Origin of the sequence: Rhodanobacter sp. FW021-MT20 (genome assembly GCF_041107475.1) — a bacterium.
Classification (GTDB): domain Bacteria; phylum Pseudomonadota; class Gammaproteobacteria; order Xanthomonadales; family Rhodanobacteraceae; genus Rhodanobacter_A; species Rhodanobacter_A glycinis.
In genome coordinates this window covers 57,672-171,202 of record NZ_JBGBPX010000006.1, presented here as the reverse complement: position 1 = coordinate 171,202, position 113,531 = coordinate 57,672, and the positions used below count along the sequence as shown (strand labels likewise).

Sequence of the window (113,531 nt, the reverse complement as noted above, 5' to 3'; positions counted from 1 at the left end):
ACCCGATGGGTGAAGGGCAGATCCACCGCAGGTGTTGATGTGGTGCGGTTTGGCGGGGAGAGATCACGGAATCAGGAAGAAGGTTGAAAAATTCACGAAATCTAAGGTTCTGTGTTATGTGACGGGCGACCGGCAGAACCAAGGCATACAAATAGCACAGGATGCAATTGATTATGTTGTACATCATTTAGACACAATTGGCGTCACCAAGAATGTATCGCTAGTCATATATTCGAGAGGAGGCGACCTCCTAGCCGGTTGGAACATCGTAAATCTTATTCGGCAGTTTTGTGACGAACTGACTGTCATCGTTCCAATGAAAGCTCATTCAACGGCCACACTCATCGCGCTTGGTGCTACAAGCGTGATGATGACGAAGCAAGCCACGCTTGGGCCGATCGACCCGAGTGTTAATGGTCCACTTAACCCTGTTGCCCCCGGGCCTAACCCAATGGCGCGAGTACCGGTTGGTGTCGAGTCGGTTAGTGGATACTTTGACTTTGTCAAAAGCCTTGGCGTGACAAGTGAGGCACAAATTGCCCAGCTCGTTATAAGCCTTAGCCAACAACTAAACCCGCTTGTGCTTGGCAACGTGTATCGCTCGCGTACACAGATTAGGATGCTTGGAAAGCGACTACTGTCTAGCCACATAAACAATGGCAAAAAGGTAGACAAGATCCTTGACTTTCTTTGCAGCGAAAGCGGCTCCCACGATTACACCATCAATCGTAGAGAAGCGGCAAATGAGCTTGGCCTTAAGATCAGAAAGCCCACTGATTCACAATACGCAGTCATAAAGGCGCTGCATGACGACTACGCGTCTGAACTGAAGCTCCTTACGCCATACGACCCCAACGTCTTGCTTGGCCAGGAGCCGGAAATTGAGTACTCAGTCACACGTGGTTTGCTGGAAAGCGTCGATGGTGGTTCGACACGCTTTATCAGCCGCGGTAAGCTACGACGCCTAACCATGAATGGACCTGCTGGTCCGCAAGAGGCGATGGAAGACCGTCGCACTTTCGAGGCATGGCATCATGAAGACTGAAGCAGAAGTGGTCTACATCGAGGCTCCAGCATCTGCTCGCTTTGTTTCGGACAGCCCTTCATCATCGGCCCGTTACGTTAGCTACGAGCAACCATCTGCCGTGATCTTGGACTCTCTCGACCAGATCATGAAGAACCACACTGTCATGCGCACCAATAACGTGAGTGTGGATTGGGTAGTTGGCGACTCGCTTGAGGAAGCCTAACAGTTCGCTGCAGCCGCCATCCCGCTACGGGGGCTGTCGGCGGCTGAGCTCGGGCGTTGAAAACGGGCCTTCCCGAAAGCTGCCGGTCGTCACCGGCAGCAAGGGGTCGACTCCGGCCGGTCAGCAAGGGCTGTGCATCACTGATCATCACCAGCGTGGTGATCATGTCGGTCCAGCACGCGCACTGACGGTCGCTGGTCCTCATGGCGAACGTTCTGCCATGGGCAGCAGGCGATGCCTGCTCACGGACTTCAGACTTTCGCGCCCTTGCCCGGGACGGGGCGCTGCCCGGCTTCCTTCGGGATGCCTTGGGGTTTGCCAAGCAGCTCGACCAGCCGTGACTCGCATGGGGAGAGGTCATGGCCCCGTCGTTGCGAGACCATGAACGTGAGCGGGCCGAGGTGCCAGGCGCGGCGCTCGAGTTCGACCAGCGCTCCACTTGCCAGATCCTCGCCGACGAGGTGTCGCGGCATGTGTCCCCAGCCGAGGCCGGCCTTGAGCAGATCACGCTTGGCGCCGAGGTCGTTGACCAGCCACTGACGCTTGCCGGCCACGCCCTGTTGGGTCTTTTCCGCGTGTGGCTGGTTGTCGGTGACGACGATCTGGACATGTCGACCGAACTCGTCCGACGGGATCGGCTTCGGTGTCGAAGCGAGCGGGTGGGATGGCGCGCATACCGTCGCCATCTCCGCCTCGCACAGCCAGTGGCGTTCGATGGCATCCGGGTTCACCGCCGGCACGTTCTCGATCGTGACGGCCAGCGCGCACACCCTTTCGAGCACCAGCCTCTCGCCGCCTTGCATGGTGGTGATGCGCAGGTTGATCGCCGCGGTGGGGAACTCCACTTGCAGCGTCCGCAATCCGTCGATCAGCTGGGCACGCGGGAAATAGACATCGACCGCCACCGAAAGCTGGGGCGCCCCGGCTCTGGCGATCGAGCCGGCCCGGGTCTTCATTTCTTCCGTGCGTGAAATCACCGCCCGTGCGTCCGGCAACAGGCTGCGCCCGGTCGCGGTGAGCTGGGCCTTGCGGGTGTTGCGCTCGAACAACTCGACATCGAACGCGCTTTCCAGCGCCTTGATCGCGTGGCTGATGGCCGATTGCGCGCGGCTGAGCTTCCGCGCCGCACCCGAGAAGCTGCCCTGGTCGCATACCGCAACGAACGCACGCAGTTGGTTGATGGTGACGTTGTCGAGCACGATTCATCCAAAGAATAGATCTTATTTAGCAGTTTTTCGTCAATTGTATTGATGTGTCAACAGCCCATCTTGGTTTCTGTCTTCAACAGAAAACCCAGGTGCATGACATGAACAGACTGCTTGGAAAGACCGCCGTCATCACCGGTGGCGCCACCGGCATCGGCCACGCCGCCGCCAGGCGCTTCATCGAGGAGGGCGCCTTCGTCTTCATCTTCGGCCGTCGCCAGGAAGCGCTTGACGCCGCGGTAGCCGAGCTCGGGCCCAACGCCCGCGCAGTGAAAGGCTCGGTTTCCGACCTGGCCGACCTGGATCGGCTCTATGCGGCAGTGAAGGCCGAGCGCGGAACCCTCGATATCGTCTTCGCCAATGCCGGGACGGGAAGCCTGCTTCCGCTCGGCGAGATCACCGCCGAGCAGATTGACGAGACCTTCGATACCAATGTGAAGGGGACGACCTTCACGGTGCAGAAGGCGTTGCCGCTGATGGGCCAGGGTGGCTCGATCATCCTCACCGGATCGAGCGCCGGCACCACCGGTGCCCCGGCCTTCAGCATCTACAGCGCCAGCAAGGCGGCCGTGCGCAACCTCGCACGGAGCTGGGCGGAAGACCTGAAGGGCACCGGCATCCGGGTGAACGTGCTGTCGCCCGGGCCGACGGCGACCGAACTGGCCAAGGCGGCGGTGGGCGAGGAAGGCATGAAGGCCTTCGCCGCGATGAACCCGCTGCAACGCATGGCCGAACCGGCGGAGATCGGCGCGGCGGCGGCCTTTCTCGCCTCGTCGGACAGCAGCTTCATGACCGCCAGCGAGCTCGCCGTCGACGGCGGCCTGGCGCAAATCTGACGCGCTGCGCCCTGCGGTGCTCCATTCGATGCTTCGGAGCGCCGCCAGGGCGCGGTGCCAAACCCAAGGAAAAACCATGAGCTACGCAATTATCGGTTTCGGCAAGATCGGCCAGGCCCTGGCCAGGGCGTTTGCCCGCAACGGCATCGACGTATCCGTTGCCACCACCCGCGACCCGGCCAGCTTTGCCTCCGCCGCGGCCGCGATCGGACCCACCGTTATTCCCAAAAAACTGGCGGACGCGGTCAAGGCGGACGTCGTCTTTCTGGCCGTCCGTTTCGAATCGCACCCGGAGGTCGCCAACGCGCTGCCGAACTGGAAGGGCAAGACGATCGTCGATGCGATGAACACGTTTGCCGACCCCGTCGACGAGCTTGCCGGCCTGCCGTCCTCGGCCTTCGTGGCCAAGGCCTTCGCCGGCGCCAAGCTCGTGAAGGGCTTCAATCACCTCGCCGCCGGCGTGCTTGCCGAGGATCCGCACGTCAACGGCGGTCGCCGGGTGGTGTTTTTGTCGAGCGATGACGCCGACGCGGCGGAGACGGTGGCGGCACTTGCCGAACAACTCGGTTTCGCGCCCGTCCATCTCGGCAAGCTCGGCGAAGGTGGCGCGCTGGTGCAGGCGCGGGGCAACAGCTGGGGGCCGCTGATCTTCCAGGATCTGTTCAAGAAAACGCCGTGAGCGACACAGGGCGTCACGACCAGATCGTGATCGCCCTGCCGCCTGAATCACGGCTCCGGAAACATCAACCTCTCTGCGAGGAAACTTCTCATGACCAACAAACTCGATTTCTCGAAAGAACTCATCGGCCGCCGTGCCCTGGTCACCGGAGGCACGCGTGGCATTGGCGCGGCCATCGCGCAACGCCTGCTCGATGCCGGCGCCAAGGTTGTCATCGCGGCGCGTACACCCAACGACGACATGCCCAAGGGGGCAACGTTCGTCGCCGGCGACGCCAGCACGGGCGAAGGCGTGGAGGCGATCGCGACGAAGGCGCTCGCCGCGCTCGGCGGTCTCGACATTCTGGTGAACAACGCGGGCGGTGCAAGCGCGTTTCTGGCAGGGTCGTGGACGATTCCCGACCAGGCGTGGCACGACAGCATGGCGCTCAACCTGTTCGCCGCGATCCGCCTGACGAATGCCGTGCTCCCGGCGCTGCGGGCGTCGAAGGCTGCCGCCGTCGTGAACCTTTCTTCGGCTGCAGCGACGATGCCGTTCGGCCCCTTTGCGCACTACGGCGCGGCCAAGGCGGCGCTCAATTACTACTCGCGCACGCTGGCGATGGAACTGGCGCCAAGCGGCATCCGGGTGAACGTGGTCTCGCCCGGCGTCATCGCGACGCCAGGTTCCGAAGAGTTTGCCAAGGCGACGCCGGGATTCTCCGCCGACGACTGGCTGCGGAATATTCCGCTGGGTCGGATCGGTGCCACCGAAGACATCGCCGAGGTCGTCGCACTGCTGGTGTCCGATCGCGGCAAGTTCCTGACCGGCGCGAATTACCCCGCCGATGGCGGCATGACGGCGCGCTGAGGCATGTGCGCCAAAGGGCGGGGATACGGTGCCCGGGGGCGACTCAGCCCTGCGCTTCGTCCGCGTCCATGTGGTAACGCGTGGCCAGTTCGATTTCCTGCTTCGAGCCAAGGAATACCGGCACGCGCTGGTGCAGCGCGGTGGGCTGCACGTCCATGATGCGCTGGCGGCCGGTGGTGGCGATGCCGCCGGCCTGCTCGACGATGAAGGCCATCGGGTTGGCTTCGTACATCAGGCGCAGTTTGCCGGTGGCGCCCTTGGCGGCGATCTTGGCGTCCATCGGATAGAAGAACACGCCGCCGCGGGTGAGGATGCGGTGCACGTCGGCGACCATCGAGGCGACCCAGCGCATGTTGAAATCCTTGCCGCGCGGACCGTCCTTGCCGGCCAGCAGCTCGCCGATGTAACGCTGCATCGGCGCTTCCCAGTGGCGCTGGTTGGACATGTTGATGGCGAACTCGGCGGTGGCTTCCGGAATGCGCAGGTTGCGGCGACTCAGCACGAAGCTGCCCACTTCGCGGTCCAGCGTGAATTCGTGGGTGCCGTGGCCGATGGTCAGCACCAGCACGGTGGCCGGGCCGTACACCACGTAACCGGCGGCGAGCTGGGTGGTGCCCGGCTGCAGGAAATGTTCCGCCTTCGGTTCGACTGCATTGTCGGGGCAGCGCAGCACCGAGAAGATGGTGCCCACCGAGATGTTCACGTCGATGTTGGAGCTGCCGTCCAGCGGATCGAACAGCAGCAGGTGATGGCCCTTGGGGTAGCCATCGGGAATCGGCTGCGGGTCTTCCATCTCTTCCGAGGCGCAGGCCGCCAGGTGGCCGCCCCAGGCATTCGCCTCCAGCAGGATTTCGTTGGAGATCACGTCGAGCTTCTTCTGCGCCTCGCCCTGCACGTTGTCGGTGCCGGCATTGCCCAGCACGTCGCCCAGTGCGCCCTTGCCGGTGGCCACGGCGATGCGCTTGCAGGCGCGCGCCACCACCTCGATCAGCAGCGAAAGCTCGGCATTGATGTGATTGGCGCGGCGTTCCTCGATCAGGAACTGGATCAGCGAAATGGGCTTCATGTCGAGTCCGTCGAATCCTTGGCGAAAAGAACGCCCATTGTCCCGGCTCCGGCCTTCCGGCGCCAGCCGGTAGCCCCCTGCTGACAGCACGTTGGCAGCAGGGGGTGCGCATGCTGTACCTCCATCACGGAGGGAACGACATGCGCGATACGGTCTATTTCCTGGTTTTCGACGGTTTCGCCGACTGGCAGGCCGCGCTGGCACTGTGCGAGGTTCGCCGCCCCGGCGACTGGCGGGTGCGCACGGTCGGCTTCACCCTGGCCCCGGTGGTCTCGATGGGCGGCCTTGCCGTGCAGCCCGAGCTGGCCCTGGCCGAGCTGGACCTGCAGCGCGCCGCCATGCTGATCGTGCCCGGCGGCCACCTGTGGCAGCGCGGCGAGGGCGAATCGGCGGTGGCGGCATTGCGTCGTCTGCATGCCGCCGGTGCACCGGTGGCCGGCATCGACAGTGGCGTGCTGGCCCTGGCCCGCGCCGGCTTGCTGGATGCTTGCCGGCACACCGGCGACTGGCCGGGCCATATCGCCAGCCGCGTTCCCGACTACAGCGGGGCCGACCAGTACGACGCCAACGTGCTGGCGGTAAGCGATGGCGGCACGATCACCGCCAGCCATCTGGGCAGCGTGGAATTCGCACGCGAAGTGATCCGCACCCTGGACCTGTACAGCCCCGCCGAACGCGAGGACTGGTACCGCCTGTTCAAACACGCACTGCCGCCCTGGGTGGCGGTTGAAGCCGCCGCCTGAGGAAACCACCATGCGTCCCGCCCTGCAACGCCTGCTGATGGCGTACCGTCCGCTGTACATGAACGGCCTGCTGCGCGATGGCCAGTTCCACCTGCCCAAAGTGGTCGATCCGTCCGCACTCGTGCCTGCACCCAAGCGCGCACCCGTGTCGCGACGTAACTTGCTGGTGACACTTGCCAGTGTGCTGCACCTGAATTCCCGACATCGGAGCAAGCCATGACCAAGAAGACCTATCACGGCAGTTGTCATTGCGGCGCCGTGCGCTACGAGGCCGACATCGACCTGGCCGCCGGCACCGGCCGCTGCAATTGTTCGATCTGCACCAAGACGCGCTATTGGGGCGTGGTCGTGAAGCCGGATGCCTTCCGTCTGCTCGACGGCGAGGATGTACTGTCCGACTACCAGTTCAACTCGCACAGCATGCACCACCTGTTCTGCCGGCATTGCGGCGTGCGACCGTTCGGGCGCGGTCATATCGAGGAGCTTGGCGGCGATTTCATGTCGATCAACCTGGCCTGCCTGGACGACGTGGAGCCGGGCGAACTGATCGACGCGCCGCTGCGTTTTTCCGATGGTCGCCACGACAACTGGATGAATCCACCCGCCGAGACGCGGCACCTGTAAATCTGTCGAGGGAATGTCCATGACCAGCTCACGCCCCACTTTCTTCCACGCCCTGCAAAGCCGCTCGACCGGTGCCCACGCGCTGCTCGAAGAGCTGGGTGTCGATTACGACGTGCATCTGCTCGACCTGCAGGCCGGCACCCAGCGCCAGCCCGAGTATCTGGCGATCAACCCGATGGGCAAGGTGCCGGCGATCCTGCACGACGGCGCGTTGGTCAGCGAGCAGCCGGCGGTGTTCATCTATCTGGCCGACCGTTTCCCTGCGGCCGGGCTGGCGCCTGCGCTGGACGATCCGTTGCGCGGCCCGTATCTGCGCTGGATGGTGTTCTACGGTTCGTGCTTCGAGCCGGCGCTGATCGACCGTTCGATGAAGCGCGATCCGCCGCCATCGCGGCAATCGCCCTACGGCAGCTGGGACGACGTGTTCAACGCCTTGTCCGGCCAGCTCGCCCACGGCCCGTGGCTGCTCGGCGAGCGCTTCACCGCCGTCGACGTGCTGTGGGGCATCGCGCTGGGCTGGACCACCCAGTTCGGGCTGGTGCCGGCGACGCCGACGATCCGCGCCTATGTCGACCGCGTGGCCGCGCGCCCCGCCGTGCAGCGTGCCGCGGCCAAGGACGCCGAGCTGCTGGCTGCGAAGCAGGGTTGATGCGGTGAACGGCCGGCGCGTCCCTGCCATCGGTCATGCCGCGATGCATGACCGTTGTCGCAGGCGCTGCGATCCGCTTCGCGGCATCATGCGTCAATGCGCCGAGCCGACCGCCTGTTCCTCATCATCCATGCCTTGCGCGGGCGTCGCACCGCGCTGCAGGCGCGCAACCTGGCCGCCACGCTCGGGGTCTCGCTGCGCACGGTGTATCGCGACGTGGCCGACCTGCAGCTTTCCGGCGTGCCGATCGAAGGCGAGGCCGGCGTCGGTTACGTCTTGCGCAAGGGTTCGGACATCCCGCCGCTGATGTTCACCGCCGACGAGCTCGAATCGCTGGTGGTCGGCACGCGCTTCGTGCGCGCGTTCGCCGGGGACAAGCTGGCCGCCGGCGCGCAGGCGGCCTTGTTGAAGATCGAGGCCGTGCTGCCGCCGGAATTGCGCGAGCGCGCCGCGCGCACACGCATTTACGCGCCGATGTGGCGCGACGAAAAAAGCGTCGAATTCGCCGCGCGCATCGATCGTCTGCACGCGGCCATCGGCGCCAGCCGCGTGCTGCGGCTGGACTATCGCGACGAAACCGGCAACGCCAGCGCGCGTGAAGTCGAGCCGCTGTGCCTGGCTTTCTGGGGCGGCAAGTGGACGCTGGGCGCGTGGTGCCGCCTGCGCGAAGGCTTCCGCAATTTCCGCCCCGACCGTATCGATACCCTGGCCGAAACCGACGAGGTGTTCGCCAACGTGGCCGGCCGCGACCTGGATGCCTACCTGCTGGCGATGCGCGGCTACTACAGCGGCATGGAGTAATCGGAGACGTCTCCGCGCAGCACGGGCCTGCCTATCGGCACGGTGCCTGCCGCGCATTCGGTGCGATCATCGACGCATTTGAAGCGTGGAGATGTGCCGATGAATCGATGGCTGGGTAGTCTGCTGCTGGCAGGCCTTGTGTATGGCGCCTGCGCGCAGGCCGGAACCACCGACGATCGTTTCCGCACGATTTACCAGCACGAGTGGGCCTGGCGCACCGGCCAGGCGGGCGCCAGCGCGAAGCCGGACAACAGCCGGCTGGACAGTGTCGACGCCACCAGCCAGCAACAGCGCCTCGACTACTGGCGCAAGGTGATGCAGCAGCTCGACACGATCGACGTGAAGCAGCTCAGCCAGGCCGATCAGGTGAACTACGCGGTGTATCGCGAGCAGATCCGCAACTTCATCGCCGACCAGCAGTTCAAGCAATGGCAGATGCCGTTCAACAGCGACTCCTCGTTCTGGGGCGACCTGGGTTACGAGCTGGGCGGCGACAATCTGCGCAGCGCGGCGGACTACCAGAAATACCTGCGCCGGCTTGGCGAAGTGCCGCACTACTTCCAGCAGCAGATCGCCAACATGCAACTGGGCCTCAAGCGCGGTTTCAGCGTGCCGCGGGCGGTGCTGGACGGGCGGGATCGCTCCATCGCCGCGGTAGCCGAGCTGAAGGACCCTACCCGGAGTAGCTTCTACCAGCCGTTCCTGCACATGCCGGCCACCATGCCGGCGGCCACGGCCGCGAAGTTGCAGGCACAGGCGAAGCAGATCATCGCCAACGGTGTGATTCCCGCCTACGCGAAACTGCTGACGTTCTTCGACGACGATTACGTGCCGCATGCGCGCACCACGCTGGCCGCCGAAGCGCTGCCGGACGGCAAGGCGTATTACCGCCAGCAGATCCGCGAATACACCACGCTCGACCTCACCCCCGACCAGATCCACGCCATCGGCCTGAAGCAGGTGGCGAAGATCCACGCGCAGATGCTCGATGTGATGAAGCAGAGCGGCTTCAAGGGCAGCTTCGCCGAGTTCCTGCACTACCTGCGCACTGATCCGAAGTTCTACGCCAAGACGCCGCAGGAACTGCTCGACAAGACCGCTTGGGTCGCCAAGGAGGTGGATGGCCAGATGTCGAAATTCTTCGGCCATCTGCCGCGCGAGCGCTTCACCATCGTGCCGGTACCGGCCGATATCGCGCCGTACTACACCTCCGGCCGCGGCGGCGCCAGCGAATACCTGGTCAACACCTACGACCTGAAGTCGCGCGCGCTGTTCAACATGCCGGCGCTGACCCTGCACGAATCCTATCCGGGCCATTCGCTGCAACTGGAACTGGCCAGCGAGGACCACAGCCAGCCCGCGTTCCGCCGCAACGGCTACATCTCCGCCTACGGCGAAGGTTGGGGGCTGTATTCGGAATTCCTCGGCAACGAGATGGGCATCTACAAGACGCCGTACCAGAAGTTCGGCTTCCTCACCTATCAGATGTGGCGCGCCTGCCGACTGGTGGTCGACACCGGCATCCATCACCTGGGTTGGACGCGCCAGCAGGCGATCGATTACCTCACCGAAAACACCGCGCTGTCGACGCTGGAAATTGCCAACGAGGTGGATCGCTACATCAGCTGGCCCGGCCAGGCCGACAGCTACGAGCTGGGCTACCTGAAGATCCGCGAGCTGCGCGCCAAGGCGGAGCAGGCGCTGGGCGAGAAGTTCGACATCCGCGCCTTCCACGACACCGTGCTGTCCACCGGCTCGGTGCCGTTGCCAGTGCTGGAGGCACGCATCGACCGCTTCATCGCCGCCGGCGGCCCGGAGCCGGATTACGGCAACGACCGCAAGAAAGGCAACTAGCCTTCATGCCGTGGCCCGGCGCATGGCCGGGCCACGGACACTGCGGCAAGCGCCTACTTGTAGCCGCCGATGCGGACGTTGCCCAGCAACAGCTTCGCACCGTGGTCGTACTTCATCGGCGCACTGATGAAGAAATAGCGCGAAGGATTGTTCTGGAACATGCGGCTGTCGAGGATCTTGGTGCGATCCAGCCACACACGCTCGCGATTGCCATCCACCGCGATCGATACATGCAGGATGCGATTGGCATAACCCTGCACGTTGAAATCCGGGTTGGAATTGAAGCCGCTGGCACCGCTGTACACGCTGACGTCGCTGCCTGCGTTGAAGAACAGCAGATCGATGGCGTTGAGCGCGCCGTCATTGACACCGTCGGACAGGTAATCGGTCGCCCGGTCATCGCCGGCGAAGCCGAACAGCGGGTTGTTCAGGTCACTTGGCGTTTCGGCCAGCGGCAGCAGGTCGAACTCGATGGTGAAGCGATCAGGCAGGCGATGTTCGCGTGACAGTTTGAAGGTGGAACTGCCCGACAGTTCCAGCCATTTGCCCGGGAAACCCTGCACGCTGACCACCTGGCCCGAGCCATTGGTTTTCCACGGCTGTGGCATGGCGCCAATCGAGGTGGCGGCGAAATCGTCCTGGTACAGGCTGACCGGCGCCGGGCTGAAGTCGAATCCGCCGGTGATGCGCGGCATGCCACGGCGGGCCGTGGTGGATTGACCGTTCATGGCTGCATCGGCCTCCTCGCCAGCCTTGTCCTGGATCTTCTGCTGCACCTTCTGGGTAACCGTGTCGGTGACCGAGTGCAGGAACGAGCCGATGCTTTGCGCATGGCAGGGGCTGCTGGCCGCCAATGCCAGCAGAGGCAACGCGAATACGGTGGCAGCCAGTGTGAACTTGTGCATGGAATCCTCCTTGAATGGGATGTCGCAATCGACTGGGTGTCGCGTGCATCTTGCAACATCATCGGCGGGATCGCTGCGAACGCCCGCACATCGGGCGGACTGATGCCCGATGGGCACGCGGGCACCGATGGCGCAGCCGGCATTGGCTAAAACTTCACCAGTGGATGTAAGATGCATGAAACTCTACACATGGAGTTTCGATGAGCGCACACAATCTGTCAGTGGCAGCCCCGGCCGAAGCTACCGGCGGCCCTGCCTTGCGGGCGTTCTTCCGCCTTGCCGGGCACTGGAAGCTGCGCATCGCCGACCAGCGCAAGCTGCTTGGCGATCCGCCCGAATCCACCTTCTACAAATGGAAGCGCCAGCAGGACGGCAGCCTGGGCCGCGACACGTTGGAACGCATCAGCTATCTGCTCGGCATCTGGAAGGATCTGCAAATCCTGTTTCCCGATCCGGCGCAGGCCGATGCGTGGCTGCACAAGCCGAATGCGGCGCCGCTGTTTGGCGGCCATTCCGCGCTGGAACGCATGCTGTCGGGCAACGTGGCCGACCTGTACGTCGTGCGCCAGTACCTGGATGCGCAGCGCGGATGAAGCGTCACGGCGGCGAGCCGTCGCGGCGAGCGAGACGGTCAAGCCGCACGCTTTGCTCCTCCCCCTGCAAGCAGGGGGAGGTTGGGAGGGGGTGGAGCGACCCCACCCCGGCCCTCTCCTGCTTGCAGGAGAGGGGCATATCCTGGAGCCTCCGATGCCAATAGAACTGCCACCCGTCAAACGCATTCGCTGGAACCAGGCATATCGCATCGTGCCCAGCCGCTTTCCGCCGGTGGGCCTGTTCGACCGCATCGCCGATCCGGCCGATCTCGATGCGGTGTTCGCGATCGAGGCGATGACCAACCCGCGTTTGCGCGAGGAAGCCGGCGCGCTGGCGCTGATTCCCAAAGAGCATCGCATCAGCGGCCCCGGCAGCACGCCGGTGATGGCGGCGTTCACCCATCTCAATCCCGAAGGCAGCCGCTTTTCCGACGGCAGCTGGGGCGTGTTCTATGCCGCGCACAGCGTGGCCACGGCGGTGGAGGAAACGGTCTACCACCGCGAGCGCTTTCTGGCCGCCACCGCCGAGCCGGCCTGCGACATCCCGATGCGCTGCTACCGCACCCAGGTCGATTGCCGCCTGCATGACATTCGCAGCGGCTGGAAGGCCGAGCACGACCCGGCTGCCTATGCAGCCAGCGTGAAGCTGGCGCGCGTGCTGCGCGACTCGGGCTCCAACGGAATCGTCTACGACAGCGCGCGGCACCGTGGCGGCGAATGCCTGGCGGCGTTCCAGCCCGACGTGGTGGCGCCGTGCGTGCAGTCGCAGCACCTGATCTATCGCTGGGACGGCCAACGTGTTTCGCAGGTGCTGGAAGTCAGCGAGATTCCGCGCGCGCGTTGAGGTTCCGGCCTTCCCCGGGAAGGCCTTACGTGAGGCGATTGGCGGCATGTCCCGAGGCAGCCGCCGTGCCCGGACGTGATCCAGCGCACATCCTGCGTGGTTGGCTGGCGGGGTGGGCCGAGGTTCCGTGTCTTGTCTGAGTGGGTCCACGCGAAACGGCGTGGGGCCCGCGTGTCGGCAGCCGTTCGGGGGAGCGGCCCGATGACATCGGATCGGACATTGACTCTCGGGGAGATCTCTCATGAAGAACATGCGTTACATCTTGTTGGCGGCGGTGCTTGCGGGAGGCACGGCGTTCGCCCAGGCGCCGGCCGGTGCGGGCGGCGCGGATTTCGTGATGGCGACGGCGTCATCGTCGTCGCCGGCTCGGGTGGCCGCCATGCGCGGCCTGCACCAGTTCGCGGCGCGCTTTGCCGGTGACGCCGGGCAACTGCCGAAAGGCTTCCCGCTGGATGTGCGGGACGTGGGTCAGTTGCGCCATGCGCGGCTCGGCTGGGGTTTCCAGGTGTATGACGTGAGCCGTGCGGCGCTGATGTCGGGCGCGGACATGGAGGCCGATGCGCAACCCACCGGCATCTGGCGTTACGAAGTGGTTTTGCACGGTCGGCCGATCGGCCTGCTGACCATGGCACGCACGGCCGCGGGCTGGTCGATGGTGTCGCTGGGCGGGGCCAAGCTGGTCGGTGACATCCAGGATGTGGTCGGCGCCTACGGCAAGCAGGCCGCCACCCGGTTCCGTTACGTGCGCGTACCGCAGGCCACGGCGGATTTCATCCAGGTCAAGCACGGTGCGGCGGCAGCGCAGTACGCCCCGCTGCAGGCCGCGCGCAGCGCGTTGCGGATGCAGGCGCAAGCGGCCAGTGGATCGGGCCTGCTCGACGGCAGTGCGCTGCAGGCGCAGCTGCGCAAGGTCCTCGCCCGCGATACCTCGAACTGATCCCCGCCCTGTCAGGAGAAACCAAACATGAAAACCATGCATCGTCTTGCCGCGGCGATCGGCATCGCCGCGCTTTCGTCCGTCGCGGTGGCCGGCAGCGGCTACAACTACCTCGGTGTCGTCAAGGTCGTGCAGGAGCACAGCAACTGGTGCTGGGCCGCCTCGTCCGTGGACGTGCTGGACTGGTACGGGGCCAACCCGAGTCAGTGCAGCGTGGTGAACTGGGCGTTCGGTCGTTCCGACGCGTGCGGCAACAACGTGTTCGACTGGAATTCCGACGCGAACTCGCCGAACGCGCTGTATGGCCAGGCCGGCAGCGTGCAGTCCATCCTGCAGAACGGCGGCCTGAGCAGCACGGCCTATACCTCGGCATTGAGCTGGAACGCCATCGTCAGTGACGTCGACGCCGGCCATCCGTTCGTGATGCGCTTCGGCTGGTACAGCGGCGGCGGCCACATCCTGGTGGGCTACGGCTACGACGACGAACAGGGCACGCAATACGTCGGCTACATGAATCCGTGGCCGGGCGAAGGCTTCACCTGGTCGACGTATGCCTGGACGGTGTCGGCGGCGTACGACCACACCTGGACCGATTCATTGCGGACCTCGAACTGAGCAATGCCGGGGCCGGGCATGTCCCGGCCCCGGCGTGCCATCGCCCTGCTGCAGGTCGGGGCGGTGGCACGCATTCCCTTGTCCGGTTCGATGGAATCCGGGTGGTGCTTGGGCGATGCACGGAGAAGCGTCGACACGCGTTGCGCGTCGACGCCGGCATCAATGCAGCCATTCGCGCGCCATCGCGATCTGGTTGCCGCGACAGTCGGGGCGCTGGCCGACGGCTTGCAGCGACTGGCGCAACAGCGCCTTGCCGTCCACGGCATGGCCTTCGTCGACCAGGGCCAGGCCCAGGCCGAGGCGCAACATCGACAGGCGTCGATAACCGGCAGGATAGGTTTTCGTGGCAGCGTCGATCGCCGTGTCGTAGCGCCGGGCGGCTTCCGCCGGGCGTCCCTGCGCCAGAGCCAGGTCGGCCTCGTTTTCCAGCAACGTCACCTGGATGTAAGGCGTGGCCGCGGCGTTCGTGCCCAGCGCCTGCCGTGCGCGCGCCAGCGCATGCGCGGCTTCATCTGCATGGTGGCCCTGGAGCAGGGCCATGCTGAGCACGCTTTCCGTCATGGCGTACCAGGGATGCTGCGTGCCCAGGGTTTGGGCGCGACCGTCTGCCGCCCGGCGCAACCATTGCGCGCCTTCGTCCGGGTGGCCCGCGCAGGTGATCGCCAGCCCGAGATCGTGCGTCACCGTCAGCGTGGTCGGGTGCAGCGGGCCGTAGCGATGGTCGAGCCGGGTGAGCAGATCGCGCAGCAAGGTGGTGGCCTGGTCGTAGTGGCCCAGGCCGATCAGTGCGGCGGCGATGGCGATATGGGTTTCCAGGGTCAACGGGTGATCGACGCCCAGCGCGTGTTCGTCGAGCGCGCGCGCCTTGCGCGCATGGGCGAGTGCCAGCGACCAGTGACCGAGGCGGGATTCGCACAGGCCCAATCCCATGTAGGCATCGGCACGGGTCACCGGGGCGGCATCCGCCAGTCGTGGCAGCAGGGCGGCATAGCGCGCTTCGCACAGGCTGAAGTCGTCGCGCAGGAAGGCGGCGCGGGCCAGCTGCGCATCGACTTCGGCGAGCAGTTCGGCATGCGGCTGCGGGCTGGCCAGTACGTCATGGCGCAGGACGCGCAGGTGCTGGTCGGCGGCTTGCAGGCTGGCTGGATCGATGGCGACCTGCTCGCGCGCGAGCCGGCTGCGCAGCACGCGCTGGTCGTGTGCGCCGTAGGCCGCGGTGAAGTGTTCGATCGCGTGACTGAAGGCGCGGCGTGCGGTCTTGAAGTGGCCCAGGTTGGCCAAGGTACGACCCAGGCTCATCTCGACTCGGCCGGCGACCTCGGGCAGATCGTGCAGGCGCGGCTCCACCCGGTCCAGCGCATGTTCGCTGAGCGCGGCCACGCTGAGGTCGCTGGAGCCGCCTTGCAGCGGATCGGCGCCGGGCAGGAAATCCCGGTTGAGGAATGCATTCACCGCCTCGGCCACGGCTTGCGCATGCCGGGCGGTATCGCGTTCGCGGGTCAGCTTGAGCATGAAGCCGGCCACCATGGCGGCGAATGCGAGCGCCGCCAGCAAGCTGCCCACGGTACCGAACGGATGGGCACGCAACAGCAGGTGCAGTCGGTGCGGCAGTCGCGGAGGTCGCGCGCTGACCGGGCGATGGCGCAGCACGCGCTGCAAGTCGTCGTGCAAGGCCGAGGCGCTGGCATAACGCCGGGCCGGCAGCGGGTCGGTCGCCTTGGCGATGATCGCGGCCAGATCGCGCGGATACGCAGGTGCCGGTCGGCCGGGTTTCTCCGCGATCAACACGTGGTGCAACAGCCGGCCGAGTTGCCAGATGTCCGAGGTGACTTCGGTGGCGCCGCCGGCCCGTTGTTCCGGGCTGGCAAAACCGGGGGTGCAGGCGCTGGGTGCATCCGCATCGAGCAGCCATGCCGCCACGCCGAAATCGATCAGCTTGGGCCGGCCGTCGCTGTCCACCAGCACGTTGTCCGGCTTGATGTCGCGATGCAGGAGCAGCCGGCCGTGGGCGAATTGCACGGCTTCGACCACGGGCAGCAACAGGCGCACGCGAGCGCGCCAGTCCAGCCCGGCGCTGGCGGCATGCGCGTCCACAGGCAGCCCTTCCACGTGTTCCAGCGCGAACCACAGGTGACCGTCGGCGCTATGGCCACCATCAAGCAGGCGCGCGATGTTCGGATGGCGCAGCCGGGCGTGGATCTGCCGCTCGTGGCGGAATCGGTCCGCATGCCCGGCATGCAGGCGGCTGAGCGGCAGCCACTTGATGGCGACATGTTGCTCGTACGCACCATCGGCGCGCGCGGCCAGGTAGACGATGCCCATGCCGCCGCGGCCCAGTTCGCGCTCGATGCGGAACGCGCCCAGCATCTGGCCGCAAGCCAGTTCGGTAACGCCCAGCTGCTCGCGCAGCATGCCTTCGGCCAGTGCGCCGCCGAGCAGCCGACCCGGTTCCAGCAGCCGGTCGAGCGTGTCCGGCGTGGTCATCAGCCAGGTTGCAGACAGACGCGCAGGCGCTCGCGGGCCTGCTGCCAGCGACGTTGCACCGTGCGCAGCGGAATACCCAGCGCGGAGGCCGTCTCCATTTCGGTCAGGCCGCCGAAGATTCGACAGTCGATCACCTGGCTCAGCCGCTCGTCTTCGCGCGCGAGCCGCACCAGCGCCTCGTCCAGCATCAGGACATCGTCGGCTTCCTGGTCGGCGCTGAGCTGCTGGCGTTCCAGCGTGACGTGGATGGCGCCACCGCCGCGCTTGGCCGCCACGCGATCACGCGCGTGATTGACCAGGATCTGCCGCATCGCGCGGCTGGCCAGGGCGAGAAAGTGGTGGCTGCTGGTGATCGCGTCGGCACGGCCGCCGGCCACGCGCAGATAGCATTCGTGTACCAGCGCGGTGGCATTCAGCGTGCAGGCGCCACGTCCGCGCACGGTGCGGCGCGCAAGTCGCAGCAGGTCGTCGTAAAGCAGCACGACCACGCGCTCCCATGCATCGGGATCTCCGTTTCGCGCACTCGCCAGCAACTGCGTCGTTTCACCCATGTCACCGCATCCCGGTGCATCCGTTCGTCCGAGTCTAGCAATCCCCATGGAGCGGGCACGTCGAGGCGCGCACATCCCCGACGGCTTTGCAGCATCGGGGCGCGCAGGGAATGCGAGGCTTGCGTGAACTTGACGACACGGCGGAAGGGCCGGCGCTCGGGCTGGCAACCCGGGCGGTCAATCGTTGCGGGTGGATCGGCCCGCGATGTCCGGGCTGCGGTGCTGGAGACGGAATCGGAGCGCGTCTTGCTCAGGTATCCGCGTTGGTGGCCCAGCCCTCGCGGTTGCCGCGGGTGAATACGCGGTCGCCGTCCAGCACGTCGCCGGCGGCGTGCGCCGGCTGTTCGCGCAGTGACGCGTAGATCGGTGCGAAGTCCGGCTTCGTCGCTTCGAACAGCTGCTCGAAGCTGTCGATCACGAAATAGGTTTGCTGATAGGTGTCGATGCGGTAGCGCGTGCTCATCACGCGCTCCAGGCCGAAACCGATGCGGTTCGGCGAGGCCGAGTCGAGCGAGTAGATCGATTCGCCCTTCGAGCTGACGATGCCGGCGCCGTAGATGCGCATGCCGTCGGCGGTGTTGATCAGGCCGAATTCCACCGTGTACCAGTACAGGCGGGTGAGGTTCATCAGCGCTTCGGGGCCGATGCCGAAGGCCTTCATGCCGCCGCGGCCGTAGGCCTGCATGTAGTCGGCGAACACCGGGTTCAGCAGCAGCGGCACGTGGCCGAACATGTCGTGGAACAGGTCCGGCTCGCTGAGGTAGTCGAGCTGGTCGGGCTTGCGGATCCACCAGCTGACCGGGAAGCGGCGGTTGGCGAGGTGGTCGAAAAACACCTCGTCCGGCAGCAGGCCTTCCACCGCGACCAGTTCCCAGCCGGTGGCCTTGGCCAGCACCTGGTTCAGGTCGGCGAATTTCGGAATGCCGCCATCGCCCAGGCCGAAACGCTCCACGCCGTCGAGGAATTCCTGGCAGGCGCGGCCGGGCAGCAGTTCGCGCTGGCGCTTGAACAGCGTGTCCCAGACCTCGTGGTCGGTCTTGCTGTAGCTGGCCCACGGCTGCTCCACCACGCCGGTGGCGTAGACCGGCACATAACCGCGATCGGTCTGCTGGTGTTCGACTTTGCGGGGTGGGTTGTGGTCCATGGCTCGGCTCCGGGGCAGAATGGCTGGGTCATCCCGCTTGCGTCAGGGTGACCAACAAGAGCATACGACGGATAAGCCGCACAAAGGTTGTGATGTTGTGCAAACAAGCTTGATGCGCGCAATATTCGTGCTCAAACAGCCCTTGTCATCGAGGTATCGTGCATGACTACGCTGGATCGTACCGACCTGCGTCTGCTCGCCGTGCTGCAATCGGAAGGCCGCATCACCAACGCCGAACTGGCCGAACGGGTCAGCCTGTCGCCCTCGGCCTGCCTGCGCCGGCTGCAACGGCTGGAGGCGGACAAGGTCATCATCGGCTATGCCGCGCAGATCGATCCGCAGTCCGTCGGCCTGGGACTGCAGGCTTTCGTGCGGGTGCAACTGGCGCGGCACGAGGGCACGGCGGTGGAGCGTTTCGTCGAACAGATCAACGGCTGGGACGAAGTGGTGGCCTGCCATGCGCTGACCGGCGAGATGGATTACCTGCTGCATGTCTATGTGGCCGACTTGCAGGACTTCTCGCGCTTCCTGCTCGACCACCTGCTGAATGCCGCCGGCGTGGCCGATCTCAATTCCAGCTTCGTGTTGCGCACGGTGAAACGTTCGCCATCGCTGCCGCTGGCGCAGATGGAGAAACACGGCGCGGTCGCCGCTTCGCGATGAGGCGCATGCCACGCCAGCCGGATCGCGCACCAGAGGCAGACGTCGCACTGGATCTAACGCTAAACTAATCCGTTCATGAGCATTGACTCCGCCACTGTCCCTGCCCGCGATTTCCTGCGCCCGTTGCGTTACCTGTGGCGCGTGCCGCTGCTGGTGCTGCATGCGTTGCTGGCAATCGCGCTGGCGATTTTCGTGATGAGCTGGAATCGCGACCGCGTGATGCAAAACGGTCGCGAGCCGTTTTCGCATCGGCTGATCCGCTGGTGGTCGATCGGCTTGATGCGCATCTTCGGCCTGCGCTCGGTGCGCTTCGGCCAGCCGAAAGCCGATCCGGTCATGTTCGTGGCCAATCACACCTCGTGGATCGACATCGAGCTGCTGCACAGCCAGCGCGCCGCCTGCTTCGTGGCCAAGGCCGAGATCGCGCACTGGCCGCTGGTCGGCTGGCTGGCCGCCAGCGGCGGCACCATCTTCCATCGTCGCGGCAACAACCATTCGCTGTCGGCGGTGATGCAGACCATGGTCGAGCGGCTGCAGGCGGGGCGATCGGTGGCGGTGTTTCCCGAAGGCGGCACCGGCCACCACGGCGTGCTGAAGGTGTTCCACGCGCGCATTTTCCAGGCCGGGCTGGATGCCCAGGTGCCGGTGCAGCCGGTGGCGCTGCGTTTTGCGCGACATGGCCGGCGCGTCATCGATGCCGGTTTCCGCGAAGAAGAAAACTTCCTGCAGAACTTCCTGCGCCTGCTCGGCAGCGCGCCGATGGACGCGGAAGTGCATTTCCTGGAGCCGGTGCCGGCCAGTGCCGAGGGGCGTCGCAAAATGGCCGAGCTGGCACGCGAGCGCATCGGCGCCGCCCTGGAAGACCGCGCCGCATGAGCCTGCCGAGCGGAAAGGACTTCCGTCCGTCCTGGCCGCTCACCAGCGGTCACATCCAGACCATGCTTTCCTCCAGCGGCGTGCGTCGCATGCTGCTGCCGAAAGCGGCGCGCGAAGTGCTCGAAGGGGCCGAGACCGTGGTGGTGGATGCCGGCGACGGCGTGCGCCTGAGCGGCGCCTTCACCGCGCAGAAAGTCCACGCGCAACCGCGCGGCCTGGCCGTGCTGTTCCACGGCTGGGAAGGCAGCGTCGACAGCACCTACGTGCTGCAGACCGGCAGCCGCCTGCTGCGCGAAGGCTGGGACATCTTCCGCCTGAACTTCCGCGACCATGGCGACAGCCACTCGATGAACGAGGCGCTGTTCCATTCCTGCCGCATCGATGAAGTGGTGCATGCGCTGGGCGACATCGCGCAGCGCTGGCCGGCGCGACCGATGGCGCTGGCCGGCTTCTCGCTGGGCGGCAACTTCGCGCTGCGTGCCGCGATGCGGACCTCGCGCGCAGGCATTCCGCTGAGCTACGTGCTGGCGGTATGCCCCATCATCGATCCGGCCGAAGGCCTGTTTTCGCTGGAGAAGGCCGCGCCCTGGTTCTACCAGGCCTACTTCATGCACAAGTGGCGGCAGTCGCTGCGCGCCAAGCAGGCGGCGTTTCCGCAGCATGTGTATTTCGAGATGTCCGAGCTGAAGCAGAACCTGCGCGGCCTCACCGAAGCGCTGGTGCTGCGGCATACCGATTTCGGCTCGCTGCAATCCTACCTGGACGGCTATTCGGTGGCCGGCGACATCATGCAGGCAATGCAGATCCCCGCCACCATCCTCACCGCGCGCGACGATCCGGTGATCCCCGTTGCCGCGTTCGAGAAGCTCCAACTGCCACCCAACGTGGAACTGGACATCGCCGAGCACGGCGGCCATTGCGGCTTCATCCGCGGCCGCAACATGACCAGTTTCACCGACGACTACATCGCCGCGCGCTTCAATGCGCTGCTGCCCGCGCAGGGCGGTTGAGCACACTCAGGGCGACGACGATTGCTCATCGTTGTTTGATCAAACGCCCATCCCCACCACGTTCTTGCCTGCCCTTCCTGTGCAGGCAGGAGGCGCTTTTCCACGGACGAAGGTCCGGTCATTCATTGACCACGCAGCTTGAACAGCCGTGATCGCCCCGGCCTGATCCACGTTGATGTCGCAAGGCACCTATAGCCTTCATCGGGATGACGAGTGCGACCTCCGGAGTAACAACCCGACGTCGAGAGGCCGTCAGCGCAAGCTTCGCCTCAATGGCATTCCCGGGGCAGCGTTCTGAACGCATGCTTGGGTCATTCCGGACGACAGCTGGTCGCGACATGGCGACGAGGCTTTCGGCGTCTCCGCACCGGCAGCCTGACACGTCCTGTCAAACCGCCATGCCATCGTGGCCACGGTGCCAAGACGTACCGCGAGCGGCAGCCGCTGCCCGCCCCAACCGGAGTAACTGCCATGTTCAAAATAATCGGCGCCGCTGTGGTCTACGGCTTTGCCCTCTTCGGCCTGGCCACCTGGCTGAATCGCGACGACGCGTGCGACGACCACGCACGCTGAAACCGCATTGGGTACACCCATGAAAGCATGCGCGACCGGCCTACTGTTCGGCGTGGCGCTGGGCACGCTCGCCGGCTGCCACGGCTCCTCTCAGGCAGTGATGTCCATCTCAAAGATGCCCGCGCAGGCGGCATCCGCAAGACAACCCGCTGCGTCACCGACAGCCGATGCGCCCACCAGACTGGACCGGCTCTTCGTGCACGACGCCATCGGCAGCAATATCGCCTGGTTCGAATCCATCGCCGGGCCGGCCATGCAGATGCTGGACAACGGCGACGGCAGCCAGGCGCGGCTGTACCGGGTGGATGGCTGCCACGTGATGGCGACTGCCACCGGGTCGACCATCTCCGCACTCACCTTGCAGCTCGCCCCGCGCTGCAGCGTTCCGCTGTCAGCCATGTTGCCCAACGCGCCGGCAATGAACCTGGCGACGTTGCGCTTTGCGGCCCTGTTCAAGGCCGGCGCCAGCGACATTGGCCTGGCCTGCGCCGGCTTCGCGGAATGCGGCAACGCCAGCGACCCCAGCGTGCAGGCCAGCCTGGGCGGCAGCCAGGCCGACGGCTTCCTGATGGTCGACTTCAGCGGCAGCATTACCACCGACGCCGACGTCGCCGCGCTGCAGCAGGTGATGGCGATAGAGGCCACGCGTCTGGGCAAGAGCGGCCCCGATCTCGACGCCGCGGCCTACGACCACGATCCGCAGCTGCCCGCCCTGATCCAGGCGCGGCTGGGCAACGTGAAGGTGGACACCATCACCTTCCATGCCAGCCCGTAGCGCGACGCCAAGGTATTTCCGAACCCATCAACGCCCGCCACAAGGTTGACGCCATGCATGCCGTGCTCATCTGGGTCATCGTGAGCCTCGTTCACCCCAGCCCCTACGCCATCGGATATGCCTACCCAACACTCACCGCCTGCCAGCACGCCATGAACGTGTTCGCACTTCCCAACCAGCAGTGGGCGTGCCGCTCGATCGAGGTGCTGCCGAAACTGGCCGCGGCTCCAACATCGAAGTCATCCGCGGCCGTACTGGATCGCGGACGTCGTAACGCCGCGTACGACGAGGCGCGGCTGCAGGCGCTGTTGGCAGGGAGTGCTTTGCAGCCACGATGAACGCGATACCGCCCGAGTCCAGCCAGTCATCGAAGCAGCCGGCCAACGACTGCGCAACCACAATGGCGCAGCCAGTTCTCGGCGCAGTGGCCATGTGTCAGCCACACACAAGCCGAGCCAATCGATACGATGCGGTCATCCCATCGGCCAGTGACGCCCTCATGACACCACCCATTCCGGCCTCCACGGCGACAACGCTCAAGCAGCAGCATCGCAACCTGCGCGACGGCCAACCCGAGGCCCTGCGCGTGCGTATCCACCGCGCCATCAGCTGGCTGGCGCGCGCCGAGCAGGAGCCGGACGACCACGATGCCCGCTACATCTTCCTGTGGATCGCCTTCAATGCCGCCTACGCCAGCGAGTTCGGCTTTGAGCAGAAGGAACGCGACCAGGTGCGCCACTTCATCGAGCAACTGCTCAAGCTCGACGCCGAACAGCAACTGCATCGCGCCCTGTTCGGCCAGTTCAGCGGCCCCATCCGAACCCTGGTCGACAACCATTTCGTGTTCGAACCGTTCTGGCGCGCCATGCGCGAGCACGACGCCAGCAACGCCTGGGAAACCAGCTTCGCCGCCGCCAAGAAGCGCGCGCTGGACGCCGTGATGCGCAAGGACATCGCCACCCTGCTCTCCATCGTGCTGGACCGCCTCTACGTGCTGCGCAACCAGCTGATTCACGGCGGCGCCACCTGGAATGGCAGCACCAATCGGGCACAGGTGAAGGACGGCGCGGCGATTCTTGGGGTACTGGTGCCGGTCATCGTCGGGCTAGTGATGCGGTGCGAGAGTGAGGATTTCGGGGATGTGGCGTTTCCGGTGGTTTGATCCATGCAAGCACCGGCGCCACCACCACGCGTGGCCCTGTTTTTACTGACCTGGAGGTTCCGCATGGTTTTCAAAGCGCCACCCATGACCTGCTACTGCGAAAAATGCGGATGGAAGCAGACCATCATCCCCACAAGCGACGTGCTGATGTTCTTGCCCAGTTGCCCCAAATGCGAACATGCGCCGCTGGCGCATCGGACGGCGACGGCGAGCGAGGTGATGGCGGCGAAGCTCAAGGGGCTGTTGGGGCGTTGAGGCGTGCCATATCAATGATAAAGTGGATGCCAACTAATCATTGAATCGGAGGGTGCCATGCCCGATCTGGTCAAGCTCGCTACCGCCCGTGTACTGGTACACGCCGGGGCCATCAAGGGCGCGGAAGTCATCGGTCTGGCCGGCGGCTGGACGCTGCAACTGCAAACCCAAGCGCAACCCAAGCTGCTGGCCACCAAGGAGGGCGAACCGCGCCGTTTCACCAGTTTCGAGGGCGCCCTGAAGGTCCTGCGTGACCTCGGCGTGCGCACCGACGATTTACGCGTGGACGCAGCGCATTGGGGGGCCGTCGGCGAACAGCCTGTCCGTCGGCGGCCCGACCGATCAACCGCCATGAAACTCAAGGACGAAGATGCCCGCTACGTGGCTTTCCTGCGCGCCTCCGTGGAAGAGGCACGCGCCGACCCGCGACCCTCGCTGTCGTCCGGGCAAGCAGCAGACGCCATGGCCGAGCAGCGCGAACTGCGTCGCGAGCGATTGAGCGCCAAACTCGGCGTCGAGATCGCCGTGCCTGATTCACACGGCCACGGCACGGCCAAGTGAGCGTCACCTGGCGTCCCGCCGCGATCGCCGATCGCATGGACATGCTCGATGCCGCCGAATCACTCGCCTACGAAAAGCGCGATCCGCAAATCTTCGTCGCCGCCCTCGCCCAGGACCTATGCATCGAGGACGAGGGCAGCCGGCTGGACGGCGTAGCCACCTGGCAGAACCTGCCCGGCTTGCTAGGGACGCATGTCTACGCTGGGCGCGGCGGATACTGGGTGCTGTTGTACAGACGCACTGCGCAAGGTGTGGAGATCGAGCGGGTGCGGCCTTCCAGAACAAATTGGAAACCGTGAACAGGCAGGCATGACAGGTATCTAAGAAAGCGGCTCGGCGCTCGCGCTCGTCTGGAGGCCCGTGACCGACATGATGCATTCAATGAACTTCTCCCTGAGTTCACGAGATTGTCGGCAAAGCTCAGGGGCAGGCGGGGCAGAAAGACTATTCTTCAATCTGGCGAGTGTCGGCTTCATCTTTTCACGTAGATCGGAGCCACCTACTTCATAGCATTCCAATGCAAGGTTGAGGAGCGCCTTGCCTTGCATTGATATTCGTCTTGTATCCCTCAATAGAGACGCGTCGTACATATCGAAAACTTCGTTGATGCGTTCGACCAAAGCCGTACCGGCATCACCCGGAACATTGTTCTTCCGAAGAAAAGCGTACAGTGACTCGTCGTGACACTTGATCTCTCGCTGTTCAATGGCGCTGTAAGCGCTAACCCCTGCCACGTCGATACCTTGCCCTGCGAGATCATCCGCAATACGTTCGATAAGATCGACAAGATCGTCTTCGGACTTCGTTTCACATTTGTTGAGCACCACGTACAACGGTTTCTTGTGCCCAACCTCTTTGAGAAATTCGAGATCCGACGCCGTAAGGACACCACCCGCATCAACACCGATCATCCAGATCAGCCCATCCGCTTGACGAGCAAGGCTGGATGCCTGCTGTCGATCCCTCACTCCGCCATCAGCAACACCGTGCCCTGCGTTGTAACCTGGCGTATCAATGAGGCATACATGCTCGAAGAACTCTGCGTTCAAACGAGCACCGATAAAGACAAAGGGCATAAGGTCGCTGAGATTGAAGCCCATCGATTGAACGAAGGCGTGCGACAGCTTGCTGTAGAGCTCAGGCTCCAACTCAAACTGCCCTCCATTGATCGAGCAAGCCTGTATGGAAGGAGCATCGGAAGCCACCACATAGCTGGGTATGGCCGTCACCGGCCGCACACCTTCCGCCAATCGAATCTTGGGATCGTCGATAAAGCTGTTGATGAAGCTCGACTTTCCCGCACTGAATCCACCGGCCAGACAAATCATTCGATGGCGATGTATGTCCGGGAATCTTGCAATCATCTCCAACTCCCTGCCCACGGACTGAAGCAACATGAGCGCCTTCGCCTCTTCTGCCAAAGAGGATTCCGCATCAGCAAAGCGAGGGTAATCATCCGAAAGCAGCCGATTGAACTCGACCGCCGACGCATGCGGCTCAGGCTTGGCGTCGTGAAGCTTCGCCACCAGTTGATACATGGTCGAAGTGGATTCATGTTTTGCAGCAAGCTCTTCAAGCTCGCCTTCCACTCGCTCATGAGCTGCGCTTGCAGCATCACGCTCCGCACTCAGCGTTGCCACATCATTTCGCAACCGGCCTACGCTATGCAGCGATTGGTGAAGCGAAACTTGGAGTGCCTCTTGCTCCTTCAACACTTCCGCATGCTTCGCAACATACTCACGAAGTTTGTCTTTCGCACACTCACGGGATGTATTCGCAGCATCACGCTCGGCAGCGACGGCCAGCACCCCGGATCGCACCTCGTCACACAAACTACGGCGCCTCCAGACAAAGAAGCGCCCCAGACGATCAATCAACGCCAACAAAGGCTCACTTGCAAACGGCGGAGTCATATAGCACCAAGCTCCTTGGCCATACGTGCATACAACTCGCGGCTCATCGCGATATTGTTGATGTCAGCGATAAGTTGCTCCAGGCGGCTTCTTAGCCTATCGAACATGACATGGGCAACCTTTCCGGGAATGACCCTTTTGAGCGTTTGACAATACTCATCCATCTCCTCGCCAGCAATTTCGCGCAGATCATCGATGTGATGCTCCACAGCTTTAAGGAACTCCTTTGCCGCGTACCCAGTGAGCTTTTTCTCGCTCGGCCATTCCCTCTTCACATTAACGGCAGCGGGAAAAGGCACATCCAGCGCACTCACCACACCCATGACGGCACTATCAATCCAAGACAGAATAGTATCGTCCCCGTATTCTTGATCAGACGACTCTGCGTCCATTTCGTAAATTTTCTCAAGATAATCGTGCGCCGAAGATGTAAGTCGCCGCTCAAGCTCTGTACGGGCACCACCTACATTTTCTTCCGCCGTTCTATCAATACGCTTGTTAAGCTCGCGAACGAAATGTGATATTGCATTAATGGCAGGTTGCCGGTACACAACAACCACATCCCTCGCCTCCTTGCCACCATCCCAAAGCTTTCTCGCAAACCAGTTCCCAAGTCCAGGTTTCTCGTATTCTTCAGACTCAACATCCTTCGCCGATGACGACTTCTCTACGGACTCCTCGAACACGGAGTCCAGCGCGCTCTTCAGCCCTGCCCCCATCGCGCGAAGAAATTTGCGTCTCCATTCCGCGAAAGCTTCATCTATTTGGCTACCGCCCCGGCTGGCAATGTTCTGCAACTTGAGTCGCTGACGCTCAAGCGCTTTGGCATCAGCCCCCTGCAACTCATGAATACGCGTATTGACTTGATCGGCCAAGGCTTTCTTGAATTCGTTCAGCGAATTCGACTTGGCCGAAACCCAAGCATCGAGTCGGCCTGCGAGAACTTCACTCTTGCGATGACGGACGTCATCGATCATTGCCTTGAGGCGCGCAATGTTCGAGAGCATCTGCAAGCTATCGCGGCTGCGCTGCGGATTGCCCTCGTCAAAGAACTCCGGGAATGCATTGCTCAGATTCTTCCAGAGGGCCTGATCGGTGGCGTCCCACGCATTTTTTTCATCGAGCCTGTGAGCAAGTCCAGCGCAAGCACTCGATGTCCAAGTCAGTGCCGACTCCCCACCGTTGATGAGGTCATCGAAAGCATCAGCGAACTCTGGATTCGATGCCACCAAACGCGACAAGGTGTCTTTCATGTGGTCGCGTAGTTGTTCCGTAAGCCCTACGAGGGTAGCCTCCGGCGTGGCTTTCTTCGCACTGGCATACAGTTGGTTGTCAATCTGACTAGCCACGACCGCGAGGTGGCGCACCCCTTCCCGACGCGAGATGAGGCTCATCGCCTCGATGTCCTGCTGATTCAAGAACTGCCCCGCGGGGCTGACGATGAAGATGACATCGCAATCCTTGAGCAGTTGGCGTGTGCGCTCCTCACGCGACCTAACTGGGTCATCCATCCCCGGCGTATCTACAATGCGAATATCGCGGAGCCATTCGATAGGCAGGTAGATGTCTACCGACTTCGTGAACGGCATATAGGGGCCATCAGGGCCAACGAAATCCATGAGGCGTGATGCCAGTTCTTCGGGCGAAGTGCCCGTGATTGATTCAGGCCGGGTACCTGATCTCGCAGAATCGATGCGCCGCTGTTGATCCCAAGATGCTGCCAATGATGGCGATTCCTCCGTGGCGGAGCGAAGCGCTTGGCGTTCGGCCAGCTTGCTAAGCTCCTCCATGTCGGGAGTTTCACTGCGCTGCTTTTTTCCCGCCAACAGCTTGTTGAGGTTCTCCTTTTCGATACCGGCGAGACGCCGTTTGAACTGTTCAGCATCTGCCCTAATTTTCCCAAGATCATCGGCGGTGAAATACTGCACCTCGGCACGGATGGTTTCGCCAAAGCTCAGGGTAGTCAGCGCAGCAGTCATTGGCGTTGCCGCCTTGGGCAACACAGGTCGACCATCGAAGAGCAACGCATTCAGAAGCGACGACTTGCCTGCCTTGACGCGCCCGACGATACCGATGGTGAGTAGACGCCCCTCCTCACGCATGTTCTCAACTGTCGCGCCAAGCCGCTCCGCATCATCGATGCCGAAGCGAGAGGACAGTGCGCTGAAATCCTGACCAATTGCATCTTGGTAGTTGTCAGCCCAAGCATGCAGACGCCGGCTGGCCTCGATAAGCTCATTCGGATTCATGCGTTGACCTCTCCGTAAAGCACTTCCTTGGCAATGCGCTTGATCGCTTCGCGTGCAGCGGTCAGTGCCGCCAGCTTCTGCTCGACGTCGCCAGAGGCATCCTTGGACGACGCAAGGCTTTCATCGACCGACTTCTGCTGCGCATCAATCTCCGCCTCAAAACGCAGGGTTACCTCCTGCACGAGAGCATTCACCTGCTCCTCGACAATACCGGGCAGCTTGGTACGCAGATCGCGAATGTATGTAGGGATGACCTGATTTGATATTTTCTGGCGAATTTCCTCGCGTACACGCGATTCGTTGAACCACCCAATGATCGTCGGGAGGAAAATGATAAGGAGTTCGATAGCTGGATTGACGAGGCTTGTTGTCACCGCGAGTACAGTAGCCAACCCTTGGTACGTAGCCCTTGAGACTGTCTTGGCCTTGTCGCCGTTGTCCTTAGGGTCCTTCTGCATCCGCTCGATCTCGGCTGCATTGTGATTGGCAACAGCCGTAGTCCACGACGACAACGTGTTGCTCACCGAAGACAGGCTGCGCTCTACCGTCGAAGCCAACTCTTGCCCGAGGCCACCTCCCGTGCCGATGTCAGAACCATCGACCGGCTTCAGGACATCGGCAATAGCGGCAGCCACCGCCTTGCCTGCATCACGGAGTTCAGTTTGCATGACACGCTCGACCACGCTGCGCGTGATGTCGCCCATGACCCCGCCAAATGCGTCCCTGTTGCCAGACGTGGCGGCCTGCACAAGCTCCCCTTGCGCATAATCGAGCTCACGCGTCAGCTCTTTCATGCACTGGTCGATGGCGCGACTAACCCTCGCCTCTTTGATGTCACTGATAACCCCGTCGCGCTTGTTCTTGATGGAATCAAGGCTCCACTCAAGCTCCTCTTGCCTCCGCTTGCTCTGGCTATTGCTGCGATGAAATGCCGCCTCGGCAGAATTGATTCTGGCCAGCGCATTCATGGTTTCGTCCTTGAGAATCGGCGTAAACGCGTCGCGCATGATCCGGTCAGGATCAAGCGACTCTACGATTCGTCGCATCCTCTCGCCGCCATCGTCACCCAATTGGTGCGGTTCGGCCTGTATGTCGAATGCGGTATGAATCTGATCTTTGATCACACCAACGACCGCATCCACATCACTAGCAGTACGCAGGTTCGTCTTCGACACCACAAACGAGAATGAGCGCCCCAGATCATGGATCGCCGACAAGTGTCGGGTCATCGAGCCCGTGAGATTGCCATCTTCAATGCTGGTGACGACAATGAAGTGCGCGCCGCGCGGCAAGTAATAGGCCGCCGCCTTGTCATGATTCGCAAACGAGGAACCAAATCCGGGCATATCGACCAGCACAATCTCTGGACGCTGCTTGAGGAACACGTTCGCCACGAAGGCTTGAAGGTGTGTGAACTCTGACGCTTTCGCCTTGAGCTTGTTGATGGCGCCCAAATCCATTCGTTCGCTGGTGCCATCAAACCGCCACGCCAAGAGATGTTCGTCCTCGCCATAGCGTAACTCCGTAGCCAACTCCGTTTCTGGAGTGATCCCCACAGGCAATAATTCACGATTCAACATGGCGTTGAGTAGCGAGCTCTTGCCAGCACTGAACCCCCCGATGACTGGTACGATGACCTCGCTAGCTCCCAAATTTTGTCGAATGCCCGGGAAGCCACCGCTATCGATATTCGCTCCGGCCAAATGAGTCACAACGTCATCGATGTAGCGCGTGTAGGTTTGCTGCGATTGAAGCATGGGACGCTCCGCTTATCCTTGATTGTTGGGTCAGTGCAACCTGCGTAACAGACTACCTGCCACGTGTGGCAAGCATCACTTCTTGACGATCTTCTCCGGGCCCCAGTCGTAATTTCGATAGAGCGGATACATGTTCTTGGCCTTGGTCTCGGCCAGCCAGATGGCCTCGCGCTCGTTTTCACACTCCACCGTGACCGATGGGCGGATCACGTTGTTTCCCTTGCGGGCGATGAATGAGACCGTAAATTTGCTCATGCCGTGCCTCTTGTTTTCGTCGATAGCGATACGTGTGGCGCATCAGGCCAGGAAAGCCCGCAAGTCCCGCTCCAACGCCTCCCTCAGCCACCCCGGCTCCAAGATCCGCACATGTGGAATCCAGTACCGCACCAGCGGCAGTATCTGGTTCTGGTCGCTGATGCGGCTGCTGACGATCAGGCCGCCGTTCTCCAGCTCCTTGTCGATCTGCTGCAGCGGCAGCAGCTTGCGGCGCTTGAAGTAATAGGCGACCTGCGGTGCCACGCTGAGCAGCACCTCGGTTTTTTCCTGGCTGAACCAGACGTCGTCGTCTTCATCGATCTGGCGCTGGGCGGTGGGGTCGGGCTCGAAGGCTTCGTCGCTTACTACCAGCAGGCTGATGCGGCTCAGCGCGAAGGACTTCAACGTGCCGGCGTCGGTAGCGGCGAGGTACCAGATGCCCTTGCTGTTGATGAGTCGATACGGCGCCAGGGTGCGGCGCTTGTCGGCATAGTTGAGCGTGCACAGTCGCTGGTCGCGGATCGCCTCGTCCAACTGCAGGAACGCCGGGTCGTGCGGTTTCAGCGCCTCGTAATGATGGCCACGTACCAGGAAGCTGCTGTTGCCCAGGGTGTCGAGCAGGGCCAGCAGGAAGCTGGCGCTGTTGCGGGGGAACAGATCCTCCACGCCGACGAGGCGGGCGAAGTTTTCCAGGTCACGCGGGCTCAGCCGGCCGCGGTATTCGGCCACCATCCGGTAGCGGCCTTTGGCGTCGCACTCCACCACGTTGCCCAAGCGGCCCATATCGCGGTAGATGGTGCGGCTGCTGACGCCGTATTCGGCAGCAAGCTCGTCGCGATCCAGCGCGTCGCCCCGGTTGAGCTTGAGCAAGGTGCCAGCCAGTCGTTCGGCCAGTTTGTCGTGGGCGTTGTCGGTCACGGCGATCTCGCTGCTTGTGCGTGATCGCCAGCTTGTCGCCATGCCTTGACAGGGTGTGGCACTACGCCACACCGCCCATGCTGCGGATACCACGACGCACACGGCATCTTCGGTCCGCGCGTCGCGCCGACCTTGCCCCTGTATTGCCAGCCCATCCATGTCCCCTGTTTTACGACTGTCCAATGATTAGTTGGCAGAGCATGCGCGCGGTGCCCGGAAGCTGACAAGCAATTTTTCAGACGCTCTCGACCCGGGGTGACTGCGAGCGTTCACGTATGCGAAAAGTCGTCAAAGCTGGCGAGGCATCCCGGATCAATCGGTTTGGGCCAGGCCCAACAGCACGGTGTTCGACGGGTCATTGCAGCCTCGTCGCCAACCCGATCCGGAATGCTGCGCTGCGGTTTGACAGGGTCAATTTAGATCGATTCAAATCGACTCTCTAGCCGGATTCCGGCGCGCAGCACATCAACGGGGATTGCAGCATGCGCAACGCAGGTCGATGGATACCGCTGCTGCTCGGCGTCTGGTCGGGCATCGGCATGGCGAGTGCGCCGCAGGCCACCTTCATGCGCTCGTTCGAGGCGGGTGAGCCGGCGCCACAGGCGTCCGCTGCCGGCGCAAGCTTCGTGATCGACACCGCCGGCGGGCCGCCTTCCGGCGCTGCGCTGACGGCCAAGGCCGGTGTCGGCTTCAGCGGCCTGCATTCGTTGCATTACCACGGTGATGCCGGCGGCCGGCAGCAAGCGGACATGTTCAAGGTGGATCTGCCGGTGCAGGCGGACACGCAACTGTCCTACCTGATCTTCCCGCAGCGCGTGGAAGGCGACCTGCGCAATCCGGCGACCTATGTCGCGGTGGATCTGGTGTTCGACGATGGCAGCCGGCTGTCCACGCGCGGCGCGGTCGACCAGCATCGCATCGGCGCGTCGGCACATGCGCAAGGCGCGGGTCGCACGCTGTATCCGGACCAGTGGAATTACGTCTCGATCGATCTCGGCCACGTGGCCAAGGGGCGCCACATCCGCCAGATCGTGCTCGACCACGACGGCCCGGCCGCCACCTTCGACGGCTACATCGACGATATCCGCATCGGCGCCGCGCCGCCCGATACGCGCCACAATCCGGCGGACTTCGTCGACACGCGCCGCGGCAGCAACGCCAGCGGTCATTACTCGCGCGGCAATACCTTTCCCGCGGTGGCGCTGCCGCACGGTTTCAATTTCTGGACGCCGGTGACCGACGCAAGCGGCAACTGGCTGTACCAGTACCAGGCGCACAACGGTCCGGACAACCGGCCGCGGCTGCAGGCGTTCGCGCTGTCGCACGAGCCGAGTCCGTGGATGGGCGATCGCCAGACGCTGCAACTGATGCCGGAGGCGAATGCCGACGGCAAGCCGGTGCTCGACCGCGTGGCACGCTCGCTGAGCTTCACTCATGCGCACGAAATCGCCCGTGCCGATGAATATCGCGTCGCGTTCGACAACGGCATGGTCACCGAGATCACGCCGACCGATCACGCGGCGATGTTCCGCTTCACCTTCGTCGGGCCGCGCTCGCAACTGGTGTTCGACAACATCACCGACAGGAACGGCAACGACCACACCGGCATCAGCATCGACCCGGCCACGCGCAGCGTCAGCGGCTGGTCCGACGTGAAGAGCGGGCTGTCCGCCGGCGCCACGCGGCTGTTCTTCTACGGCACCTTCGACCAACCGCTGCAAGACAGCGGCCGACTCACCAGTGAAGGCCCCGACCACGTGGCCGCGTGGGTCGGCTTCGACACGCGCACGCACAAGACGGTGAACCTGCGCATCGCCACCTCGTTGATCAGCGTGGATCAGGCCAAGCACAACCTGGCGCTGGAGATCGCGCCGGGCGATAACTTCGCCAGCGTGCAGCAGCGCGCCTACAAGGCGTGGAACACGTTGCTCGGCATCATCCACGTCAAGGGTGCCAGCCGCGGCGAGCTGACCACGCTGTACTCCAACCTGTATCGCCTGTTCCTGTATCCGAACGAGGCCTACGAAAACACCGGCAGCGCCGCGCAGCCGCACTATCGCTACGCCAGCCCGTTCTCGCCGCCGGTGGGTGCCAACACCGACACACATACCGGCGCACGCATCGTCGACGGCAAGCCCTACGTCAACAACGGCTTCTGGGACACCTACCGCACCGCATGGCCGGCCTACGTGCTGTTCACGCCGACCCAGGCCGGCAAGATGATCGACGGCTTCGTGCAGGAATACCGCGATGGCGGCTGGATCGCGCGCTGGTCCTCGCCCGGCTATGCCGATCTGATGGTCGGCACCAGCGCCGACGTCGCGTTCGCCGATGCGTGGCTGAAGGGCGTGCACAACTTCGACGTGCGCTCGTTCTACCAGGCCGCGCTGAAGGATGCCTCGGTGGTCAGCCCGTTCAAGGGCACCGGCCGCAAGGGGCTGCAACGCTCGATCTTCAATGGCTACACCGACACCGGCGTGGACGAAGGGTTGTCGTGGTCGATGGACGGCTATATCAACGACTTCGGCATCGGCAACCTGGCCGCCGCGTTGGCCGCCACGCCGGATGCGCACGATCCCTACCAGGCCAGCTACGCCGACGACGCACGCTACTACCGCAACCGCGCGCTCGACTACGTCAACCTGTTCGAGCCGTCAGTCGGCTTCTTCGTCGGCCGCGATGCCGCCGGTCACTGGCGTTACAACAAGGCCGATTTCGACCCGCTGCGCTGGGGCGGTGATTACACCGAGACCGATGGCTGGAACATGGCCTTCCACGCGCCGCAGGATGGTGCCGGGCTGGCCGCGCTGTACGGCGGTCGCGCCGCGCTGGGGGCAAAGCTGGACCAGTTCTTCGCCACGCCGGGCGTGTTCCATGTCGGCAGCTACGGCGGCACGATCCACGAGATGCTGGAAGCGCGCGACGTGCGCATGGGCCAGTACGGCCACAGCAACCAGCCGTCGCATCACATCATCTACATGTACGACTACGCTGGCGAGCCGTGGAAGGCCCAGGACAAGGTTCGCGATGTGCTGTCGAGGCTGTACGTCGGCAGCCATATCGGCCAGGGCTATCTCGGCGACGAGGACAACGGCGAGATGTCCGCCTGGTACATCTTCAGCGCCGCCGGCTTCTATCCCCTGCGCATGGGCACGCCCGCGTACGTGATCGGCGCGCCCTATTTCCCGCACATGGACATCCGGCTGGAAAACGGCAAGCACATCGTGATCAATGCGCCCGCGGTCAGCGACACTAACCGCTACGTGCAAAGCCTGCGCGTCAACGGCCAGCCGTGGAACAAGCTGACCTTGCCGCATGCCTTGCTGGCGGGCGGCGCCACGCTGGATTTCGTGATGGGCCCGAAGCCGTCGCGCTGGGGCAGTGATGTGGCCGCGTTGCCGCCGTCGCTCACCACGCACGGCAAGCCGCAGCCGTTGCGCGATCTGCTCGGCCACGGCCAGGCCACTGCCAGCAGCACACCCGCGATCGCACAGCTGGCTGCGTTGTTCGACCACGACAGCAGCACCGAGGTCGCGCTGCCGGCAGGGGCCGTCTACGTGAACTGGCATTACCCGCAGCCGCAACAGGTGGAGATGCTCACGCTCACCTCCGGCGCCCATGCCGCAGCCCCGTCGGATTGGCAGCTGCAGGCCTCCAGCGATGGTCAGCACTGGCACACGCTGGATACACGGCACGGCGAACGCTTCGCGTGGCCGCTGCAGACGCGCGCCTTCAGCGTGAAAACGCCGGGTCGCTATGCGTATTACCGCGTGAGCATTGCTCCGTCAGCCAATGGGGTTGCACGCGCGGTAGCGGAAATCCAACTGCTCGGCTACGCCACCGCTTCGCCATAGGGAGTTACGGATAACCGCTTTACTAGCTCGTCATTCCTGCGAAAGCAGGAGGTGCTTTTCAACAGCCGAAGGGCTGGTCACCCAGTGCCTTTGCTACTCAATGCATCAAAGGCACTGGGCCCCAGCTTGACCAGCCCTTCGGCTGTTAAGAGCCGCTGGGGTGATGCAAGTTTTGCGATGTTCCCCATGGAAGTACGCAAAGCACGCCGGATGATCGGTTCGCTGCGCGATTACGATTTTTTCCGCAATGGATCGAGCAGCGACGACAGGCCGTTGTGGTCCAGCTCCAGCATCAATGCCAGCAGTTGGCCCAGCTCGCCGCGCGGAAAGCCCTTGCGCGCGAACCATGCGAGGTAGGCGCCGGGCAAGTCGGCGATCAGGCGGCCCTGGTATTTGCCGTACGGCATGCGCACGTTCACCAGTTTGCGCAAGTCTTCCGCTTCCATGGCCGCCCCTACTTCGCGAACAGTTGCGTGCGATCGGCGAACGCCTTGAACTCCAGCGCGTTGCCGCTGGGGTCGAGCAGGAACATCGTGGCCTGCTCGCCAACCTGCCCCGCAAACCGCACATGCGGCTCGATCACGAAACGCGTGCCCGCTGCCCGCAGGCGTTCGGCCAGCGCCTGCCAGGCGTCCATCTCCAGCACCAGCCCGAAGTGACGCACCGGCACATTGTCGCCATCGACGTCATGCGCGGCAGTGGCGCGTACTTCATCCGGCGCCAGATGCGCCACGATCTGGTGGCCATGGAAATCGAAGTCGACCCAGCTCTCGCTGGAACGGCCCTCGGGACAACCCAGCAGGTCGCCGTAGAACGCGCGCGCCTGCGCCAGCGAGTTGACCGGAAAGGCGAGATGGAATGGCGGAAGGTTGGGCATGGCAGGCAGGCGCAGGGGTGGGAGTGCTGATGATGCCGCATGTGCCGGTTATTGCGGCAGCGTATCGTCCCCGCCTTGAGTCAATCCATTTGTGGTGCGGTTTATCGGGCGAGGCTATGCCGGTCAACGAGCCAGGCGATGCCCCATGCCAATGCCCCGGCGATGGTGGCCAGGAGACAAGCCCAAATGGGAACGAAGATGAAGGCCAGCGCCGACGTGGAAGAACCCGTCGCCGTGCCATGCCAATCCAGCCACCAGGCGAGATGAAAAAGCGTCACGAAGAGCGTCGCGACGACGGCGAAGATCGCGCAACCGATCCTGTACGCCGTCAGGCGCGCATGACGGCCAACCCACAACAGGGCGAAGCCCGCCACCGCAGGTAGTGCATTCCAGATTGCAAACGGGGTGAGCTCGCCCTCGGCGTAAACAACGAAGGCGATGGCGAGCAGGAAGGGCAGCGCGAGAAGGGTGGTCTTCATGGCAAGGCCTCAAGCGAATGGATGCCGGCGTTGGCAGCATAGTGCCTCGACGCGTTCATCCATGCTTTGGCCCGTATATGCAGCCCCCCCGGGCCGGCGCGACCATCGCTGCTGGATCGGACAGCGCATCTACGCAAGGTGAATGTGGTGGTTTATACAAAGGTCCGAGTCCGCGGCATCGACTCCACAAGGCCGGTTACGGAAATGCAGCCTGACACTCGTTGGATCCGCGCAGCACTGACACGCAGCATGCAACGCCTGACAACACCATCGCCGGCAGTCGCCTGAAAGCCCAGGGCAAAAGCGTCATGCGTCTGGGGTTGACGGGAAGTCTCTTACGGAGTGGTTAGGGCTATTTGCTGACATCGAGGTATTTTTTGAACTTCTGTTTGGCAGGCTCAAACTGTTCGCTAAGCCAGATAAGCTCGGAATGCATGCCATCACATACCTTTTGATGATCGTAACCCTCGGGAATCTGTTGAGTGAAATCTCGATACTCATTCGACCAGTACTGCAGCTTTACCCCTCGGCTGTATATCTCGTCGATGTAGGATGGAATCTCACTGCCGAACAAGAAGTCCGCCTCCGATACCGAGGTGCGAAATCTGAGAAGATCGTCGTAACTCGCTTTTGCGTCACGCAGAATAATACTCAAAATTTTGCGCACCTCTTCGTAGACGTGAAGTCTCCGATCATAGCGATCTAGTGTCAGTTTGCGTTGATTTGTTTTCCATTGTTGCCAAGCAATGTAGGTCGCCACGATCGCAATTATCGGCGTAAGAAGGGCTTTTGAAATGTCTAGAATTTCAGCTGCGCACATGGAGAGCCCTAACGCAGGTTAAGCCGCGGCGAACCGCGGAGCGGTTTGGCGTCGGCTTGAACGCCGTGTTAGATGCCAGGCCGAGGAGCCGGGCCAGGAACAGGGCCATTGAAGCCAACGAGTAGATACTTCTTTGCTACTGGATCGTAGTACGCCTGAAAGTAGCACGAACCACCATCGTTAACCCGGACGAAGCGCTTGATGATGACCCGATGCTTGAGCTTTACCCCCGGCGGCACTAGCGGACGGCAGTAAGCATTGACGTACAACACTTTCTTGCCACGAAATGTTTGGCCTTGATATTGGAACGTGTACTTGGACCAGTCGGGCAACGCGGCTCGAACATAAGCCGCGCGTTTCTCCACAACTGGCTTGAGGCGAGATGCTGCTGCACGAACGACCTGTTGACTGGGGTGCCAAATTCCGCCCGGGATGTAGACCCAAGCGGTAAGTGAGACCACCGCTGCTACCGCCACATTTGCGAGAAAGTAGAACATTGGCATCTAACTTAAATTGGATGACGAAGTGCAACCTATTCCTGCAGCATAAACCCGGTCGTTGGAACTCGTCTGTCGGTTGATGACTACACGAATCAACATGTTGGATCGGTGTTGCAGCCTGAACCTGCCGTCTAATCATGCAGCTTTTCGCGCCAGCGTGCCGCGCCGCCGTTTATCCGTGGTGAGGGCGGGACGATCTCGGAGGTTCAGCGAATGATTCGCTGCCCCCTCTGGGCCTCCCCGGATGGCTCACTTCGCGTACAAGCCGGACTTTTCCACCGCCGTCAATCGGCCGCCACGCAGCGCCCCCGAGCCCATTCACGCAGCGCCTCGACCTGCTCGGCCATCAGCACGGACAGCGGGCGGGTGCTGCCCAGGGCGGCCAGCAAGGTGGGTTGGTCGAGCCCGCCTTCGCTGGCTGCGGCGTCGTAGAGCGCGCTGACGACGGCTTGTTCGATCTCCGCGCCGGAGAAGCCTTCACTGGCGGCAGCCAGGGCGGGCAGGTCGAAGTGGGTGGGATCGAGTTTTCGTTGTTTCAGGTGCAGGGCGAAGATTTGCTGGCGCACCTCGGGGCGTGGCAGGTCGACGAAGAAGATTTCGTCGAAGCGGCCCTTGCGCAGCAGTTCGGCGGGCAGTTCGTGCACGGCGTTGGCAGTGGCGACGACGAAGACCTTGCTCTTGCGTTCGGCCATCCAGGTGAGCAGGTAGCCGAGCACGCGGCGCGACACGCCGCCGTCTTCGCCGCCGCCGCTGGCCAGGCCTTTTTCGATCTCGTCGATCCACAGCACGCACGGCGCCAGCAGTTCGGTGCTGGCTAGGGCTTCGTGCAGGTTTTTCTCGGTTTCGCCCTGGTACTTGTCGTACAGCGTGCCGAAATCCAGCCGCACCAGCGGCACGCCGAAGCCGCCGGCGATGGCTTTGGCAGCGAGGCTTTTGCCGCAGCCCTGCACGCCCAGCAGCAACACGCCTTTGGGCGGGTCGAGTACGGGATCGGGTGTGGCAGCCAGGAAGACGGCACGGCGACGCTGCACCCATTCGCGCACGTGGCTGACGCCGGCGATGTCGGCGAAGCTGGCGGTGGCGTATTCGTAATGCAGCAGGCCGGAGCGGTTGAGCAGGTCGAACTTCGACTGCATCAGCACCGGCAGGTCGGCCTGGCCGAGCGCGCCGTCGTTGTAGATCAGCTTGCGCACGATGCGCCGCGCGTCCGGCGCGGTGAGGCCGAGCAGGTTGCGCACGATGGTGCGCGCGGCCTCGTTGTCCACTTCCAGCTTGCGGCCCTGCTCGCGCTGCCAGGCCACCGCTTCGCCGCGCATGATGCCGGCCAGTTCCTTCAGGTCGGGCAGCGACAGTGGCACGCGCAGCGCGAGCGCTTCCAGTTCGTCGGGCAGTTCGATCTTGGCGCCGACCAGCACGAGGGTGTGCGCCGCCGAGCGTTCCCGTTGCACGATCTCGCGCAGCAGGCGCTGGCTCATCGCGTAGCGCAGGAACGGGTGGAAGTCGAACATCAGGTAGATGCCGGCCGCTTCGGCGGCGCGGATCGCATCCAGCGTGGTGGTGGCGTCGGGCGCCACCGATTCGGTTTCGGCGGCGAAGTCGAGCCGGCGCAGGCCGTCGGTCAGCGTCCAGCGCCACAACGGGCGCAGCGACTGCGCGATGACATGGCGGAAGCATTCCACCACCCGCTGCTCGTCCACCGTTTCGATCACCAGCAGCGGCGTGGCCGCGCGCACCAGCGTAGTCAGATCTTCAAGCTCGCCCATGCGGCCTCCCTGTGAAGTGCGCCACGTTAGCAGAGCGGGTGCTGCCGTGGCGTGGCGGTCGGTATAGGCTTGGGACTTCTCGCTACGGAGTCGCCGCCATGCGCATTGTGTCGTGCCTGCTGTCGATGGTGATGATGTCGATGCTGTTGCCCGTACCGGCGCTGGCTTCGCCGCAGCTCGACAAGCTGGTGTTGCCGAAGGGTTTCCATATCGCGGTGTATTCGGACCAGGTGCCGAACGCGCGCGAGATTGCGCTGGGTGCGAAGGGCACCGTGTTCGTGGGCTCGATGGGCGCCGGCAAGGTCTATGCGCTGACCGACACGAATCACGACGGCCGCGCCGACAAGGTGCGGGTGATCGCCAGTGGCCTGGAAATGCCGGTGGGCGTGGCGTTCCACGATGGCGATCTGTACGTCTCCGCGGTCAGCCGCATCCTGGTGTTGCGTGACATCGAGGACCACCTCGACGATCCGCCGACGCCGCAGGTGGTCTACGACAAGTTGCCCACCGAACGTCACCACGGCTGGAAATTCATCGCCTTCGGCCCGGACGGCAAGCTCTACGTGCCGATCGGCGCGCCGTGCAACATCTGCAACCCGGGCAACGGCTACGCCAAGCTGCTGCGCATGAACCCGGACGGCAGCGACGTGCAGGACGTGGCCTATGGCATCCGCAACACCGTCGGCTTCGACTGGCGCCGCGGCTCGCACCAGCTGTGGTTCACCGACAACGGTCGCGACATGCTCGGCGACAACGTGCCCAGCGACGAGTTGAACCGGGTCTCGCACCTGAGCGAAAACTTCGGCTACCCGTTCTGCCACGAAGGCGACATCCTCGACCCGGAATTCGGCAAGGGTCATTCCTGCAAAAACTACACCCCGCCCGTGCTGAAACTCGGCGCCCACGTAGCCTCGCTCGGCATGCGCTTCTACTACGGCCGACAATTCCCGGCCAGCTATCGCGGCGCCATCATCATCGCCGAACACGGCTCGTGGAACCGCACCAAAAAATCCGGCTATCGCGTGATGACGGTGCGGCTGCACGGCGACAAGGTGGTCTCCTACGAACCCCTGATCACCGGCTTCCAGCAAGACCAGAAAGCCTGGGGTCGGCCTGTGGATGTGCAGCCGCTGCCTGATGGGAGTTTGCTGGTCAGTGATGATTTGGCGGGGGCGGTGTATCGGGTGACATACACGCCCTGAGAGTGGGTGTGCTGGCGCACGAGTGTTTTGTTGGATGGCCGGATGCCACTGGTGTGTGCCGTCACCTGTGGTGACGGGGGTTCCGCCCGCCTGCCGGCGGCCGGGTTCATTTTCTCGCTTGTCCACAAACGCGTCTGGAACGTGTTTGAACGGCGAAGCCGGCCCGAAGGGCGGAGGGCAGAGCCTGTCCCGGACCTGATCCGGGAATGCCCGGAGTAAAAAACAGAACCAAAAGAGGGGCACCCTGCGTTCGCGCCCACCGGCTCTACGAGCCGGCGGGTCCGCGCACGGCTACGGGGGTTCGCCGACAGCACATCCTGTGCTGACGGCGAACTGGCCGGCATCCCTGCCGGCCACCCTGCGGGCCTGATCCTCCGCCGCGCGCCGCTCTCGAAGGGGATGAAAAGCCGCACACCGTAGCGCCAAGCTCGACCATGCGCATCTGCTCTTCCTATCCCTCAGTTAACGGTGACGGCGCGGAGTGGCCGATGGTGTAACAGGAAGAGCCACTTCTGTTCCAAAAATCCTCAAGCGCCAAGGCTTGTAGGGTCGGCGGGTCCCACAGGCCCTTTCTCTGGGTTACGTCTCTTTGGGCCAGCAAAGAGAGGTAACTCGGGCGCCGGCAGGCGCTCGAAAGCCCGCCGCAGGCGAGCCCGTCATCGATCACGCTGACACAAGCGAAAGAGCCCGCCGCAGGCGAGCAACCCAACATCACGCCCCACCCACTACGATAAACAAAATCCCAAAAACGGAAGCCCCTCATGCAACTGCAAAGCGACAACTTCCAACACACCCACCCCATCCCCACCCGCAACGCCTTCGGCAAGCCAGGCCACCCGATCGAACTGTCCGACAACCTCAGCCCGCACCTGCTGTGGACGGACGCCCCGAACGACACCCGTTCGTTCGTGCTCACCTGCATCGACACCGACGTACCCAGTCGTGGTGATGACGTGAACAAGGAAGGTCGCACGGTTCCTGCCGACCTGCCCCGCGTGGAGTTCGTGCACTGGTTGATGGCGAACATTCCGCCCGAGTGCGGCGAGCTGGGTGAGGGTGCCTGCTGCGATGGCATCACTCCGCGCGGCAAGCGCGAACCCTTCGGTCCGCCCGGCAGCGTGCAGGGCAAGAACGATTACACCGGCTGGTTTGCCGGCGATGCCGAGATGGCCGGCGACTACCTGGGTTACGACGGCCCGTGCCCGCCGTGGAACGACAGCATCGTGCACCACTATCACTTCCGCATCCACGCGCTGGACGTGGCCGAGCTCGACCTGCGTCCGGGTTTCGATCTGGCCGAACTGCGCGCGGCGATGGCCGGTCACGTGCTGGCCGAGGCGGAACTGCTGGGCACCTACACGATCAATCCCGCCGCGGCGTGATCGGGCCGCGCCGGGGCGGCTGGCCGCCTCCGGGAGCCGGTCGGGCTTGAGCTGGCTGCGTTGCCGCGTTGTCGACGCGACCCGCGGCCGTGATCGCGGGCACGGTTTCTGCGATCGCGTTGCCCGTCCGATGTGGGCGGCGCGTGCAGGCCGGCGCGGACGGCCTTCACGCCCAGCGCGCATGGGTTGTGGGGAAATGGCGGCGTGGAGCGCATGGGCGGCTCCTGCACTGTCAAGAGGAACCCACCATGCTGCACTACGCCTTGGTCTTTCTGGTGATCGCCATCATCGCCGCGTTGCTGGGCTTCACCGGCATCGCCGGCACGGCGGCATGGATTGCCAAGGTCTTGTTCGTCATTTTCCTGATTCTGGCGGCGATCGCGTTTTTCCGTCGTTCTGGCTGAATGATCGGCCGAGGCGGCACGCCGACGGTGGCGCCAACCCGCTAGAGTGATCCCCTCCCCGACTCCGGAGACAACCATGAGCAAGCAAGTCCAGACGCAGGCCGCCGAGGCCGGCAGCCGCATCGACGAAGGCGCCGCACGCGTCAAGCAGGCGACATCCGACGCGGTGGCCAGCACCAAGGATGCCGTTGATCGCGCCGCCGACCACGTCGAGGAAAGCCTGCACCACGCCACCGACAAGGCCGCCGATGCCGCCAATCGCGCCACCGACAAGGCCAGCGAGCTGGGCGAGCGCGGCCGTGCGGCCTATGACCGCAGCGTGGATCGTGCCGATGAATGGCTGGACCAGGCGCGCGACTACGTGCGCGAAAAACCGGTGCAGTCGGTGGCCATCGCGCTGGGCGCGGGCTGGTTGCTTGGCCGCATCCTGCGTCGCTGACGTGGTGAACGGCACGGGCACGGCGGATGCACGATTCCGTGGCTGAGGACGCGACGGGCACTCCGCCGCCCGATCCCTCGGCGAGCAAGCCGTCATCGAGCGAGCCGCCCGCCGAGCCAGCACCGTCCCTGCTGGCCGAAGTTGGCCAGCTGGGGCGCGCGGTGCGCAAGTTGTTCGGTGCCCAGTTGCACTTGCTGGCCACCGAACTCGGGCTGGCTCGCAGCGCGGTATCGTGGATGCTGGTGGCAGGGCTGGCAGCCACGGTGGCCGGTGTAGGCCTGGGGCTGACCTTGCTGGGTCTGGTCGGTGTGTTGCTGGCGGCGTGGTTCGGTTCGTGGACCTGGGCGTTGCTGGCACTGGCGCTGCTGCAGGCGTTGTTCCTGCTCGGCGCGATCCTGCTGTTCCGGCGTTGCATGCACTGGATGAGCCTGCCCGCCACGCGCAGCGAGTGGAACGCGATGATGCACGAGACGCTGCGCAAGGCCGACCAGGACGTGGATGCCGAATCGAAGCACGAGGGGGAGGTGGAACGATGAAGCTGCTCAGGGAATTGACCAAGGTGCGCACCGCACAAGCGCGGGTGGCGGCACACCGTGCCGAGCTGGCGACGCCGGCGGCGGCGTTGCTGGCACGCGGACACCGCTATCCGCTGGCCACGGTGGGTGCGGCGGCCGGTGCCGGTTTCGTGCTGGGCAAGTTGAACGTGCATCCGTTGCGCGTGCCAGGCCTCGGCACGCTGCTCAGTGGCGGTTTCGCCGAAATCGTGGCGCACGGCACCCGCTTGCTGGCCGAGCTGGGTGCCGCTGGCGGCGACCCGCAGGCATGAGCACGATCGACCCTCCCGGCACGCCGGCCATGGCGGCTGGCGGCGACGTGCCCGTGCACGTGGTGGTGCAGGATGTTCCGCTTGGCGTGACGCGCGTGCGGCGGTTGTCGCACAGCTTGCGCAGCGGCCGTGGCGTGCGCCGGCATCTGCGCGGCATTCGCGTGGTGCTCAACGCGATGCTGCTGCTGGCGTTGCTGTACACCGCCACCATCACGCGGGCCCTGCTGATTCCGCTGGTGCTGGCGGCGTTCATCGGGCTGGCGCTCAATCCCATCGTGGCGTTCGCCGCACGCCGGCACATCCCGCGTGCGCTGGCGGCCAGCGTGCTGGTGATTGCGCTGATCGGCGGCATCGGCACCGGCATCGGCATGCTGGCGCAACCGGCGATGGGCTGGTTCCACAATGCCCCGCACGCGATCCGCAGTTTCATCCCCAAGCTGGAACACATCACCCGCCCGCTGGAGGCGGCCAACCGCGCCACCCAGACCCTGGTGAACGGCCATGCGACACGTGTGGCACCGCATCCGGCCGACGTGGCGATCAGTGCGTGGGACGTGGTGTCCAACGCGCCCAAGATTCTGGCCGCGGTGTTGAGCGTGGTGCTGCTGGTGTTCTTTTTCCTGGTCTATGGCGACACGCTGCTGCGACGGCTGGTCGAGATCGGCCCGGACTTCCGCTACAAGCGGCATGCCGTGTCGATCGTGCGCAGCATCCAGGTCGAGGTGTCGCGCTACATCCTCACCACCACGGTGATCAATTTCACCCTGGGCGCGATCACCGCCGGCATGCTGTGGCTGCTGCACGTGCCCGATCCGTTGCTGTGGGGCGCAGTGGCGATGCTGGCCAACTTCATTCCCTACGTCGGCGCCATCGTCACCACGACTGTGCTGCTGCTGGTCGGCCTGATCCACTTCGACGCGCTTGGCAGCGCCGTACTGCCGGCACTGTGCTTCGCCTGCATCACCGCGTTCGAGGGCAACGTGATCACGCCGATGATCCTGGGCCGGCGCATGCGCGTAAGTCCGATCGCGATCCTGCTCTGGTTGTTGATCTGGGGCTGGCTGTGGGGTGTCCCCGGCGCGCTGCTGGCCGTGCCGATGCTGACCAGCACCAAGCTGATCGCCGAGCACATGCGCGGCTGGGAATGGTTCGCGCTGATGGTGCAGCGGTAGAAGCATGCTTCGCGACCCATGGGGGCGCCACGCCACGCTCCTGGTTGGATGCCGTGTAGGAGCGCACCCTGTGCGCGATGCTCTTCGTCACGTCACGGAAAAGCCATCGCGCACAGGGTGCGCTCCTACAGGGGGTGCGGGGTTTTCGAGCTGTACGGCAACGGGTGGTTGCTGGTCTACCAGTCGATCCGTTGGCCATCGCGGAACAGCCTGCCGTTGACGCCGGGTTCGGGAAGACACGCTGCCCACACGATGCCGGCGGCGCCTTGTTCGACGGGCCGTCCGCCGCTGCCGCCGAGGTCGGTGGCGACCCAGCCGGGACAGACCGCGTTGACCAGGATCCCGCTGCCGGCCAGTTCGGTGGCAAGGGTGCGGGTGAAGGCGTTCAACGCGGCCTTGGACACGCGATAGGCGGGATAGCCGATGGCGTCCGGCGCGCCGGTGGCGCAGCCGCTGGTGACGTTGACGATGCGGCCGTAGCCGTGCCGGCGCATCAGCGGCAGCAGCGCGTGACACAGTCGCCACGCGCCGAGCAGATGGGTGTCGAGCGCGGCTTGCACCGCGGCGACATCCACGCTTTCGGCGCGGGCAGTCGCGTCCAGATGGCCGCCCGCGTTGTTCACCAGCACGTCGAGGCGACCGTATTTGCGTTCGATCAAGGCAGCCACGGCGTCGACTTGCTCGGGCCGGTCCACGTCGAGCGCCACCGGGATCACATCGCCCGCATGGCCGGTCAGTTGTTTCGCCGCTTGTTTGCCCTTGGCGGGATCGCGTGCGCCGAGCAACACGGTGTAGCCGCGTTCGGCCAGTTGCCGCGTCACCTCGAAACCCAGCCCGCGGTTGGCGCCGGTGACCAGCGCCACGCGGTGCGTGGGCGAGATCGTCGATCCGGTGGTTGCTTCCGCGGGCCGAGGCGTACGCGTTGCGTTCATGGCACGTCGGCCACGGCCGCTTGCGCCACCTTGCTGCAATGCTCATCGCCGCAGGCTTGCCAGCCGCCGCCGAGTGCCTTGTACAGCGCCACCGCACGGGTGTCGATGGCCGCTTCGCCCTGGGCCAGCGCATCCTCGGCAGCCAATTGCACGCGCTGGGCGTCGAGCAGTTCGAGGAAGCCGGTGGCGCCTTCCTTGTAGCGGATGCGGGCGAGATCGGCGGCGTGGCGGCTGTTGCTGGCCTGGTCGATCAGCTTGTCCACGCTGGCGTGTTGCTGGTTGTAGCCGGTGACCGCGTTGTCGACGTCCTCGATCGCTTCCAGCACGGTGCGCTGGTAGTTCGCCTGCGCCGCATCGGTGCGGGCTTCGGCGGCATGCAGGTTGGCGCGCACGCGCTGCACGTTGAGCCCGTTCCAGGTGATGCTGGGCGTGAGCGACCAGGCACGCGTGGACGGACTGCCAAAGTCGTTGCTGCGCCCCGCGAGGAAACCGAGGAAACCACCCAGCGAGATGTGCGGGAAGAAATCCGCCTTGGCCACGCCGATGCGCGCGGTGGCGGCGGCGTACTCGCGTTCGGCCGCGCGCACGTCGGGCCGACGTGCCAGCACGTTGCCGGCGTCGCCGATCGGCAGCACGGTGTCGATCGGGTGGAAGGTGCCCGGCGACACGTCCACGTCCAGCTCGCCGGGACGTTCGCCCAGCAGCACGGCCAGGCGGTACTCGCTGGCGTGCGCCTGCATGTCGAGCAGCGGCAGTTGCGCTTGCACCGCATTCAACTGGGCGCTGGCGCTGGCCAGATCCTGGTCGGAGGCAGTGCCCACGTCGACGCGGGCACGGATCACCTTCAGCGTGTCTTGCTGGTTGGCGATGTTGCGCTGGGCGATGGCTTGCCGCTGCTGCGTGCCGCGCAACAGGAAGTAATTGCGCGCCACCTCGGCGAACAGGCTGACCTGGGCGTCCTGCAGCGCTGCCTCGCTGGCACCGAGATCGGCGCCGGCGGCTTGCACCGAGCGACGCACGCCACCGAACAGATCCAGTTCCCACGAGGCATCGAAGCCGGCCTGGTAACTGGTGGTGGTCACGCGCTGGTCAGTGAAGCCGGGCTGCTGCTCGCGGCTGCGGCTGTAACTGATGCCGGTGTTGATGGTGGGCCACTGCTGCGACTTCGCACCGCCGAGCAGCGCGCGCGATTCGGCCAGCCGCGCCACCGCGATGCGCAGGTCGAGGTTGTTCGCCGCGGCCTTCTGGATCAGCGCGTTCAGCGTGGGATCGTTGAACTGTTTCCACCATTGCGCCTGGAACTGCGTGGCGCTTTCGCGCGCGGCGTCCGTACCTTGCACCTGCATCGGCGCGGTGTGCGGCGTCTGGTAGTTCGGCCCCACGCTGGCGCAACCGGCCAGCGCGAGTGCGGCGAACAGCACGGTGTTACGAATCAGCGATGTCATCTCAGTGGCCCTCCAGCGCCGGCAGTGCGTCGGTCTGCGCGTGCTTGCGCGCCTCGCGACGTTCCACCAGCGCGCGGATCAGTACGTAGAACAGCGGGGTGTAGATCAGTCCGAAGATGGTCACGCCGAGCATGCCGGAGAACACCGCCACGCCCATCGCGTGACGCATTTCCGCGCCGGCGCCGTGCGAAGTCACCAGCGGCACCACGCCCATGATGAAAGCGATCGAGGTCATCAGGATCGGCCGCAGTCGCAGGCGTGCCGCTTCCAGCACTGCCTCGTGGCGGCTCATGCCTTCCAGCTGCATTTCGCGGGCGAACTCGACGATCAGGATCGCGTTCTTGCACGCCAGTCCGACCAATACGATCAAGCCGATCTGGGTGAAGATGTTGTTGTCGCCACCCGACAGCCACACGCCGGCGATCGCGGACAAGAGCACCATCGGCACGATCAGGATCACCGCCAGCGGCAGCGACCAGCTTTCGTACAGCGACGACAGCACCAGGAACACCAGCAGCACGCACAACGGGAACACCAGGATCGCGGTATTGCCGGCGAGGATCTGCTGGTAGGTCAGCTCGGTCCACTCGTAGCTCATGCCGTTGGGCAGGTTGTCCGCCGCCAGCTTCTCCATCGCCGCCTGCGCCTGGCCGGAACTGAAGCCGGGCGCGGGGCCACCATTGATCTCGGCGGTCGGGTAACCGTTGTAGTGCTGCACGCGATCCGGGCCGGCACCGCGCTTGACGGTGACGAACGAACCCAGCGGCACCATCTGGCCCTTGTCGTTGCGCGTCTTCAACTGGCCGATGTCGGCCAGGTCGTGGCGGAACGCCGGCTCGGCGGACACGTTCACCTGGTAGGTTCGGCCGAAGCGGTTGAAGTCGTTGACGTACAGCGAGCCCAGGTAGGCCTGCATGGTCTGGTACACGTCGGACAGGTTCACGCCTTCGGCCTTGGCCTTCTCGCGATCCACGTCGGCATCCACCTGCGGCACGCTGACCTGGAAGCTGGAGAACAGCCCGGCCAGTGCCGGCGTCTTGCGGCTGGCCGCGATCAGCTTCTGGGTCTGCTGGTACAGCTCGTCGAAACCGAGCTGGCCGCGGTCCTCGATCTGGATGCGGAAGCCGCCGATCGTGCCCAGCCCCTGTACCGGCGGCGGCGGGAAGATCGCGATGTAGGCATCCTGGATGGCCGCGAATTTCTGGTTGAGCGTGGCCGCGATGGCGCCGGCCGACAGCGAAGGGTCACGCCGATCCTCGAACGGCTTCAGCGTCACGAACACGATGCCCGAGTTCGGCGAGTTGGTGAAGCCGTTGATCGACAGGCCGGGGAAGGCCACGGCGTGTTCCACGCCCGGCTGTTTCAGCGCGATCGCGCTCATCCGTTCGATCACGTCCTGCGAGCGGTCGAGCGAGGACGCGTCGGGCAGTTGCGCGAACGCCACCAGGTACTGCTTGTCCTGCGCCGGCACGAAACCGGTGGGCACGTGGGCGAAGCCGAACCAGGTCAGCGCGATCAGCCCGGCGTACAGCAACAGCGCGGCCGGCCCCTTGCCCTGCAAGCGGCGGGTGCCTTCCACGTAGCGTTCCGAGCCACGATGGAACATGCGGTTGAACGGGTGGAACAACCAGCCCAGGCCGCGGTCGAGGATGCGCGTGAGGCGATCCTTCGGCGCGTCGTGCGGCTTCAGCAGTATCGCCGCCAGTGCCGGGCTCAAGGTCAGCGAGTTGAACGCGGAGATCACCGTGGAGATCGCGATGGTGATCGCGAACTGGCGGTAGAACTGGCCGGTCAGACCGCTGATGAAGGCGGTGGGGATGAACACCGCGCACAGCACCAGCGCGGTGGCCACGATCGGCCCGGTCACTTCGTGCATGGCCTTGCGCGTGGCTTCCTTCGGCGATTGGCCGAGCGCGATGTGCCGCTCGACGTTTTCCACCACCACGATGGCGTCATCCACCACGATGCCGATCGCCAGCACCATGCCGAACAGCGACAACGCGTTGAGCGAGAAGCCGATCAGGTACATCACCGCGAACGTGCCGACCAGCGACACCGGCACCGCGATCAGCGGAATCACCGAGGCGCGCCAGGTCTGCAGGAACAGGATCACCACCAGCACCACCAGCAGGATCGCTTCCAGCAACGTGTGCGCCACCGCCTCGATCGAGCCGCGCACGAACACCGTGGGATCGTAGACGATGCGGTAGTCCACGCCCTGCGGGAAGGTCTTCTTCAACTGCGCCATGGTGGCGCGCACTTCGTTGGAGATGTCGATGGCGTTGGAGCCGGGCCGGGCGAAGATCGGCAGCGCCGCCGCCGGCTGGTTGTCGAGCAAGCTGCGCAGCGCGTACTGGTTCGAGCCCAGCTCGACCCGCGCCACGTCGCCCAGGTGCACCACGCTGCCATCCGCGTCGGTGCGCACGATGATGTTGCGGAAGTCATCCACGCTGCTCAGGCGGCCCTGCGTGTTGACGTTGAGCTGGAACGCCGAGTTGTTCGGGCCGGGCGGCGCATTCAGCGCACCGGCGGCGACCTGCACGTTCTGCTCGCGGATCGCGTTCACCACGTCACCGGTGGTGAGGCCGCGCTGGGCCAGCTTGTCCGGGTTCAGCCACACGCGCATCGAGTACTCGCCGGCGCCGAACACCTGCACGTCACCCACGCCGTTCAACCGGGTCAGCACATCCTTCACGTGCAGGCGCGCGAAGTTCGACAGGTACAGCATGTTGTAGCGATGGTCGGGCGAGACCAGGTGCACCACCATGGTCAGGTCGGGCGAGCTTTTCTGCGTGGTCACGCCGAGCCGCTGCACCTCGTCGGGCAGCCGCGGCAAGGCTTGCGCCACGCGGTTCTGCACTTCGACCTGCGCATTGTTGAGATCGGTGCCGAGGGCAAAGGTCACGGTCAGCGTCATGCTGCCGTCGCTGGTCGCCTGCGAGGACGTGTACAGCATGCCTTCGACGCCGTTGATCTGTTCCTCCAGCGGCGTGGCGACGGTCTCGGCGATCACCTTGGGGTTGGCGCCGGGGTAGCTGGCCTTCACCACCACGGTGGGCGGTACGACCTCGGGGTATTCGCTGATCGGCAACTGGAACACCGCAATGCCGCCGGTAATCAGCAACAGCAGCGACAGCACGGCGGCCATGATCGGCCGATCGACGAAAAACTGGGCAATGTTCTTCATGGGGTTACCTTGGGGTCACGTCGTGCGGGTCCTTCCTTCTCCCGTCGGGAGAAGGTGCCCGCAGGGCGGATGAGGGTTCGGCGAAGCTTTCGAGGCGGCGCGCTGGCCGTACCCTCACCCGCCTGCCGGCACCCTCTCCCGGGGGGAGAGGGATGCAATAGGCGATGCAGCGGCGCCATGGTTGGCCTGCGCAGTGTCCGCATCGGGGGAAGCCGGTGCGGTCGCTTCCACCAGCGCCTTGTCGCGTGCGTTGAGCCGGTAGGTCATGGCCACCAGCTGCGGATTCACCTCGACACCGGGACGCACGTGCTGCAGGCCGTTCACCACCACCTTGTCGCCGGCCTTCAGGCCGTTCTCGACCACGCGCAGCCCATCGACCAGCGGGCCGGTGCTGATGCGCCGGTATTGCACCTTGTGCTCCTTGTCGACCACATAGACGAACTGGTTGCCGAGGTCGGTGCCGACCGCGCGGTCGTCGATCAGCAGGCGCGGTTTCGGTTGGCCGCTTTGCAGGCGCACGCGGGCGTACAGGCCGGGAGTGAACAGGCCGTCGTGGTTGTTGAACACCGCGCGCAGCCGCATCGTGCCGGAATCGACGTGCAACTGGTTGTCGACGAAATCGAGCTGGCCCGCATGCGGGTAGCCGCTTTCGTCGGTCAACTCCATCGCGGCGCCGATGTGTGCGACGTGGCCGCCCTGGCGAGCCTTGGCGCGCAGGTGGTCAAGCTTCAGCCAGGTCTGTTCGTCCACGTCGAAATACACGTAGACCGGATTCACCGAGACCACACTGGTCAGTACGTCGGCGCTGGAAACCAGGTTGCCGGGGGTGACGCGCACATTGCTGACGCGGCCGTCGATCGGCGCGCGCACCTGGGTGAAGCCGAGATTCAACTGCGCCGATGCCAGTGCCGCGTTGGCCGCCGCGAGTGCCGCTTGCGCACTTTGCGCGGCGGTGGTCTGGCGGTCGGCATCGGCCTGCGCGATGGCGTGCTGGGCGAGCAAGCGGGTGGCGCGGCTGGCGTCGTCACGGGCCAGTTTCAGCGCGGCACGGGCCTGGTCGCGCTGGGCGGCCAGCCGGTCGACCTCGGCCTGGAACGGGCGCGGGTCGATGCGGAACAGCACGTCACCCTTGTGTACCAGGGCGCCTTCCTTGAAGGCCACCGCGTCGACGTAGCCGCCCACGCGCGGACGTACCTGCACGGTATCGACGGCCTGCACGTGGCCGGTGAATTCGGCGCTGTCGCTGACCGAACGCAGCAAGGCGGGGGCCACGGTGACGTCGGGCGGACCGCCGGCGGCGGCCTGGGCATGGCTTTCGCCGTGGCTGCCGAGCAAGGCCCAGCTGCCGGCGACGGCCACCACGACGAGGCCGGCAAGGATCAGTTTCTTCTTCATTGTCACGCTCCGGGGAGTGGGGCCGTGCGGCAACGCAGCACGGTGGGGGCGTGATAATATAAATACTGTACGGTACAGTTAACCCCTTTCGGGCGCACACCAATCGTGACTGCGAGTCACGAATGACGCTATGGTGACGAGTATGGAAGACTTCTCGGCAATATCCAGCTTCGTTCGCGTGGTCGAAGCGAAGAGTTTTGCGGCCGCCGCCGCCCAGCTCGGCATGACGCCGTCCGGGGTCAGTCGGGCGGTGTCCAGGCTGGAGGAACAGATCGGCGTTCGCCTGCTGTTCCGCAGCACGCGGGCGTTGCGGCTTACCGACGACGGCGAATCGTTCTACCAGCGCTGCAAGGACATCCTGGCCGACCTGGGCGAGGCAGTGGAGGCGTTGAACTACGCGCGTACCAAGCCCAAGGGCAAGCTGCGCGTGGCGGTGAACGTGTCGGTGGGTCGGGCGGCGTTGATCCCCAACCTGGCCGAGTTCGAGGCACGCTTTCCCGATATCCGGCTGGAGCTGTCGATGAGCGACCGCAACATCGGCCTGATCGAGGAAGGCATCGACTGCGCGATCCGCATGGGCGAGCTGGAGGATTCCAACCTGATCGCGCGCAAGCTCGGTTATTTCAGCAACGTGCTGTGCGCGTCACCGAGCTACCTCGAACGCCACGGCGCTCCCGTCAGCATCGACGATCTCAAGCAGCACCACTGCATCAACTACATCTATCCCACCAGCGGCCGCCCCTACCAGTGGCAGTTCGACACGCCGGACGGGCGCATCGCGCTGGATATAGACGCGCACCTGCTGATCAACGACGGCGAGTCGGTGATCCAGGCCGCCATCGCCGGGCTGGGCATCATCCAGACGCCGCACTGGCTGGCTGCCAGCGCGATCGGCTACGGCAAGCTCAAGGTGATCATGGAAGACACCATCTCCACCGGCTCGCCGGTGTGGATCGTCTATCCGCAGAAGAAGCACCTGTCGGCGCGCGTGCAAGCCTTCATCGAATGGGTGCACGAGCTGTTCCAGCGCACCAACGTACCGGCTTGCCGGCTGGCGATGGTCGCGCCAGCCATGCCGGCCATCGCTCAGGCGCCGGTCGGCATCAACAGCAGCAAGGCGGCGCCCAGCGCGATGCGGTAAACCGCAAACGCGGTGTAGCGATGGGTGCGGATGTAGGAGAGCAGCCACTTCACCGCGATGAAGGCGACGATCAGCGAGACGATGAAGCCGACGCCGAGCGCGGTCCAGTCCTCGTGCACCGCGCCGCCGTCCTTGAACACCTTCAGCAGCTCATAGCCGGTGGCCGCGTACATGGTGGGGATGCCGACCAGGAACGAGAACTCGGTGGCCGCCGCGCGGTTGCTGGTACCGAACAACAGCGCGGTGAAGATGGTGGCGCCGGAGCGCGAGGTGCCGGGGAAGATGCCAGCCACCATCTGCGCCACGCCGACCAGGATCGCCACCGGCCAGGTCACCTCGCTGCGATCCGGCTTCTTCGCCGCGATCTGCTCGGCACCGATCATCCAGAAGCCGCCGATCACCAGCGCCCAGGCAATCGGAGTCACCGTCTCGGGCAGCTTGAAGCCGTAGTGGGTGACGATCAGCCCCAGCACGCAGGTGATCAGGAACGCCACCACGAGCTTGAACAGGTAGCTGCGCGTGGCCGCATCGCGCCAGCCGGTCAGCAATTGCCAGATGCGCTTCCAGTACACCATCGTGATCGCCAGGATCGCGCCGGCCTGGATGCCCACGTTGAACAGGTCCGAGCGCGCGCCCAGCCAGTGTTCGGCGATCAGCAGGTGGCCGGTCGAGGAGATCGGCAGGAACTCGGTGATGCCTTCGATGATGCCGAGCAGGATGACGTGGAGGATGTCGGTCACAGGGGCGCAGGTCCGTTTGAGAGTGGGCCGGCGCGATCGGGCGCCGGAAAGGCACATAGCTTAGCGGGACGGGATTGCAGATGGTGGGCGCGTGGCGGTCCGGCAGCGGCCTGTTTGCCGGCACTTCATGTTTGCGCGGGGCCCGATCTGCCCTGGCGCGGGTTTGCACCGATCCGGCGCCCTGCGCTCCCCGCCTTGGCGCAGGCGTGGCTGCATCGGCCCGCAACAACCGCATGCAAGCGCGTTCGGGCCGGCGGCATGCAACTTGCTGAGCCATGCATGGCGCATCGCCGATGCGCCGGACACGACGAGTACTGCATGTGGCTTCCAGCAAATGGACGTCCATATGCCATCCGTCGCGATCCCTGCATTCGCCGATGGAGTCGAGCCATGCCCCGATCCACGAATCATCCAGCCGCCCTTGCCGCTGTCCTCGCCATTCCGCTGGCCGCGATCGCTTTTCCGGCATTCGCCGACAATGCGCCGTCGGGCACACTGAGCGGCAGCGTCGCCGTCACCAACGATTACCTGTTTCGCGGCATCTCGCAGACCAATCGCCATCCCGCGGTGCAGGCCGGCGTGGAGTACGACCGCGACAGCGGCTGGTATGTCGGCGCCTGGGGCAGCAACATCAGCTGGCTGTCGGATGGATCGACGCCGGCACAGCCGGTCTCCAGCAGCGTGGAGCTGGACGCCTATGCCGGCTGGCGCGGAAATCTGGGCAGCGACTGGCACGTCGACGCCGGCCTGTACGAGTACTACTACCCCGGCAGCTATCCGCACGGCTATACCCGGCCGTACACGCTGGAAGGTTATGCCGCGCTGGGCTGGAAGACGCTGACGCTGAAATACTCGCAAACCTTCGGCAACCTGTTCGGCATCGCCGACAGCGCGCACAGTGGTTATGTGGATCTGACCTGGAGCCAGCCATTCGCACCGGGTTGGCAATTCGATGCGCATGTGGGGCACCAGGACGTGGCGCATGACGGGGCCGCGTCCTATTCCGACTGGAAGCTGGACGTGGCGCGCACGTTTGCCCACGGCTGCACGCTGACGTTGGGCTGGTACGGCACCAACGCCCGCCGTCAGGTCTACAGCAATATCGCGGGTCGCTACCTGGGGCGTGGCACGTGGGTGCTGAGCCTGGCCAAGGCTTTCTGAGCCGGGTCGCGCGGGTGCAAAATGTTCAACATGGTGCAATGTGGGTGGCAAATTGCACCATGTTGGCTTAATTTGAGCCGGCCCAGGTGCGCAATGGCCTGTTCCGGCGGACTTTTCACGTCTGGCACAGCCTTTGCTCTGTCTTGTTCCATACTGCACGTCCACCCAGCCGAGGTTTCCGCATGACTGCCCAGCAAGTACTCGACCAGATCCAGGAACACGAGGTCGAGTTCGTCGACTTCCGTTTTGCCGACATGCTCGGCAAGCACCACCACGTGACGTTCCCGGCACACAGCATCGACGAGTCGACCTTCGAGGACGGCAAGATGTTCGACGGCTCGTCGATCACCGGCTGGAAGGGTATCAACGAGTCGGACATGATCCTGATGCCCGATCCGTCCACCGCCTATCTCGACCCGTTCAGCGCACACACCCAGCTGGTGCTGCATTGCGACGTGCTGGAGCCGAGCACCCTGCAGGCCTACGGCCGCGACCCGCGCTCGATCGCCAAGCGTGGCGAGGCCTACCTCAAGTCCACCGGCATCGCCGACACCGCCTTCTTCGGTCCGGAGCCCGAGTTCTTCATCTTCGACTCGATCCGCTGGCAGAACGACATGGGCCGCGTGTTCTACGAGATCGAATCGGAAGAGGCCTCGTGGAGCACGCGCTTCAAGTATGAAGGCGGCAACATGGGCCATCGCCCGGCGGTGAAGGGCGGTTACTTTCCGGTGTCGCCGGTGGACGTGCTGGGCGACCTGCGCGCCGACATGTGCAAGGTGCTGGAATCGCTGGGCCAGACCGTGGAAGTGCACCACCACGAAGTGGCCAACGCCGGCCAGTGCGAGATCGGCGTCAAGTTCAACACCCTGGTGCAGAAGGCCGACGAGCTGATGACGATGAAGTACGTCATCAAGAACGTGGCGCACCAGAACGGCAAGACCGTCACCTTCATGCCCAAGCCGATCGTCGGCGACAACGGCAGCGGCATGCACGTGCACCAGTCGCTGGCCAAGAACGGCGAGAATCTGTTTGCCGGCGATCTGTACGGCGGCCTCAGCCAGACCGCGCTGTGGTACATCGGCGGCATCTTCAAGCACGCCAAGGCGATCAACGCCTTCGCCAACTCCACCACCAACAGCTACAAGCGCCTGGTGCCGGGCTTCGAAGCGCCGGTGATGCTGGCCTACTCCGCGCGCAACCGCTCGGCGAGCTGCCGCATCCCGTACGTGGCCAGCCCGAAGGGCCGCCGCATCGAGGTGCGCTTCCCCGATCCGATGCAGTCCGGCTACCTCACCTTTACCGCGCTGATGATGGCCGGCCTGGACGGTATCCTGAACAAGATCGACCCGGGTGCGCCGGCCGACAAGGATCTGTACGACTTGCCGCCGGAAGAAGAGAAGAACATTCCGCAGGTCTGCGCCAGCCTCGACGCCGCACTGGAAGCGCTGGACAAGGACCGCGACTTCCTCAAGGCCGGCGACGTGTTCACCGACGACTTCATCGACGCCTACATCGGCGTGAAGATGCAGGAAGTCACCCGCTACCGCGCCAGCACGCATCCGCTGGAGTTCCAGATGTACTACGCGCTGTAACGGCGTCGACCACCGCTTGAACCAGCTGCGACGGGCGCCTTGGGCGCCCGTCGTTGTTCAGGGAGTACCCGGTTGGTGACGCACCGGTATGGCGGCATCCCGGGCCATCGGGAAACGCATGCCCGGCGATCAAGGCTGCTATCGCGGCAGCGCCGGCATCTTCTTCGTCAGCTCGCGCTGCCGCCGGATTTCCTCGCGCAGTTGCCGCCGCTTCGCCTTGCGCTCGCGCCGGTCGTGCTGCCACAGGTAGATCGCCGGCGTTGAGAGCAGGGTGAGCAATTGCGACACGAACAGGCCGCCGAGGATGGCGATGCCCAGTGGCTGGCGCATTTCGGAACCCTGGCCAAAGCCGACCGCCAGCGGCAGCGCCGCGCCCATCGCCACCAGGGTGGTCATGGTGATCGGGCGGAAGCGCACCAACGCCGCCTCGCGGATCGCCTCCGGTGCGGAGCGGCCGTGTTCGCGTTCGGCCACCAGCGCGAAGTCGACCATCAGGATCGCGTTCTTCTTCACGATGCCGATCAGCATCAACACCGCGATCACCGACATCAGGGTGAGCTGGGTGTGCGTGACCAGCATGGCGAGGAAGGCGCCCATGCCTGCCGCCGGCAGGGTGGAAATGATGGTCAGCGGATGGATCAGGCTTTCGTAGAGGATGCCGAGCACCACGTACATGGTCAGGATCACCGCGAGCAGGGTGATCAGCGAATTGCTCAGCGCATCCATCAAGTCCTTGTTGTTGCCGGTGTATTTTTTCTGGATGCCGGCGGGCAGGTTGGCCGCGTAGATGGCCTGGTCGACCAGTTTCAGGCCGTCGCCCTGGGTCACGCCCTTGGCCAGGTTGTAGTTGATCGAGGACGACTCGATCTGGTTGGTGTGATCGATTTCCACTGGCGCGATATGCGGCTGGATCTTCGCCAGCGCGGAAAGCGGGATCATCTGTCCCTGGCTGTTGCGCACGTAGGTATTCAGCAGCGTGCCCGGGTTCAGTGACTCGGCATTGTCGGCGGTGAGCACCACGCGATACTGGTTGATGTCGGAATAGATCGTCGAGACGACGCGCTGGCCGAAGGCGTTGGCCAATGCGTCGTCGACCAGGGCCATGCTTACGTGCAGGCGCGAGGCGGCGTTGCGATCCACCTGCAGCATCTGCTGCATGCCGATGCTGTCGAAGCTGGTGGTGACATCGCGGAACTGCTTCATGTTGCGCATGATCCGCGCGAGCTTCAGCGTGGGGTCCTGCAGTGACGCACCGCTGGTGCTCTGCAGTTCGAACGAGTACTGGCCGATGCCACTACCGCCGCCACCGCCGCCGCTGATGAACTGCACCGCGCTCACCGACACGTTGATATCGGGAATCTGCTTGAAGTATTTGGTCAGGCGATCCACCACCTGCTGGGCAGAATCCTGTCGATCGCCCTTGTGCTTCCCGATCGGCTTGAGGTCGACGAACATGCTCGACTCGTTGCCCACCGCGCCGCCGTTGTTGCTGCCGAGGAAGGCGGAGACGTCGCTGACCGCGGGATCGGCCAGCAGCTTGGCTGCGACCTCCTGGGTGCGCTTGGCCATCGCTTCGGGCGAGATGTTGGCGTCCGCGGTAATGCGGGTGCGCAGCAGCCCGGTGTCCTCCTTCGGCATCAGTCCGCCGCCGGCGGTTTTGGCCACCGCCACGGCCAGCACGATGGTCAGCACCAGCAGGATGATCGGCTGCCAGCGCATCATCCTGCGATGGTGCATCGCCCAGTCCAGTCCCCGCTCGTAGGTGCGCAGCATCCAGCCGTCAAAGCGTTCGGCCAGACGCTCCAGTCGTCCGGGCGAGGGGACCACATCGTGCTCTGCAGTCAGCCAGCGGCCGCACAGCGCCGGGGTCAGCGTCAGCGACACCACTGCGGAGATCACGATGGTGGCGATCAGCGTCACCGCGAACTCGCGCATCAGTTTGGTGAACATGTTGTCGCCGAACACCATCGGCCCGAATACCGCGATCAGCGACAGCGTGATCGAGATCACCGTGAAGCCGATCTCGCGTACGCCGGTCAACGCGGCAGGCAGCGGTTTCATGCCTTTCTCGATGTGGCGCACGATGTTCTCGATCACCACGATTGCATCGTCCACCACGAAACCCACGCACAGCACCAGCGCCACCAGCGAGAAGATGTTCAGCGTGAAACCCATCACCCACATCACCACCAGCGCGCCGGCCAGCGACAGCGGCACGCTGAACATGGCGATGATGGTGGGACGGGTGCGACGAAGGAACACCAGCATCACCAGCGCCACCATCACGATGCTCATCAGCAGCGCCACTTCCACCTCGTGCAGCGCCGACTCGGTGGTCGGCGTGAGGTCGAAGATCGGCACCATCGTCACGTCGGCCGGCATCAGGTTGCGCAGCTCGGGCAGGCGCGAGCGGATGGCCTTCACCACCGCGACCGCATTGGCCTCCGGGCGCTTGGTGATGCGCATCATCACCGAGCGCTGGCCGTTGAACCACGCCGCGGCGTACTTGTCCTGCTGACCGCTGCTGATCGTGGCCACGTCGGACAGCCGCACCGGCACCCCATTGTGGCTGGCGATGATCAGGCTGGCGAAATCCTGCGGGCTGTGCAGCGAGTCGTTGGCGGTCACCGTCATGCGGGTGAAGCCATTGCTGAGCGTGCCTTGTGGCGAAGTGACATTCGCCGCGCGCAAGGCGTTGGCGACATCGTTCGCGGTGATGCCGGCGCTGGTCAGCGCGCCGGTATTCAGCGCGATGCGCACGGCATGCGGCGTGCTGCCGCCCAACTGCACCTGGGCCACGCCGGGAATCTGCGACACGGCCGGTTTCAGCAAGGTATCAGTCAGGTCGTACAGCTTGTCCGGCGGCAGGCTGGGCGAGGTGATGGCAACCAGCAGCACCGGGATGTTCGAGCTGTTGGCCTTGAAATAAACCGGGGGCGTGGGCAGCTGCGGCAAGTCGGCAAGCGCTGCGTTGATCGCAGCCTGCACGTCGCGCGCGGCCTTGTCGGTGCTGTGGCTGAAGTCGAACTGCAGGCCGATCTGCACCGCACCGTCCGTCGCGGAGCCATTCATCTGCGAGACGCCGGGGATGCGTCCGAGGTGGCGCTCCAGCGGCGCCATCACCGTGGTGGCCATGGTCTGCGCATTGGCGCCGGGCAGTTGCGCGGACACCGCGATGAACGGGAATTCGATCGACGGGAATGCCGCCACACCCAGCAGCAGGTAGGCACAAAAGCCGGCAATGGCCAGCCCGATCGCCAGCAACGAGGTGCCCGCCGGACGGCGGATCATCGGTGCAAACAGGTTCACGGATGACCTCCCGCGCGGTCGGCGCAGCGTACATCCGTGTGAAGCGTCGCGTGCAAATGGCGCGCGGCGGCAGGTGCGTCGTGGCAGGGAAACGGGGTCATGCTGCCTTTATGCCTTCATGGCTGGACGCATGAATGTGCCTGAAGTCGGTCCGTGCCGAAAGGCATGGGCGCGGCGGCGCGGGTTTTGGCCGCTTCGGACGTGACAGGATGAGCGCTTGCGCACCGCTCTTGGCGGAGCGATGCACAGGCGTCTTGCGGAAGGTGATTGGCGTCGAAACTCAGCTGTCTGAAGCCCCTCTTCCCTCGGACGCGGTGAAGGGCCATGGATGGCCCTGCTTTGAGGAGCGAGGAAGAGGGGTTGGGGAGAGGGTTCTGGCGAAGCGCAGCATGCAGGCCTGAATCGTGCCGGGCACTTCGCTGTGCCCGAACCCTCATCCGCCCCTTCGGGGCACCTTCTCCCAAAGGGAGAAGGGGAAAAGCTGGCTGAGGATCGACACTCATCACTCCCGATGGTTCGGAGGATGGGCGCGCTTCCGGTTCCCCGGTACGCGGGGAAACCGGATCGACCTCAGTGCGCCGCCGGGCTGTAGCGCAAGGTAAGGAACCAGGTGCGGCCGGGCTGGTTGAAGTACCACACGGTTTCGTACTTGCGATCGAACACATTGGCCAGTCGTGCCGACACCGACCAGTCGCGTGCGAACGCATAGCTGGCGCGCAGGTCGGTGGTGGCGTAGCCGCCCAGGTGGTGCCGGTTGGCCGCGTCGTCAAAACGCTTGCCGGCGGCGTAGAACGTGGCGCCCACGCCGAATGCGCCAAAGTGGCGATCCAGGTCCACGCGCACGGTACGCTCCGGCCGGCGTGCCAGCAGCTTGCCGTCGTTCGGATCGCTGGCGCCGCCGTCGTTCTTTGGCTGCAGCAGGGTCAGGTAGCCCTGCACGCGCCAGCCGGCCAGGGTGGCACCGGCCTGCGCTTCCAGCCCGCGGATGCGCGCCTGGCTGATGTTCTCCGGGTAATAGACGTCGTTCAGCGTGATCAGGTCATGGATGCGCGTCTGATAGGCGTTCAGCGCCCAGTTCCAGCCCTCGCCCTGCTGCGACAGGCCAAGTTCGGCGCTGCGCGAGGTTTCCGGCTTGAGGTTCGGGTTGGCCGAAGCCACGCCGTAGTAGGGCGGGTAGTACAGGTCGTTGAAGGTCGGTGCGTGGAAGGCGCTGCCGTAGCTGGCGGTCAGGCGCAGGCCATGGTCGAAGCGGTAGCCCCAGGCCACGGCGCCGGTGTCGTGGTTGCCGAACTGGCCGTTGTGGTCGTGGCGCGCCGAGAGCTGCACTTCATTGCGACCGAATGTACCCTGGTACTGCGCGAACACACCGGTATCGCTGACGGTGCTGGCCAAGTAGCCGGTGCTGCTGGCGATATGTTCCTGGCGGTAGTCCACGCCGGCGCTGAGCAACTGGTTCGAGCCGAGGCTGAAGTCGTTCTGCCACGACGCCTGGTTGCGGCGCGAGCGGGTGTAGCCGGTGGCCGTGGTGGGGTAGTACATGCCGTAATAGGTGCCCTGGTAGGCGGTCGACGACAGGTCGCGGCTCTGTCCGGCGCTCAACGTGACCTTCCACGGGTCCAGCGGCGCGAACGACAAGCGGGCACCGGCCACGCGCTGTTCCTCCAGTGCGCGGTTGCCACCGTACGGGCTGCCGCCGTATTCCACGTAACTCTTGCTGCGCAGGCCGGTCACGGCCAGCTCGGTGCCGTTGTCCCAGCGATAGCCGGCATCGAGCAGGCCATTCCAGTTGCGGTAGGCGCCGTTGCGCGGATCGTCGGCAAAGCAGCCGGCGCCGACCTCGGCCGCACCCATCCTGCAGGCCGGGAAGCCGCTGGTGTATTCGCCGCCCAGGTTCAGGTTGTACCAGGCGTGCGAATCGCCGCCGGACACGCCGAACTGCCCACCGGCCAGGCCGTGGCTGCCGGCAGTGATGCTCAGCGACGGGGTGATGCCGCCATTGCGCTGGCCGTGTTTGGTGAAGATCTGGATCACGCCGCCGATCGCATCGGCACCGTACAAGCTGGAACGCGGTCCGCGCACGATCTCGATGCGCTCGATCTGATCCACCGGGATCTGCTCGAGCGCGGCGAGGCCGGCGGTGACCGAGCCGATGCGGATGCCGTCGAGCAGCACCAGCGTATGCGTGGAATTGGTGCCGCGCAGGAACAGCGAGGTCTGCTCGCCGATACCGCCGGACTGGGTGATGGTGACGCCGGGCAGGCCGCGCAGCAGGTCCACCAGCGAAACCGGTTGCAGCCGCACGATGTCGTCGTGGGTGATCACGCTGACCGAGGACAAGGCTTCGTCGGCGGTGATCGCGGTGCGCGTGGCGGTGACGATCACCGGTTCGAGGGTGGCATCCGCCTGGTCGGCGGCAGCCGTGGCCGCCATCGCCAGACCGGCGAGCAAAGCGGTGGCCAGCAGGGTGTTCTTCATCATCATGTCGTGTCCCGCCACGCGTCCCCGCGCAGCACAGGTTGCCTGGGCTGGTGACATGCGAAAGAAGGCGGAACGGCATGCAGCGGCAATCGCCACGGCACGCGATCCAGCCTCGCCCACCGCGAGTCACCAGAAACGTTCGATTCGGGCCGGTCTCCGGGCTTGCGAGCCGCATGGGCCATGGCACATGCCATCGGACGACGCCTTCCCGTGCCGCAGCACAGTGGCTATCCGCCGTCCGATGTTCTCTCGCTTACCGTTGCGGGGGCAGCGCCGGCCTTGCTGCGCTTCGCGCGCAACGCACCGGCTTCCCGTTTCATCCCGTGGGCGAAGGCCCGCAGGACACCCGAAACGGGCGAACTTTAGCGGTTGGGGGTGGGTGGGGGCAAACGAGGCGGCTTGAGATGGAATGGCAGTCCTGCACGTTTCATGGTTCCGCCGGGTGGCCGGACATCAGGTAAAGAGCCTTGTCACGGAAGAAGATGCCATGGCCGTAATGCAGCAGCGAAATGCTCGTGGGCCGGCTGGCGAGACCAACTAAAGAACATTAAAAGAAGTATGCGGTAGATTTCCGCAAAATATTACTACGCGAATTAGTGGAAAGGCGTTTTTCTCCGTGATGCAACGTGGTTCGCCTGACGAGGCACCCGGTTTGCTGATGATTCGCTTGGGTTTCGCAAGAACACTTACTTTAACCGCAATAAATAACGTCTTCATGCATTGCTGGCGTGCTCCTCGGGCGCACCCCACGAACCCTCTTCGTTGTTGCTTTGACTCGCCTCCTAAGTCACTGAAAATTACACACATATCAGGCGACAGGCGATTGAGGCCCTGAGCGACATCTGCCTTTGGAACATGTGCTTTTTGCTGGCTTGATGAGCGGCAGTGATTATCCGGGGATGGTATGCGTCAATATATTTCGAATATGCAAGAAATTACCCCTTTACCGAATATAAAAGCGCCCTTGTAAAAACGCTAAGAAAGTGTTGACAGTCATAATTGTTCAAATTAAGCTCTGGCCCAGTCGGAGGGTTTGTCTGGGCGGTTTTGATTACATTGTTCGTGATGCTGTGCATGAGGGTCACAGTGATTGCGAGACTGTTCGAAAGCCAAGGATCGCCGCGCCAGACCGATGCCCCTGAATCAATTGCTGCAGCAGTCGCGCGTAGCGACTGACAAGGCAGTGTCCATTGCCCGGATTTGGGTTGTCTTTAGATGGGGAGAAACACATGAACAAGCGCTATGTGCGGGGAAACCAGTACCGCCGCAACGCCCTGACCGCTGCCTTGGCCTTGAGCCTCGGCCTTACCGGCGTGGCCTATGGCCAGGCCACCACCGGTTCAGTCTTCGGTACCGCGCCGGTGGCTGCGGGCGAGACGGTTCGGGTTGTCAGCAACCAGACTGGCCTGACCCGCGAAGTGTCGGTCGGTAGTGATGGCCATTATTCCGCCAGCCAGTTGCCGGTGGGCGAGTACACCGTATCGCTGATGCAGAACGGCAACGTAGTTTCTACACACAACCATGTGCTGGTGAGTGTGGCTGGTGGCGCGCCGGTCGTGTTTGCCGCTGCCGCCGGTGGCAAAAACGTAGAGAACCTTGGCGCTGTCACGGTGACGGCCAACGCGTTGCCCGCGATCGACGTGTCCTCTACCCGTCAGACCTCGGTGATCACCGCCCAGCAGCTGAAGCAGCTGCCATTGGCACGCAACGCCGAGTCCATCGCCCTGCTGGCGCCCGGTACCTCCGGTGGCAATGCCAGCCTCGGTACCGGTCCGGCCGGCACGCCGCTGATCTCCTTTGGTGGTGACTCGACGGTTGAAAACGCCTACTACATCAACGGCTTCAATACCACGGACCCGGTCGGCAATGCGGGCGGCATCGCCCTGCCGTACTTCGCCATCGCCGAGCAGCAGACCATCACCTCCGGCTACGGCGCCGAATACGGCCGCTCCACCGGCGGCGTGATCAGCCAGATTGGCCACCGCGGCGGCAACGAGTTCCATGCCGGCGCCTACGTCACTTGGAGGCCGACTTGGGCGCAGGGCACCTACGACAACATCCATTACGCGAACCCGGAATCGACGAACCCGGGGCAACGAGTCGGGGACATGTTCGTCAATCGCCAGAAGAACGAGGACTGGAGCCAGATCTACGACGCTTATATTTCGGGCCCGCTGATCAAGGACAAGCTGTTCTTCTACCTCACGGCCGAGGCCCAGCACGACAGTCGCAAGACCACCGGCTCGGTCAATTCGCCGTACTACAACTCGCACAGCACCAGCTCGCCCAAGTTCTACGGCAAGCTGGACTGGAACATCAACGACAACAATATTCTTGAAGGCACCTACGCCTCGAGCAAGCTCGAAGACCTCTCGAACAACGCCTACAACTACGACTACAGCACGCATGCTGTGGGCAGCTTCAACAACATTAACAACCCACTGTACTCGAGCAAGTTCAACGTCGGCATCCTGAAGTACACCTCGTACATCACCGACAACCTCACGTTGAGTGTGTTGGCCGGCAAGATGAAGAGCACGTATGCCAGCCAGACGCTGCCCTATGCGGGCTTCGACCCGACACTAGCGGGCCTGGCTGGCATCTCAAAGCAGAACCCGGCCGTTCCGGGTTACGGCAACCAAAACAACAACTCCAGAACGGGCCCGTCCCCGGGCCACAAGTCCAGCGAGAACAACTTCCGCATGGACTTGGACTGGAAGCTGGGCAACCACGACGTGAAGTTCGGCATCGACAACATGCGCAGCACGGACATCAGCGATGGCAGCGTCAGCTACGGTCCGGGGTATTACTGGGTTTACGAACGGCAAGGGGCGGGTAACACGGCACCAAACCTGACCTGCAACACTGCGGGCCAGTGCGTCGCCAATCCAGCGCTCTATCCCAATGGCAAGTCCGGATACTTCGTCGAGAAGCGTCAGTACGGCGCCGTATCCTCGTTCACGGTGGAACAGAAGGCGCAGTATATCGAGGACAACTGGCAAATTACGCCCAACCTGCTGTTGAACCTCGGCCTGCGCAACGACCAGTTCACCAACTACAACGCCGGCGGCCATGCTTACATCCGTGAAACCAAGCCACAGTGGCAGCCGCGCCTGGGCTTCAGCTGGGACATCTTCGGTGACAGCAGCGCCAAACTGTACGGCAACGTGGGACGTTACTATCTGGCGTTGCCGACAGGCCTGGGTGTGCGGATGGCCGGTGCGAACAGGTACATCAACGAGTACTACACCTATTCGTCCATCGATGCGAACGGCATTCCGCAGGGTCTGACCCGGGTTCCGACGACCTCGGTACCATACTCGCCTGACGGCGAGTATGGTACGCCGAAGGACGCGCATACGATTGCCGCCACGGACCTGAAGGCGATGTACCAGGACGAGTACGTGCTGGGCTTCCAGAAGGCGTTCCACGCGTTCGGCCAGTCGCTGGTGTGGACGTCGCAGGCCACCTATTCGAAGATGAACAACGTCATTGATGACGTCGGGACTGTGCCCGCTCCGCCTGCCGACGCCAATCTGAGTGCGTTCCAGTACGACATCCTGGTCAATCCGGGGCGCAGCAACACCATGCGCTATCTGACGAACGCCGGTACCTACAGCACTTACACGTGGAACCCCCACACCGCGAGTGCTGCGGGATATGTCGTGGGCTATCCGAAGGCGTTCCGCAAGTACTACAGCTTGGAAGAGTCGCTGGAACATCCGTGGGACGGCAAGTGGATGGGCAAGATCGACTATGTGTTTGCCAAGAGCTTTGGCACCACGGAAGGCCCGACCTACTCGCCGCTCGGCCAGACCAGCAACGCCTCAGCCGCTGCGGGTGGTGGCCAGTCCGGCTCGATCAGCGAGGCTTGGGACTTCCCCGAAATCATGCAGTACTCCAACGGCGAACTGCCCAATTCGCATCGGCACACGCTGAAGGCCTATGGCACCTACGCGATTACTCCCGAGTGGTTGGTCAGTGGGCTGTATATCATCCAGTCGGGTGCGCCGATCACCTGCCTGGGTTCCTGGGGAACCTCGGCGCAGCAAGCCGCCGGGATGGGTGATCCGGGCAACGGTTACGGCGAAGCCTATCACTGGTGCGGCGGCATGCCGTCGCCTCCGGGTAAGGCGGGTCACACGCCATGGACCCATCAGCTCGACCTGTCGGTCAGCTATATTCCGGAGTGGGCCGGCAAGCATCTGACCCTCCAGGTACAGGTCCACAACGTGTTCAACGAACAGAAGGACACGGCTTACGTCGTTACCCACGATTATCTGGGCGCGCCTGATGCCAGCTACAAACTGCCGTATGGTGGAGTGGCCGGCTATGCGGTGGAGCCGCCGCGTTACGCCGAGTTCAGCGTCAAGTACGACTGGTAAGAAGCCGGCTCCCACGGCCAGACGGCATCGCATTCGATGCCGTCTGGCGAAGGAGACGGAAGCAACAAGCGACATAAGCAAGGCCGCCGGGCAACCGGCGGCCTTGTTCGTTTCAGTGTGCCAGTTTCTCGCGAAGAGGCTGCAGCCACTCCAGATACGGTGCGCTGTGCGCCGTATCGGTGCGGATGGGTTCGCGCACCTGCGCCGCGCTTGCGGTACTGAGCACTTCGCGCTTGGTTCGATGAGGCGTCAGGCAGGCGGGATCGAAGGACAGGTCGCAGAAGGCGAGCAGGCGGCGGATCTGTGTTTCCGGTTCCTGCACCAACGCTTCGTAGGGAAAATCGAGCACGTGTTGCGGGTAGCGCATCAGCCAGAACGCACTCAGGCGCTCGTACTCGCGGTAGTACTCGGCCATCTCGTCGAGGTCGTAGCTGTAATGCACGCCGTGCCGGAACAGGTGGCGGTAGCAGGAGAAGCAGGTTTCCACCGGATCGCGGTGGCAATGGATGATTTTTGCGCCGGGCAGCATCAGGCGCGCCGCACCCAGCAGCGGCCAATTGGCGACGTTCTTGTCGGTGAAGCGCGGGCGTTGCTCGCGCCAACGTGCCGTGCGCGCGAGGTAGTCCTGGCCTAGCCGGTGCCAGTCATCGGGTGTGGCGGTGGTGACCCATTGCGGGAAGGGTTGGCCGCGGCGGCGCGATTCGTCTTCGATGACCAGGGGCAGATCGGGAATCTCGTTGGCACCTTCGACGTCGTGGTGTGTCGCGAGGATGTGCTCGATCAGCGTGGAACCCGAGCGCGGCATGCTGGCGATGAAAATGACTTCATGGCCCAGTGTGGGATCCATCGATGCCGGCAGTGAAGCGCTGAAGGCTTCCATGATGCGATCGATCTGCGCGCGCTCGGCGGCGGCGTCCCATGCCACCTGGCGCCGTTTGTCCGCGTTGGCCTGGCGCAGTGCTTCGAAAGCGCCGGCGTAATCGTGTTGGTCTTCCAGTGCGCGGAACAGGCTGAAGCCGAGCAGCACCTGCGTATCGGAGGGCAGGTTGGGTTGACGCAGGGCGCCACGGATCAGGTCGATATCGGCCGGTCCCAGCGACTCGGTCTTGAGATTGGCCAGCCCGTGCCACGCTTCGGCGCGTTCGGGTTGCTGGCGCAGCACGTGCCGGTACTCGGTCACGGCGCGCGGGATGTCGCCCTGCATGGTGGCGATGTCGGCCACGCCGATGCGGGCCAGCACATGCTTTTCGTCCAGTGCCAGCGCGTGGCGATAGGCCTGGTCGGCTTCCGGCAACTGTCCATTCTGCTTCAGTGCCTTGCCAAGGTTGTACCAGGGCGTGGCCTGGCGCGGCGCCAGTTCGCAAGCGCGGCGCAGATGGGTCAGGGCTTCGTCCGATGATCCCGCGTCGTGCAGGGCGCTGCCCAGGTACATCTGGACGGTGGCGTCCTCCGGATGTTGCCGGGCGGCCTTTTGCAGGAAGCTGACGGCTTCGGCGAAGTCGCCATGCATGAGGCAAGCGACGCCGTAGAGGATTTGCGCATTGACCTGATCGGGAGCCTGGGCAAGCACCTGTCGCAGCGCCTGTCGGGCACGTTCGGGCTGGCCTTGGCTCAGTGCTTTCCCTGCTTCGGCCAGTAGGTGTTGGAGAGCGGAATCGGGCGGAATGGTATGTGATGGCATGGGGTCTGGCGCGAATTTCCTTGGGCGCGGTGACACCCAGCCTCGGTTGAGCGTCGGGACATGTATTAACCTACTTGCTAAAATTAACCTAGTGGGTTAGTCTTCGGGCATGGAGAAAGGGACGCCTCACTGCAAGCTGTCCATCGTAAAGACTCTGCTTGCCGCCGGGAAGGTGCGCTCCACGTTCTCGGCCTTGACGGGCGGTGCCGCCTTGGGTTTCGACTTTGCCGGAATCATCGACGTGGTCGCGTCACTGACCCCGTCCGATTTCTACAAGAGCATGACCACGCATGCGGATCATCGGGTGTGGCAAGACGTGTATCGACCCAATACATCCGCTGGCGAGGTCTACCTGAAACTGACGGTCATGGATGATGTGCTCATCGTGTCCTTCAAGGAGCTTTGATCATGAAGTGTCCTTCCTGCGCAGCCGCGGAATTGGTGCATGACACCCGCGACATGCCCTACACCTACAAGGGCGAGTCGACCCTCATTCCTGACGTCACCGGTGACTTTTGTCCGAGCTGTGGGGAAATGATCCTCGATGCAGCCGAGTCGACGCGCACCAGTACGGCGATGCTGGATTTCAACAAGCAGGTGAACGCCTCGATCGTTGATCCTGGCTTCATTGCCAGTGTCCGAAAGAAGTTGGCACTCGATCAACGCGAGGCTGCCGAAATCTTCGGGGGCGGTGTCAATGCGTTTTCGCGATACGAGAACGGCAAAACCAAGCCACCCTTGGCACTGGTGAAGCTACTCAGGGTGCTGGATCGTCATCCTGATCTGTTGACCGAGGTCAGGGCCGCATAACCGGCGCTTGGATACTTGCCAACCTGACCATGCGAGCGAGCTTTAACCCTTCGGCTCCCGCCACGTCGATGGACTGTCCAGACGCGGCAGCGCTTCGACTTCGCCCGCTGCGTGGGCTACGACGGTTATGGGAATCGGCTGGCCTTAAATAAGTGCCATTCGTTCCAAGGCTCAGTCGGTCTGCAATTCCGCCACGAAATCGTAGATGTCGCCGCGGTACCAGGACGTGGTGAATTCGACCACGCGGCCGTCGTCGAGAAAGGCGCGGCGTTCGATATTGAGGCCGGCGCTGCCGGTGGGTACGTGCAGCAGGCGGGCGTGGCGGGCGTTCAGCAGCACCGCGCGCAGGCGTTGCAAGGCGCGGCGTGGGCGGCAGCCGCGGGCTTCCAGGGCTTCGTACAGCGAGTCGTGCACCAGCATCGGGTCGGGCAACACGCTGGCGGGGACGACGGTGCGCTCGATCGCCAGCGGCTCGTCGCCGGCGTAGCGCACGCGGTGCAGGCGGATCACCTGCACGCCGGGCGACAGATTCAGCGCCATCGATTCTTCCGGGGTCACCTCGCCCACGTCGCGCTCGAAGAATTCCGAACGCGGATTGAGGCCCCGCGCGCGCAGATCCTCGGTGAAGCTGGTCAGCCGCGACATCGGCTTGATGATGCGTTCGGCCACGAAGGTGCCGGCGCCGTGGCGCTGGGTCAGCACGCCTTCTTCCACCAGTCCGGCGATGGCCTTGCGCACGGTGACGCGCGACAGCGTCAGCAATTGCGCCAGGTCGCGCTCGCTCGGCAGGGTCTGGCCCGGTTCGATGGCGCGCTGTTCGATCACGTTGCGGATCGCCCGGCGCAGCCGCAGGTAGGCCAGCGGCTGATGGGCGGCGGCATCGCTGCACAGGCGGCGGTATTCGTCGGCGAGGGCGTTTTGCATGGATTGGAAGGGTTTGTCCAAGGTTTCCGCCTTTTCTGCAACGGGTCGAATGAGGATGCGGTGGGCGGGAGCGACTGGCCGCGTGGAAGCCGTGGCCGCCCTGATGGCCAGCAAAGCGATACCGTCAGGTGCAGGCCCGTAACCCCAGACAGGCTGCGCGTACCATACCAATGAAACACCACTGGAACAATCCGCAGTGCGCCATGCGCGGTGGTCTCGAATGGACCGATCGTCATAAGATCGCTTACACAAAGGACTGGTATCGTCTGGTATTTCATTGGTACGATCAGTGCCCGTCCACGGCAAGTGGCCTCCTGCTGCCTGCCCCTAGCGCGTTCGAGGTGCGTTGTGACCCCAGCCTCCCTGCCGGTCGATCCGTTCGACCTGGTGATCTTCGGCGGCACCGGCGATCTGGCCGTGCGCAAGTTGTTGCCGGCCCTGTTCCACCGCTACGTGGCCGGGCAGATCCGACCCGCCAGCCGCATCATCGGCGTGGCGCGCGAGCCGCTCGACGACGACGGTTACCGCGGCATGGTGCGCGATGCGCTGGGCAAGGCCGCCACCGATCTGCCGCAGCAGTGCGACGATTTCCTGGCCCTGATCGGCTATCGCCCGCTGGACGCGCGCAAGGACGAGGGCTGGGATGGCTTCGCCGCCCTGGTCGGCGAGCGGCCGGACAACATCCGCGTGTTCTACCTGTCCACCTCGCCCGAGCTGTTCGTGGACATCTGCGAGCGACTGGGCAAATACGGCCTCAACCAGGGCGCCTCGCGCGTGGTGCTGGAAAAGCCGATCGGCCGCGACCTGGCCAGCGCCAACAAGATCAACGACGACGTCGGCCGCGTGTTCGCCGAGTCGCAGACCTATCGCATCGACCATTACCTCGGCAAGGAAACGGTGCAGAACCTGCTGGCGCTGCGCTTCGGCAACGCGCTGTTCGAGCCGCTGTGGAACGCCAGCCACATCGACCACGTGCAGATCACCGTGGCCGAGACGCTGGGCCTGGGTCGCCGCGCCGGCTACTACGACCGTGCCGGCGCGCTGCGCGACATGGTGCAGAACCACATGCTGCAGCTGCTGTGCATGGTGGCGATGGAGCCGCCGGCCTCGCTCTCGCCCGACGCGGTGCGCGACGAAAAGCTGAAGGTGCTGCGCGCGCTGAAGCCGATCGATGGCGACAACGCCGCCCAGCTCACCGTGCGCGGGCAGTATCGCGCCGGCGCTTCCGAAGGTCAGAGCGTGCCGGGCTATCTGGATGAACTGGACGGCGGCAAGTCGAGCACCGAGACCTTCGTGGCTTTGAAGGCCGAGATCGGCAATTGGCGCTGGGCTGGCGTGCCGTTCTACTTGCGCACCGGCAAGCGCCTGCCCGAGCGGGTGTCGGAAATCGTGGTCGCATTCAAGCCGGTGCCGCATTCCATCTTCGAAGGCAGCGTTGGCGCATTGGCGCAGAACAAGCTGGTGCTGCGGCTGCAGCCGGACGAAGGCGTGAAGCTGTGGCTGACCATCAAGGACCCGGGCCCGGGCGGCCTGCGCCTGCGCCACGTGCCGCTGGACATGAGCTTCGCCGAGGCTTTCGGCGTGCAGCAGCCGGATGCGTACGAGCGCCTGATCCTCGACGTGGTGCGCGGCAATCCCACCTTGTTCATGCGTCGCGATGAAGTGGAAGCGGCGTGGCGCTGGGCCGGTCCGATCCTGGCTGCATGGGCTGCCAGCAACGAGCCGCCGCGTCCGTACACCGCCGGCAGCTGGGGCCCGAGCGCGGCCGTGGCACTGATCGAACGCGATGGCCGCACCTGGCACGAGGACAACGACTGATGCCCGACGCGCTGCACCGCTACGCGAATGCGGATGCCCTGGCCGAAGCATTGGCCACGCAGGTCGCCGCGCGGTTGCGCGCGGCCATCGCGGCACGCGGTGCGGCACTGCTGGCGGTCTCCGGCGGCAGCACGCCGGCGCGTTTCTTCGAGCGGCTTTCGCACGAGGCACTGGCCTGGTCGAAGGTGCGCGTGACCCTGGTCGACGAGCGCTGGGTGCTGGAAAGCAGCGAACGATCCAATGCGCGACTGGTGAAGTCGCTGCTGTTGCGCCATGCCGCGGCCGACGCGAACTTCGTGCCGCTGTATGTGGAAGCGCCGACGCCGGAAGCAGCGATTGCCGCGCTGCGCGCGCGGATCGCTACGCTGCCGACCACGTTCGACGTGGTGGTCCTCGGCATGGGTGGCGATGGCCATACCGCCTCGTTCTTTCCCGGTGGTGATCGTCTGGCCGAAGTACTGGACTTGAACGGCACGGCACGCGTGTTGCCGATGCGCGCCGCCGGTGCCGGCGAGCCGCGCATCACCTTCACCCTGCCCGCCCTGCTCGACAGCCGCACGCTGTTCGTGCACATCGAGGGCGAGGCCAAGTGCGCCGTGCTGGATGCCGCGCGCGAACCCGGCAGCACGCTGCCGATGGCGGCGGTGCTGCGTGCCGCGCCGCAGTTGGACATCTACTGGTGCCCGTGGAAGAAGCCATGAAAAACGGCCGGCTCATTGCTCTTGTTCGTCATTCCGGCGCAGACCGGAATCCAGTAGCGGCAAGGCCGGTTCAAGCCGTACCGTCCCTGGATTCCGGCCTGCGCCGGAATGACGAATCTGATAAGTGGTCGCCAGCCGTTGTTGAGTGGTTCCCTTATCGCATTTCGTGCAAACGGCACCCGATCTCACATCCCCTTGCAGGCCGCGTTGACGTTCGCGCGGCCAGGAGTCACCCATGAACACGCTGCATCCCGTTGTTGCCGAAGTCACCCAGCGTATCGTCGAGCGCAGCCGCCACAGTCGTGGCGCCTATCTGGCGCGCATCGACGAGGCATGCAGCAAGGGCGTCTACCGGCATCGACTGGGCTGCAGCAACCTGGCGCACGCCTTCGCCGCCAGCAGCGAGGCCGACAAGAGCGCGTTGCGCGGCAAGGTCACGCCCAACGTGGGCATCGTCACCGCCTATAACGACATGCTCTCGGCGCACCAGCCCTACGAGCCCTATCCGCAGCAGATCCGCGAGGCCGCGCGGCTGGTCGGCGCGGTGGCGCAGGTGGCCGGCGGCGTGCCGGCGATGTGCGACGGCATCACCCAGGGCCGCGCCGGCATGGAGCTGTCGCTGTTCTCGCGCGAAGTGATCGCGATGGCCGCCGCGGTGGCGCTGTCGCACGACACCTACGACGCGGCGCTGATGCTCGGCATCTGCGACAAGATCGTGCCGGGCCTGGTCACCGCCGCGCTGAGCTTCGGTCACCTGCCGACCATCTTCGTGCCGGCCGGGCCGATGCCCAGCGGCTTGTCGAACGACAAGAAATCCAAGGTGCGCCAGAGCTACGCCGAGGGCAAGGCGACGCGGGAAGATCTGCTGGAAGCGGAAGCGGGTGCTTACCACGCGCCGGGCACCTGCACCTTCTACGGCACCGCCAACTCCAACCAGATGCTGATGGAGATCATGGGCCTGCACCTGCCCGGTGCCAGCTTCGTCAGCCCCAACACGCCGTTGCGCGACGCGCTGACCCGTGCCGCGGTGTACCGCGCCGTGGCGATCACCGCGCTGGGCAACGAGTTCACCCCGGTCGGCCGGATGGTGGACGAGCGCACCATCGTCAACGGCGTGATCGGCCTGCACGCCACCGGTGGCTCGACCAACCAGTTGATGCATCTGGTGGCGATGGCGCGCGCCGGTGGCATCGTGCTCACGCTGGAAGATTTCGACGCGCTCTCGGCGGTGGTGCCGCTGCTGGCGCGCGTGTATCCGAATGGCAGTGCCGACGTGAACCACTTCCACCACGCCGGCGGCATGCCGTTCCTGATCGGCACCCTGCTCGACGCCGGCCTGCTGCATGGCGACGTGCGCACCGTGTGGGGCGAGGGCATGGCCGCTTACCGCTGCATGCCGACGCTGGACGGGGACGGCAAGCTGGTCTGGAATGAAGTCACCGCCAGCGCCAACCTCGACGTGTTGCGCCCGGCAACGGAACCGTTCCGCCCCGACGGCGGCCTGCGCGTGCTCAAGGGCAATCTCGGCGTCTCGGTGATCAAGGTGTCCTCGATGCCGGCCGATCGCATGGTGATCGAGGCGCCCGCAGTGATCTTCCACGAACAGGAAGAATTGCAGGCTGCATTCAGCCGCGGCGAGCTGGATCGCGACTTCGTCGCCGTGGTGCGCTTCCAGGGCCCCAAGGCCATCGGCATGCCCGAGCTGCACAAGCTCACACCGCCGCTGGGCATCCTGCAGGAGCGTGGCCACCGCGTGGCGCTGGTCACCGATGGGCGCATGTCCGGCGCTTCCGGCGAGGTGCCGGCGGCCATCCATGTCACTCCCGAAGCGATCGACGCCGGTCCGCTGGGCAAGCTGCGCGACGGCGACATCATTCGCCTCGATGCCATCAACGGCACGCTGGAGGCGAAGGTGGACGCCGCCGAATGGGCCGCGCGCGAGCAGGTCCATGCCGACCTCTCCAGCCACCACGTGGGCATGGGCCGCGAACTGTTCGCCTGCCTGCGCAACGCGGTCGGATCGGCCGACACCGGCGCCACCATCTTCGGCAAGCACGATCGCCATCACGCGGCTGACGCGTGATTTCAGGAGTGAGAAATGAGAAGTGAGGAGTGAGAGAAGGGCCAATGCGTCCGTCTCGGTTTTCTCTCACTTCTCACTCCTCTCCACTCACTTCTTTTCTGCCACTTTTTTTGCGAGCCGCCCTTCCCATGACCCCACAAGAAACCAAGCAACAGCAACTCGCCGAGATCCTTGCGCTCGCTCCGGTGGTACCGGTGGTGATCATCGATGAGCTGGCCCATGCCGTGCCGATGGCGCGCGCGTTGGTCGCCGGCGGTATCCGCAGCATCGAGGTGACGCTGCGCACGCCGGTGGCGCTGGATGCGATCCGCGCCATTGCCGCCGAGGTCGAGGATGCGGTGGTGGGTGTCGGCACCGTGCTCGACGGCTATCAACTGGAAGCCGCGCGTGCGGCCGGCGCGCGCTTCGCGGTGTCGCCCGGCGCCTCGCCGAAACTGCTCGACGCTGCCGATGCCGGCGAGCTGCCGCTGTTGCCGGGCGTGGCCACCGCGGGCGAGGCGATGAGCCTGCTCGAACGCGGTTATCGCCATCTGAAGCTCTTCCCCGCGGTGCCTGTGGGCGGCCACAAGCTGCTGGGCGCCTGGGCCAGTCCGTTGCCGCAGATCCGTTTCTGTCCTACCGGTGGCATCAGCCTGAGCAGCGCGCCGGATTTCCTCGCCCTGCCCAACGTGGCCTGCGTCGGCGGTTCATGGCTGACCCCGAAGGACAAGCTGAAGGCCGGCGACTGGGCCGGCATCGAGCTGCTGGCGCGCGAAGCCGCGGCGTTGCGCACGAACCGTTGATCCGCCAGTCCCGGTCGCGTACCGGGGCAAGCAGGCCATCACGCCGGCTTGTGCCGGCGTAATCGTTTGGCAGTTCCGAATGTTCCACGGGACACGTCAGCCGGAATCCGCTGCCGCCCACGTTCCTGGCCGCCAATGGAGGCAGGGAAAACGCCGATTCGGCGACGCAGCTCTCATTTCAAAAATACCAGCGCTTGTATTTTCAAAAATGCCAGCGCTGGTATTTTCAGAGTTGTTCGCGCTGCCGCAGGATCTTCGCAGCCATTCGACCGTGCCATGGGGGAAAGGCCGGATCGGCTCGAAGGTCGGCGCGTCACGCACGATGATTTTCCGTTGGCGCAACCCTGACTTGCCCGGTCCGGCTTGCGATCACACCACGACAAGCGGTTTCGGCAAGGAAGCGTCATGGCGACTGTCCCCACATGGCTGCACGGAGCGTGGCCACTCAATCGTCGATATCCATCATTGCTTGTGATTTCGCCCGAAGTGGAGGAGACAACCCATGCATAAGAAGATTGGATCGACGAAATGGCCGATGCTCGCAGTGAGCTCGTTGGGTGCCGCGATCTGCGCCACGCTATCCACGACCGCGCTGACGCTCATGCCGATCCAGGCCGTGCACGCACAAACGACCTGTGCGGCCGCCTGGAATGCTTCATCGGTGTACACCGCCGGCAACACCGCCAGCGAGAACGGTGTGAATTACGTGGCCAACTGGTGGACGCAGGGTAACGACCCGGCCACGAATAACGGCGGCGCTGGCAGCGGCCAGCCGTGGACGGTCACTGGCACCTGCGGCGGTTCGCCGGCACCCAGTCCGACGCCCGCCCCAGCACCCGCGCCAACTCCCGCGCCCGCGCCTGCGCCAACGCCCGCACCCACGGCAACCTATGGCGCCACCGCTCAGGCGGGTGGCCTCTTGCAGTTCTACGCCAATGGCGGTGCCTGGGCCGACGTGCATTACAGCCTCGCGGGCGGAAGCCAGCTCAATGTGCGCATGAACAACAGCGGCACCAGCAACAGCTACCAGATTTCCGGCCTCAGCAGCGGCGAGGTGGTGAGCTACTGGTTCACCATCGGCCAGAGCGATGGCTCGGCGGTGAATACGCCGACACAGACACTGAGTTACGCCGCACCGGCACCCGCGCCGACGCCGACTCCTTCGCCCACGCCTTCACCCTCGCCGAGCCCGGTGTTTCCGTCGGTGGGCACCACGTTCAACCTGATCAACGGCACCCACGGCGCCTATCAGGACAACCAGGTTTACTGGACCATGGTCGGCCAGGATCCGGCTCATCCGGGCACCTTCGTGCACGTCAACTGCGCCGGGGCCCTCATCCCGATGCAGCCCGGCGATGATGGTGCATTGACCAAGGACGGCCAGAACTACGTCAACTATTCGATTCCGCTCTCGCAGTGCAAATCGTTCACGGTGCCGCAGATCCTGTCGGCGCGGATCTACCTGAGCGTGGGCAGCCCGATGTACATCCAGGCGGTGGGCAGTCCGGTCTATGGTTACACCGGTCCGAACATCGACAACCCGAGCGATCCCAACATCGACGTGACCTACGATTTCGTGGAGGTGAACATCAACGCCACGAATTTCTACGGCAACACCACGCGCGTCGACCAGTTCGGTTTCCCGGTGCGGCTGCGGCTGCAGGACCCGAGCGGTTACGACCACACCGTCGGCGAAACGGAAACGCGTGCCGCGCTGTTCCAGGAATTCGTGGCGCAAGTGCCGCAACCGTTCCAGGCGCTGGCCCAGGTGCAGGCGCCGTACCGCATCGTGGCGCCCACGCATGGCGGCTTCGGCAGCGGCGGTGCCAACGCGCATTATCTGGACAGCTATATCCAGTCGGTGTGGAACCAGTATCGCAGCCAGTCGCTGGTGTTCACCGATGCGCAGGGCACCTTCACCGGGCATGTCGTCGGCAACCAGTTCGTGTTCACCGACGGCCAGGGCACGTACTACGTCAACAACATGCCGAGCACGCAGGAAGTGCTGCTGGGCAACGGCGTGTTCAACGATGCCAGCAATGCGGCGCCCGGGGTGGCGACGGCCAAGCAGCTGCAGATCCAGGCACAGCTGGATGCGGCGCTGAACCGCCATGTCGCCGGAAATTCGGCCGATTGGAATACCTCGGCGGACTTCTACAACAGCGGCCCGACCAACTACTACTCCGCGTTCTGGCACACGCACAGCATCAATCAGCTCACCTACGGTTTTCCGTATGACGACGTCAGCGGTTTCAGCTCATCGCTGATCGGTACCAATCCCACGGTGGCGACCATCACGGTGGGTTGGTAAACAGCGGTCGGAAGGCCCCGTTCGACGGGGCCTTCCGACGGCCATGTGCCTGAAGTTTGTTTCAGGGGTGCCGAAAGCTGCCTTCGATCACGCTGACGCAATCGCCGCCGATCCAGATGCGACCATCATCGTCGTGGCTGATCGCCACGCGGCCGTCGCGTTCCAGCACGGTGCCCTGGCGCACGCTGTAGGTGGCGGAGGGACGCTTTCCCTGGGCCTCCAGCAAGCACGCCAGCGCCGCGTTGGCGCTGCCGGTGACGGGGTCTTCGCCCAGGCCGAAATCGCCGCCGCTCATCAGGCAGCGCATTTCGAAATGTGTCGGACCCTCCGCGCCATGCGGCGCGTAGATCGCCACGCCGTGGGTGCCAGCGGCATGCGTGACTGCGGCGAGCGCGGCGGCGTCAGCCTGCACGGCAAGACAGTCGGCGGCCGAGTGCATGCGCACCACCAGCCACGGTGCGCCGTTGTCGACGGCACAGGGCGGTGCACCAAAATCGATCGCCGTGCTGCCTAGCGCATGGGTCAGCGCCGCATGGTGCTCCGTCGGCAGTGGCGTGATCCGCGCCGTTGGTGCGGCGAAGGCCCAGTGGCCGTCATCGCGCTCGCTCAGTTCCACCAGGCCGACACCGCATTGCTGCACCATGCGGCCCGGCTGGCGCGGCTGATAGCCGCTGTCGCGCAAGGCGTACGCGCTGCCCAGGGTGGGATGACCGGCAAACGGCAGTTCACCGCCGGTGGTGAAGATGCGCACGCGGTAATCGGCGTCCGGATGATCCGGCTGCAGCAGGAACACGGTTTCGGAGAGGTTGGTCCAGCGCGCGATGGCCTGCATCTGCGCGGTGTCGAAATCGTCGGCATCGAACACCACCGCCAGCGGATTGCCCTTGAACGGCACCGAGGTGAAGGCGTCGATTTGCCGGAAGCGGACGGTACGAGCCGTGTTCATGGGTGAGGAAACTCCACAGTGGAATGCAGGGAACGTGAGTCGGAGGGGTGGCTCAGCTTTCACTTGGCGCTGCTGCGCCGACCGGCGCGCTGGCCATGCCGGTGCGCGGCGGATGCGCCAGCAGTCGCGCCTTGCGCCAGCCGCCCCAGCGGTAATACACGGCGGCCAGCAACAACATGGTCAGCGAACCCAGCGGGAAGCTCCACCACACCGCATTGGCGCCGAAGTGGCCGTGCAGCAGCCACGCGAACGGTACGCGCACGCACCACAGCGCGATGGCCAGGATCACCAGCGGCGGCATCACCGCGCCGGTGGAACGGATCACGCCGAACAGCACGAAGCCCAGCCCGAAGAACAGGTACGACCACACCACGATCGCGTTGATGTGCTGCGCGATGGTGATCGCCTCGCCGTCGCGCGGCAGGAACAACGCCAGCGCGCCGTGGTTGAACAGGTAGATGATCGCCACCAGCGTGCCGACGAGCAGCAGGCTGTAGCCCAGGCCGATGGCCGCGATCCGGCCGACCCGGTCCCAACGCTGCGCGCCCACGTTCTGCGCCGCCATCGACGATACCGCCGAGCCGATCGCCAGCGCCGGCATCTGCACGTAAGTCCACAACTGCAGTGCGGCGCCGTAGGCGGCGGTGGTCTGCGAGCCGTAGGCGTTGACCAGGCTGATCATCACCAGCGCCGAGGTCGAGATCACCACCATCTGCATGCCCATCGGCAGGCCCTTGAGCACCAGCGCGCGCAGGATGGCGAAATCCGGTTTCAGGTAATGCAGCTCGCCGCGATGCAGGCAGAGGAAATGCTTGCGTCGGTACAACCATGCCAGCAGCGCCAGCAGTGCGACGGTCTGCGCGATCAGCGTGGCGGTGGCCGAACCGGCGATGCCGAGCTTCGGAAACGGCCCGATGCCGAAGATGAAAAGCGGGTTCAGGCCAATATCCAGTCCTACCGAAATCAGCATGAACAGGAATGGCGTGTGCGAGTCGCCGGCACCGCGCAGCGTCATCATCAGAAAGTTGTAGAGGTACATCGACGGCAGTGCGAGGAAGATGATGCGCAGATACGCCACCGCCAGTGGCAGCGCGTCGGGCGGCGTGCGCATGGCGGCCAGAATCTCGGGCGCGAACGCGTAGCCCAGCGCGGCGACGATCGCCGACAACGCCACGAAAAAGCCCACGCTGGTGCCGACCACGCGCTTGGCCTGGTCGATGTCGCCCGCGCCCACCGCCTGCCCCACCATCAAGGTATTGGCCATGCTGATGCCGAACACCAGCCCCAGCAACAGGAACAGCAGCAGGTTGGCGTTGGCGCTGGCAGTGAGTGCCGACTCGCCCAGAAAGTGGCCGATCCACACCATGTTGATCGAGCCGTTGAGCGACTGCAGCACGTTCGCGCCCAGGATCGGCAGCGAGAACGTCAGCAGGGTGCGGGCGATCGGACCCTCGGTGAGCGAGGGGCGACGGGTGGCAGTGGGTGGCATGGTGGCTCTGGGCTGGGGATGGGATGGAGGGAGGCGATGGACGGTCGGAAGGATGGTCATGCGACGGCGAGCGTCGAGCGTAGCCCGAGAGCCCGCCCAAAGTCTTTGCAACGATGGATCGTTCCCCGGCCCTGCAGGAGCCCGCTCGCGGGCGATGCCTTTCAGGCTTTTCGGATGCCAGGGCAAAAGCCTCGCCCGTGGGAGGTATCTACAAACCGTTATCGAGAAGCGAGATGAACTTCAGCGCACGTCGGCCTGTTCATCCCAGGCGATGGTGGCCAGTCGCTGCAGGTGATCGCGGACATCCTGCGGCCACGTCTTGATGCAGCGCGCGAAGACACTGCGCTGGCCACGCCAGAACGCGCGCGAGGCTTCTTCATAGCCGGGCAGGTCGCCGGCCATCACGCGCATGAAGCGGTCAGCGGACTCGCCGGACAGGCGCGCGCGTTCCTTCGCGCCACTGCTGCGTTTTGCCTCTTCGACCAGCCGGCGCAACGTCGCCGAGGCACCGCCGGGCTGCTGGCCCAGCCAATCCCAATGGCGCGGCAGCAAGGTCACCTCGCGCGCGGTGACGCCAAGCTTCGGTCGTCCGGGGCCGCGTGCGGCGGTGGGCGTCGGTGCGGCGGTGGTGCGACGAAGTCGGGCCAGCATTTCCTTTGGGGTGCCGCGGAAATCGATTTCCACCGGCAGGCTGCTGGCATCGTCGAGCACCAGCAGCGGCCCTTGCGCGCCGGCATCCAGCGCCTGCCTGGCCGCCAGCGCCACCTCGTCCAGCGGGCCGGAGGCGAGCAGGCGGTGACCGTCGAAGGCGGTGCAGGTGGTGCTGTCGTGTGGCGACATGGCGCGCGTCCATGGGAAAGGTTGGCGCATTATGCCCGGGTAAAAACCATTGTCAATATCACCCGGGTCAAATTCCGGGGCGCGTCACGTGCGGCACGGCGATGTACGCTCGCCGACTGCCTTTTGCCGGAATCGATCCATGGTCTATGTGTGGCTGAGCGTGCTGTGCAGCGTGCTGGTGTCGGTGCTGCTGAAGCTGGCACGGCGTTTCGGCATCGATATCGGCCAGGCGGTGGCGTGGAATTACGCGGTGGCGAGCGTACTCACCACGCTGATGCTGCGGCCGTCGCTGGCGCCGCTGCAGCAGTCCGGCGTGCCGTGGCTGGCGCTGGTTGGCTTGGGCGTGTTGCTGCCAACGATTTTCCTGGCGTTGGGCGCTTCGGTGCGGCACGCCGGCATCGTGCGTTCGGATGCGGCGCAGCGGCTGTCGCTGCTGATTTCGCTGCTGGCTGCGTTCGTGCTGTTCGGCGAAAAGCTGGATGCGCTGAAGGCCGCCGGCTGCGTACTCGGCCTGCTGGCGATGGCCGGCATGGTATGGCGTGCGGAACGCGGTGCTGCGACGAACGTCCTGCTGGCAGACGGGATGCCGCGGTGGAGCTACCCATTGCTGGTCTTCGTCGGCTTCGGCGTGATCGACATCCTGCTCAAGCGCGTGGCGGCGGCCGGACTGGCGCTGGGCACGTCGCTGCAGGCGATGTTCGCGCTGGCGCTGCTGGTGGCGTTTGCCATCGAGATCACGCGTTGCCTGCGCGGACGGGCACGCTTCACCGCGCGCAGCCTGGCCGGCGGCGTGCTGCTGGGCTTGCTCAACTTCGGCAACATCCTGTTCTACCTGCATGCGCATCGCGCTCTGCCGCATGACCCGGCGCTGGTGTTCGCCAGCATGAACCTGGGGGCGGTGGCGCTGGGCGCGCTGGTCGGCCTGTGGCTGTTCCGCGAACGGTTGAGCCGCTTGAATCTTGCCGCGCTGGGATTGGCATTGCTGGCGGTGGCACTGCTCACGCATGGCTGGGAAGTGGCCGCGCATTGACCGCAGCGATGTCAGGAGCGTGGGCGTGACTTCTGGGGGGTGAAGCGACAGGTGGGCGACGCCTAAGCTCGACCGGTTCCCTGCGCTCCGCGCGCCCCACCGTCGAGGAATCCCCACCGATGCGCAAACTGCCCCTGGCCACCGCCCTGGCCGCCCTGCTGCTCAGCACCACCGCCCTGGCCGGCGGCGACAAGCACCACGACAAAACCCCGGCCGCCGATTCGCCACAGGCGATGCTGGTGCCGCAGTCGTCGACAACCAGTGGTTCGGTCTCGGTGGAAGGCAAGCGCATCGATTATCAGGCGGTGGCCGGCACGCTGGTGCTGCACGGCAAGGGCGACAAGGAAAACGAGCCCACGGTCAGCATGTTCTACACCGCCTATTTCAAGAAGGGCGTGGCAGCGGGCAAGCGACCGATCACCTTCATCTACAACGGTGGTCCCGGTTCGGCGACGGTGTGGCTGCACATGGGTGCGTTCGGACCGCGTCGCGTGGTGACCGCGGATGACAGCCACACGCCGGCCGCGCCGTACCAGTTGATCAACAACGACTACAGCCTGCTCGATGCCTCCGACCTGGTGTTCATCGACGCGCCCGGCGCCGGCTTCAGCCGCCTGATCGCCAACGACAAGGACCCGGCCAAGCGCGCCAAGCAGATGAAGGATCGCAAGAAGGCGATCTACGGCGTGGATGGCGACGGCCATGCCTTCGCCCAGTTCATCACCCAGTTCCTGTCCAAGTACGGCCGCTGGAACTCGCCCAAGTACCTGTTCGGCGAAAGCTACGGCACCACGCGTTCGGCGGTGGTGGCGAACGATCTGGAGAACGAGGACAGCGTCGACTTGAACGGCGTGATCCTGCTGTCGCAGATCCTCAACTTCGACCTCAGCATCGACGGCCCCAGTCACAATCCCGGTATCGACCTGCCCTACGAGCTGGCGTTGCCCACCTTTGCCGCCACCGCGTATTACCACCACAAGTTGCCCTCGCCGCCGGCCGACCTGCAGAGCTTCCTCAAGGAAGTGGAGCAGTACGCCACCGGCGAGTACGCCAGCGCGCTGATGGCCGGCGCGACGCTCGATCCCGCGCGCAAGCAGGCGGTGGCCGAAAAACTGCACCAGTACATCGGCCTGCCGGTGGCCTACCTGTTGAAGGCCAACCTGCGCGTCAGTGGCGGCATGTTCGAGCACGAATTGCTGGCCGCCAGTGACGACAGCACCGGCCGCCTCGACACGCGTTTCTCCGGTCCGTCGATCGACGCGATGGGCAAGAGCTCCGAATACGACCCGCAGTCCTCGGCGATCAGCTCGGCCTACGTGGCGGCGTTCAACAATTACGTGCGCAAGGACCTGAAGTTCGGCCAGAACCAGACCTATCGCCTGTACGCCGACATCGACCACTGGGACATGAAGCACCATGGCCACGACGGCTCGCTCAACGTGATGGGCGATCTGGCAATGGCGATGAAGACCAACCCGGACCTGAAGGTGATGCTCAACGGCGGCTATTACGACCTGGCCACGCCGTTCTACACCGCGCAATACGAAATGGACCACCTGCCGATTCCGGAGGCGCTGCAGAAGAACATTTCCTACCATTGGTATCCGTCCGGCCACATGGTCTACGCGCACGTGCCGTCGCTGAAGAAGCTGCATGACAACGTGGCGAGCTTCATCGACAGCACCGACAACGTGTCGCGCTGAGCTCACTGGAACTCGCGGCGGGGGCATGCTGGAATGGTGTCCCCGCCACTCACCAGGAGCCGGCCCGCATGCGCGAGCTGATCGACCGTTACATTGCCGCCTACAACCGCATGGACGTGGATGCCATGCTGGCGACGGTGCACCGCGAAGTGGTATTCGAAAACTACACCGGCGGCCGACCCTCGGTGCGCACGCTGGGCATCGAGGAATTGCGCCGGCTGGCGGAAAATTCGCGCCACCTGTTCTCGGCACGCCATCAGACCATCACCGGCTATCACCAGGAAGCCGGCGTCGCCTACGTGCAGATCTTCTTCGAAGGCACCTTCGCGGTGGACTTGCCCAATGGCGTGCGCGCCGGCCAGTCCATCGCCATGCCCGGCCGCAGCGAGTTCCGTGAGCTCGACGGCTTGCTGATCCACATCGCCGACCACAGCGACTGACATATTCGACACACTGCGCGTCGCACCTCCTGCATCAACATGGATGGCCATGACCCCGTTTCCCTTTGACGCCGTCCTGTTCGATTGCGACGGCGTGCTGGTCGATTCCGAACCGATCGTCAACCGCGTGCTGGCCGAAATGCTGGGCGAGCTTGGCTGGGCGATCAGCGTGGCCGAAACCACGCGAATCTTCGTCGGAAAAATGGTGCGGGACGAGGCTGCACTGATCGAGCAGCGCACCGGCGTGCGGCTCAGGCAGGCGTGGCTGGAACAGTTCCGGGCGCGCCGAAACCGTGCACTGGAACGTGAGCTGGCCGAGATCGCCGGGGCGCCCATGGCCGTGCGCGCGCTGCAGCGGATGCTGGATGGACGCATCGCCGTCGCGTCGGGCGCAGACCTGGCCAAGGTGAAGATGCAGCTGGCCAAGATCGGCATCCTCGACTGTTTTGGCGGGCATGTGTTCAGTGGCCAGGATCTTCCGCGCAGCAAGCCGCATCCGGATGTCTATCTCGCCGCGGCCGCCGCGCTGGGCGCAGACCCCACGCGTTGCGCCGTGATCGAAGACACCGTGATCGGCACCATGGCGGGCGTCGCCGCCGGCGCCACGGTGTTCGGCTACAGCCCCAATCCCGTGGGCCACGCCGGCAGTGCCGAGCTGCGGCGCGCCGGCACGGTCCACGTGTTCCGCGACATGGCCGAATTGCCAAGTCTGCTGGCCGGGTGGACCGGCGTTAACTGATGGGGCCGACAAAAGGCCGGAGATCCCGTTCGCCCTGAGCGTAGCGAAGCGAAGTCGAAGGGTGATTGCGCTGCTGTTGTTTGCGGGCCCCTTCGATAATCAGTTGCGCGCGACCGGGTCCGACCGACGCAACAGCGCCTGGCGCCAGCGTTGCTGCTGCGTGGCGTCGCCATCGACCAGCCATTGCGGCTTGTTCGCCACCAGCGCCGCCACCGCGACGCCGTCCTCGTACAGCACGCGCGTGCCGGGCACGGCGGGCAGCTTGTCGCCGGCGAGCACGGTACCGACCAGGTTCAACGGATCGCTGCCGCAGACGCAGGCCAGCGTGCCGCCGTGCTCGCGCTGGCGGATGTCGCGCAGTAGCGGGATCGCCTCGGGCAGCGCGAACTGTTCGCCGACCAGGCCTTCCACGAAGCGCCCGCCGCGGATTTCGCCGCGCGCCTCCAATCGGCGGTACACACGCAGCAGTTCGCGCCACGTCGGCAACCACGGCGCCTCGCGTTCCAGCAGCTTCCAGAACATCACGCCATGGCGGGCGAGCAGGCTGCGTGCGATGTGTTCCAGGTTTTCATCTCCCTCTCCCCTTCGGGGAGACGACTGCATGGATGCAGGAGGTAGAGCAATGCATGGAGCGATTGCCGAGGGTTGGGGTGAGGGGCCAATCTTGCCCCGATCTTCATCAACACTCGCTGTTGGCAAAGCTTCCGCGAGCACCCGCCCCGCATCCGACCCCTTCGGGGTCGCCTTTTCCTCAATGGGGCGAAGGGGACGGCGCACCAGCGCCCAACGCCCGGCATCCTCGATGCCGCCAAATTGATGCCTGCGCACCCGTCGATGGCGTGGCGCCTCGCGTTTCGCCGCCGGCAGCAACAACGCACGCAGGCCGGCGAAACTGTCCGCGGTGATACGGCCGGCGGCGACCAGCTCGCCCAGCGCATCTTCCAGCTCGGTACGCAGCAGGCGCGTGGCTTGCAGCAATTCGTCGAAGAACAGGGCGCCGTGGTCGCGCAGCGCGTCGGCGACGGCTTGCGCGCGCGAGGAAAGCAGGCTTTCCTGAGGCGTATCGCTTGCAGAAATGGACGTCCAGATGGCCATGCTTCGCCGCGACAGCAACACGATCGGCGTGGCGCGCACCGGTCCGCTGCCGCCACTGCCGGCGCGCAGGCGGGTCCAGCCAATCCGACCGGCTCGGCACAGGTTGTCCAGCCAGCTGCTGGCGTAGTCGGCGATGCGCGCGGGCAGCAACTCGGATTCCCAGGCGCCGGCGGCCGCTTCATAGCCTTCCAGTTGCGCCAGCACGGCATCGAGTGCGTCCGGTCCGCGCAGGCGCGTGGCTGGTGTGAGGTGCTGCCAGTCGAGCAGGAAACGCATGAAGTCGCGCCGGTTCACCGGCTCGATCTCGCGGCGCAAGCGGCCCAGCGTGTAACGGTGGATGCGCGCCAGCAAATGGCGCTCGCACCACTCGATGTCGATCGCGGCGGGCGTGAAACGGCCCTGTATCACGTAGCCTTCCGACTGCAGGTGCAGCAGGGCGGTTTCGATATCGTTCGCGGTGACCTGCAGTGACTGCGCCAGCGTCGCCACGGTGACCGGCCCGAGCCCGACCAGCCGGCCGCGCACCAGCTCGCGCAAGGCCTCGTCGCGGGTCCACGCCTGGGCGGCGTACTCGGCCGGCGCGGCGATGGCTGGTTGCAGCGTGGCGTCGGCATGAACGGCTTGCCACAGCGGCAGCTTTTCCGCGCAGACCCACATGCCGCCATTCCTTCCACCCATTGGGGGGAAGGTGCCCGGCAGGGCGGATGAGGGGCGGGTGCTCGCGTAAACGCCGCTAGTTGCGTGCTCCGATAAAGACTGCGGCAAGAGTGTCCCCTCACCCCAACCCTCTCCCCGAAGGGGAGAGGGAGAAAGGCGAGTCGCACGATGATCGTGGGCAAGCGCATGCAGCTTGTCGTTCCAGCCGTCGTTTGCCATGGCTTCGGCAGCAGTGACGAAGCCGAGCACGTTCAGTGCCTCGTGCATCTCGTCGGCACTGCGCACTTCGGGCCAGGCCTCGGCACGCACGGCGTCGATGGCGTCGGGGTCGAGCCGGCCGAGGTCGTCGGCGTTCTCGATATCGCTGCCGCGTGTGCGCACGATGCGGGTGCGACGTTCTTCCAGCGGCGCATCGTCGAGGAAGGCGTAAGGCGCGGCGTTGAGCACCTCGGCGGCGAACGGGCTGGGCGCGGCAAGGTCGCGCGCGACCACCGTGATCGAACCGTCTTCCAGGCCATGCAGCAAGTGCAACAGGCCGTCCATGTCCATCGCTTCGCGCAGGCAATCGTGCAGGGTCTGCGCCACCAGCGGGTGGTCGGGGATCTGCCGCTCGCCGACGATGTTTTCCAGGCAGGCGACCTGGTCGGGAAAGACCGCGGCGAGCAGGTCCTCGCTCTTCATGCGCTGCAGCTGCGGCGGCACCTTTTTGCCGCCGGTGAAACGCGGCAGCGCCAGGGCGGTGACGGCATTCCAGCGCCAGCGCGCGGGAAACAGCGGTGCATCGAGAAGCGCCTGCACCAGCACGTGCTCGGCGCTGTTCGAGTGCAGGTAGCGCGCCACTTCCTCCAGCGGAAAGCTGTGGCTGGTGGACAGCGACAGCACGATGGCGTCTTCGGTGGCGGCGGCCTGCAGTTCGAAGTTGAACTGGCGGCAGAAGCGCTTGCGCAACGCCAACCCCCACGCGCGATTGATGCGGCTGCCCCATGGCGTGTGGATGACCAACTGGGTGCCGCCGGATTCGTCGAAGAAGCGTTCGAACACCAGCGTCGACTGGGTGGGCAACAGGCCGAGCGCGGCTTTCGCGCGGGCGAGGTAATCGATCAGCTGTTGTGCGGCAGATTCGCCTAGGCCGAGCTCGTCGCGCAGCCATGCAGAAGCGCACCCTGTGCGCGAATGCCCTGATATGGATTCCGGCGAAAGGCTATCGCGCACAGGGTGCGCTCCTACCGGTTCGGCATCCAGCCGTGCACCGATTTCCTCGCGCAGGCGCGACACGCCGAACGACAACTCGTCGCTGCGACCGGGTGCCTCGCCCAGCCAGAACGGGATGCTTGGCGGCAATCCGTGCGCGTCTTCCACGCGCAGGCGGCCCGGTTCCACGCGCTGGATGCGGTAGCTGGTGTTGCCGAGCTGGAAGATGTCGCCGGCCAGGCTTTCGACGGCGAAATCCTCGTGCACGGTGCCGACCACGGTAGCCTGCGGTTCCAGCACCACGAGGTAGTCGGCAGTATCGGGAATCGCGCCGCCGGAGGTGATGGCGGTGAGTCGCGCGCCGCGCCGCGCACGCAAGCGGTGATGCACGGCATCACGGTGCAGGTAGGCGGCGCGCGGGCCGCGGCGGGTGGTGAAGCCGTCGGCCAGCATGCGTACCACTGCGTCGAAATCCGCGCGCGACAATGCGCGATACGGATGCGCCTGGCGCACCAGGTCGAACAGTGCATCCTCGCCCCACTCGCGGCAGGCCACTTCGGCGACGATCTGCTGCGCCAGCACGTCCAGCGGCTGCGGCGGCTGCACCAGCGTGTCCAGCTCGCCGCGACGCACGCAGTCGAGCAGGGCCGCGCATTCGACCAGATCATCGCGGGTGGTGGGAAACAATCGCGCCTTCGGCGTGCCGGTGACGGCGTGGCCGGAGCGCCCAGCGCGCTGCAGGAACGCGGCGATGGAACGTGGCGAGGCAAGCTGACAGACCAGGTCGATGTCGCCGATGTCGATGCCCAATTCCAGCGAGGCGGTGGCGACCAGCACTTTCAGCTCGCCCTGTTTCAGGCGCTGCTCGGCATCCAGCCGCTGCTCCTTGGCCAGGCTGCCGTGATGCGCGGCGACCACGTCCTTGCCCAGTCGCTCGGACAGATGCCGCGCCGCGCGTTCGGCCAGCCGCCGCGTGTTGACGAACACCAGCGTGGTGCGATGCGCCTGCACCAGCTGCGCCAGCCGGTCGTAGATCAGTTCCCAGCCATCGTTCGACATCACCGCTTCCAGCGGGACGGGAGGCACTTCGATGGCGAGGTCACGCGGACGGCTGTGGCCCGTATTTATGATGGTGACGCTGCGCTTCGCGTTCGCTTCCTCTCCCCTTTGGGGAGAGGATTGAGGTGAGGGGCGAGTGCTCGCAGGGTCCCTTCCAAAAGCACGCTCTGGTGTAGGTCTTGGCGAGAGTGACCCCTCACCCCAACCCTCTCCCCAAAGGGGAGAGGGAGCTGGCGCGCCGACCAGAAATTGCGCCACTTCCTCGATCGGCTTCTGCGTCGCCGACAAACCCACGCGCCGCAGCCGCCTTCCGCACAGCGCTTCCAATCGCGCCAGGGTCAGTGCCAGATGCGCGCCACGCTTGCTGCCGGCAATGGCATGGATCTCGTCGACGATCACCGTGCGCGTGCTGCCCAGCATCTCGCGGCCCGAGGCCGAGCCGAGCAGGATGTACAGCGATTCCGGGGTGGTCACCAGAATGTGCGGCGGCGTCTTGCGCATCCACGCGCGCTCGGCCTGCGGCGTGTCGCCGGTGCGCACGGCGGTGCGGATCGCCACGTCGGGCAGGCCGAGCTTTTCCAGCTCGGCGCGGATCCCTTCCAGCGGCGCTTCCAGGTTGACGTGGATATCGTTCGACAGTGCCTTCAGCGGCGACACGTAGACCACCCGCGTTTCGTCGGGCAATACGCCGCCTTGCGCCAAACCTTCGCAGACCAGTTCGTCGATGGCGGCGAGGAAGGCGGTCAGCGTCTTGCCCGAGCCGGTGGGCGCGGCGACCAGCGTGTGCTGTCCCGCGCGGATTGCCGGCCACGCCTGCGCCTGCGCCGCGGTGGGCGCAGGGAAGGTGCCGTCGAACCAATGGGCGACGGCGGGATGGAATGCGTCCTGCGGGCGAGTATCCGGTCGCATGCTGAAGAGGCGCCGATGCGCGACGGGGAAGAAGATTTGCCGATACTACATGCGGTCGCGCGACCGTTTCGGCAAGCCTCGGCATGTGCCGTGCATGGCCATGCAAATGTCCGGTTCACGTGCCACCATGCGCGGGCATGACCGTGGCGGTGCGGGAAGCCGGGAGGCATCCGGTCGCGGTCATTTCATCAAGGGGACCTATGCGCATTTCATCCGGAATCACAGGGAAGCCGCCGGTGCGGGCATCCGTTTTCGCCCTGCTGGCGCTCGTCGCCTGCGCAAGTTGGGGCATCGCCGGGCCGGCTGTGGCCGCCACGCTGAACCCGGCGGTGCTGCCGACGATCCAGTCGGCCACGTTCGAGGTGGTGGAAGCGAAGCCGGCGAAAGATCCGCTGACCTACGAAAAACCGCTGCCGCTGGACCTGCTGCCGTACCAGGAGCGCACCGACAAGTACCACTCCATCGGTACCGCGTTCGCGCTGGGCCACAACCGCTACGTCACCGCCGGCCACGTGCTGCTGGCCGGCGTGAACGGCCTGTGGGGACCGCCGGCGCTGCGCGACGCCAGTGGTCACGTGTATGCCATCGGCAAGATCGAGAAGTTCTCGCTGCGCAAGGATTTCGTGGTGTTCTCGCTGGCCAGCCCGCCGCCCGGCGACGCGGCGCTGACGGTGGACGCGAAGCCGGCGCTGAACCAGGTGGTGTACGCAGTGGGCAACGCGCTGGGCACCGGCGTGGTGATCCGCGATGGCCTGTACACCTCCGACACGCCCGAGCAGCAGGACGGCCAGTGGAAGTGGATGCGCTTCTCCGCCGCCGCCTCGCCCGGCAACAGCGGCGGTCCGCTGCTGGACAAGGACGGCAAGGTGATCGGCGTGGTGCTGATGAAATCGGCCAACGAGAACCTCAACTACGCGCTGCCGATCAGCGAAGTGTTGAATGCGCCGGACAACCTGGCGGTGATGGACAAGCGCCTTCCCTACGGCTTCGACCTGTTCGACAGCATGCTCAGCAACGTGCTGAAGGCACAGTTCGCGTTGCCGCTGGACTTCGCGCAGTTCAGCGCCAGCTACCAGAAGGTGATGGACGACTTCGCCGATGGCCAATTGAAGGCCTTGCTGGCGAAGGAATCGGCCAAGCTGTTCCCGAACGGCGAAGGTTCCAGCGAACTGCTGCACGGCATGCCGTCGATGGGTGACTTCCCCACCCTGATCACGCGCAACAGCAGTGGCACCTGGGCGCTGGCCGGACGCAGTGGCGGCAAGGTCACCCTGCCCGACAACGGCTACCTGACCCCTGGCATGGCCAACCACACCTTCCTGTTCCACCTGCGCAAACCCGACAGCATCAGCGCGAAAAAGCTCTACGGCGATCCGGTCATGCTGATGGATACCTTGCTGAAGACCGGCTTCGTCAAGCGCCGGATCGGCCCCGAGCGGGTGCAGGTCACCTCGCTGGGCAAGCCGACGCAGGACACGCTGTATACCGACCGCTGGCAGCGCCACTGGCAGGTGCGGGTGTGGCCGATGCCGTACGTCAATGCCCGGGTGATCACTTTCGCGCTGCCGGTACCCGATGGCTACGCGGTGATGATGCGCATCCTGCCGGCCGGCTATGTGCACGATTACATGATCAACCTGCAGGCGATCGCCGATTTCGCCTTCGTCACCTACGACGGCACGCTGGCGCAGTGGAAGGATTTCCTCGGGAACACCGCCCTGCTGCCGGGTGCGTTCCAGCACATTCACATCGGCATCGATTATGGCCATCGTTTCAGCTATGCCTCGCAGCGGCTGAGCTTCGACTTCACCCCGACCTTGCAGAAGATCGACCCGCAAAGCCTGCTCACCCTCGGCTTCACCTATGCCGACGATCACGGCAAGGTGACCTGGGACGTGGGTGACGTGTGGTTGGCGGCCAGCGCCAGCGATCATTACTGGGTCAACGTGGCGCGCAACGTGATGCCCTCGCCCGACCTCGACGACAGCTACCAGAGCGAGTGGAAAAAGCTGCTGCAGCATCGCCACCCGTATGACGGCGTGGTCATCGATGGCGACGACACCACCAAGATCATGCGTGTCGTCGATGTGCCGGCCGGCGTGAAACCCGGGGTGCTCTACACCGCCTATTACGATGCCGAGGGCAGCCACCCGCAGGCGGAGATGAAGACCAAACTCGACCTGCTGATGAAAAACCTGCGCGTCATGGAGCATTGACCGATCCCGCCCGTTGCCGATGTGGATTGCCGGTCGGCGACGGAACCGGGTACGGTTTCCGCCTGGCACGATGTCATGCAGAACAGGAACGAACGTGGATCAGGTGGCAGCGGCGGGCGAGGCGGAACGACACGAGCAGGTGATGGCCGATGGCCAGTCGTTGTGTGTGTACGACTGGCCGCTGCCGGGCGCGCGCGATGCGGTGCTGATCGTGCACGGGCTGGGCGAGCATGCCGGCCGCTATGGCGAGCTGGCCCGCTGGTTTCAGGCGCGCGGTTACGCGGTGCGCAGTTACGACCAGCGCGGCCACGGGCGCACGCCCGGCCAGCGCGCGGCCTTGCGCCAAGCCGATGACCTGCTGGCCGACCTGGCCATGGTCTACGCCATCTACTCCGCCGACCTGCCGCGCCCACCGCTGCTGCTCGGCCACAGCATGGGCGGCCTGGTTGCCTTGCGCACCGTGCTCGACGGGCGCGTGACGCCACCGGCGCTGGTGCTGTCCTCTCCGGCACTGCGGGCACACACGCCGGCATGGCTGCAGCGACTGGCGCATGGCCTGGCCCGCGTGCTGCCCAATCTGCCGTTGAACAACGGCCTGCCGGCCGACGGCACCTCGCATGATCCGCGCGTGGTGGCGGCTTACCGCAGCGACCCCTTGCGCACGGCGCAGGTCACGCCGCGGATGGCCGATTTCATCTTCGGCGCGGGTGCAGCCTGCATTGCCGATGCGGCGAGCTTGCGCGTGCCCACCCTGTTGCTGGTGGCCGGCAGCGACCGGCTGGTCGACCCTTCCGGCAGCCGTGATTTCGCCAATGGCGCCTGGGCCACGCAGCAGCTCACCACGCGCTTCTTCGACACGCTGTACCACGAGCTGTTCAACGAAGCCGAACCGGGTCGCAGCCAGGTGCTGAAGCAGCTCGGCGACTGGTTGGGGCGCGTGAGGGTCTAGCGCTTGCTAGAGGTCGTGGTCAGTGCGTCCGTACCTCGTTCTCTCCCGACAGGTAAAGGCGAATCGTAGGAGCGGCTCCTGGAAAGACGTTCAACGGGCCGTGATTCAGGCTGCCGTCGTCCCTTCTTCCTCGCGCAGGCATTCGGTCATGCGGGCGAAGGATTGTGTCGTGGCCTCGTCCTCGGGCACGAAGAAGAACACCACCGCGCCGTCGGCCTTGCCGTCGCGCAGCGGGAAGCGGTTGGAGTGCACGCGTATCTCGCCGAATTCGGGATGGTTGAAGTGCGCGCTCCAGGCACGCAGCGGCGACACCTCGTGGCGTTGCCACAGGTCGACGAACAGCGGACTGGCTTCGCTCAAGGCATCGATCAGCACGTCGAAGCGCGGGTCGTCCGGATGCGCGGCGTGGCTCATGCGGAAGACGCCGAGCAGATTGAGCAGGCCCGGCTCGTAGCTGGGCGCGTACAGCTCGCGCCGCAGCGGATTCATGAACGCGTTCCACAGATGGTTGCGCGCAAAGCGGCCATCGAAGTCGTCGAAGCGGTAGAGCCGGTCGGCCATGGCGTTGAACGCCAGCACGTCGAACACCGGATCAATCACGAACGCCGGCGCCTGATAGAGATCGAGCAGGCCCTGCAGCGACGGCGGCAGCACGATGCGCCGCGTCACCGGTTCCGCGTGGGGCAGGCCGGCCAGATGGAACAGGTAGGCCTCGTCGGTGGCCGACAGTTGCAGCGCCTGCGCGATGCGGGTCAGCGCGGCGGCGGACACGTTGATCGCGCGGCCCTGCTCCAGCCACGTGTACCAAGTGATGCCGACGTTGGCGAGCGCGGCCACTTCCTCGCGGCGCAGGCCCGGGGTGAGCCGGCGTGCACCGCGCGACAGGCCGACCGCTTCGGGCGGCAACGCGGCGCGCCGCGTGCGCAGGAAGGCTTTCAGCTCGGTGCGTTGGCGGGAATGTTCCATGCGTCCTGGGAGCTGGGGTGGTAGTGCGACTACCAGCAGCGGGAATGGTCTGCCCATGGTAGCGCGCAGCGGTTAAGTTTGAGACACCCACTCGATCCAACGGCTACCCCGACCCGTCCAGCACGGAGGCCCAGACGGGCCGGGATATCCCGCGGTTGCGCGCAAGGCGCGACCCTTGGCCTGCCCCCTGGCCGATCCACCCGCTCAATCGCACGAACCGGATTTCCCGTCCGGCGCACTGCCCGTAACGTCGCGGCTCTGTCCGACGTCCTTGTTGCATCGACCCGAAGGAGAACGACATGTCGTTACTGATGACCGACAGCCCCGCCGTCGACGGCGAAGTTTCGGACACCGATGCGCTGACCGATTTCGTGGTCAACGCCCAGTTGATGCTCGACCCGATCACTCCCGAGTCGGTGCGTCGGCAGGCGGAACCGCGCTTGCTGGCGCTGCTGCCCGTGTTGCAGGCGCTGGGTGTGTTCGAGTTGTTCGCGATTCGCGACCCGGCGCTGGCCGCGCTGGTGCGCGACGAACTGGAGGCGCGCCAGGCTTGAGCCGGAGCGGCTGCCATGTGGCGAGGCCGGTCCGGCGGGTCGCCGGGTACTCAGGCGGGGTTTGCCTGGGCGCCATGGATCAGCCGGCCGGCGTGCTCGAAATAGCGCGCCGGCGAATGGCCGAAGGCGCGCCGGAACATGGCGATGAAGGCACTGACGCTGGCGTAGCCCAGGTGTTCGGCCACCACCGCTACCGGTTCGCCTTCGGCCAGCCGTTCCAGCGCCCGGCTGAGTCGCGCCTGCTGACGCCACTGCGCGAAACTCAACGCGGTTTCGGCGCGGAACAGGCGGCTCAGGCTGCGCGAGGACAGGCCGGCGCGCGTGGCCCAATCCTCCAGCGCGCGGTTGTCGTCCGGTTGATCCAGCACGGCGTGCGCAACGCGCAGCAGGCGTCGGTCGACCGGCATCGGCAGGTACAGCGGTTCGTGCGGCGCGCGCCGGATCTCGTCCATCAGCACCGCCGTCACGCGCGATTGCTCGGCATCCAGGTCCTCGCATGGCGCCCACGCGCTGGCGCGTCGCACCAGTGCGCGCATCAGCTCGTTCACGCCCAGCACGCAGGGGTGGTCGGGCAGGCCGTCGCAGGCATCGGGTGCAATGAACACGCTCCAGCCGCTCATCGGGCCGCTGATGCTCACCGTGTGCCGTTCCCCCGCCGGCATCCAGCCGGCGCGATGCGGTGGCAGCAGCCACGAACCGTGCGCGGTGCGCACGTGCACCAAGCCGCTTTCGACGCAGTGGAACTGGCCACGGCGGTGGGTGTGCCAGTCGTATTCGCGGATTCCCCGGTCGCCGTATTCGCTGGCGGCGTCGCCGTCGTTCCAGTAGGCGATCAGCGCGGGGCCGTCGGGGCGCTCGATCCAGTCGTAGATTTGCTCGTGCGAGAAGCTCATGTCCGATTCTCGATACTTTTTGACCAAATAACGTTATCAGTAAACGGGCCATCCTGCTTAACCTTGCACGGGTCCGGCGCCGTCTGCGCGTCGAGGCTGTCTGCCGCTGCCGCCGCTCGCGGTTTTCCGCCACCCCAGCCGCTGCCCGTGCGTGGTTGTCGCACCGGCTTCCGCGGTGACACCTTCGGAGAACCCCCATGTTGTCGATCATTCCGCTTTCAGGACCGTCCGAGGCCACGGATTCGCCGATCGAAGCCTTCGTGGCCTGTGCCCACCAGATGCTCGATCCGGCCACGCCCGAGACGGTGCGCCGCGCCATCGAGCCGCGCCTGTTGGCGCAACTGCCGGTGTTGCGCGCGCTGGGCGTGTTCAGCCTGTTCAAGTTGCGCGATCCGGCCCTGCGCGCCTGGCTGGACGACGAACTGGCCGTGCTGGGCAAGGGCTTGCGGACGGTGGCTTGAGGCCAATTTTGCCCCGGCAAACACTGCGAAGAATATATTTGCCTTGACAAATATATTTCCGGCAATAGAATGCGCGTCCATGAACACTTCATCCGTCCATCCTGGATCTCCGCGGGAGAGCCTCGGCGTCCTGCTCGGCCTAGTCCGCGCCGAAGTGGTGCGCGCCATGGAAGCCGAGATTGCCGACAAGGGCCTGGACCTGCGTTTCAACCAGTTCCTGATCCTCAAGCGGCTGGCCATGCTGGGGCCGATGTCGGCCACCGAGCTGGCACGCGCGGTGGAGCTGGATGGCGGCGCGATGACGCGCCAACTCGACCAGCTGGAGCGCAAGGGCTATCTGCGTCGCTGCCCGCACGAACAGGACCGCCGCGCCTTGCGCATCGAGCTGACCGAAGACGGCGACGCGCTCTGGCAGCAGCTCACCAGCTGCAACGATCGCGTGCTGGCCGCCGCCCAGCGCTCGCTGGACAAGACCGAGCGCGAACAGTTGCACGCTTACCTGGAGCGCGTGTTGCGCGCGCTTCGCGACAAAGACTGATTCACCCCTCACTACCCCGAGACTGAAACTCATGCGTCTGCATCTACTCGCGGCAGCCGTCGGACTGACCTTCGCTTTGGCCGGATGTGCCAGCAGCGGTGGCCTGCATCCGCAGGGCAAGCCGATCGATCCGTCCTCGCTGGCCACCGGGCAAAGCCTGGGCCAGGCGTCGGCCCCCGATGCCACCTGGCCGCAGGCGGACTGGTGGACCGGGTTGGGCGATCCGCAGCTCGATGCGCTGATCGCCGAGGCACTCAAGGACAACCCGGGCCTGGCCGTGGCCGATGCGCGTGCGCGTGAAGCCCAGGCCGCCGCGGGCGTGGCCCATGCGGACCTGACGCCGGACATCAGCGCCGGCGCCAGCGTGGCCGGCGCGCGCCTGCCGGCCAGCGTGCCGGCGCTCGGCAATGGCCATTTCGGCTGGGCCAAGTACGCCTACGGCAGCTTCAAGTGGAGTCCCGATCTGTGGGGCGGCCGCCATGCCGCGTGGCGGGCCGCGATCGGCAAGGGTCGCGCCGCCGAGGTGGAGGCGCACGCCGCTCGCGTGGAGCTGTCCGGCAACGTGGCGCGTGCCTACGTGCAGCTGGGTTATGCCTATGCGCAGCAGGACGTGGCGCAGGCCGAACTGCAGCGCGCCAACGATGCGCGCAAGCTGACCCATCAGCGCGTCGATGCCGGCATCGACAATCGCATCCAGCTGGAACAGGCGAATGCCGAGGTGGCCGGCGCTCAGCAACAGGCGGAGCAGGCCTCGCGGGCGATCGACGCGGCGCGTTCGGCCTTGTCCGTGTTGCTGGGCAAGGGTCCCGACCGTGGCCGCGACATCACCCGGCCGCAGCTGTTGCCGCCGTCGATGCTGAGCGTGCCGGCCAACCTGCCGGTCAACCTGATCGGCCACCGCGCCGACCTGGTCGCCGCGCGCTGGCAGGTGGAAGCCAGCGGTGAAGACATCAAGGCGGCCAAGGCCGAGTTCCTGCCGAACCTGGGCCTGACCGCGCTGGCCGGCGTGATCGGCTTCGGCGGCAGCAACATCCTGAACCTGCCGTCGCGCTTCTACAGCGTGGCGCCGGCGCTCAGCCTGCCGATCTTCAACGGCGGCCGGCTGCGCTACAACCTGCGCGGCAAGGATGCGCAATACGACATCGCCGTGGCGCAGTACAACCAGACCCTGGTCAAGGCAGTCAACGAAGTCGCCGACGATGTCGATGCGCTGCAGTCGCTGCAGCAGCAGGCGACGTCCGAGCAGCAGGCACTCGATGCCGCGCGCAGCGCGTGGAAGCTGGCCGAGCAGCGTTACAAGGCCGGCGTCGGCAGCTACCTGGAGGCGCTGACCGTGCGCCAGCAGCTGCTGGTGGCCGAGCAGCGCATGGCCGCGCTCAAGGCGCAGCAGTCCGATCAGTCGGTGCAGCTGATCCAGGCCCTTGGCGGTGGTTACCGTCCGGCGCACGGGCAGCTTCCGCCCGAACCGAAAGCCACCGCATCGTCTTCCGTTTCCCCCACCCCTGATAACCGTTCCTGAGGCAGCCCCATGTCCAGCCAGATGTCATCCACGGCCGATAGCGCGGCCGCCAAGCCGCCGAAGAAAAACCGGCGGGGTTTCCTGTTGCGCCTGCTCGGCGTGATCGTGCTGCTGGCCTTCATCGGCTGGCTGTTGTGGTACTTCCTCGACGGGCGCTGGTACGAAAGCACCGATGACGCCTACGTCGGCGGCAACGTGGTGCAGATCACCCCGCAGATTCCCGGCACCGTGGTCAGCATCGGCGCCGACGATGGCGACCTGGTGAAGCAGGGCGACATGCTGGTGAAGCTGGACCAGGCCGACGCCGACGTGGCGCTGGCCGAAGCCAAGGCCAACCTCGCCAACACCGTGCGCAAGGTGCGCGGCCTGTACTCCAGCGTCAACGGCGCCCAGGCCATCGTGGCCGCGCGCAAGGTGGCGGTGCAGAAGGCGCAGTCCGATTACAACCGCCGCGTGGCCTTGGCCAAGTCCGGTGCGATCTCGACCGAGGAGCTGGCGCATGTGCGTGACGAGCTGACCAGCGCGCAGAGCGCGTTGATCACCGCCCAGCAGCAGTACCAGACCAACAAGGTGCTGGTGGACGACACCGTGGTCGCCTCGCACCCCGACGTGCAGGCCGCCGCCGCGAAGTTCCGCGCCGCCTATCTGGACGACGTGCGCACCACCCTGGTGGCGCCGGTGACCGGCTACGTGGCGATGCGTTCGGTGCAGGTCGGCCAGCGCGTGCAGCCGGGCGCGCCGCTGATGGCGGTGGTGCCGCTGCACGGCGTGTGGATCGACGCGAACTTCAAGGAAACCCAGCTTACCCACATGCGTATCGGCCAGCCGGTGGAGATCGAGTCCGATGTCTACGGTGGCGCGGTCACCTACAAGGGCAAGGTGCAAAGCCTGGGCGTGGGCACCGGCAGCGCGTTCTCGCTGCTGCCGGCGCAGAACGCCACCGGCAACTGGATCAAGATCGTGCAGCGCATCCCGGTACGCGTGGTGTTCACTGACCCGGCCCAGCTCGACAAGCACCCGCTGCGTATCGGCATGTCGCTGAACGTGGACGTGAACCTGCACAACCAGGATGGCCCGATGCTGTCGCAGCAGGCGCCGACCAAGCCGGCTTTCAGCACCGACGTGTACGAGAAGCAGCTGGCCAAGGCAGATGCGCAGATCGCGCAGATCATCCACGCCAACATGGCGGGCGCCGGGAAATGACATAGGAGCCGCCGCCGCCGCGATCGGCAGGGCGCTGGACATGGTGATCGGCATCGTCATGGAAAGCATCACGCTGGCGCGGCGTCGGGCAACGCATGAGCGAGCACTTTCGTCCGCCCAATCTTGCATTGACCACGGTCGGCCTGTCGCTGGCGACGTTCATGCGAGTACTGGACACGACGATTGCCAACGTGTCGTTGCCAACCATTGCGGGCAATCTCGGGGTGAGCATTTCCGAGAGCACCTGGGTGGTGACCTCGTTCGCGGTGTGCATGGCGATCTCGTTGCCGCTGACCGGGTTCCTCACCCGCCGCTTTGGCGAAGTGAAACTGTTCGTGTGGTGCACGTTGCTGTTCGTGCTGAGTTCGTTCCTGTGCGGCCTGGCGCAGAACATGGACATGTTGCTGCTGTTCCGCGCGTTGCAGGGCGCGGTGGCCGGACCGTTGTATCCGGTCACGCAAAGCCTGCTGATCGCGGTGTACCCGCCGGCCAAGCGCGGCATGGCACTGGCGCTGCTGGCAATGGTGACGGTGGTGGCACCGATCGCCGGACCGATTCTGGGTGGCTGGATTACCGACAACTATTCATGGCGCTGGATCTTCTTCATCAACGTGCCGGTCGGCGTCTTCGCCGCCACGGTGGCGATCAGTCAATTGCGCGGCAAGCTGGAGCGGATCGAGCGGCCGCGCATGGATTACGTCGGCCTGGTTACGCTGATCGTGGGCGTGGGCGCGTTGCAGGTGGTGCTGGACAAGGGCAACGATGCGGATTGGTTCCATTCGAACTTCATCATCATCGCCAGCATCGTCTCGGCGCTCGCGCTGGTGGTGTTCCTGATCTGGGAACTGACCGACAAGGACCCGATCGTCGACCTGCGCCTGTTTCGCCACCGCAACTTCAGCGCGGGCACGCTGGTACTGGTGCTGTCGTATTCGGCGTTCTTCGCGATCGGCCTGCTGATGCCGCTGTGGCTGCAGCGCAACCTGCATTACACGGCGACCTGGGCCGGCTTCGCGACCGCGCCGATCGGCGTGCTGCCGGTGCTGCTGACGTTTTTCGTGGGCAAGTACGCCACGCACGTCGATTTGCGCCTGCTGGCTGCCGGCGCGTTCGTGGTGATGGGCATGACCTGTTTCATGCGCTCGGACTTCTACATGCAGATCGATTTCATGCATGTGGCGCTGGTGCAGCTGTTCCAGGGCTTGGGCGTGGCATTGTTCTTCATGCCGACGCTGACCATTTTGCTGTCGGACCTGCAGCCGCACGAGATCGCGGCGGGTTCGGGTCTGTCGACCTTCCTGCGTACGCTGGGCGGCAGTTTCACCGCCTCGATCACCACCTTCGTATGGGATCGTCGAGCGGGAATCCATCACGCGCGGCTGGCCGAACACATCAATCCGTACAACCCGTTGTTGCAGCACGCGCTGGCCGGCGACAGCGTGGCCCATCGCACGCATGCACTGGCCTTGCTCGACCGTTCGATCGGCCAGCAGGGCTTCCAGATCGCCTTCAACGAAATCTTCCATGCGCTGGGCTGGATTTTCCTCGGCCTGATCGCCGTGTTGTGGCTGGCGCGGCCGCCGTTCCTGACACGCAGCCGCGCCACCGCCGAAGCCGATTGATTTTCGCCCGGCCCCCTACCCCACCGAGCTTGTCCCCATGAGCACCCATTTCCGTCCACCGAATCTCGCGCTGACCACGATCGGCCTGTCGCTGGCCACCTTCATGCAGGTGCTGGACACGACGATTGCCAACGTGTCGCTGCCGACCATCGCCGGCAACCTCGGCGTGAGCAACGACCAGAGCACCTGGGTGATCACCTCGTTCGCGGTGAGCATGGCGATCTCGTTGCCGCTGACCGGCTTCCTCACCCGCCGCTTCGGCGAGGTGAAGCTGTTCGTGTGGTGCACGCTGCTGTTTTCGCTCACTTCGTTCATGTGCGGCGTGTCGCAGAGCATGGGTATGCTGCTGCTGTTCCGCGCGCTGCAGGGCGCGGTGGCCGGGCCGATGTACCCGGTGACGCAGAGCCTGTTGATCGGTGTCTATCCGAACGAAAAGCGCGGCATGGCGCTGGCATTGCTGTCGATGGTGACGGTGGTGGCGCCGATTGCCGGCCCGATCCTGGGCGGCTGGATCACCGACAACTATTCATGGCCGTGGATCTTCTTCATCAACGTGCCGATCGGCATCTTCGCCAGCGTGGTGGTGGCCGCGCAGTTGCGCGAGAAGCTGGAGAAACTGGAACGACCCCGGGTGGATTACGTCGGCCTGATCACGCTGATCATCGGCGTGGGCGCGCTGCAGGTGGTGCTGGACAAGGGCAATGATGCGGACTGGTTCCATTCCAATTTCATCATCATCGCCAGCATCGTGTCGGCGATTGCGCTGGCGATCTTCCTGATCTGGGAATTGACCGACAAGGACCCGATCGTCGATCTGAAGCTGTTCCGGCACCGCAACTTCACCACCGGCACCATCGCGATGGTGCTGGGTTACGCGGCGTTCTTCTCGATCGCGCTGCTGGTGCCGTTGTGGTTGCAGCAGAACCTGGGCTACACCTCGACCTGGGCCGGCTTCGCCACCGCGCCGCTGGGCGTGATCCCGGTATTGCTGACGTTCTTCGTGGGCAAGTACGCCACGCGCATGGACCTGCGCCTGCTGGCTGCGCTGTCGTTCATGGTGATGGGCGCCACCTGCTTCATGCGCGCGGACTTCTACCTGCAGGTCGACTTCTACCACATCGCGATGGTGCAGCTGTGGCAGGGCCTGGGTGTGGCGCTGTTCTTCATGCCCACGTTGACCATCCTGCTGTCGGACCTGCAAGGCCACGAGATCGCCGCCGGCTCGGGTCTGTCGACCTTCCTGCGCACCCTGGGCGGCAGCTTCTCGGCCTCGATCACCACGTTGATGTGGACGCGTCGCGCGGTGACCCACCACGAGCAGCTGGCCGAGCACATCAACCCGTACAACCCGGTATCGCAGGCGGCCATGCAGCACCTGGGACATGGCAACCCGCAGCTGGCCGGCAGCATGATCAACGGCATGATCACCCAGCAGAGTTTCCAGATCTCGTTCAACGAAGTGTTCTACGTGCTGGGCTGGATCTTCATCGTGTTGATGGGCGTGATCTGGATGGCCAAACCGCCGTTCGTGTCGAAAGGTGGACCGGCGACGGCTGGCGGCCACTGACGCGCTCGCGGTCAGTGCGCTCGAACCGGGGGCTTGCCGGCGACGGAAGCCCCCCCTTCGTCAGAGACACCGGGGCATCTGTTGCGCGCGTCCGGTGTCACCCCGGGCGGAGCGTACACTCGCATCCGCTTGCATATCGGCCCCGTAGCGTGGCGACAATGACGGCATGAATGCCATGATCCGGCGCTTTGGCGAATCGGTCGCGTGGGGAGACCTGCTGCGCGGCGAGGGCCTGGCGTGGCTGTTCGTGGCCAAGATCATGCTCGCCTCGCTGTCGGCGCTGTGGCTGGCCTTGCGTTTCGGCTTGCCGCAGCCGTATACGGCGATGCTCACCGTGTTTGTGGTGATGCGTCCGCAGTCGGGCCTGGTGCTGGCCAAGAGCTTCTACCGTGCCATCGGCACCCTGGCCGGTGCGGCTGCCATCTTGCTGCTGTACGCACTGCTGCCGCAGCAGCGCGTGCTGTTCCTGCTCGGGCTGGCGCTGTGGGTGAGTGCATGCACGTTCGGCGCGGCGCGTTACCGCAACTTCGCCGCGTATGCCTTCGTGCTGTCCGGCTACACCGCCTGCATCATCGGCCTGCCCGCGGTGAGCGCGCCCACCGACATCTTCGAGGACGCGGTGGCCCGTGTGTCCGAGGTGATGCTGGGCATCCTCTGCGCCGGTGTGGTCAGCGACGTGATCTTCCCGCAGCGCCTGCGCGACGCGCTGGTGCGTGGCGTGCGCGCGCGCTTCGTCGCCTTCGTGCGTTACAGCCATGATGCGCTCACCGGAACCTACGACCACGCCCGCATCGAGGCACGCTGGCGCGATTTCGTGATCGAGGCGATCGGGCTGGAAGCCCAGCGCAGTTCCACCATCTTCGAGAATCCGCAGACCCGGGCGCGCAGCGCGATGGTGCAGCGGCTGAACCTGGAATTCATGGATGCGAATACACGCTTGTTGCGTCTGCATCACTGGATGCACCGCCTGCGCCAGCAGCGTGGCAGCACGGGTGAGGTGCCGCGTGATGCCGCCGTCGCCGCGGTGGTGACGGCGGTGGAAACGCTGTACCAACCGTTGGCCACCGCACTCGACGTGGATCTGGATGCGCATACCGGGGAGCATGCGCGTGATCTCGCGCTGTCGCTGTCGCGCTTCAGCGCCGCCCTGCCCGCGCAGTCGACCCGTTTGCGCGAAGGCCTGCCCGCGCGCGTCCGGCCCGATCTGGACGTGGCATTGACCCTGCTCGACGACTACGCGCGTGCGCTGCGCCGCTACGCCTCCACCTATGCCACCTTGCGCAGTGCACCGGTGGACAGTGACGCGGCGCCCGCCTCGCGCCGGCATCGCTTCGTGCCGCACACCGACACCCTGGTCGACCTGGTGGCCGGCTCACGGGCCGGGTTGGCGCTGCTGATCGGCGCGGCGATCTGGATCCTCACCGCATGGCCGAGCGGACTGGGCATGGTGATCCTCGCCACCGTGTTCGTGGCGCTGTACAGCTCCAGCCCCAATCCGGTCGTGTCGCTGCGCTATCTGGTCACCGGCTTCCTGCTGGCCTCGGTCTGCGCGCTGTTCTGTTACACCGTGCTGCTGCCGCAGGCCGACGGCTTCGTCATGTTGAGCTGTGCATTGGTGCCGTTCCTGATGGTCGGCAGCTACATGCTGACGCGGCCGGCACTGGCGGCGATCGGCGCGGGTTTCAACATCATCTTCGTCGACGCGGTGGGCGTGCGCGCGCCGCAGGTGTTCGACTGGGCCGGCATCCTCAACGACGTGCTGGCCGACCTGTCCTGCGTATTGCTGGCACTGGTGTTGCTGTCCACCATCATGCCGGCGGGTGGCCGCTGGATGCGTCGGCGCATGTTGCATCGTCTGCGCGGCTATGTGGTGGAGGCTTGCATCGCGCCGCTGCGCGGCCAGCGTGCGCGACTGGAAACGGCGCCGCGTGATTTGCTGCAGAAGCTGCTGGCCCAGCCCGGCGCATCGGCCGCGGCCACCGCGCAAACCCCGCGCTGGGCGCAGCTGGTGATGAACATCGGTCGTGGTGTGCTCGATCTGCGCGAGCGCATGCAGGTGGCGCCGCCGCCGGCCGTATTGAGCGAACCCTTGCAGCACGACGCGCTGCCGCGCCTGGCCGAGTTGTTCGAACGACCGGGTCCGGGCACCCACGCACGTGCCCTGGCCTCACTCGACGAGGCCATGCGCATCGCCGTGATGGACGCGCCGCCCGGGCGACGGCCGCTGCTGATCCAGCTCCACCTGCTGCGCACGCAACTGCGCGACGCGGCCTACACGCTGGGCGGCGAACGATTGCCGCCCGCGTAGGCTGGTTCTCAGATGTTGAAGGCCAGGCCGACCAGCGCCATCGTCTCGCCGCGGTTCGGCTCGTGCATGCTGCCGTTGGAGATGTGGCGCAATTGGAAGCTCCAGTGCTTGCCCTGCCAACCCAGCGTGCTGACGAATTCGTAGCCACTGCTCAGCGCCTGTGTGCGGCCGCTGTGATACGCGGGCTGGAAACTGAAGAACAGCGGGCGATACCAGGCATCGGCATCGCCGTAATGGAAGCGTGCGCCGGCGGCCGCCAGCCATACCGAATCGCTAGTGGTGTAGCGCGAGTTGCGGTAACGCGACACGTCGCGGCCGTTGATCCAGCCGACCGACACATCCGGCGACCAGGTGAGGCGGGTGCTGCCGATACGGTGTTCGCCGAACACGCCTTCGAGGAAGGCGGCGTTGCTGCCGTAACCGTCCATGTAACTGCGACCGGCCTGCACTTCGATGCGGGTGGCAGCAGCAGCGGGCAGCGCGGGAAGGGCAAGCAGCGCTAGAACAGCGAGCCGACGGAGGAAGGTGCTTGATCGCATGGGGAACGGGCCTTGGGGAAGGGGGAATGCTTGCTGCACTCGTAAGTTTACTAATTGTGCCAGCCCTTGTGGCTCCTACAAAAGTCGCATGGAAGCAACACAGTGTTGCGCCAGATGCACGTTCGTCGCGGAGCCGCGCAGAGGGGAGAGTGGACAGAACTCCATAGTCCGTGCAGTTTGGTGCCTCATAGTTGGTGTCTTTGACGACCCTGGGACACAGGCTATGCGTACAACTCAGCCCCATAGTCTGTGCATACACTTTCTGGTCAACAAGTTACCTATCGGATGAAGTCGCGAATGTCGCCCGACTGGGCGGCATAGTCTGTGCTGTCGTCCAGCTCGGCCGGGATCCTTGCTCCCCTGACGCTGAGAACGAAGCATTCGTAGCTATGATGTACTGGATGGCAAGCATGCCGGCGAGGATCACCAGGGCCGGCTTTTCCGCACGCCTGGCACGCCTGCAGGCGTCAACTCGCTAGCCACAGCTTGCAACTAGCGCGATGCGCTGAAACAGGCTACCGATGCATCCTTAATTGGCTGAATTGCACATTGCGCAGTCAACCGCACGCCGCATAGACTCGGTCTTAAGGGGCGGTCCTATTGGGCCGAAGGCAGTTTTGCGGCAGGGGGACACGGATGACGATAGTTGTCGCGTTGAAAGTCGGGGACGGTCTCGTCCTAGGGGCGGATAGCGCTTCCACGCTGTTTACGGCTGACCAATATCACAATTCCTACTTCAACACTGAAAAGCTGATTCACATCCGAAGCCTTCCCGTGGGCGCGCTCACTTTTGGACTTGGAAGCCTTAAGAACAGGTCAGTATCCAGCCTTGCGAACGAGCTGCGAGCGAGGCTGAGCGGAACGGACCCCGCGTGGCATGTCGATCCGCGAAATTTCAATGTGGAAGACGTCGCCAATGCGTTCAAGCGGTATTTCTACGATGAACTCTATGAGCCACTGCACGGTGGCAATGACAACGCGACCGTGATGGGCTTTCTTATCGGTGGCTATTCATCGGATAAGGATAGCGCGGAGATTTGGCGGCTTACGCTGACCGGCCACGGTGCCGATTTGGCGCAAGTTGTGCAGCCCGAGGTCATCTGGGATTGCGTATGGGAAGGCGCGCGCGAGCCGATTCAACGCGTACTATTTGGGTACTCGAGTCAGATCGAACAAAAGCTTATCGAGGCGGGGGTTACCCTCGAAGACGCAAGGACGCTCTTGACGAGCATGGAACCTTTGATTAACGGCGCAATGCCGATTCAGGATGCAGTCGACCTTGTGCACTATTTTATTGACGTAACCTGTGGCTACGTACGTTTCCAGCCTGGATATTCCATTGTTGCAAAACCCGTTGATCTTGCAGCTATCACCAAGCACAACGGGTTTAAGTGGGTCGCGCGAAAGCACTACTACCCGTCGGAGCTGAACACATGAGGTTCGTCGATATGAACAAATCCCATGCTCAAGATGCAGCAGGTTCATACGAGAAAGTTGTGAGCGCAGCAGCACGGCATGAACCTTCACGTGCTGAGGTCAAGCGTCTGTCTTCGGAACAGCTTACAAAGTTGAAAGAGTCCGTTTCGCCCGAATCGAGTGCGCGCAAGACACCATATGTCGGTGTGTACGTCGAAAAGTTCTGATCTTTCCGAACAGATGCCAACGCGCTGAGCTCTTACGCTACTTCGCCAAAGTCCCAGTCGTCTAGCACGACAAACTCATGAAACCGGCATCCTGATGAAGGGCAAACCACGCTGGGACTGACGATGCCAGATGCGCTGACGCTATGGCTCTTCAGCGTCAGCCCATGTCCGCGAGGGCATGTCATTTCCGCCTTGAAACGGGCGATTGTTGTGTGGTGACAAGCCTTCCATTGCAGTGGTGGCGGCTCGTTCGTGCCGCGATAACGTCGAACGTTACATCGAGTTCGCGCCGAATAACTTGTGCGGATGTGCTCTCGTGCGGCGCTGTCATCGGGCTTTGACGGTGTGCGAAACAACCCTGCTAAGGCTCGTAGATTCTTTTTTAGAAAGGTAATCATGCTCGCTCTGATGAGCCGAACAGATTCAGGAGTCGAAACGTCATAGCTTGGACGCTGACTCCGTACTTCTGAGCGAGAGGAAGAATCCGACTAGGATCCTCGAAGTCGAGCTCGATGCTAGCTATATCTCTATGAAGAAAAAGCTGTGGCATTAACAAGGATGCCGCAAATGCATTCGCCTCGATTTCCTGGACATCCTCCGCACGTGAGGAACTGGGTGATCTCAAGTTGATACGGAAAAGCTTATCGACGTGAACTTCGCGACCCTCATGGAGAGCCAGGTGGCCCAGTTCATGCGCGATTGTGAATCGTTGACGTTCGACGGATTGGTTTGTCGCAACGCCAATGACGGGAGCTGTGTCGCTTCGCACGAGCACGCCGGAGACGTTTTCATCGAAGTCTCGAAAGACAATCTCCGCACCCATACGGGCTGCGATCTTCTCTACTGGCACTGGTGCCGATCTCGTGCCGCTTGCGGTCAGTAGCTCGTCGACGAGCTGCCTGATTCGCGCGTAGCGGGGGCGGGTCGGAGTCATCTTTCCTTACCCTGTGCTTGCTTGAGCTCGCGGACGAAGTTTTGCACAGACGGCAATGTGCCCAAGTCGTGCGCATTCCTCGTCTCGACGACAGGGGCTCGCGCAGCATCAAGAACGTCGCCTGCTGTCTTTCCAACGGCGGCACATATGCTTTCGAATTGATCGAGCATCAATCGCTGCCTGCCGAGCTCAATGTTAGTTACCGAGGTTCGAGACAGGCCCACAGCATTTGCAAGTTGCGACTGGGTGAGGCCCACGACCTCGCGTTGCTCGCGAATTTTGCTACCGAGCGCTTTATAGAAGGTTTCTTTGTCTGTCATGAGTGAGCTCACTGGACGAGCCACAGCGTCGCCCATACCGGGGTCAATGTCAACATTGATGACATCGTAATGTGATTGTAGTTGACACAGTCAGATGTTTATGAGACAAACATCTCGCCCGCCTCCCCCCTGCGGGTCCCGACAATTGAGGTAAGCAAGCATGAATACCCCTGACGCACACGAGCCGCCCGGCTCCGACTCCGAAGAGAAGAAGAGCCACCCGATGGCGATTGCCGTGATCACCACGAGTGGCGTGTTTCCCAACCTCGATGACTATCGACGCGGCTACAGCACGGAAGTTGTACGTGACTTGCTTGCGGCTGCCGCCCTGCATCTCGGGCTTACAAACACCGCTGACTGGGTGGCTACGGTTGGGAATCGCCCCATCAACGAAGCGGAGACCTTTGCTGCGAATGATCTCCACGGCATCGTCGAGATCGAGTGGCATAAGCGGGAAGGCGGCGGCGGTGCATGAGGCACTCGCCAAGTCTAACTTCGAGCGAGAGGTTGGCAACCTCTCGCTCGTTTTCACCCGGTGCCATCGCTGGGAAGTTAATTCGATCGAATATCCGGTCGTCGATGTTACGTTCAGCGGAACACGCCCGCTTCGTGTGCAGCTCACTTGCGATAACTGGCCCGAACTCCCTCCCTCGGCACTTCTTCTCATGGCAGATGGAAGTCCGCCGGTAGGCTTGCCCGGTGGGGTTTTCCACCAAGATTTGCATCCTACGACAGGGCTCCCATTCGTCTGCATGCGTGGTTTCCGTGAGTACCACACTCATTCAAGCCATCTTACCGACCTCTGGGATACGTATCGCGCGCAAGACGGCATGAACGTGGCCGGTCTGCTCACCCAGCTATGTGTCGCTTGGCGTACGCAGGTAGGACTATGACAACCCAGTTGAAGTGCACGCCACAGATTATTGAAACGACATTGCGCCATCTGCGCGAAGGTGGCGAACACGACGTCGAAACCGTAGTTCTTTGGCTTGGCCACGCCACCGCCGAGGTGACGCAGATCACTGAAGCCTACCGCCCCGATCAGGTGGCGACCTTTGATCGCTTCCACATATCGAGCGAAGCCATGCGAGCGGTTATGGCGCATCTTAGGAAAACTCGAGCAAAGATCGTTGCTCAGGTCCACTCGCACCCTCGTGAAGCATTCCACTCTGCTGCAGATGACGAGTGGGCAATCGTGCGCCATGCGGGCGCTCATTCACTGGTGGTGCCGAACTTCGCAGAAGACACGACGCTGAATAACTTCTTCGACCAGGTTGCCGCATATGAGTTGTCGTCCGACGACAGGTGGATGCACATCGAACTCCGAACTGCCCTCAAGCTGGAAGAGCCATGAATAACGGCATCGACGAAAACGTTCGCACGCTCATGGCGGCAACTGGTCTCTCAGAGGGGGAGGCAACCGAGAAGCTTTCGCTTCGAGTTCGCGTTTCACGTGCCGACTCGCCCGCCTGCGTGAATCTCGCGCGAGACGTTGAGTCGCTGCTCTCTCGCACCGTCTCCATAGTCGATCTGAACATGGAATGTGACGTCGAGATTGCGCTTGGTACGAAATACGTAACCACCGCACCCCTGCAGATATGGACAAGTCTTGATGGAGACACCTTGTCCCTTTCTGCGCAGAATGATCACGGCGAGAGGGGCGATGTAGTCCCAGGGAGGATTGAAGATATCCACGGGCTCCTTCGCAAAATCGCAGCGTGCTATCTATGCGGATTTACGCTTAGTAACGCACTGGGGTTGCTGGCAGATCGAAATCCTCCATCGTCAGCACCTGTTGATTCCCCGATGTTGACCGTGCGTTTCAGTGACTTGGGCATTCAACCTGAGCTACTGAATAGCGAAGTCATGTTACGTGACACGGTGCTAGTCGGTGCCGGTGGGGTAGCCAACGGATTTCTATGGGCTGCGGAGGAACTCCGGATTGTCGGTGAATTGACGATCGTCGACCCTAAAAAAGTTCACCGCGGAAATTTGAACCGTTGCCTTTACTTCGGACTGAACGACGTGGGCAAGAGCAAATCATCGCTCTTAGCTCAGCGGTTCCGTCGTACGGGGCTGGCTGTGACAGCCTACGAAGGTGATCTGGCAAGTTATCTGTCCACACGCCCTGGGAAAAAAGTTACCCGGGTTATCACGACCGTTGATAGTCGACGCGCGCGCCGCTCGGTACAGAATCACTTACCGCTTGAGGTCATCGATGCCTCGACAACGGATATCAGCGAAATCATCGTGCATAGTCATCGCCAACCCACCAAGAACGCATGTTTGGCGTGCATCTATCCGCATGTAGTAAATGAACAACAGCAAGACGAGCACACCGCAGAAAATCTTGGTATCACGGTGGATGACGTCCGGAAACCGCTAATTGATGAAGCGCTGGCGACAAAACTTTGCGCCAACTTTCCTGCATTGGACAAGGCTGCTCTGATCAACACGGCGTTGGACACGCTCTACAAATCGATGTGTGGCGAAGGGCAGCTTCGGACCCCGGCCGGAAAACAAGCCGCGGCGCCTTTCGCCTTTGTCTCCAACTTGGCGGGAGCGCTTCTCGCCTTGGAGCTGGTCCGCTTCGACACCAAGAGCCACTCTGCGGATGATACAAATTATCTCTTCCTATCCCCCTGGCACGCGCCACACCGTCGCCTAAGGGCGAAGAAACCACGCTTGGCCGATTGCGCGTTCTGCTCCCAGCTGGGGACGGCTAAGGCTTGGCTGACGGTTTGGCCAGACGTTTTTAGTCAAACCATCGAACCGTCGTGACTCATGGCGACATTGGCTGATCATGACGCTCAAGGCCTAGGCAACTTACTTCTTGGAAGTGCCAGCGTCGATTTTATGGATCGATCGGTCGACGAAGCATGCGTGCGCGTAGCCAAGCCCATCTTCGCCTTCCATCGCACACCTCGGGATCACGTGACGGTTACTTTCATGATGCGCCGCCGCAAATTAGCAGCATTTCCGGCCGCGTCATAAAATTAGCTGAGCTCAGCTAATTTTAGCTGGAGCCAGCTAATTGGCGGCCGTTTGAAGTCATCCATCATGTTGAACAGAGAAGCAGCCAGATCACGGCGCATCGGCGGCATTCCCTCATACGCAGTTGACCGCATCAGTGGCCGGTGTAGCATGTGCCTCACTTCTTGGGACAGACCCGAGAATCCATTCACCGTGAGGGAGCCTCATGGATTTTGAATACCTGGTCTTCATTGGCCGTTTTGAGCCCTTCCATATCGGCCACGCGGCCGTCGCCCGCCATGCGCTGGGCCACGCGAAGAAGCTCATTTTCCTGGTTGGTTCTGCCGACACCCCCCGTTCGCTGCGTAATCCATGGACTGTCGCCGAGCGCGCGGTGATGATTTGCGCTGCGCTGGAAGACGTGTCCGAACGGCTGATCGTCCTGCCGTTGCGCGATCACCTCTACAACGAAGCGCATTGGATCGCCGCCGTGCAACGGGCCGTCGCGGAAGCCGTTAAAAGTGATGGTGGGGCACCGGAAGCACGCATCGGAATGATTGGTCGGGAGAAAGACGCCAGCAGCTACTACCTGCAGGAATTCCCGCAGTGGCCTCTGGTGCATCTCCCCCATACCGAAACGCTTTCCGCGACGGAGCTTCGCCGCTACCTGTTCGAAGCCGCCGACGAGGCGGGTCGCGGTGCGTTGCGCATGCTGCAAGCCAACGTGCCAGCACCCGTCTTCGAGATGCTTGAAGCCTTCCGCAAGAATGCCGCCGTGTATGGGCAACTGGTTGCAGAGCACCGCTTCATCCAGAACTACCGAGCCGCCTGGTCGACCGCTCCCTATCCGCCGACGTTCGTCACCACCGATGCCGTGGTGGTGCATTCGGGCCACGTGCTCCTGGTCCGTCGTCGTGCGGAACCGGGCAAGGGACTGTGGGCCTTGCCCGGTGGTTTCGTTGGTCAGGACGAGTCGATTCTGGCTTCCTGCCTACGAGAGTTGCGCGAAGAAACCCGCCTCAAGCTCCCGATGCCGGTGCTAAAAGGGTCGATCAAGGGCCAGCACGTCTTCGATCATCCCGAACGTTCACAGCGTGGTCGCACCATCACCCATGCCTATCACTTTGACTTTCTGGCCGGTGAGTTGCCGGCCGTGAAAGGTGGCGACGATGCCGATAAGGCCCACTGGTTTCCGGTGAGCGAAGCACTGGAGATGGGTCCCCAGCTGTTCGAGGATCATCTGGCCATCCTGGAATTTTTCCTGGGACGAGGTTGAACCCTTGCCCCTCCCGCTGGCGGATAGACCGCCGGTTTCCCACGACGCGAAGGAGCTTCCGTCATGCAACTGCTCAAGCTAGCAAAACCCACAAATAGCCAAGCCATCGAGGACATGAAGCGACCCACGGTTAGGGAGCACGCCATGGACACGGTGTGGGAGAACGGAACACGCATTCACGCTCGAACCTTCGCCAAGGTTTGCACGCGCAACCAGCTCATCTAACCAGGGGGATACGATCATGCTCGGTTATCGTTACGTCAAAGCCAGTCCCAGCACCTACGTCATCCAGTACAAGAACGGCAAAGCCGTGCGCGAAGGCACCGGCCTCACGTTCTGGTACTTCGCACCTAGCGCCACGCTGGTCTCGATCCCGCTGGAGAGCGTGGATGCGCCATTCATGTTCCAGGAAGTCAGCAGCGACTTTCAGGTCGTGACCGTGCAGGGTCAGGTCACCTACCGCGTGTCCGCCCCGACGACGCTCGCCAGCCTCATGAATTTCACCCTCAAGCCCGACGGCACCTATGCCTCGGAAGACCGGACCAAGTTGCCGCAGCGGGTGGTCAACGCCGTGCAGGTGCAGTTGCGTTCGGTGCTGCAGGGTCAAACGCTTCAGGAGCTGCTGCGCGGTTCCGATCACCTGGTCCAGGTCGTGCGCCAGGGCCTGCAGCGCGCCGATGGCCTCTCCAGCCTTGGGCTCGAACTGATCAATCTGTCGGTTCTTGCGGTGAAGCCCAATCCGGAAACGGCCCGGGCGCTTGAG

100 protein-coding genes and 1 riboswitch (1 of these 101 only partly in view) are annotated in these 113,531 nt (G+C 64.3%); of the genes, 65 read left to right on the top strand and 35 right to left on the bottom strand.

Going from position 1 to position 113,531, the window contains the following annotated elements:
- Positions 1 to 37 precede the first annotated feature (37 nt).
- Together AB7849_RS09270 and AB7849_RS09265 are read left to right on the top strand one after the other, a co-directional pair.
- Complete coding sequence (locus AB7849_RS09270; RefSeq protein WP_369500936.1) at positions 38 to 1,045, top strand: SDH family Clp fold serine proteinase; 1,008 nt, start codon at positions 38 to 40, stop codon at positions 1,043 to 1,045.
- Entirely contained in the window at positions 1,035 to 1,250 is a 216-nt protein-coding gene (locus tag AB7849_RS09265) for a hypothetical protein (protein ID WP_157618207.1), read from the top strand. Before AB7849_RS09270 ends, AB7849_RS09265 begins: the two co-directional genes overlap by 11 nt.
- A 251-nt stretch (positions 1,251 to 1,501) precedes the next feature.
- Here the strand turns inward: AB7849_RS09265 and AB7849_RS09260 are convergent, their stop codons facing one another.
- Positions 1,502 to 2,449, bottom strand: a complete 948-nt coding sequence (locus tag AB7849_RS09260; protein ID WP_008215568.1) for a LysR family transcriptional regulator — start codon at positions 2,447 to 2,449, stop codon at positions 1,502 to 1,504.
- A 107-nt stretch (positions 2,450 to 2,556) separates the two neighbouring features.
- Between AB7849_RS09260 and AB7849_RS09255 the strand changes: the two genes are divergently transcribed.
- The 3 genes from AB7849_RS09255 (at position 2,557) to AB7849_RS09245 (ending at position 4,819) form a co-directional block, all read left to right on the top strand.
- Entirely contained in the window at positions 2,557 to 3,291 is a 735-nt protein-coding gene (locus AB7849_RS09255) for an SDR family NAD(P)-dependent oxidoreductase (RefSeq protein WP_369500943.1), read from the top strand.
- A gap of 28 nt (positions 3,292 to 3,319) precedes the next feature.
- On the top strand, positions 3,320 to 3,970 hold the full coding sequence (locus AB7849_RS09250; protein ID WP_237711923.1) for an NADPH-dependent F420 reductase: 651 nt from the start codon (positions 3,320 to 3,322) through the stop codon (positions 3,968 to 3,970).
- A 90-nt stretch (positions 3,971 to 4,060) separates the two neighbouring features.
- Positions 4,061 to 4,819, top strand: coding sequence for an oxidoreductase (locus AB7849_RS09245; RefSeq protein WP_008215564.1), 759 nt, complete (start codon positions 4,061 to 4,063; stop codon positions 4,817 to 4,819).
- A 43-nt stretch (positions 4,820 to 4,862) separates the two neighbouring features.
- On the opposite strand, the gene AB7849_RS09240 is transcribed toward AB7849_RS09245, so the two are convergent.
- Complete coding sequence (locus AB7849_RS09240) at positions 4,863 to 5,885, bottom strand: class 1 fructose-bisphosphatase (protein ID WP_008215563.1); 1,023 nt, start codon at positions 5,883 to 5,885, stop codon at positions 4,863 to 4,865.
- Positions 5,886 to 6,025: 140 nt separating this feature from the next.
- Between AB7849_RS09240 and AB7849_RS09235 the strand changes: the two genes are divergently transcribed.
- The 6 genes from AB7849_RS09235 to AB7849_RS09210 all read left to right on the top strand — a co-directional run bounded on the left by AB7849_RS09235 (position 6,026) and on the right by AB7849_RS09210 (position 10,556).
- Positions 6,026 to 6,628 carry a DJ-1/PfpI family protein gene (locus tag AB7849_RS09235; protein ID WP_008215562.1) on the top strand — a complete coding sequence of 201 codons (603 nt, stop codon included), beginning with the start codon at positions 6,026 to 6,028 and terminating at the stop codon, positions 6,626 to 6,628.
- 10 nt (positions 6,629 to 6,638) lie between these two features.
- Complete coding sequence (locus tag AB7849_RS09230) at positions 6,639 to 6,848, top strand: hypothetical protein (RefSeq protein ID WP_008215561.1); 210 nt, start codon at positions 6,639 to 6,641, stop codon at positions 6,846 to 6,848.
- On the top strand, positions 6,845 to 7,252 hold the full coding sequence (locus tag AB7849_RS09225) for a GFA family protein (RefSeq protein ID WP_008215560.1): 408 nt from the start codon (positions 6,845 to 6,847) through the stop codon (positions 7,250 to 7,252). The genes AB7849_RS09230 and AB7849_RS09225 overlap by 4 nt, the downstream gene beginning before the upstream one ends.
- A 19-nt stretch (positions 7,253 to 7,271) precedes the next feature.
- Positions 7,272 to 7,901 (top strand): glutathione S-transferase family protein, encoded by a 630-nt coding sequence (locus tag AB7849_RS09220; protein ID WP_008215559.1) that lies wholly within the window; start codon positions 7,272 to 7,274, stop codon positions 7,899 to 7,901.
- 96 nt (positions 7,902 to 7,997) lie between these two features.
- Positions 7,998 to 8,702 (top strand): helix-turn-helix transcriptional regulator, encoded by a 705-nt coding sequence (locus AB7849_RS09215; protein ID WP_008215558.1) that lies wholly within the window; start codon positions 7,998 to 8,000, stop codon positions 8,700 to 8,702.
- 99 nt (positions 8,703 to 8,801) lie between these two features.
- Positions 8,802 to 10,556 (top strand): DUF885 domain-containing protein, encoded by a 1,755-nt coding sequence (locus AB7849_RS09210; RefSeq protein ID WP_008215557.1) that lies wholly within the window; start codon positions 8,802 to 8,804, stop codon positions 10,554 to 10,556.
- A gap of 53 nt (positions 10,557 to 10,609) precedes the next feature.
- Here the strand turns inward: AB7849_RS09210 and AB7849_RS09205 are convergent, their stop codons facing one another.
- The gene (locus AB7849_RS09205; protein ID WP_008215555.1) at positions 10,610 to 11,461 is read right to left on the bottom strand and encodes a hypothetical protein; all 852 of its coding nucleotides are present in this window, start codon (positions 11,459 to 11,461) and stop codon (positions 10,610 to 10,612) included.
- Positions 11,462 to 11,661: 200 nt separating this feature from the next.
- On the opposite strand from AB7849_RS09205, the gene AB7849_RS09200 reads away from it, so the two are divergent.
- From AB7849_RS09200 to AB7849_RS09185, 4 genes are all read left to right on the top strand, one after another.
- On the top strand, positions 11,662 to 12,054 hold the full coding sequence (locus AB7849_RS09200; protein WP_008215554.1) for an MbcA/ParS/Xre antitoxin family protein: 393 nt from the start codon (positions 11,662 to 11,664) through the stop codon (positions 12,052 to 12,054).
- A gap of 154 nt (positions 12,055 to 12,208) precedes the next feature.
- Positions 12,209 to 12,898, top strand: a complete 690-nt coding sequence (locus tag AB7849_RS09195) for an RES family NAD+ phosphorylase (protein WP_008215550.1) — start codon at positions 12,209 to 12,211, stop codon at positions 12,896 to 12,898.
- Positions 12,899 to 13,139: 241 nt separating this feature from the next.
- Entirely contained in the window at positions 13,140 to 13,835 is a 696-nt protein-coding gene (locus tag AB7849_RS09190; RefSeq protein WP_008215548.1) for a hypothetical protein, read from the top strand.
- Between the two features lie 27 nt (positions 13,836 to 13,862).
- Positions 13,863 to 14,450 carry a C39 family peptidase gene (locus tag AB7849_RS09185; RefSeq protein WP_008215545.1) on the top strand — a complete coding sequence of 196 codons (588 nt, stop codon included), beginning with the start codon at positions 13,863 to 13,865 and terminating at the stop codon, positions 14,448 to 14,450.
- Positions 14,451 to 14,609: 159 nt separating this feature from the next.
- Here AB7849_RS09185 and AB7849_RS09180 read toward each other — a convergent pair whose 3' ends face one another.
- The 3 genes from AB7849_RS09180 to phhA all read right to left on the bottom strand — a co-directional run bounded on the left by AB7849_RS09180 (position 14,610) and on the right by phhA (position 18,629).
- Positions 14,610 to 16,934, bottom strand: coding sequence for a serine/threonine-protein kinase (locus AB7849_RS09180; RefSeq protein ID WP_008215544.1), 2,325 nt, complete (start codon positions 16,932 to 16,934; stop codon positions 14,610 to 14,612).
- Positions 16,934 to 17,485: an ECF-type sigma factor gene (locus AB7849_RS09175; protein WP_008215542.1), complete on the bottom strand. Its 552-nt coding sequence runs from the start codon at positions 17,483 to 17,485 to the stop codon at positions 16,934 to 16,936. Before AB7849_RS09175 ends, AB7849_RS09180 begins: the two co-directional genes overlap by 1 nt.
- Positions 17,486 to 17,735: 250 nt before the next feature.
- Positions 17,736 to 18,629, bottom strand: a complete 894-nt coding sequence (phhA, locus tag AB7849_RS09170; RefSeq protein ID WP_008215540.1) for a phenylalanine 4-monooxygenase — start codon at positions 18,627 to 18,629, stop codon at positions 17,736 to 17,738.
- Positions 18,630 to 18,791: 162 nt separating this feature from the next.
- Here phhA and AB7849_RS09165 point away from each other — a divergent pair, with 162 nt between their 5' ends.
- From AB7849_RS09165 to AB7849_RS09125, 9 genes are all read left to right on the top strand, one after another.
- Entirely contained in the window at positions 18,792 to 19,292 is a 501-nt protein-coding gene (locus tag AB7849_RS09165; RefSeq protein ID WP_008215537.1) for an Lrp/AsnC family transcriptional regulator, read from the top strand.
- A gap of 75 nt (positions 19,293 to 19,367) precedes the next feature.
- Positions 19,368 to 20,168 (top strand): lysophospholipid acyltransferase family protein, encoded by an 801-nt coding sequence (locus AB7849_RS09160; protein WP_008215536.1) that lies wholly within the window; start codon positions 19,368 to 19,370, stop codon positions 20,166 to 20,168.
- A complete protein-coding gene (locus AB7849_RS09155) occupies positions 20,165 to 21,178 on the top strand; it encodes a YheT family hydrolase (RefSeq protein ID WP_008215534.1) in 1,014 nt (337 codons plus the stop codon). The genes AB7849_RS09160 and AB7849_RS09155 overlap by 4 nt, the downstream gene beginning before the upstream one ends.
- A 592-nt stretch (positions 21,179 to 21,770) precedes the next feature.
- Complete coding sequence (locus tag AB7849_RS09150) at positions 21,771 to 22,526, top strand: hypothetical protein (protein ID WP_008215533.1); 756 nt, start codon at positions 21,771 to 21,773, stop codon at positions 22,524 to 22,526.
- A gap of 53 nt (positions 22,527 to 22,579) precedes the next feature.
- The gene (locus tag AB7849_RS09145) at positions 22,580 to 22,864 is read left to right on the top strand and encodes a hypothetical protein (protein WP_008215530.1); all 285 of its coding nucleotides are present in this window, start codon (positions 22,580 to 22,582) and stop codon (positions 22,862 to 22,864) included.
- 161 nt (positions 22,865 to 23,025) lie between these two features.
- Positions 23,026 to 23,688: a HEPN domain-containing protein gene (locus AB7849_RS09140; RefSeq protein WP_008215528.1), complete on the top strand. Its 663-nt coding sequence runs from the start codon at positions 23,026 to 23,028 to the stop codon at positions 23,686 to 23,688.
- Between the two features lie 63 nt (positions 23,689 to 23,751).
- Complete coding sequence (locus tag AB7849_RS09135; protein ID WP_008215526.1) at positions 23,752 to 23,943, top strand: hypothetical protein; 192 nt, start codon at positions 23,752 to 23,754, stop codon at positions 23,941 to 23,943.
- Between the two features lie 57 nt (positions 23,944 to 24,000).
- On the top strand, positions 24,001 to 24,504 hold the full coding sequence (locus AB7849_RS09130) for a hypothetical protein (protein ID WP_008215524.1): 504 nt from the start codon (positions 24,001 to 24,003) through the stop codon (positions 24,502 to 24,504).
- Positions 24,501 to 24,803, top strand: coding sequence for a hypothetical protein (locus AB7849_RS09125; RefSeq protein WP_008215522.1), 303 nt, complete (start codon positions 24,501 to 24,503; stop codon positions 24,801 to 24,803). The genes AB7849_RS09130 and AB7849_RS09125 overlap by 4 nt, the downstream gene beginning before the upstream one ends.
- Positions 24,804 to 24,824: 21 nt before the next feature.
- Here AB7849_RS09125 and AB7849_RS09120 read toward each other — a convergent pair whose 3' ends face one another.
- The 5 genes from AB7849_RS09120 to AB7849_RS09100 form a co-directional block, all read right to left on the bottom strand.
- Complete coding sequence (locus tag AB7849_RS09120) at positions 24,825 to 26,417, bottom strand: dynamin family protein (RefSeq protein ID WP_369500932.1); 1,593 nt, start codon at positions 26,415 to 26,417, stop codon at positions 24,825 to 24,827.
- Complete coding sequence (locus AB7849_RS09115; RefSeq protein ID WP_008215519.1) at positions 26,414 to 28,666, bottom strand: dynamin family protein; 2,253 nt, start codon at positions 28,664 to 28,666, stop codon at positions 26,414 to 26,416. The genes AB7849_RS09120 and AB7849_RS09115 overlap by 4 nt, the downstream gene beginning before the upstream one ends.
- Positions 28,663 to 30,423, bottom strand: coding sequence for a dynamin family protein (locus tag AB7849_RS09110; RefSeq protein ID WP_008215517.1), 1,761 nt, complete (start codon positions 30,421 to 30,423; stop codon positions 28,663 to 28,665). The genes AB7849_RS09115 and AB7849_RS09110 overlap by 4 nt, the downstream gene beginning before the upstream one ends.
- 75 nt (positions 30,424 to 30,498) lie before the next feature.
- Positions 30,499 to 30,678, bottom strand: coding sequence for a hypothetical protein (locus tag AB7849_RS09105; RefSeq protein WP_037101981.1), 180 nt, complete (start codon positions 30,676 to 30,678; stop codon positions 30,499 to 30,501).
- A gap of 42 nt (positions 30,679 to 30,720) precedes the next feature.
- Positions 30,721 to 31,596 (bottom strand): helix-turn-helix transcriptional regulator, encoded by an 876-nt coding sequence (locus tag AB7849_RS09100; protein ID WP_037101985.1) that lies wholly within the window; start codon positions 31,594 to 31,596, stop codon positions 30,721 to 30,723.
- Between the two features lie 482 nt (positions 31,597 to 32,078).
- Here AB7849_RS09100 and AB7849_RS09095 point away from each other — a divergent pair, with 482 nt between their 5' ends.
- The gene (locus AB7849_RS09095) at positions 32,079 to 35,450 is read left to right on the top strand and encodes a GH92 family glycosyl hydrolase (RefSeq protein WP_008215513.1); all 3,372 of its coding nucleotides are present in this window, start codon (positions 32,079 to 32,081) and stop codon (positions 35,448 to 35,450) included.
- A 230-nt stretch (positions 35,451 to 35,680) separates the two neighbouring features.
- Here the strand turns inward: AB7849_RS09095 and AB7849_RS09090 are convergent, their stop codons facing one another.
- The 6 genes from AB7849_RS09090 to AB7849_RS09065 all read right to left on the bottom strand — a co-directional run bounded on the left by AB7849_RS09090 (position 35,681) and on the right by AB7849_RS09065 (position 39,889).
- On the bottom strand, positions 35,681 to 35,896 hold the full coding sequence (locus AB7849_RS09090; RefSeq protein ID WP_008215511.1) for a DUF3820 family protein: 216 nt from the start codon (positions 35,894 to 35,896) through the stop codon (positions 35,681 to 35,683).
- Between the two features lie 8 nt (positions 35,897 to 35,904).
- Entirely contained in the window at positions 35,905 to 36,327 is a 423-nt protein-coding gene (locus AB7849_RS09085) for a VOC family protein (protein WP_008215510.1), read from the bottom strand.
- A gap of 101 nt (positions 36,328 to 36,428) precedes the next feature.
- Complete coding sequence (locus AB7849_RS09080) at positions 36,429 to 36,806, bottom strand: hypothetical protein (RefSeq protein ID WP_008215508.1); 378 nt, start codon at positions 36,804 to 36,806, stop codon at positions 36,429 to 36,431.
- Between the two features lie 352 nt (positions 36,807 to 37,158).
- Positions 37,159 to 37,566 (bottom strand): hypothetical protein, encoded by a 408-nt coding sequence (locus tag AB7849_RS09075; protein WP_157618005.1) that lies wholly within the window; start codon positions 37,564 to 37,566, stop codon positions 37,159 to 37,161.
- Positions 37,567 to 37,694: 128 nt separating this feature from the next.
- Positions 37,695 to 38,123: a hypothetical protein gene (locus AB7849_RS09070; RefSeq protein ID WP_157618006.1), complete on the bottom strand. Its 429-nt coding sequence runs from the start codon at positions 38,121 to 38,123 to the stop codon at positions 37,695 to 37,697.
- 287 nt (positions 38,124 to 38,410) lie between these two features.
- Positions 38,411 to 39,889: an AAA family ATPase gene (locus tag AB7849_RS09065; RefSeq protein ID WP_008208680.1), complete on the bottom strand. Its 1,479-nt coding sequence runs from the start codon at positions 39,887 to 39,889 to the stop codon at positions 38,411 to 38,413.
- A gap of 98 nt (positions 39,890 to 39,987) precedes the next feature.
- On the opposite strand from AB7849_RS09065, the gene AB7849_RS09060 reads away from it, so the two are divergent.
- The 7 genes from AB7849_RS09060 (at position 39,988) to AB7849_RS09030 (ending at position 45,314) form a co-directional block, all read left to right on the top strand.
- Positions 39,988 to 41,091 (top strand): PQQ-dependent sugar dehydrogenase, encoded by a 1,104-nt coding sequence (locus AB7849_RS09060; RefSeq protein WP_008208681.1) that lies wholly within the window; start codon positions 39,988 to 39,990, stop codon positions 41,089 to 41,091.
- A gap of 761 nt (positions 41,092 to 41,852) precedes the next feature.
- Positions 41,853 to 42,473, top strand: a complete 621-nt coding sequence (locus AB7849_RS09055; RefSeq protein ID WP_008212309.1) for a YbhB/YbcL family Raf kinase inhibitor-like protein — start codon at positions 41,853 to 41,855, stop codon at positions 42,471 to 42,473.
- 248 nt (positions 42,474 to 42,721) lie between these two features.
- Positions 42,722 to 42,877 (top strand): DUF1328 domain-containing protein, encoded by a 156-nt coding sequence (locus tag AB7849_RS09050; RefSeq protein WP_008216284.1) that lies wholly within the window; start codon positions 42,722 to 42,724, stop codon positions 42,875 to 42,877.
- A 76-nt stretch (positions 42,878 to 42,953) separates the two neighbouring features.
- Positions 42,954 to 43,316: a DUF883 family protein gene (locus AB7849_RS09045; protein WP_008216274.1), complete on the top strand. Its 363-nt coding sequence runs from the start codon at positions 42,954 to 42,956 to the stop codon at positions 43,314 to 43,316.
- Between the two features lie 26 nt (positions 43,317 to 43,342).
- Complete coding sequence (locus AB7849_RS09040; RefSeq protein ID WP_008216272.1) at positions 43,343 to 43,852, top strand: hypothetical protein; 510 nt, start codon at positions 43,343 to 43,345, stop codon at positions 43,850 to 43,852.
- The gene (locus AB7849_RS09035) at positions 43,849 to 44,142 is read left to right on the top strand and encodes a hypothetical protein (protein WP_008216270.1); all 294 of its coding nucleotides are present in this window, start codon (positions 43,849 to 43,851) and stop codon (positions 44,140 to 44,142) included. Before AB7849_RS09040 ends, AB7849_RS09035 begins: the two co-directional genes overlap by 4 nt.
- The gene (locus tag AB7849_RS09030; protein ID WP_369500927.1) at positions 44,139 to 45,314 is read left to right on the top strand and encodes an AI-2E family transporter; all 1,176 of its coding nucleotides are present in this window, start codon (positions 44,139 to 44,141) and stop codon (positions 45,312 to 45,314) included. Before AB7849_RS09035 ends, AB7849_RS09030 begins: the two co-directional genes overlap by 4 nt.
- 176 nt (positions 45,315 to 45,490) lie before the next feature.
- Here the strand turns inward: AB7849_RS09030 and AB7849_RS09025 are convergent, their stop codons facing one another.
- From AB7849_RS09025 to AB7849_RS09010, 4 genes are all read right to left on the bottom strand, one after another.
- On the bottom strand, positions 45,491 to 46,246 hold the full coding sequence (locus AB7849_RS09025) for an SDR family NAD(P)-dependent oxidoreductase (protein ID WP_008215123.1): 756 nt from the start codon (positions 46,244 to 46,246) through the stop codon (positions 45,491 to 45,493).
- Entirely contained in the window at positions 46,243 to 47,691 is a 1,449-nt protein-coding gene (locus AB7849_RS09020) for an efflux transporter outer membrane subunit (protein ID WP_008215124.1), read from the bottom strand. The genes AB7849_RS09025 and AB7849_RS09020 overlap by 4 nt, the downstream gene beginning before the upstream one ends.
- Position 47,692: 1 nt before the next feature.
- Positions 47,693 to 50,878, bottom strand: a complete 3,186-nt coding sequence (locus tag AB7849_RS09015) for an efflux RND transporter permease subunit (RefSeq protein WP_369500921.1) — start codon at positions 50,876 to 50,878, stop codon at positions 47,693 to 47,695.
- A gap of 114 nt (positions 50,879 to 50,992) precedes the next feature.
- On the bottom strand, positions 50,993 to 52,273 hold the full coding sequence (locus tag AB7849_RS09010; protein WP_008215125.1) for an efflux RND transporter periplasmic adaptor subunit: 1,281 nt from the start codon (positions 52,271 to 52,273) through the stop codon (positions 50,993 to 50,995).
- A gap of 142 nt (positions 52,274 to 52,415) precedes the next feature.
- On the opposite strand from AB7849_RS09010, the gene AB7849_RS09005 reads away from it, so the two are divergent.
- Positions 52,416 to 53,414: a LysR family transcriptional regulator gene (locus tag AB7849_RS09005; RefSeq protein ID WP_008215126.1), complete on the top strand. Its 999-nt coding sequence runs from the start codon at positions 52,416 to 52,418 to the stop codon at positions 53,412 to 53,414.
- Here AB7849_RS09005 and AB7849_RS09000 read toward each other — a convergent pair.
- A complete protein-coding gene (locus AB7849_RS09000) occupies positions 53,360 to 54,154 on the bottom strand; it encodes an undecaprenyl-diphosphate phosphatase (RefSeq protein WP_008215127.1) in 795 nt (264 codons plus the stop codon). The two genes, AB7849_RS09005 and AB7849_RS09000, sit on opposite strands and share 55 nt — an antisense overlap.
- A gap of 390 nt (positions 54,155 to 54,544) precedes the next feature.
- Between AB7849_RS09000 and AB7849_RS08995 the strand changes: the two genes are divergently transcribed.
- Positions 54,545 to 55,315, top strand: coding sequence for a TorF family putative porin (locus tag AB7849_RS08995; RefSeq protein WP_008215128.1), 771 nt, complete (start codon positions 54,545 to 54,547; stop codon positions 55,313 to 55,315).
- A 182-nt stretch (positions 55,316 to 55,497) separates the two neighbouring features.
- A complete protein-coding gene (glnA, locus tag AB7849_RS08990) occupies positions 55,498 to 56,907 on the top strand; it encodes a type I glutamate--ammonia ligase (protein ID WP_008215129.1) in 1,410 nt (469 codons plus the stop codon).
- A gap of 138 nt (positions 56,908 to 57,045) precedes the next feature.
- Here the strand turns inward: glnA and AB7849_RS08985 are convergent, their stop codons facing one another.
- Both AB7849_RS08985 and btuB read right to left on the bottom strand, forming a co-directional pair.
- Entirely contained in the window at positions 57,046 to 60,216 is a 3,171-nt protein-coding gene (locus AB7849_RS08985; RefSeq protein WP_008215132.1) for an efflux RND transporter permease subunit, read from the bottom strand.
- A gap of 570 nt (positions 60,217 to 60,786) precedes the next feature.
- Positions 60,787 to 62,691, bottom strand: a complete 1,905-nt coding sequence (gene btuB / locus AB7849_RS08980) for a TonB-dependent vitamin B12 receptor (protein WP_050984379.1) — start codon at positions 62,689 to 62,691, stop codon at positions 60,787 to 60,789.
- 133 nt (positions 62,692 to 62,824) lie between these two features.
- A riboswitch (cobalamin riboswitch) is annotated at positions 62,825 to 63,059 on the bottom strand.
- Between the two features lie 864 nt (positions 63,060 to 63,923).
- Here btuB and AB7849_RS08975 point away from each other — a divergent pair.
- Positions 63,924 to 67,079 carry a TonB-dependent receptor gene (locus AB7849_RS08975; protein WP_369500898.1) on the top strand — a complete coding sequence of 1,052 codons (3,156 nt, stop codon included), beginning with the start codon at positions 63,924 to 63,926 and terminating at the stop codon, positions 67,077 to 67,079.
- 112 nt (positions 67,080 to 67,191) lie between these two features.
- Here the strand turns inward: AB7849_RS08975 and AB7849_RS08970 are convergent, their stop codons facing one another.
- Complete coding sequence (locus AB7849_RS08970) at positions 67,192 to 68,760, bottom strand: tetratricopeptide repeat-containing sulfotransferase family protein (RefSeq protein ID WP_037101798.1); 1,569 nt, start codon at positions 68,758 to 68,760, stop codon at positions 67,192 to 67,194.
- 109 nt (positions 68,761 to 68,869) lie between these two features.
- On the opposite strand from AB7849_RS08970, the gene AB7849_RS08965 reads away from it, so the two are divergent.
- Together AB7849_RS08965 and AB7849_RS08960 are read left to right on the top strand one after the other, a co-directional pair.
- A complete protein-coding gene (locus AB7849_RS08965) occupies positions 68,870 to 69,166 on the top strand; it encodes a type II toxin-antitoxin system MqsR family toxin (protein ID WP_008215142.1) in 297 nt (98 codons plus the stop codon).
- A gap of 2 nt (positions 69,167 to 69,168) precedes the next feature.
- Positions 69,169 to 69,570: a type II toxin-antitoxin system MqsA family antitoxin gene (locus AB7849_RS08960; protein WP_008215143.1), complete on the top strand. Its 402-nt coding sequence runs from the start codon at positions 69,169 to 69,171 to the stop codon at positions 69,568 to 69,570.
- Between the two features lie 171 nt (positions 69,571 to 69,741).
- Here AB7849_RS08960 and AB7849_RS08955 read toward each other — a convergent pair whose 3' ends face one another.
- Positions 69,742 to 70,494: a GntR family transcriptional regulator gene (locus AB7849_RS08955; RefSeq protein ID WP_037101812.1), complete on the bottom strand. Its 753-nt coding sequence runs from the start codon at positions 70,492 to 70,494 to the stop codon at positions 69,742 to 69,744.
- Positions 70,495 to 70,842: 348 nt separating this feature from the next.
- On the opposite strand from AB7849_RS08955, the gene zwf reads away from it, so the two are divergent.
- The 5 genes from zwf (at position 70,843) to AB7849_RS08930 (ending at position 78,189) form a co-directional block, all read left to right on the top strand.
- Positions 70,843 to 72,312, top strand: coding sequence for a glucose-6-phosphate dehydrogenase (gene zwf / locus AB7849_RS08950; RefSeq protein WP_008215145.1), 1,470 nt, complete (start codon positions 70,843 to 70,845; stop codon positions 72,310 to 72,312).
- Complete coding sequence (gene pgl / locus AB7849_RS08945) at positions 72,312 to 73,013, top strand: 6-phosphogluconolactonase (protein WP_369500892.1); 702 nt, start codon at positions 72,312 to 72,314, stop codon at positions 73,011 to 73,013. The genes zwf and pgl overlap by 1 nt, the downstream gene beginning before the upstream one ends.
- Positions 73,014 to 73,248: 235 nt before the next feature.
- Positions 73,249 to 75,096, top strand: coding sequence for a phosphogluconate dehydratase (edd, locus tag AB7849_RS08940; RefSeq protein ID WP_369500891.1), 1,848 nt, complete (start codon positions 73,249 to 73,251; stop codon positions 75,094 to 75,096).
- A 128-nt stretch (positions 75,097 to 75,224) separates the two neighbouring features.
- Entirely contained in the window at positions 75,225 to 75,878 is a 654-nt protein-coding gene (gene eda / locus AB7849_RS08935; protein ID WP_369500890.1) for a bifunctional 4-hydroxy-2-oxoglutarate aldolase/2-dehydro-3-deoxy-phosphogluconate aldolase, read from the top strand.
- Positions 75,879 to 76,380: 502 nt separating this feature from the next.
- Positions 76,381 to 78,189: a beta-1,3-glucanase family protein gene (locus tag AB7849_RS08930; protein ID WP_092704591.1), complete on the top strand. Its 1,809-nt coding sequence runs from the start codon at positions 76,381 to 76,383 to the stop codon at positions 78,187 to 78,189.
- A 61-nt stretch (positions 78,190 to 78,250) separates the two neighbouring features.
- Here the strand turns inward: AB7849_RS08930 and AB7849_RS08925 are convergent, their stop codons facing one another.
- The 3 genes from AB7849_RS08925 to AB7849_RS08915 form a co-directional block, all read right to left on the bottom strand.
- A complete protein-coding gene (locus AB7849_RS08925) occupies positions 78,251 to 79,135 on the bottom strand; it encodes a PhzF family phenazine biosynthesis protein (RefSeq protein ID WP_008211510.1) in 885 nt (294 codons plus the stop codon).
- A 52-nt stretch (positions 79,136 to 79,187) separates the two neighbouring features.
- A complete protein-coding gene (locus AB7849_RS08920; protein WP_369500887.1) occupies positions 79,188 to 80,624 on the bottom strand; it encodes an MATE family efflux transporter in 1,437 nt (478 codons plus the stop codon).
- A 240-nt stretch (positions 80,625 to 80,864) separates the two neighbouring features.
- Entirely contained in the window at positions 80,865 to 81,464 is a 600-nt protein-coding gene (locus tag AB7849_RS08915) for a DUF2239 family protein (protein WP_008211507.1), read from the bottom strand.
- A 139-nt stretch (positions 81,465 to 81,603) separates the two neighbouring features.
- Here AB7849_RS08915 and AB7849_RS08910 point away from each other — a divergent pair, with 139 nt between their 5' ends.
- The 4 genes from AB7849_RS08910 to AB7849_RS08895 all read left to right on the top strand — a co-directional run bounded on the left by AB7849_RS08910 (position 81,604) and on the right by AB7849_RS08895 (position 85,376).
- Positions 81,604 to 82,494 carry a membrane protein gene (locus AB7849_RS08910; protein WP_008211506.1) on the top strand — a complete coding sequence of 297 codons (891 nt, stop codon included), beginning with the start codon at positions 81,604 to 81,606 and terminating at the stop codon, positions 82,492 to 82,494.
- A gap of 119 nt (positions 82,495 to 82,613) precedes the next feature.
- Positions 82,614 to 84,197: a S10 family peptidase gene (locus AB7849_RS08905; RefSeq protein ID WP_008211505.1), complete on the top strand. Its 1,584-nt coding sequence runs from the start codon at positions 82,614 to 82,616 to the stop codon at positions 84,195 to 84,197.
- A gap of 68 nt (positions 84,198 to 84,265) precedes the next feature.
- On the top strand, positions 84,266 to 84,637 hold the full coding sequence (locus tag AB7849_RS08900) for a nuclear transport factor 2 family protein (RefSeq protein WP_008211504.1): 372 nt from the start codon (positions 84,266 to 84,268) through the stop codon (positions 84,635 to 84,637).
- 49 nt (positions 84,638 to 84,686) lie between these two features.
- Positions 84,687 to 85,376: an HAD family hydrolase gene (locus AB7849_RS08895; protein ID WP_037099828.1), complete on the top strand. Its 690-nt coding sequence runs from the start codon at positions 84,687 to 84,689 to the stop codon at positions 85,374 to 85,376.
- Positions 85,377 to 85,475: 99 nt separating this feature from the next.
- On the opposite strand, the gene AB7849_RS08890 is transcribed toward AB7849_RS08895, so the two are convergent.
- Positions 85,476 to 90,287, bottom strand: a complete 4,812-nt coding sequence (locus tag AB7849_RS08890; RefSeq protein WP_369500877.1) for a DEAD/DEAH box helicase — start codon at positions 90,285 to 90,287, stop codon at positions 85,476 to 85,478.
- Positions 90,288 to 90,523: 236 nt separating this feature from the next.
- On the opposite strand from AB7849_RS08890, the gene AB7849_RS08885 reads away from it, so the two are divergent.
- A complete protein-coding gene (locus AB7849_RS08885) occupies positions 90,524 to 92,503 on the top strand; it encodes a S1 family peptidase (RefSeq protein WP_008211620.1) in 1,980 nt (659 codons plus the stop codon).
- Between the two features lie 142 nt (positions 92,504 to 92,645).
- A complete protein-coding gene (locus AB7849_RS08880; protein WP_439822712.1) occupies positions 92,646 to 93,452 on the top strand; it encodes an alpha/beta hydrolase in 807 nt (268 codons plus the stop codon).
- A 105-nt stretch (positions 93,453 to 93,557) separates the two neighbouring features.
- Here AB7849_RS08880 and AB7849_RS08875 read toward each other — a convergent pair whose 3' ends face one another.
- Positions 93,558 to 94,418 (bottom strand): helix-turn-helix transcriptional regulator, encoded by an 861-nt coding sequence (locus AB7849_RS08875; RefSeq protein ID WP_008211615.1) that lies wholly within the window; start codon positions 94,416 to 94,418, stop codon positions 93,558 to 93,560.
- 299 nt (positions 94,419 to 94,717) lie between these two features.
- On the opposite strand from AB7849_RS08875, the gene AB7849_RS08870 reads away from it, so the two are divergent.
- Positions 94,718 to 94,972 carry a hypothetical protein gene (locus tag AB7849_RS08870; RefSeq protein WP_008211612.1) on the top strand — a complete coding sequence of 85 codons (255 nt, stop codon included), beginning with the start codon at positions 94,718 to 94,720 and terminating at the stop codon, positions 94,970 to 94,972.
- A gap of 50 nt (positions 94,973 to 95,022) precedes the next feature.
- Here AB7849_RS08870 and AB7849_RS08865 read toward each other — a convergent pair whose 3' ends face one another.
- The gene (locus AB7849_RS08865) at positions 95,023 to 95,865 is read right to left on the bottom strand and encodes an AraC family transcriptional regulator (RefSeq protein ID WP_008211610.1); all 843 of its coding nucleotides are present in this window, start codon (positions 95,863 to 95,865) and stop codon (positions 95,023 to 95,025) included.
- A gap of 197 nt (positions 95,866 to 96,062) precedes the next feature.
- Between AB7849_RS08865 and AB7849_RS08860 the strand changes: the two genes are divergently transcribed.
- The 7 genes from AB7849_RS08860 to AB7849_RS08830 all read left to right on the top strand — a co-directional run bounded on the left by AB7849_RS08860 (position 96,063) and on the right by AB7849_RS08830 (position 105,083).
- Positions 96,063 to 96,326: a hypothetical protein gene (locus tag AB7849_RS08860; RefSeq protein WP_008211607.1), complete on the top strand. Its 264-nt coding sequence runs from the start codon at positions 96,063 to 96,065 to the stop codon at positions 96,324 to 96,326.
- 79 nt (positions 96,327 to 96,405) lie between these two features.
- On the top strand, positions 96,406 to 96,864 hold the full coding sequence (locus AB7849_RS08855; protein ID WP_037099874.1) for a MarR family winged helix-turn-helix transcriptional regulator: 459 nt from the start codon (positions 96,406 to 96,408) through the stop codon (positions 96,862 to 96,864).
- A gap of 31 nt (positions 96,865 to 96,895) precedes the next feature.
- Entirely contained in the window at positions 96,896 to 98,383 is a 1,488-nt protein-coding gene (locus AB7849_RS08850; RefSeq protein WP_369500873.1) for an efflux transporter outer membrane subunit, read from the top strand.
- A 9-nt stretch (positions 98,384 to 98,392) separates the two neighbouring features.
- Positions 98,393 to 99,586 (top strand): HlyD family secretion protein, encoded by a 1,194-nt coding sequence (locus AB7849_RS08845; protein ID WP_008212464.1) that lies wholly within the window; start codon positions 98,393 to 98,395, stop codon positions 99,584 to 99,586.
- Positions 99,587 to 99,681: 95 nt separating this feature from the next.
- Entirely contained in the window at positions 99,682 to 101,208 is a 1,527-nt protein-coding gene (locus AB7849_RS08840) for a DHA2 family efflux MFS transporter permease subunit (protein WP_008212462.1), read from the top strand.
- Between the two features lie 37 nt (positions 101,209 to 101,245).
- On the top strand, positions 101,246 to 102,775 hold the full coding sequence (locus tag AB7849_RS08835; RefSeq protein WP_369500871.1) for a DHA2 family efflux MFS transporter permease subunit: 1,530 nt from the start codon (positions 101,246 to 101,248) through the stop codon (positions 102,773 to 102,775).
- Between the two features lie 166 nt (positions 102,776 to 102,941).
- Positions 102,942 to 105,083, top strand: a complete 2,142-nt coding sequence (locus tag AB7849_RS08830) for an FUSC family protein (RefSeq protein WP_369500870.1) — start codon at positions 102,942 to 102,944, stop codon at positions 105,081 to 105,083.
- An 8-nt stretch (positions 105,084 to 105,091) separates the two neighbouring features.
- Here the strand turns inward: AB7849_RS08830 and AB7849_RS08825 are convergent, their stop codons facing one another.
- Positions 105,092 to 105,622, bottom strand: coding sequence for an acyloxyacyl hydrolase (locus tag AB7849_RS08825; protein ID WP_037100266.1), 531 nt, complete (start codon positions 105,620 to 105,622; stop codon positions 105,092 to 105,094).
- A 636-nt stretch (positions 105,623 to 106,258) separates the two neighbouring features.
- On the opposite strand from AB7849_RS08825, the gene AB7849_RS08820 reads away from it, so the two are divergent.
- Complete coding sequence (locus AB7849_RS08820) at positions 106,259 to 107,059, top strand: hypothetical protein (protein WP_008212450.1); 801 nt, start codon at positions 106,259 to 106,261, stop codon at positions 107,057 to 107,059.
- Positions 107,056 to 107,265, top strand: a complete 210-nt coding sequence (locus AB7849_RS08815) for a hypothetical protein (protein WP_157618104.1) — start codon at positions 107,056 to 107,058, stop codon at positions 107,263 to 107,265. Before AB7849_RS08820 ends, AB7849_RS08815 begins: the two co-directional genes overlap by 4 nt.
- A 394-nt stretch (positions 107,266 to 107,659) precedes the next feature.
- Here the strand turns inward: AB7849_RS08815 and AB7849_RS08810 are convergent, their stop codons facing one another.
- Together AB7849_RS08810 and AB7849_RS08805 are read right to left on the bottom strand one after the other, a co-directional pair.
- The gene (locus tag AB7849_RS08810) at positions 107,660 to 108,199 is read right to left on the bottom strand and encodes an ImmA/IrrE family metallo-endopeptidase (RefSeq protein ID WP_008212449.1); all 540 of its coding nucleotides are present in this window, start codon (positions 108,197 to 108,199) and stop codon (positions 107,660 to 107,662) included.
- On the bottom strand, positions 108,196 to 108,519 hold the full coding sequence (locus AB7849_RS08805; RefSeq protein ID WP_008212447.1) for a helix-turn-helix domain-containing protein: 324 nt from the start codon (positions 108,517 to 108,519) through the stop codon (positions 108,196 to 108,198). Before AB7849_RS08805 ends, AB7849_RS08810 begins: the two co-directional genes overlap by 4 nt.
- Before the next feature lie 160 nt (positions 108,520 to 108,679).
- Here AB7849_RS08805 and AB7849_RS08800 point away from each other — a divergent pair, with 160 nt between their 5' ends.
- The 6 genes from AB7849_RS08800 to AB7849_RS08775 form a co-directional block, all read left to right on the top strand.
- Positions 108,680 to 108,994 carry a hypothetical protein gene (locus AB7849_RS08800; protein WP_008212445.1) on the top strand — a complete coding sequence of 105 codons (315 nt, stop codon included), beginning with the start codon at positions 108,680 to 108,682 and terminating at the stop codon, positions 108,992 to 108,994.
- Between the two features lie 414 nt (positions 108,995 to 109,408).
- Positions 109,409 to 109,873, top strand: a complete 465-nt coding sequence (locus AB7849_RS08795) for a Mov34/MPN/PAD-1 family protein (RefSeq protein WP_008212441.1) — start codon at positions 109,409 to 109,411, stop codon at positions 109,871 to 109,873.
- A complete protein-coding gene (locus tag AB7849_RS08790; RefSeq protein ID WP_008212439.1) occupies positions 109,870 to 111,300 on the top strand; it encodes a ThiF family adenylyltransferase in 1,431 nt (476 codons plus the stop codon). Before AB7849_RS08795 ends, AB7849_RS08790 begins: the two co-directional genes overlap by 4 nt.
- Positions 111,301 to 111,718: 418 nt before the next feature.
- The gene (locus AB7849_RS08785; RefSeq protein ID WP_008212437.1) at positions 111,719 to 112,768 is read left to right on the top strand and encodes a bifunctional nicotinamide-nucleotide adenylyltransferase/Nudix hydroxylase; all 1,050 of its coding nucleotides are present in this window, start codon (positions 111,719 to 111,721) and stop codon (positions 112,766 to 112,768) included.
- A 63-nt stretch (positions 112,769 to 112,831) separates the two neighbouring features.
- Positions 112,832 to 112,993: a hypothetical protein gene (locus AB7849_RS08780; RefSeq protein WP_157618103.1), complete on the top strand. Its 162-nt coding sequence runs from the start codon at positions 112,832 to 112,834 to the stop codon at positions 112,991 to 112,993.
- 16 nt (positions 112,994 to 113,009) lie between these two features.
- Positions 113,010 to 113,531, top strand: the 5' portion of a protein-coding gene (locus tag AB7849_RS08775) for an SPFH domain-containing protein (protein WP_008212435.1). 510 nt of this gene lie beyond the right edge of the window; the window shows 522 of its 1,032 coding nt (coding positions 1-522); it begins with the start codon at positions 113,010 to 113,012; its stop codon lies beyond the right edge, outside the window.

Coding starts and splice junctions, on each gene's coding strand:
- AB7849_RS09270 (WP_369500936.1), top strand. CDS start 38: ATGTGGTGCGGTTTGGCGGGGAGAGATCACGGAATCAGGAAGAAGGTT.
- AB7849_RS09265 (WP_157618207.1), top strand. CDS start 1,035: ATGAAGACTGAAGCAGAAGTGGTCTACATCGAGGCTCCAGCATCTGCT.
- AB7849_RS09255 (WP_369500943.1), top strand. CDS start 2,557: ATGAACAGACTGCTTGGAAAGACCGCCGTCATCACCGGTGGCGCCACC.
- AB7849_RS09250 (WP_237711923.1), top strand. CDS start 3,320: ATGCTTCGGAGCGCCGCCAGGGCGCGGTGCCAAACCCAAGGAAAAACC.
- AB7849_RS09245 (WP_008215564.1), top strand. CDS start 4,061: ATGACCAACAAACTCGATTTCTCGAAAGAACTCATCGGCCGCCGTGCC.
- AB7849_RS09240 (WP_008215563.1), bottom strand. CDS start 5,885: ATGAAGCCCATTTCGCTGATCCAGTTCCTGATCGAGGAACGCCGCGCC.
- AB7849_RS09235 (WP_008215562.1), top strand. CDS start 6,026: ATGCGCGATACGGTCTATTTCCTGGTTTTCGACGGTTTCGCCGACTGG.
- AB7849_RS09230 (WP_008215561.1), top strand. CDS start 6,639: ATGCGTCCCGCCCTGCAACGCCTGCTGATGGCGTACCGTCCGCTGTAC.
- AB7849_RS09225 (WP_008215560.1), top strand. CDS start 6,845: ATGACCAAGAAGACCTATCACGGCAGTTGTCATTGCGGCGCCGTGCGC.
- AB7849_RS09220 (WP_008215559.1), top strand. CDS start 7,272: ATGACCAGCTCACGCCCCACTTTCTTCCACGCCCTGCAAAGCCGCTCG.
- AB7849_RS09215 (WP_008215558.1), top strand. CDS start 7,998: ATGCGCCGAGCCGACCGCCTGTTCCTCATCATCCATGCCTTGCGCGGG.
- AB7849_RS09210 (WP_008215557.1), top strand. CDS start 8,802: ATGAATCGATGGCTGGGTAGTCTGCTGCTGGCAGGCCTTGTGTATGGC.
- AB7849_RS09205 (WP_008215555.1), bottom strand. CDS start 11,461: ATGCACAAGTTCACACTGGCTGCCACCGTATTCGCGTTGCCTCTGCTG.
- AB7849_RS09200 (WP_008215554.1), top strand. CDS start 11,662: ATGAGCGCACACAATCTGTCAGTGGCAGCCCCGGCCGAAGCTACCGGC.
- AB7849_RS09195 (WP_008215550.1), top strand. CDS start 12,209: ATGCCAATAGAACTGCCACCCGTCAAACGCATTCGCTGGAACCAGGCA.
- AB7849_RS09190 (WP_008215548.1), top strand. CDS start 13,140: ATGAAGAACATGCGTTACATCTTGTTGGCGGCGGTGCTTGCGGGAGGC.
- AB7849_RS09185 (WP_008215545.1), top strand. CDS start 13,863: ATGAAAACCATGCATCGTCTTGCCGCGGCGATCGGCATCGCCGCGCTT.
- AB7849_RS09180 (WP_008215544.1), bottom strand. CDS start 16,934: ATGACCACGCCGGACACGCTCGACCGGCTGCTGGAACCGGGTCGGCTG.
- AB7849_RS09175 (WP_008215542.1), bottom strand. CDS start 17,485: ATGGGTGAAACGACGCAGTTGCTGGCGAGTGCGCGAAACGGAGATCCC.
- phhA (WP_008215540.1), bottom strand. CDS start 18,629: ATGGACCACAACCCACCCCGCAAAGTCGAACACCAGCAGACCGATCGC.
- AB7849_RS09165 (WP_008215537.1), top strand. CDS start 18,792: ATGACTACGCTGGATCGTACCGACCTGCGTCTGCTCGCCGTGCTGCAA.
- AB7849_RS09160 (WP_008215536.1), top strand. CDS start 19,368: ATGAGCATTGACTCCGCCACTGTCCCTGCCCGCGATTTCCTGCGCCCG.
- AB7849_RS09155 (WP_008215534.1), top strand. CDS start 20,165: ATGAGCCTGCCGAGCGGAAAGGACTTCCGTCCGTCCTGGCCGCTCACC.
- AB7849_RS09150 (WP_008215533.1), top strand. CDS start 21,771: ATGAAAGCATGCGCGACCGGCCTACTGTTCGGCGTGGCGCTGGGCACG.
- AB7849_RS09145 (WP_008215530.1), top strand. CDS start 22,580: ATGCATGCCGTGCTCATCTGGGTCATCGTGAGCCTCGTTCACCCCAGC.
- AB7849_RS09140 (WP_008215528.1), top strand. CDS start 23,026: ATGACACCACCCATTCCGGCCTCCACGGCGACAACGCTCAAGCAGCAG.
- AB7849_RS09135 (WP_008215526.1), top strand. CDS start 23,752: ATGGTTTTCAAAGCGCCACCCATGACCTGCTACTGCGAAAAATGCGGA.
- AB7849_RS09130 (WP_008215524.1), top strand. CDS start 24,001: ATGCCCGATCTGGTCAAGCTCGCTACCGCCCGTGTACTGGTACACGCC.
- AB7849_RS09120 (WP_369500932.1), bottom strand. CDS start 26,417: ATGACTCCGCCGTTTGCAAGTGAGCCTTTGTTGGCGTTGATTGATCGT.
- AB7849_RS09115 (WP_008215519.1), bottom strand. CDS start 28,666: ATGAATCCGAATGAGCTTATCGAGGCCAGCCGGCGTCTGCATGCTTGG.
- AB7849_RS09110 (WP_008215517.1), bottom strand. CDS start 30,423: ATGCTTCAATCGCAGCAAACCTACACGCGCTACATCGATGACGTTGTG.
- AB7849_RS09105 (WP_037101981.1), bottom strand. CDS start 30,678: ATGAGCAAATTTACGGTCTCATTCATCGCCCGCAAGGGAAACAACGTG.
- AB7849_RS09095 (WP_008215513.1), top strand. CDS start 32,079: ATGCGCAACGCAGGTCGATGGATACCGCTGCTGCTCGGCGTCTGGTCG.
- AB7849_RS09090 (WP_008215511.1), bottom strand. CDS start 35,896: ATGGAAGCGGAAGACTTGCGCAAACTGGTGAACGTGCGCATGCCGTAC.
- AB7849_RS09085 (WP_008215510.1), bottom strand. CDS start 36,327: ATGCCCAACCTTCCGCCATTCCATCTCGCCTTTCCGGTCAACTCGCTG.
- AB7849_RS09080 (WP_008215508.1), bottom strand. CDS start 36,806: ATGAAGACCACCCTTCTCGCGCTGCCCTTCCTGCTCGCCATCGCCTTC.
- AB7849_RS09070 (WP_157618006.1), bottom strand. CDS start 38,123: ATGTTCTACTTTCTCGCAAATGTGGCGGTAGCAGCGGTGGTCTCACTT.
- AB7849_RS09065 (WP_008208680.1), bottom strand. CDS start 39,889: ATGGGCGAGCTTGAAGATCTGACTACGCTGGTGCGCGCGGCCACGCCG.
- AB7849_RS09060 (WP_008208681.1), top strand. CDS start 39,988: ATGCGCATTGTGTCGTGCCTGCTGTCGATGGTGATGATGTCGATGCTG.
- AB7849_RS09055 (WP_008212309.1), top strand. CDS start 41,853: ATGCAACTGCAAAGCGACAACTTCCAACACACCCACCCCATCCCCACC.
- AB7849_RS09050 (WP_008216284.1), top strand. CDS start 42,722: ATGCTGCACTACGCCTTGGTCTTTCTGGTGATCGCCATCATCGCCGCG.
- AB7849_RS09045 (WP_008216274.1), top strand. CDS start 42,954: ATGAGCAAGCAAGTCCAGACGCAGGCCGCCGAGGCCGGCAGCCGCATC.
- AB7849_RS09040 (WP_008216272.1), top strand. CDS start 43,343: ATGCACGATTCCGTGGCTGAGGACGCGACGGGCACTCCGCCGCCCGAT.
- AB7849_RS09035 (WP_008216270.1), top strand. CDS start 43,849: ATGAAGCTGCTCAGGGAATTGACCAAGGTGCGCACCGCACAAGCGCGG.
- AB7849_RS09030 (WP_369500927.1), top strand. CDS start 44,139: ATGAGCACGATCGACCCTCCCGGCACGCCGGCCATGGCGGCTGGCGGC.
- AB7849_RS09025 (WP_008215123.1), bottom strand. CDS start 46,246: ATGAACGCAACGCGTACGCCTCGGCCCGCGGAAGCAACCACCGGATCG.
- AB7849_RS09020 (WP_008215124.1), bottom strand. CDS start 47,691: ATGACATCGCTGATTCGTAACACCGTGCTGTTCGCCGCACTCGCGCTG.
- AB7849_RS09015 (WP_369500921.1), bottom strand. CDS start 50,878: ATGAAGAACATTGCCCAGTTTTTCGTCGATCGGCCGATCATGGCCGCC.
- AB7849_RS09010 (WP_008215125.1), bottom strand. CDS start 52,273: ATGAAGAAGAAACTGATCCTTGCCGGCCTCGTCGTGGTGGCCGTCGCC.
- AB7849_RS09005 (WP_008215126.1), top strand. CDS start 52,416: ATGGAAGACTTCTCGGCAATATCCAGCTTCGTTCGCGTGGTCGAAGCG.
- AB7849_RS08995 (WP_008215128.1), top strand. CDS start 54,545: ATGCCCCGATCCACGAATCATCCAGCCGCCCTTGCCGCTGTCCTCGCC.
- glnA (WP_008215129.1), top strand. CDS start 55,498: ATGACTGCCCAGCAAGTACTCGACCAGATCCAGGAACACGAGGTCGAG.
- btuB (WP_050984379.1), bottom strand. CDS start 62,691: ATGAAGAACACCCTGCTGGCCACCGCTTTGCTCGCCGGTCTGGCGATG.
- AB7849_RS08975 (WP_369500898.1), top strand. CDS start 63,924: ATGAACAAGCGCTATGTGCGGGGAAACCAGTACCGCCGCAACGCCCTG.
- AB7849_RS08970 (WP_037101798.1), bottom strand. CDS start 68,760: ATGCCATCACATACCATTCCGCCCGATTCCGCTCTCCAACACCTACTG.
- AB7849_RS08965 (WP_008215142.1), top strand. CDS start 68,870: ATGGAGAAAGGGACGCCTCACTGCAAGCTGTCCATCGTAAAGACTCTG.
- AB7849_RS08960 (WP_008215143.1), top strand. CDS start 69,169: ATGAAGTGTCCTTCCTGCGCAGCCGCGGAATTGGTGCATGACACCCGC.
- AB7849_RS08955 (WP_037101812.1), bottom strand. CDS start 70,494: ATGCAAAACGCCCTCGCCGACGAATACCGCCGCCTGTGCAGCGATGCC.
- pgl (WP_369500892.1), top strand. CDS start 72,312: ATGCCCGACGCGCTGCACCGCTACGCGAATGCGGATGCCCTGGCCGAA.
- edd (WP_369500891.1), top strand. CDS start 73,249: ATGAACACGCTGCATCCCGTTGTTGCCGAAGTCACCCAGCGTATCGTC.
- eda (WP_369500890.1), top strand. CDS start 75,225: ATGACCCCACAAGAAACCAAGCAACAGCAACTCGCCGAGATCCTTGCG.
- AB7849_RS08930 (WP_092704591.1), top strand. CDS start 76,381: ATGCATAAGAAGATTGGATCGACGAAATGGCCGATGCTCGCAGTGAGC.
- AB7849_RS08925 (WP_008211510.1), bottom strand. CDS start 79,135: ATGAACACGGCTCGTACCGTCCGCTTCCGGCAAATCGACGCCTTCACC.
- AB7849_RS08920 (WP_369500887.1), bottom strand. CDS start 80,624: ATGCCACCCACTGCCACCCGTCGCCCCTCGCTCACCGAGGGTCCGATC.
- AB7849_RS08915 (WP_008211507.1), bottom strand. CDS start 81,464: ATGTCGCCACACGACAGCACCACCTGCACCGCCTTCGACGGTCACCGC.
- AB7849_RS08910 (WP_008211506.1), top strand. CDS start 81,604: ATGGTCTATGTGTGGCTGAGCGTGCTGTGCAGCGTGCTGGTGTCGGTG.
- AB7849_RS08905 (WP_008211505.1), top strand. CDS start 82,614: ATGCGCAAACTGCCCCTGGCCACCGCCCTGGCCGCCCTGCTGCTCAGC.
- AB7849_RS08900 (WP_008211504.1), top strand. CDS start 84,266: ATGCGCGAGCTGATCGACCGTTACATTGCCGCCTACAACCGCATGGAC.
- AB7849_RS08895 (WP_037099828.1), top strand. CDS start 84,687: ATGACCCCGTTTCCCTTTGACGCCGTCCTGTTCGATTGCGACGGCGTG.
- AB7849_RS08890 (WP_369500877.1), bottom strand. CDS start 90,287: ATGCGACCGGATACTCGCCCGCAGGACGCATTCCATCCCGCCGTCGCC.
- AB7849_RS08880 (WP_439822712.1), top strand. CDS start 92,646: ATGGCCGATGGCCAGTCGTTGTGTGTGTACGACTGGCCGCTGCCGGGC.
- AB7849_RS08875 (WP_008211615.1), bottom strand. CDS start 94,418: ATGGAACATTCCCGCCAACGCACCGAGCTGAAAGCCTTCCTGCGCACG.
- AB7849_RS08870 (WP_008211612.1), top strand. CDS start 94,718: ATGTCGTTACTGATGACCGACAGCCCCGCCGTCGACGGCGAAGTTTCG.
- AB7849_RS08865 (WP_008211610.1), bottom strand. CDS start 95,865: ATGAGCTTCTCGCACGAGCAAATCTACGACTGGATCGAGCGCCCCGAC.
- AB7849_RS08860 (WP_008211607.1), top strand. CDS start 96,063: ATGTTGTCGATCATTCCGCTTTCAGGACCGTCCGAGGCCACGGATTCG.
- AB7849_RS08855 (WP_037099874.1), top strand. CDS start 96,406: ATGAACACTTCATCCGTCCATCCTGGATCTCCGCGGGAGAGCCTCGGC.
- AB7849_RS08850 (WP_369500873.1), top strand. CDS start 96,896: ATGCGTCTGCATCTACTCGCGGCAGCCGTCGGACTGACCTTCGCTTTG.
- AB7849_RS08845 (WP_008212464.1), top strand. CDS start 98,393: ATGTCCAGCCAGATGTCATCCACGGCCGATAGCGCGGCCGCCAAGCCG.
- AB7849_RS08840 (WP_008212462.1), top strand. CDS start 99,682: ATGAGCGAGCACTTTCGTCCGCCCAATCTTGCATTGACCACGGTCGGC.
- AB7849_RS08835 (WP_369500871.1), top strand. CDS start 101,246: ATGAGCACCCATTTCCGTCCACCGAATCTCGCGCTGACCACGATCGGC.
- AB7849_RS08830 (WP_369500870.1), top strand. CDS start 102,942: ATGAATGCCATGATCCGGCGCTTTGGCGAATCGGTCGCGTGGGGAGAC.
- AB7849_RS08825 (WP_037100266.1), bottom strand. CDS start 105,622: ATGCGATCAAGCACCTTCCTCCGTCGGCTCGCTGTTCTAGCGCTGCTT.
- AB7849_RS08820 (WP_008212450.1), top strand. CDS start 106,259: ATGACGATAGTTGTCGCGTTGAAAGTCGGGGACGGTCTCGTCCTAGGG.
- AB7849_RS08815 (WP_157618104.1), top strand. CDS start 107,056: ATGAGGTTCGTCGATATGAACAAATCCCATGCTCAAGATGCAGCAGGT.
- AB7849_RS08810 (WP_008212449.1), bottom strand. CDS start 108,199: ATGACTCCGACCCGCCCCCGCTACGCGCGAATCAGGCAGCTCGTCGAC.
- AB7849_RS08805 (WP_008212447.1), bottom strand. CDS start 108,519: ATGACAGACAAAGAAACCTTCTATAAAGCGCTCGGTAGCAAAATTCGC.
- AB7849_RS08800 (WP_008212445.1), top strand. CDS start 108,680: ATGAATACCCCTGACGCACACGAGCCGCCCGGCTCCGACTCCGAAGAG.
- AB7849_RS08795 (WP_008212441.1), top strand. CDS start 109,409: ATGACAACCCAGTTGAAGTGCACGCCACAGATTATTGAAACGACATTG.
- AB7849_RS08790 (WP_008212439.1), top strand. CDS start 109,870: ATGAATAACGGCATCGACGAAAACGTTCGCACGCTCATGGCGGCAACT.
- AB7849_RS08785 (WP_008212437.1), top strand. CDS start 111,719: ATGGATTTTGAATACCTGGTCTTCATTGGCCGTTTTGAGCCCTTCCAT.
- AB7849_RS08780 (WP_157618103.1), top strand. CDS start 112,832: ATGCAACTGCTCAAGCTAGCAAAACCCACAAATAGCCAAGCCATCGAG.